This is a genomic window from Ruegeria sp. AB5, assembly GCF_056542645.1.
The window spans coordinates 170644-285986 of record NZ_JBQGAE010000003.1 but is presented as its reverse complement, the minus strand read 5'-3'; the positions used below and the strand labels follow the sequence as shown (position 1 = coordinate 285986).

98 protein-coding genes, 1 pseudogene and 1 riboswitch (2 of these 100 only partly in view) are annotated in these 115343 nt (G+C 57.2%); of the genes and pseudogenes, 56 read left to right on the top strand and 43 right to left on the bottom strand.

Annotated elements, in window-relative coordinates:
- From ACR0L4_RS08805 to ACR0L4_RS08790, 4 genes are all read right to left on the bottom strand, one after another.
- Positions 1-387, bottom strand: the 5' portion of a protein-coding gene (locus ACR0L4_RS08805; protein WP_480512225.1) for a GntR family transcriptional regulator. 543 nt of this gene lie to the left of the window's left edge; the window shows 387 of its 930 coding nt (coding positions 1-387); the start codon lies at positions 385-387; its stop codon lies beyond the left edge, outside the window.
- A gap of 185 nt (positions 388-572) precedes the next feature.
- Positions 573-2111 (bottom strand): tripartite tricarboxylate transporter permease, encoded by a 1539-nt coding sequence (locus tag ACR0L4_RS08800; protein ID WP_170749332.1) that lies wholly within the window; start codon positions 2109-2111, stop codon positions 573-575.
- A 32-nt stretch (positions 2112-2143) separates the two neighbouring features.
- Positions 2144-2671 carry a tripartite tricarboxylate transporter TctB family protein gene (locus ACR0L4_RS08795; protein WP_480512222.1) on the bottom strand — a complete coding sequence of 176 codons (528 nt, stop codon included), beginning with the start codon at positions 2669-2671 and terminating at the stop codon, positions 2144-2146.
- Between the two features lie 75 nt (positions 2672-2746).
- Entirely contained in the window at positions 2747-3712 is a 966-nt protein-coding gene (locus ACR0L4_RS08790; RefSeq protein ID WP_480512220.1) for a Bug family tripartite tricarboxylate transporter substrate binding protein, read from the bottom strand.
- A 294-nt stretch (positions 3713-4006) separates the two neighbouring features.
- Here ACR0L4_RS08790 and ACR0L4_RS08785 point away from each other — a divergent pair, with 294 nt between their 5' ends.
- The 5 genes from ACR0L4_RS08785 (at position 4007) to rraA (ending at position 8265) form a co-directional block, all read left to right on the top strand.
- Positions 4007-5092 (top strand): isocitrate/isopropylmalate dehydrogenase family protein, encoded by a 1086-nt coding sequence (locus ACR0L4_RS08785; protein WP_480512218.1) that lies wholly within the window; start codon positions 4007-4009, stop codon positions 5090-5092.
- Positions 5093-5180: 88 nt separating this feature from the next.
- Positions 5181-5867, top strand: a complete 687-nt coding sequence (locus ACR0L4_RS08780) for an aspartate/glutamate racemase family protein (RefSeq protein ID WP_480512216.1) — start codon at positions 5181-5183, stop codon at positions 5865-5867.
- Positions 5861-7150 carry a 3-oxo-tetronate kinase gene (gene otnK, locus ACR0L4_RS08775; protein ID WP_170749337.1) on the top strand — a complete coding sequence of 430 codons (1290 nt, stop codon included), beginning with the start codon at positions 5861-5863 and terminating at the stop codon, positions 7148-7150. Before ACR0L4_RS08780 ends, otnK begins: the two co-directional genes overlap by 7 nt.
- Positions 7147-7785, top strand: a complete 639-nt coding sequence (otnC, locus tag ACR0L4_RS08770; RefSeq protein ID WP_480512214.1) for a 3-oxo-tetronate 4-phosphate decarboxylase — start codon at positions 7147-7149, stop codon at positions 7783-7785. The genes otnK and otnC overlap by 4 nt, the downstream gene beginning before the upstream one ends.
- 6 nt (positions 7786-7791) lie before the next feature.
- Positions 7792-8265, top strand: a complete 474-nt coding sequence (gene rraA, locus ACR0L4_RS08765; RefSeq protein ID WP_480512212.1) for a ribonuclease E activity regulator RraA — start codon at positions 7792-7794, stop codon at positions 8263-8265.
- A gap of 261 nt (positions 8266-8526) precedes the next feature.
- Here the strand turns inward: rraA and ACR0L4_RS08760 are convergent, their stop codons facing one another.
- The 5 genes from ACR0L4_RS08760 to ACR0L4_RS08740 all read right to left on the bottom strand — a co-directional run bounded on the left by ACR0L4_RS08760 (position 8527) and on the right by ACR0L4_RS08740 (position 15324).
- Positions 8527-9039, bottom strand: a complete 513-nt coding sequence (locus ACR0L4_RS08760; RefSeq protein WP_480512210.1) for a GNAT family N-acetyltransferase — start codon at positions 9037-9039, stop codon at positions 8527-8529.
- A 951-nt stretch (positions 9040-9990) separates the two neighbouring features.
- Positions 9991-12027, bottom strand: a complete 2037-nt coding sequence (locus ACR0L4_RS08755) for an arylsulfatase (RefSeq protein ID WP_480512208.1) — start codon at positions 12025-12027, stop codon at positions 9991-9993.
- 268 nt (positions 12028-12295) lie between these two features.
- Complete coding sequence (locus ACR0L4_RS08750; protein WP_480512206.1) at positions 12296-13576, bottom strand: DUF6522 family protein; 1281 nt, start codon at positions 13574-13576, stop codon at positions 12296-12298.
- Positions 13569-14735, bottom strand: coding sequence for a P-loop NTPase (locus ACR0L4_RS08745; RefSeq protein ID WP_480512204.1), 1167 nt, complete (start codon positions 14733-14735; stop codon positions 13569-13571). Before ACR0L4_RS08745 ends, ACR0L4_RS08750 begins: the two co-directional genes overlap by 8 nt.
- Positions 14722-15324, bottom strand: coding sequence for a MarR family transcriptional regulator (locus tag ACR0L4_RS08740; RefSeq protein ID WP_170749344.1), 603 nt, complete (start codon positions 15322-15324; stop codon positions 14722-14724). The genes ACR0L4_RS08745 and ACR0L4_RS08740 overlap by 14 nt, the downstream gene beginning before the upstream one ends.
- Before the next feature lie 86 nt (positions 15325-15410).
- Between ACR0L4_RS08740 and ACR0L4_RS08735 the strand changes: the two genes are divergently transcribed.
- From ACR0L4_RS08735 to betA, 11 genes are all read left to right on the top strand, one after another.
- Positions 15411-16271 carry a sigma-70 family RNA polymerase sigma factor gene (locus ACR0L4_RS08735; protein ID WP_480512202.1) on the top strand — a complete coding sequence of 287 codons (861 nt, stop codon included), beginning with the start codon at positions 15411-15413 and terminating at the stop codon, positions 16269-16271.
- Between the two features lie 207 nt (positions 16272-16478).
- Entirely contained in the window at positions 16479-18326 is a 1848-nt protein-coding gene (locus ACR0L4_RS08730) for a dihydroxy-acid dehydratase domain-containing protein (protein ID WP_480512200.1), read from the top strand.
- 248 nt (positions 18327-18574) lie between these two features.
- Entirely contained in the window at positions 18575-19225 is a 651-nt protein-coding gene (gene betI / locus ACR0L4_RS08725) for a transcriptional regulator BetI (RefSeq protein WP_480512198.1), read from the top strand.
- Between the two features lie 516 nt (positions 19226-19741).
- A complete protein-coding gene (locus ACR0L4_RS08720; RefSeq protein ID WP_480512196.1) occupies positions 19742-20857 on the top strand; it encodes an extracellular solute-binding protein in 1116 nt (371 codons plus the stop codon).
- 13 nt (positions 20858-20870) lie between these two features.
- Entirely contained in the window at positions 20871-22475 is a 1605-nt protein-coding gene (locus ACR0L4_RS08715) for a BCCT family transporter (protein ID WP_480512194.1), read from the top strand.
- A gap of 287 nt (positions 22476-22762) precedes the next feature.
- The gene (choX, locus tag ACR0L4_RS08710) at positions 22763-23689 is read left to right on the top strand and encodes a choline ABC transporter substrate-binding protein (protein ID WP_170749350.1); all 927 of its coding nucleotides are present in this window, start codon (positions 22763-22765) and stop codon (positions 23687-23689) included.
- Positions 23690-23706: 17 nt separating this feature from the next.
- Positions 23707-24621, top strand: a complete 915-nt coding sequence (locus tag ACR0L4_RS08705) for an alpha/beta fold hydrolase (RefSeq protein WP_480512192.1) — start codon at positions 23707-23709, stop codon at positions 24619-24621.
- A gap of 1 nt (position 24622) precedes the next feature.
- A complete protein-coding gene (gene choW, locus ACR0L4_RS08700) occupies positions 24623-25456 on the top strand; it encodes a choline ABC transporter permease subunit (protein WP_480512190.1) in 834 nt (277 codons plus the stop codon).
- A 3-nt stretch (positions 25457-25459) separates the two neighbouring features.
- Entirely contained in the window at positions 25460-26512 is a 1053-nt protein-coding gene (gene choV / locus ACR0L4_RS08695; RefSeq protein WP_480512188.1) for a choline ABC transporter ATP-binding protein, read from the top strand.
- A gap of 62 nt (positions 26513-26574) precedes the next feature.
- Positions 26575-28026: a betaine-aldehyde dehydrogenase gene (betB, locus tag ACR0L4_RS08690; RefSeq protein WP_480512186.1), complete on the top strand. Its 1452-nt coding sequence runs from the start codon at positions 26575-26577 to the stop codon at positions 28024-28026.
- 11 nt (positions 28027-28037) lie between these two features.
- Positions 28038-29693, top strand: coding sequence for a choline dehydrogenase (gene betA, locus ACR0L4_RS08685; protein WP_480512184.1), 1656 nt, complete (start codon positions 28038-28040; stop codon positions 29691-29693).
- A gap of 216 nt (positions 29694-29909) precedes the next feature.
- Here betA and ACR0L4_RS08680 read toward each other — a convergent pair whose 3' ends face one another.
- Positions 29910-30665: a MipA/OmpV family protein gene (locus ACR0L4_RS08680; RefSeq protein ID WP_170749356.1), complete on the bottom strand. Its 756-nt coding sequence runs from the start codon at positions 30663-30665 to the stop codon at positions 29910-29912.
- A 486-nt stretch (positions 30666-31151) separates the two neighbouring features.
- Between ACR0L4_RS08680 and ACR0L4_RS08675 the strand changes: the two genes are divergently transcribed.
- Positions 31152-32009, top strand: a complete 858-nt coding sequence (locus ACR0L4_RS08675) for a LytTR family DNA-binding domain-containing protein (RefSeq protein WP_480512182.1) — start codon at positions 31152-31154, stop codon at positions 32007-32009.
- A 1-nt stretch (position 32010) separates the two neighbouring features.
- Here the strand turns inward: ACR0L4_RS08675 and ACR0L4_RS08670 are convergent, their stop codons facing one another.
- A complete protein-coding gene (locus ACR0L4_RS08670; protein WP_480512180.1) occupies positions 32011-32532 on the bottom strand; it encodes a PadR family transcriptional regulator in 522 nt (173 codons plus the stop codon).
- Positions 32533-32639: 107 nt separating this feature from the next.
- Between ACR0L4_RS08670 and ACR0L4_RS08665 the strand changes: the two genes are divergently transcribed.
- Positions 32640-34655 carry an oxidoreductase gene (locus ACR0L4_RS08665; RefSeq protein ID WP_480512178.1) on the top strand — a complete coding sequence of 672 codons (2016 nt, stop codon included), beginning with the start codon at positions 32640-32642 and terminating at the stop codon, positions 34653-34655.
- A gap of 202 nt (positions 34656-34857) precedes the next feature.
- Here the strand turns inward: ACR0L4_RS08665 and ACR0L4_RS08660 are convergent, their stop codons facing one another.
- Positions 34858-35496, bottom strand: coding sequence for a glutathione S-transferase family protein (locus ACR0L4_RS08660; RefSeq protein ID WP_480512176.1), 639 nt, complete (start codon positions 35494-35496; stop codon positions 34858-34860).
- A 17-nt stretch (positions 35497-35513) separates the two neighbouring features.
- Entirely contained in the window at positions 35514-36185 is a 672-nt protein-coding gene (locus ACR0L4_RS08655; protein ID WP_480512174.1) for a FadR/GntR family transcriptional regulator, read from the bottom strand.
- A 128-nt stretch (positions 36186-36313) separates the two neighbouring features.
- On the opposite strand from ACR0L4_RS08655, the gene ACR0L4_RS08650 reads away from it, so the two are divergent.
- From ACR0L4_RS08650 to ACR0L4_RS08585, 14 genes are all read left to right on the top strand, one after another.
- A complete protein-coding gene (locus ACR0L4_RS08650) occupies positions 36314-37498 on the top strand; it encodes a zinc-dependent alcohol dehydrogenase (protein ID WP_480512172.1) in 1185 nt (394 codons plus the stop codon).
- Positions 37495-38415 carry a dihydrodipicolinate synthase family protein gene (locus ACR0L4_RS08645; RefSeq protein ID WP_480512170.1) on the top strand — a complete coding sequence of 307 codons (921 nt, stop codon included), beginning with the start codon at positions 37495-37497 and terminating at the stop codon, positions 38413-38415. Before ACR0L4_RS08650 ends, ACR0L4_RS08645 begins: the two co-directional genes overlap by 4 nt.
- 13 nt (positions 38416-38428) lie before the next feature.
- On the top strand, positions 38429-38890 hold the full coding sequence (locus ACR0L4_RS08640; RefSeq protein ID WP_480512168.1) for a cupin domain-containing protein: 462 nt from the start codon (positions 38429-38431) through the stop codon (positions 38888-38890).
- Positions 38891-38940: 50 nt separating this feature from the next.
- Positions 38941-39246 carry a DUF1330 domain-containing protein gene (locus ACR0L4_RS08635; protein WP_170749364.1) on the top strand — a complete coding sequence of 102 codons (306 nt, stop codon included), beginning with the start codon at positions 38941-38943 and terminating at the stop codon, positions 39244-39246.
- Positions 39247-39476: 230 nt separating this feature from the next.
- Complete coding sequence (locus ACR0L4_RS08630; RefSeq protein WP_480512166.1) at positions 39477-40421, top strand: alpha/beta fold hydrolase; 945 nt, start codon at positions 39477-39479, stop codon at positions 40419-40421.
- 406 nt (positions 40422-40827) lie between these two features.
- Positions 40828-41934 carry an outer membrane protein transport protein gene (locus tag ACR0L4_RS08625; protein WP_170749366.1) on the top strand — a complete coding sequence of 369 codons (1107 nt, stop codon included), beginning with the start codon at positions 40828-40830 and terminating at the stop codon, positions 41932-41934.
- 186 nt (positions 41935-42120) lie between these two features.
- A complete protein-coding gene (locus tag ACR0L4_RS08620; RefSeq protein WP_170749367.1) occupies positions 42121-42660 on the top strand; it encodes a Crp/Fnr family transcriptional regulator in 540 nt (179 codons plus the stop codon).
- 200 nt (positions 42661-42860) lie between these two features.
- Positions 42861-43712 (top strand): alpha/beta fold hydrolase, encoded by an 852-nt coding sequence (locus ACR0L4_RS08615; protein ID WP_480512163.1) that lies wholly within the window; start codon positions 42861-42863, stop codon positions 43710-43712.
- Positions 43705-44664, top strand: a complete 960-nt coding sequence (locus ACR0L4_RS08610; protein ID WP_480512161.1) for an alpha/beta fold hydrolase — start codon at positions 43705-43707, stop codon at positions 44662-44664. The genes ACR0L4_RS08615 and ACR0L4_RS08610 overlap by 8 nt, the downstream gene beginning before the upstream one ends.
- 19 nt (positions 44665-44683) lie before the next feature.
- The gene (locus tag ACR0L4_RS08605) at positions 44684-45883 is read left to right on the top strand and encodes an FAD-dependent monooxygenase (protein WP_480512159.1); all 1200 of its coding nucleotides are present in this window, start codon (positions 44684-44686) and stop codon (positions 45881-45883) included.
- Complete coding sequence (locus tag ACR0L4_RS08600; protein WP_480512157.1) at positions 45880-46917, top strand: zinc-binding dehydrogenase; 1038 nt, start codon at positions 45880-45882, stop codon at positions 46915-46917. Before ACR0L4_RS08605 ends, ACR0L4_RS08600 begins: the two co-directional genes overlap by 4 nt.
- A gap of 201 nt (positions 46918-47118) precedes the next feature.
- Positions 47119-48447: an MFS transporter gene (locus ACR0L4_RS08595; protein ID WP_480512155.1), complete on the top strand. Its 1329-nt coding sequence runs from the start codon at positions 47119-47121 to the stop codon at positions 48445-48447.
- Between the two features lie 797 nt (positions 48448-49244).
- On the top strand, positions 49245-50357 hold the full coding sequence (locus tag ACR0L4_RS08590; RefSeq protein WP_480512152.1) for an efflux RND transporter periplasmic adaptor subunit: 1113 nt from the start codon (positions 49245-49247) through the stop codon (positions 50355-50357).
- A 21-nt stretch (positions 50358-50378) separates the two neighbouring features.
- Positions 50379-53441, top strand: coding sequence for an efflux RND transporter permease subunit (locus ACR0L4_RS08585; RefSeq protein ID WP_480512150.1), 3063 nt, complete (start codon positions 50379-50381; stop codon positions 53439-53441).
- Between the two features lie 304 nt (positions 53442-53745).
- Here ACR0L4_RS08585 and ACR0L4_RS08580 read toward each other — a convergent pair whose 3' ends face one another.
- Together ACR0L4_RS08580 and ACR0L4_RS08575 are read right to left on the bottom strand one after the other, a co-directional pair.
- Positions 53746-54276 carry a hypothetical protein gene (locus tag ACR0L4_RS08580; protein ID WP_480512148.1) on the bottom strand — a complete coding sequence of 177 codons (531 nt, stop codon included), beginning with the start codon at positions 54274-54276 and terminating at the stop codon, positions 53746-53748.
- 63 nt (positions 54277-54339) lie between these two features.
- Entirely contained in the window at positions 54340-55788 is a 1449-nt protein-coding gene (locus ACR0L4_RS08575; RefSeq protein ID WP_480512146.1) for a hypothetical protein, read from the bottom strand.
- Between the two features lie 510 nt (positions 55789-56298).
- Here ACR0L4_RS08575 and sstT point away from each other — a divergent pair.
- Positions 56299-57537, top strand: coding sequence for a serine/threonine transporter SstT (gene sstT / locus ACR0L4_RS08570; RefSeq protein WP_480512144.1), 1239 nt, complete (start codon positions 56299-56301; stop codon positions 57535-57537).
- A 345-nt stretch (positions 57538-57882) separates the two neighbouring features.
- Entirely contained in the window at positions 57883-58275 is a 393-nt protein-coding gene (locus tag ACR0L4_RS08565) for a GtrA family protein (protein ID WP_480512142.1), read from the top strand.
- A 76-nt stretch (positions 58276-58351) separates the two neighbouring features.
- Here the strand turns inward: ACR0L4_RS08565 and ACR0L4_RS08560 are convergent, their stop codons facing one another.
- The 4 genes from ACR0L4_RS08560 to ACR0L4_RS08545 form a co-directional block, all read right to left on the bottom strand.
- Entirely contained in the window at positions 58352-60565 is a 2214-nt protein-coding gene (locus ACR0L4_RS08560; protein WP_480512140.1) for an NADP-dependent isocitrate dehydrogenase, read from the bottom strand.
- Positions 60566-60791: 226 nt separating this feature from the next.
- Positions 60792-61817 (bottom strand): trans-3-hydroxy-L-proline dehydratase, encoded by a 1026-nt coding sequence (locus tag ACR0L4_RS08555; protein WP_480512139.1) that lies wholly within the window; start codon positions 61815-61817, stop codon positions 60792-60794.
- Between the two features lie 173 nt (positions 61818-61990).
- Positions 61991-63049, bottom strand: coding sequence for a sn-glycerol-3-phosphate ABC transporter ATP-binding protein UgpC (locus ACR0L4_RS08550; RefSeq protein WP_170749381.1), 1059 nt, complete (start codon positions 63047-63049; stop codon positions 61991-61993).
- Entirely contained in the window at positions 63046-63852 is an 807-nt protein-coding gene (locus tag ACR0L4_RS08545; RefSeq protein ID WP_480512138.1) for an IclR family transcriptional regulator, read from the bottom strand. The genes ACR0L4_RS08550 and ACR0L4_RS08545 overlap by 4 nt, the downstream gene beginning before the upstream one ends.
- 152 nt (positions 63853-64004) lie before the next feature.
- Here ACR0L4_RS08545 and ACR0L4_RS08540 point away from each other — a divergent pair, with 152 nt between their 5' ends.
- From ACR0L4_RS08540 to ACR0L4_RS08495, 10 genes are all read left to right on the top strand, one after another.
- Positions 64005-65264 carry an ABC transporter substrate-binding protein gene (locus ACR0L4_RS08540; protein ID WP_170749383.1) on the top strand — a complete coding sequence of 420 codons (1260 nt, stop codon included), beginning with the start codon at positions 64005-64007 and terminating at the stop codon, positions 65262-65264.
- A 93-nt stretch (positions 65265-65357) separates the two neighbouring features.
- Positions 65358-66281: a carbohydrate ABC transporter permease gene (locus tag ACR0L4_RS08535; RefSeq protein WP_170749384.1), complete on the top strand. Its 924-nt coding sequence runs from the start codon at positions 65358-65360 to the stop codon at positions 66279-66281.
- A 1-nt stretch (position 66282) separates the two neighbouring features.
- Complete coding sequence (locus ACR0L4_RS08530) at positions 66283-67131, top strand: carbohydrate ABC transporter permease (RefSeq protein ID WP_170749385.1); 849 nt, start codon at positions 66283-66285, stop codon at positions 67129-67131.
- 21 nt (positions 67132-67152) lie between these two features.
- Complete coding sequence (gene melA / locus ACR0L4_RS08525; RefSeq protein ID WP_170749386.1) at positions 67153-68493, top strand: alpha-glucosidase/alpha-galactosidase; 1341 nt, start codon at positions 67153-67155, stop codon at positions 68491-68493.
- A 13-nt stretch (positions 68494-68506) separates the two neighbouring features.
- Positions 68507-70216 (top strand): IlvD/Edd family dehydratase, encoded by a 1710-nt coding sequence (locus ACR0L4_RS08520; RefSeq protein WP_170749387.1) that lies wholly within the window; start codon positions 68507-68509, stop codon positions 70214-70216.
- Positions 70216-70983, top strand: coding sequence for an SDR family NAD(P)-dependent oxidoreductase (locus ACR0L4_RS08515; RefSeq protein WP_480512134.1), 768 nt, complete (start codon positions 70216-70218; stop codon positions 70981-70983). Before ACR0L4_RS08520 ends, ACR0L4_RS08515 begins: the two co-directional genes overlap by 1 nt.
- 4 nt (positions 70984-70987) lie before the next feature.
- Complete coding sequence (locus ACR0L4_RS08510) at positions 70988-71881, top strand: 2-dehydro-3-deoxygalactonokinase (protein WP_480512132.1); 894 nt, start codon at positions 70988-70990, stop codon at positions 71879-71881.
- On the top strand, positions 71878-72483 hold the full coding sequence (locus ACR0L4_RS08505; protein WP_480512130.1) for a 2-dehydro-3-deoxy-6-phosphogalactonate aldolase: 606 nt from the start codon (positions 71878-71880) through the stop codon (positions 72481-72483). Before ACR0L4_RS08510 ends, ACR0L4_RS08505 begins: the two co-directional genes overlap by 4 nt.
- On the top strand, positions 72480-73340 hold the full coding sequence (locus ACR0L4_RS08500) for an SMP-30/gluconolactonase/LRE family protein (protein ID WP_480512128.1): 861 nt from the start codon (positions 72480-72482) through the stop codon (positions 73338-73340). Before ACR0L4_RS08505 ends, ACR0L4_RS08500 begins: the two co-directional genes overlap by 4 nt.
- The gene (locus tag ACR0L4_RS08495) at positions 73337-75283 is read left to right on the top strand and encodes a beta-galactosidase (protein WP_480512126.1); all 1947 of its coding nucleotides are present in this window, start codon (positions 73337-73339) and stop codon (positions 75281-75283) included. The genes ACR0L4_RS08500 and ACR0L4_RS08495 overlap by 4 nt, the downstream gene beginning before the upstream one ends.
- On the opposite strand, the gene ACR0L4_RS08490 is transcribed toward ACR0L4_RS08495, so the two are convergent.
- The 14 genes from ACR0L4_RS08490 to ACR0L4_RS08425 all read right to left on the bottom strand — a co-directional run bounded on the left by ACR0L4_RS08490 (position 75280) and on the right by ACR0L4_RS08425 (position 92628).
- Positions 75280-76557, bottom strand: coding sequence for an ABC transporter permease (locus ACR0L4_RS08490; protein WP_480512124.1), 1278 nt, complete (start codon positions 76555-76557; stop codon positions 75280-75282). The two genes, ACR0L4_RS08495 and ACR0L4_RS08490, sit on opposite strands and share 4 nt — an antisense overlap.
- Positions 76554-77474: an ABC transporter permease gene (locus ACR0L4_RS08485; protein ID WP_480512122.1), complete on the bottom strand. Its 921-nt coding sequence runs from the start codon at positions 77472-77474 to the stop codon at positions 76554-76556. The genes ACR0L4_RS08490 and ACR0L4_RS08485 overlap by 4 nt, the downstream gene beginning before the upstream one ends.
- A gap of 12 nt (positions 77475-77486) precedes the next feature.
- The gene (locus ACR0L4_RS08480) at positions 77487-78599 is read right to left on the bottom strand and encodes an ABC transporter ATP-binding protein (RefSeq protein ID WP_480512120.1); all 1113 of its coding nucleotides are present in this window, start codon (positions 78597-78599) and stop codon (positions 77487-77489) included.
- 116 nt (positions 78600-78715) lie between these two features.
- Positions 78716-79840, bottom strand: a complete 1125-nt coding sequence (locus ACR0L4_RS08475; protein WP_480512118.1) for an extracellular solute-binding protein — start codon at positions 79838-79840, stop codon at positions 78716-78718.
- Positions 79841-79970: 130 nt separating this feature from the next.
- Complete coding sequence (locus ACR0L4_RS08470) at positions 79971-81950, bottom strand: beta-galactosidase (protein ID WP_480512117.1); 1980 nt, start codon at positions 81948-81950, stop codon at positions 79971-79973.
- Complete coding sequence (locus ACR0L4_RS08465; RefSeq protein WP_480512115.1) at positions 81947-83593, bottom strand: amino acid ABC transporter permease; 1647 nt, start codon at positions 83591-83593, stop codon at positions 81947-81949. The genes ACR0L4_RS08470 and ACR0L4_RS08465 overlap by 4 nt, the downstream gene beginning before the upstream one ends.
- A 65-nt stretch (positions 83594-83658) precedes the next feature.
- A complete protein-coding gene (locus ACR0L4_RS08460) occupies positions 83659-84408 on the bottom strand; it encodes a basic amino acid ABC transporter substrate-binding protein (RefSeq protein WP_170749399.1) in 750 nt (249 codons plus the stop codon).
- A 27-nt stretch (positions 84409-84435) separates the two neighbouring features.
- On the bottom strand, positions 84436-85476 hold the full coding sequence (locus tag ACR0L4_RS08455) for a LacI family DNA-binding transcriptional regulator (protein WP_480512113.1): 1041 nt from the start codon (positions 85474-85476) through the stop codon (positions 84436-84438).
- Complete coding sequence (locus tag ACR0L4_RS08450; RefSeq protein WP_480512111.1) at positions 85476-86222, bottom strand: sugar phosphate isomerase/epimerase family protein; 747 nt, start codon at positions 86220-86222, stop codon at positions 85476-85478. The genes ACR0L4_RS08455 and ACR0L4_RS08450 overlap by 1 nt, the downstream gene beginning before the upstream one ends.
- Positions 86223-86302: 80 nt before the next feature.
- Positions 86303-87385: an ABC transporter ATP-binding protein gene (locus ACR0L4_RS08445; RefSeq protein ID WP_480512109.1), complete on the bottom strand. Its 1083-nt coding sequence runs from the start codon at positions 87383-87385 to the stop codon at positions 86303-86305.
- A 3-nt stretch (positions 87386-87388) separates the two neighbouring features.
- Entirely contained in the window at positions 87389-89044 is a 1656-nt protein-coding gene (locus ACR0L4_RS08440) for an alpha-amylase family glycosyl hydrolase (protein ID WP_480512107.1), read from the bottom strand.
- Positions 89045-89053: 9 nt separating this feature from the next.
- Positions 89054-90202 carry a carbohydrate ABC transporter permease gene (locus tag ACR0L4_RS08435; RefSeq protein ID WP_480512105.1) on the bottom strand — a complete coding sequence of 383 codons (1149 nt, stop codon included), beginning with the start codon at positions 90200-90202 and terminating at the stop codon, positions 89054-89056.
- A gap of 3 nt (positions 90203-90205) precedes the next feature.
- On the bottom strand, positions 90206-91213 hold the full coding sequence (locus tag ACR0L4_RS08430) for a carbohydrate ABC transporter permease (RefSeq protein WP_170749405.1): 1008 nt from the start codon (positions 91211-91213) through the stop codon (positions 90206-90208).
- Between the two features lie 56 nt (positions 91214-91269).
- Entirely contained in the window at positions 91270-92628 is a 1359-nt protein-coding gene (locus tag ACR0L4_RS08425) for an ABC transporter substrate-binding protein (protein WP_480512102.1), read from the bottom strand.
- A 214-nt stretch (positions 92629-92842) separates the two neighbouring features.
- Here ACR0L4_RS08425 and ACR0L4_RS08420 point away from each other — a divergent pair, with 214 nt between their 5' ends.
- The 10 genes and pseudogenes from ACR0L4_RS08420 to ACR0L4_RS08375 all read left to right on the top strand — a co-directional run bounded on the left by ACR0L4_RS08420 (position 92843) and on the right by ACR0L4_RS08375 (position 103361).
- Positions 92843-93874, top strand: coding sequence for a substrate-binding domain-containing protein (locus ACR0L4_RS08420; RefSeq protein ID WP_170749407.1), 1032 nt, complete (start codon positions 92843-92845; stop codon positions 93872-93874).
- Positions 93875-93876: 2 nt separating this feature from the next.
- Positions 93877-95181: pseudogene (locus ACR0L4_RS08415) on the top strand (GH1 family beta-glucosidase); the annotation flags it as partial.
- Between the two features lie 21 nt (positions 95182-95202).
- The gene (locus ACR0L4_RS08410; protein WP_480512351.1) at positions 95203-96204 is read left to right on the top strand and encodes a glucokinase; all 1002 of its coding nucleotides are present in this window, start codon (positions 95203-95205) and stop codon (positions 96202-96204) included.
- Positions 96205-96240: 36 nt separating this feature from the next.
- The gene (locus tag ACR0L4_RS08405) at positions 96241-97167 is read left to right on the top strand and encodes a carbohydrate kinase family protein (RefSeq protein WP_480512100.1); all 927 of its coding nucleotides are present in this window, start codon (positions 96241-96243) and stop codon (positions 97165-97167) included.
- Between the two features lie 19 nt (positions 97168-97186).
- A complete protein-coding gene (locus ACR0L4_RS08400; protein WP_480512098.1) occupies positions 97187-97852 on the top strand; it encodes a D-lyxose/D-mannose family sugar isomerase in 666 nt (221 codons plus the stop codon).
- A 163-nt stretch (positions 97853-98015) separates the two neighbouring features.
- Positions 98016-98217: riboswitch (cobalamin riboswitch) on the top strand.
- Positions 98218-98324: 107 nt separating this feature from the next.
- Positions 98325-98672 (top strand): DUF1636 family protein, encoded by a 348-nt coding sequence (locus ACR0L4_RS08395; RefSeq protein ID WP_480512096.1) that lies wholly within the window; start codon positions 98325-98327, stop codon positions 98670-98672.
- On the top strand, positions 98669-99445 hold the full coding sequence (locus ACR0L4_RS08390) for an ABC transporter ATP-binding protein (RefSeq protein WP_170749411.1): 777 nt from the start codon (positions 98669-98671) through the stop codon (positions 99443-99445). The genes ACR0L4_RS08395 and ACR0L4_RS08390 overlap by 4 nt, the downstream gene beginning before the upstream one ends.
- Positions 99446-99457: 12 nt before the next feature.
- Positions 99458-100408 (top strand): ABC transporter substrate-binding protein, encoded by a 951-nt coding sequence (locus ACR0L4_RS08385; RefSeq protein WP_480512093.1) that lies wholly within the window; start codon positions 99458-99460, stop codon positions 100406-100408.
- The gene (locus ACR0L4_RS08380; RefSeq protein WP_170749412.1) at positions 100409-101419 is read left to right on the top strand and encodes an iron ABC transporter permease; all 1011 of its coding nucleotides are present in this window, start codon (positions 100409-100411) and stop codon (positions 101417-101419) included.
- Between the two features lie 208 nt (positions 101420-101627).
- Positions 101628-103361 (top strand): thiamine pyrophosphate-binding protein, encoded by a 1734-nt coding sequence (locus ACR0L4_RS08375; protein WP_480512091.1) that lies wholly within the window; start codon positions 101628-101630, stop codon positions 103359-103361.
- Between the two features lie 13 nt (positions 103362-103374).
- Here ACR0L4_RS08375 and ACR0L4_RS08370 read toward each other — a convergent pair whose 3' ends face one another.
- Complete coding sequence (locus ACR0L4_RS08370; RefSeq protein WP_480512089.1) at positions 103375-104250, bottom strand: LysR family transcriptional regulator; 876 nt, start codon at positions 104248-104250, stop codon at positions 103375-103377.
- Between the two features lie 116 nt (positions 104251-104366).
- Here ACR0L4_RS08370 and ACR0L4_RS08365 point away from each other — a divergent pair, with 116 nt between their 5' ends.
- Positions 104367-105917 (top strand): proton-conducting transporter transmembrane domain-containing protein, encoded by a 1551-nt coding sequence (locus tag ACR0L4_RS08365; RefSeq protein WP_480512087.1) that lies wholly within the window; start codon positions 104367-104369, stop codon positions 105915-105917.
- Between the two features lie 14 nt (positions 105918-105931).
- Complete coding sequence (locus tag ACR0L4_RS08360) at positions 105932-108343, top strand: YbcC family protein (RefSeq protein ID WP_480512085.1); 2412 nt, start codon at positions 105932-105934, stop codon at positions 108341-108343.
- A gap of 46 nt (positions 108344-108389) precedes the next feature.
- Here ACR0L4_RS08360 and ACR0L4_RS08355 read toward each other — a convergent pair whose 3' ends face one another.
- From ACR0L4_RS08355 to bioA, 9 genes are all read right to left on the bottom strand, one after another.
- Positions 108390-109535, bottom strand: a complete 1146-nt coding sequence (locus ACR0L4_RS08355) for an iron-containing alcohol dehydrogenase (RefSeq protein ID WP_480512083.1) — start codon at positions 109533-109535, stop codon at positions 108390-108392.
- Positions 109532-110914 (bottom strand): aldehyde dehydrogenase family protein, encoded by a 1383-nt coding sequence (locus ACR0L4_RS08350; RefSeq protein WP_480512081.1) that lies wholly within the window; start codon positions 110912-110914, stop codon positions 109532-109534. Before ACR0L4_RS08350 ends, ACR0L4_RS08355 begins: the two co-directional genes overlap by 4 nt.
- 94 nt (positions 110915-111008) lie before the next feature.
- Positions 111009-112295 carry a glutamine synthetase family protein gene (locus ACR0L4_RS08345; RefSeq protein WP_480512349.1) on the bottom strand — a complete coding sequence of 429 codons (1287 nt, stop codon included), beginning with the start codon at positions 112293-112295 and terminating at the stop codon, positions 111009-111011.
- 71 nt (positions 112296-112366) lie between these two features.
- Positions 112367-112507, bottom strand: coding sequence for a hypothetical protein (locus ACR0L4_RS08340; RefSeq protein WP_480512359.1), 141 nt, complete (start codon positions 112505-112507; stop codon positions 112367-112369).
- Complete coding sequence (locus tag ACR0L4_RS08335; RefSeq protein WP_170749419.1) at positions 112464-112730, bottom strand: inositol monophosphatase family protein; 267 nt, start codon at positions 112728-112730, stop codon at positions 112464-112466. The genes ACR0L4_RS08340 and ACR0L4_RS08335 overlap by 44 nt, the downstream gene beginning before the upstream one ends.
- Entirely contained in the window at positions 112637-112927 is a 291-nt protein-coding gene (locus ACR0L4_RS08330) for a glycine cleavage T C-terminal barrel domain-containing protein (RefSeq protein ID WP_480512079.1), read from the bottom strand. Before ACR0L4_RS08330 ends, ACR0L4_RS08335 begins: the two co-directional genes overlap by 94 nt.
- Before the next feature lie 213 nt (positions 112928-113140).
- Complete coding sequence (locus ACR0L4_RS08325; protein ID WP_480512077.1) at positions 113141-113896, bottom strand: methyltransferase domain-containing protein; 756 nt, start codon at positions 113894-113896, stop codon at positions 113141-113143.
- Positions 113893-114510, bottom strand: coding sequence for a pimeloyl-ACP methyl esterase BioG family protein (locus tag ACR0L4_RS08320; RefSeq protein WP_480512075.1), 618 nt, complete (start codon positions 114508-114510; stop codon positions 113893-113895). Before ACR0L4_RS08320 ends, ACR0L4_RS08325 begins: the two co-directional genes overlap by 4 nt.
- Positions 114507-115343, bottom strand: partial view of an adenosylmethionine--8-amino-7-oxononanoate transaminase gene (gene bioA, locus ACR0L4_RS08315; RefSeq protein ID WP_480512073.1) — the 3' portion only. The gene runs 450 nt beyond the window's last position; 837 of the gene's 1287 nt are visible here — the last part of the coding sequence; the start codon falls outside the window, past its right edge; the stop codon is at positions 114507-114509. Before bioA ends, ACR0L4_RS08320 begins: the two co-directional genes overlap by 4 nt.

Below are 115343 nucleotides of genomic sequence, written 5' to 3'. Positions count from 1 at the left end.
GCGCACAAGAATGTCGTTTGTCCAAGACTTCGACCATCCGTACTCTTGCCGCAGATGCTGTTCGGTCACTTCTTCAGGCAGCCTGCCTGTCAGCCAGTCCTCTGCCAGCTTGTGGTACGCATCGTTCATGGATTCTGGCTGCTGATCGAGCAACTCATTCAATGCTTCAGGATCGGCATCTGATACAAAATACCCCCGGTTCTCCTGTCGGATCAAGAAACCGCTTTCTTCAAGAATATTCATGGCTTCCCGAATTGGGGTTCGGGACACACCATAACGATCCGCCAGCTGCTGTGCGCCCAGATGTTGTCCGGCCTGAATACTCCCGGCGGCAATGTCCTGAAGCAGCCGACGCGATATACGCTGAGGAAGGTCGCTTGTTCGCATTCTGTTGGCCAATTCTCCGGATCCAAGGGCCTGCTGTTACGCCCTATGTTCTAGTCATTTCGTGTTCACTTTGCATCTCAAGAAGCAGAAAGTCAGCATGTTTCAGGCTTTTAAATCTTCAAGATGCAATTTTTCGTGCAGTTGAGGCCTCCTGACCGGCTGATCGCGAGTCAAAAACAATGGTCTCAAGTTGCTTGCCCGTTTGCCTTTGTGGCTTTTGCTTTGTACCGGTTCAGCAGTGAAAGCGTGGCTGGCACGGCAATGATCATCAACAGAATGATGGACAGGACAAGCGAGACAGGGCGCTCCCAGAACAGGTTCATGGTGCCTTGCGAGATGATGTATGTCTGCAGAAAGGTCTCTTCCGCCATTCCACCGAGCACCAGTGCAAGCACCGTCGCTGCCGGAGAGTAGCCATAGCTTTTCATCGCAAATCCAACCAGCCCGCTCAGAACCAGGATCCATGTCTCAATGATGCTGGCGTTAATCGCGAATGCGCCAATGACGCATAACAGGACGATGACCGGAACAACATTTACGTAAGGGATATCGAGAAACTTCACGAATAGAGGGATGGCAAAGATGCTCATCGCGATCAGGATCATGTTGCCAAGGTACATGCTTGCGATAAGGCCCCAGACGAATTCAGGATCGTTGACGATAAGCAGCGGGCCGGGCTGAAGCCCCCACATCAGAAACGCGCCCAGCAACACGGCTGTGGCCCCAGAACCCGGAATGCCAAGTGATAGCAGCGGGACCATCGCGCCGGCAGAGGCCGCGTTGTTGGCCGCTTCCGGAGCGACGAGGCCACGCATCTCACCCTTGCCAAATTTCTCCGGGTCCTTCGCAACCTTCTTTTCAACAGAATACCCGATGATCGACCCCAGCGTAGCGCCAGAACCGGGAAGAACGCCTGCAACAAACCCGATTGCCGAGCCGCGCCAAAAGGTAAAGCGAGATTCATAGTAATCTTGCTTTGATGGCCAGAACTCTTTGTCGCGGAAACTGATCCGCAATCGTTTCGCCGGCTGGCGATGCTGGCCGTTGAAGATACAATGCAGCAATTCGCCGATCCCGAACAGGCCAATTGCCACCGCCACGAAGTAGACACCGCCGATCAACTCGGGCGAGCCGAATGTGTATCGCTGCTGCCCACTCATGACGTCGACACCTATGGTCCCGATCGCAAATCCGATCAAAGCTGATATGAACCCTTTGAATTTGTTGTCGCCCATCATCGTGGTCAGCATGAGCAGACCCACGGCAATAATCAGAAAATACTCCGACGGGCCAAAGGACGCGGCAAAATTTGCCAGCGAAGGTGCCAATGCGGTTATCAGGACAACGCCAATTGTACCGCCGAAAAACGACGCGATGGCTTGCATGACCAGCGCGGGCCCGGCCCGGCCTTTTTGGGCAAGCGGATAGCCGTCAATGGTTGAAGCCACGGTCGCCGACTCGCCGGGTGTATTGATCAGGATCGACGTGATCGTGCCGCCATACATCGATCCATAATAGATGCCAGCAAGCATGATGATGGCGATGGTCGGTTCCAACCCAAAGGTCATGGGAATGAGTACCGCAATTCCTGCGGCTGGCCCGAAACCGGGGAAAAGTCCGACGATCATGCCCAGAAACGCGCCGATCACCAAAAACAGGAACCCTTCGGGAGAGGCCGCGATACTGAGCCCAAGTGAGAGATTTGATGCGATATCAGCAAGCATCGGTGAGTTCCTTTCGCAGGACGTACAGAAAACTAAAATCCAAAGGGGCCATCAGGCAGCGACGCGTTCAGCAAGATTTTGAACAGACCATACAGAAACGCGGGCAACGCAATGCTGTAGATCACGTTGCTGATCGGGTGCGCGCGATTGAAGGTGAAGAGATACACCAGCATGAACACCAGCATCGCAAAGAGTGCGCCAAGCAGGTTCAGCAGCGCCACAAACCCGCAAATGTAGAGGAAGACGATCAGGACATCCCGTCCGAATTCCGGACCGCCATCAATCGCGTGGGCGTCAACGCCAAGCGCATCGGCTTTGGCCTCTGCTTCAGGGTCCGCCAGATGAACCGGTGCAAATCCTGTACGCTGTTCTTCCAGCCATTCCCGCACATCACCCCAGAGATTGATGGTGCAGGCGATTACCAACAAGGCACCGACCACAAGCGGGAAAAAACCCGCTGCTGGGCGACCGGATGCCGTGACAAGAGTGAGCGTGCTGAGCCCGTAAACTGTGTAGCCAATGGCCAATGCCAGAAGACCTGCGGCGAACCACTTTTTCATCGGTCCTCCCCTCCCGATTGTTCTTGTGAGGATGCAGTCGGGCGCAGGATCTCTGCGCCCGAGTTGATGTTTTTGCTACTCTTGAATGGCACCGATTTCGATGAGGGTGGCGCGATACTGCGCGCTGGTTTCCTCAAGATAGGTGGCAAAGTCACTGCCCCAGATCGGATTGCCTGACATACCGTTCTTGACGAGGTATTCCTGCCATTCCGGCGTCTCAACCACTTTCTTCAGGGTTTCAACCCACCAGGTCTGGACCGACGGATCAAGATCATTCGGCATGACAACGCCACGCGGCAGCGAGAAGCTGAAGTCGTAGCCAAGCTCCATGAACGTGGGGACATCCGGATTGTTTGTACTCCGTGCGGAATCCGAAAACGCGAGGGCTGTCAATGTTCCTGCATCCAGCTGGCCAGCCACTTCGGACGGGTTGGCAACAACGGCATCGACGCTGCCTGAGGTCAGCGCAGTTACCAATTCACCACCCGAGCCGATGGGCACGTATTCGAATTCGATCCCAGCGGCATTCGCGAACAGCGCCGCAGTTACACGTTCTGGCCCGGCAGAACCGCTGCCCGCGATGGTTACCCGTCCAGCGTTGGCCGCATCCACGAAGGCATCAAGGTCTCCAAATTCTGCATCACTGCGCACCACCAGAAGCATGGCGTCGCTGGCCAGTAGGCCGATAGGGGTGAAATCCGCATAGGTCCAGTCGGTATCCGCGACAAGCGGAGTGCCGATAAAGTTGCCGCTGGTCGACGTCAGACGGTAAGGATCACCAGCGTGTTGACTGACATAACTGAAGCCAACGGCTCCGCTTCCACCTTCGCGGTTCTCTACAACGATGTTGTCCGGGTAGAGGTCGTATTGGCGCAGGACATCGACCACCGTGCGCGACATGCGGTCATTGCCGCCACCGGGACCGAAGGCAATTGTGTAGGTCAATCGCTCGGACGGATAGTCCTCCGCGACAGCCGGAAGCGCAAATGCCATTGCCGCAGTCGCGGCGGCCAGCAAAGAAAATGTACGACGCTTGATCATGGTTTCCTCCCTAGGATCATTTTTGCATTTGTATATTGTTTAGTGCAATAAGCTCGAAAATTGCACCTTGTCAACTAAAAATGCAAATAAGCTTTCATCAAACCTTGATTACTTGAGTGTTGTACAGTGTTTAAAGCAGCCTTCTTCAATGAAGTTCTCATTTAATGAACAGTTTGATACGACTTCAATCATCGTTCGATTGCATTTGCACCTTGTAAAATGCTTTTTAATATGTAAAAGACCAATCCAAGCATCATCAATAGAGGCCGTGTTTTGCGGGGAGGAGACATCTAGATGAAGATTATGACATTGCCGTGTGACGGCATCGGTCCAGAGATCATGGCGGCGACTATGGACGTGGTTCAGGTGGCCAATGAACGCTTTGTCCTTGGTTGCACTTTTGAGGAAGAACAATCCGGTTTTGACAGCTTGAAGAACCATGGAATCACGCTGCGCGACGACGTTCTTGAGCGGGCTCGCAGTGAGTTTGATGGTGTGATCCTCGGCACGCAGTCCCACATGGATTACCCGCCAGTTGCCGAAGGCGGTCGCAATGTCTCAGCGGGATTCCGGATCGGGTTGGACCTGTATGCAAATGTACGTCCCGCCAGATCGCGGGATTTTTTGCCAAACAAGGCTCCAGGTATGGATCTGGTGATCATGCGCGAGGCAACGGAAGGGTTTTACCCCGACCGCAACATGTTCAAAGGCGTCGGGGAAATGATGCCTGACCCAAATATGGCGTTGTCCGTCCGCAAGATCACGCGAAACGGATCCATGCGGATCTGCCGTGAGGCGTTTAAACTGGCGATGCAGCGCAACAAGAAAGTCGCGGCAATCCACAAGGCCAACTCGTTCCTGATGACGGACGGGTTGTTCCTTGAATGCTTCCGTGAGGTGGCGAAAGACTATCCAGAGGTTGAAACCGAAGAATTGATTGTTGACGCTTTCGCCGCCCTTCTGGTCCGCAAGCCAGAAACTTACGATGTTATTGTCGCCACCAACTTTTATGGCGACATTCTGTCTGATCTTGCCTCTGAACTGTCCGGCTCCCTGGGATTGGCCGGTTCCATCAATGCCAATGCGGAAACAGGCCTTTGCTGCGCGCAGGCGCAACATGGCTCGGCCCCTGATATTGCGGGCCAGAATGTGGCAAATCCCACCTCGCTGATACTTTCTGCAGCGATGATGTTGTCCTGGCTGGGCGAGCAACGCGGCGTTCCGAAACTGATGGATGCGGGAAAGGCAATTGCAGATGCGGTAGACGCCGTCATTGATGACCCGGCCAAACGCACACGTGACCTTGGCGGCAATGTGAACACGGATGCGTTTGGTCGCATTGTGGCCGAAACACTGCTGCGTCAGGCGGTTGCTGCATAGACGTTACTCCCGGCGGACACTCCCTCCGCTCAGTTGGTGGCGCCGTCTGCGGGCGGTGTCACCTGTTCAGCAACTGGACCAAACACTGATGACCAAACAACACCGCATAGCCCTGATTCACGCAACACGTGTTGCGGTCGATCCGATTGAAGAGGCCGCAAAACGTCTTTGGCCGGGTGCAGAGACCATGACAATTCTGGAAGAAGGGTTGTCGATGGATCGGCAGAAGTACGATGAACTTCCACTCGCACTTTGGGACCGCATCATCGGGCTCACGAAATATGCTGAGTGCGCAGGCTCGGACGGCATTCTGTTCACTTGTTCAGCCTTTGGCAGAGCCATTGAAGATGCCGCAGAAGGCAGTCCCGTTCCAGTCATGAAACCCAATGAAGCCATGTTCAAAGCCGCCTTTGCTCATGGCGACCGAGTGGCGATGATCACGACATTCGCCCCAGCCACCGCCAGCATGGAAGCCGAATTCCGAGAGGCGGCAGCCCAATGTGGCTCCAAGGCACAGATCACGTCTCATTTCTGTCCGGGCGCGCTGGAAGCCAAACGCGCCGGTGACGATGCGACGCACAATCAACTGATCGCGCAATTGGCCGCAGGGATTGACGACGTGGATGTCATCATGCTCGGGCAGTTTTCAATGGCAGGTGCCGCAGGCGCAGTGCGCGCAACGACCGACATCCCCGTTCTGACAAGCCCGGACGCAGCGATCTTGGAAATACGTCGCCGTGTGGAGGGCGCAACAAGAGGACAAATGCCATGCTAATTGGTGTCATTGCAGATGATTTTACCGGCGCAAGTGACATCGCCAACACGCTGGCCAAGGGCGTTCCACCCGAAGGTGGATTGCGAACTGCACAATTTGCCGGCGTACCAGTCAACCCCGCCGACCCCGCCTTCGAAGCCGGGGTGATCTCACTCAAAAGCCGGTCTGCTCCGATCAAGGACGCGGTGGCTGACAGTCTGGATGCTCTGACATGGCTTCGGGCACAAGGTTGTGAACAAATCCTCTTTAAGTATTGTTCCACCTTTGATTCTACGCAGAACGGCAACATTGGCCCTGTGGCAGATGCCCTTGCGGATGCGCTTGATGCATCCGGGGTCATCGTATGCCCTGCCTTTCCGACGGCTGGACGCACCGTCTATCAGGGTCATCTGTTCGTTTTTGATACATTGCTGAGCGAGTCAGGTATGCAATACCACCCGCTGACACCCATGACGGATCCGGACATCCGCCGCTGGTTGGGTCATCAAACCCCCAGCGGGGTTGGCCACCTTGCCTTGAAGCCCATCCAGTCTGGCGTGCATGAAACGCGTGATGCCCTGACAGCGCAGATGGTAAAGGGGCAGCGTTTCATTGTCGCCGACGCAGTGACCGACACCGATCTTCTGGTTCTCGGCGAAGCGGCTGCCAAGCTGCCGCTTGTAACCGGAGGATCTGGAATAGGCATGGGATTACCACGCAACTTCATTCGAGAAGGCAAGGCAAAGGGCGGCGCAGTACTGCCAATTGCTGTGCATGGAGCAGACGCCATTCTGGCCGGCTCATGTTCTGGCGCGACGCGCGGTCAGGTCGCTTTTCATGCAAAAACACATCCGACCCTTGCCATCGATGTCCCCGGGGTAATGGGTGGCTCTGTAACATCTCGAACACTTCTGGACTTCATCTCTGCCCATGTCGGCGAAGCGCCCCTAGTTTATTCATCCGGGACGCCAGAGCAGGTCACGGCGTTTCAGTCATCCTATGGTCGCCAGGGCGTTTCCCAGAAGCTCGACGACCTTTTTGCGACAACCGCACGGCTGCTTGTGCGCGACGGATATCGCCGGATCGTCGTCGCTGGCGGGGAAACCTCGGGCGCGGTTGCGCAAGCCGTCACGGACGAATTGGATGCCTTTGCCATGAAGATTGGTCCTGAAATCGATCCCGGAGTGCCGGTATTGACGATAGGCGACAGCAATCCCGTCGCCTTGGCCCTAAAGTCAGGAAACTTCGGTACCGAAAATTTCTTTGCGAAAGCTCTGATGCGCATGGAGGGCGTTTCCGAATGACCAAAGAGCAGGATCTCAGGCAGCAAATGTCCACGCTCTGCGCCTCACTCTTTCAGCGGGGTTTCTCCGTCGGAACGGCGGGAAATGTCTCTGCAAAGTTAGGTGACGGTTTTCTGATGACACCAACCAACTCAACCCTTGGCGCCATCGACCCCGCATGCATCTCCAAGCTTGACAGGGACGGGCAGCATCTCGCTGGAGACAAGCCCACCAAAGAGGCGTTCCTGCATCGTGCCTTTTACGACTCCCGGCCCGACTGCGGGGCGGTTGTACATCTTCATTCCACTTGGGCCACTGCCTTGTCCTGCCTTGATGACATTGATCCCAACGACTGCATCCCGCCTCTTACACCCTATGTCGTAATGCGTGTGGGTACCGTAAGACGCGTGCCTTACGTTAAACCAGGCGACCCGAAAGCTGGTGATCTGATTTCTGAGCTGGGCGGTCAGTATTCGGCGGTTCTGCTGGCCAATCACGGGCCAGTGGTCAGTGGAAAAGATCTGTTTTCTGCAATCTGCGCAGCAGAAGAATTGGAAGAAACGGCAAAACTCATTATGGCCACAAGGGGGCTGCCAACGCGCCTGCTGTCTGATGAAGACGTTGCCGATCTGAAACGCAGCTATGCCGATATGTGAGGGCCTATGAAAACCGCAGATCTAATCGATTCCTATGCCGACAAGCTCTCCCTCGTGCACCTACCTTGGCGTGCATTTGGAACGAAACCGTCTTTTGCGGCACCTGTGCAAACCGCGAAGTGTTTCGAAGACAACACAATCCTGCGCGCCCAACTCGAAACGCCAGGCAAAGGTCGCGTTCTGGTTGTGGATGGGGGCGGATCAACCCGCGTCGCACTTCTTGGCGATTTGCTTGCGCAGTTGGCCATCGACAACGGTTGGGCAGGCATCGTTCTGAACACGGCCATTCGCGACAGTGCCGAGATCGCCCGAATGGATACACTCGTCTTCGCCCTGGCCACCAGTCCGGTCAAAAGTGCCAAAGAGGGTTGGGGCAAAGCCGGATGCCCAATCCAGATTGGCGGTGCTGCTATTTCATCAGGCGATTGGCTATACGGCGATGCTGACGGTGTTCTGCATAGCAAAGAAAAGTTGATCTAGTTAGTCTTGGGCTTGCGATTCAACGAAAGGTTATTGTCCAGACGCTTTGACTTATACTTATGAACGGCAGTTCTTTACATGTTCAGCAGGGAGCGCAAATTTATCTGAACCGCCTGCGATGAACGACCGTTCTCGCAACATCTCAGATTTTTTCCCGCATTGGCGAAATAGTGCTGCGAAAGAAATCGCCGCCCTAATTGTGAATTCTCGAAGGCCCGTTGTAAGCTCATCAGTTCAATTGGATTTTTTGGTGGCAGCGACCTAAAGCTGTTTTTTCATGAACCATCTGCAGTGCCCGACGGGTTCGTTTTCTGAACCGTTGGCAAGCGATCCAAAGTCGGCGTATCCAAGCCGAAGATAGAACTCCCGTGCTTCGGCGTTGGACGTATCTAGCCAAGCGCCATGACAGCCAAGAGTTTTAGAGCGTTCCTCAGCTTGCATCATCAGTCTCTTACCAATGCCAGATCCTCTCAATTCTCTCCGGACCCACAGAAGCTTTACCAAAAACCAGCCATAAGATGTTGAACCCGTGACACCTCCTATCAACTGTCCGGCTGTATCCTTGGCTGAGAGTACAACGGTCTCGTTCGTCGACTGGCTATTCAATTCGGCAAGCGACTTGAGTAGGTTGTCCTCGATTTCTTTCGATACCTCGGAGTGCCTCGAATTTGGCTCAATAGAAATCGTTGGTTCTATCATTTCACCGGCATTTCCATCACGGTTCGCATTTACAGTGAAACTCGAAACTGGTTTCAGCAAGGTCTGGTTCGTCACCATCTTTCCAGTTCAGCCGAGGCTCGTCGACGTGGTTTTGTTACATTTTTTTGTACGACCGGAGACAGCAACTTAGCGGGCACATTTATCCCGTGATCTCCGCAAATACCCGAAAGCCCAAGGTCGCGGTATTTGAGAATTGCAGTTTTTGAAGCACATTGGCGACTCCGATGCCATCCAATGTTGCAAATGCAGATGCGGAAGACTTGAACCCACACATGAGTCGAACACGCCGTTATTTGAACCGGTGATCCTGCTCTATCATGCTAATCCAGACTTTATACCTGACTGTCTGCACTTTAGCTTGGCAACGGAACCGCTTCAGCATCCTCTTCACTTTTTGAATACCTGCTGCGTTGGCTCCGCTCTTATCGATGACGTTTTTTTGCTTGGAGACCCGATTGAAGACAGTGCTTTGGAAAGGAGCTTGGTTGCTGCAGAACCGTTCGTCGTTCAGACAGCATGAAATCTAGTGTGCTTCATGTTTTGCTGACAACTTGAAAAAAGCACATACACTAGCTGCGAACACGCACGTAGGTCTCATCCATTCACCAAGAGCTCAGCCTAGGGTGTTTTTCGATTGCACCTGAGCTGAGATCATCGGCGAGTATTTAGTATAGACAACAGAATACGCTTGCAATGCAGGAGCCACCCACTGAGGAATTTCCTGCTTGGTAATGCGCGTCACGGACTAGACCCTCCTGACGATCAAATGCAAAAACCCACCAATCTCTGATCTAGTGGTCACATGGTGGCACAGTCGCAAAAACCCGCGGGATTTACGACTGAATTTCTTACCAGTCTAAGCCTTTGCGTTTCCTGAGATTTATTCCACTCACCACGTCTTACCGTGACCCTAGGAAAAGTAGGGTATGCTTGGCCTTTTGATAGTGCCCTCGCCTGACGCAAAAGTGTTCTCAACAGAAAGTCGGGTTTCCCCAGATATGGCTCTTATCCGACAATCGCACGCAACGCATGGCCCGAAGTCATCAGCCACACAACAAGAACAGACGCCAGGCCCACGAACCAAACCAGGAACAACCACCAACGCGCCTTATGAACCAGAATGACCGCCAGCCAGATCAGTGACACCGCACCCAGCAAATACAACCCAATGTGATACCCGTCACCCGTTAGAAGGTAAGCCCCTGCCACCGTCGAAAGTCCAAGGACCGCGATGAGGATGCGGTTTGGGGACGAGGTCCCGCGATAGGCTGTGCCCGGTTTCTTGACAACCAGACCCAGCATTGTCGCCACGCCGAGGCCGCCCAGTATTGCAAGGATTGCCTTGTGCAACACGTTGGCCGGAGCCATGACATTGATATAGTCGAACACAATACCATGCTCTTGTTCATACTGACGATGATTTTCGATCAGTTCCGCACGTATCTCGGGATATTGCCGGGACAGATCATGTTCTTCCGCAGGATCCTCAACGATGTTGAACAACTCCCAGCGTCCATCGCCCATGGGCAAGGGAGATTGCAGAATCTTCCAGGGTCCTTGAATAAACGCGCGTGTACCGTGCAACTCATACCCGACGCCTTCGGTATCGGAGTAAATCTGGTCGGTATCGCCAGACATCAAACTCAGCAACGACTTGCCACGCATGTGTTCAATCGAATTGTCATTTTCTGAGGGGTGCTCAGCTTCGGCCAATTCGAGAATCGTGGGCAGAACGTCCCGGATATGCACAAAGGCGTTCAGGTGATCGCCTGTTTCACGATCCGTTTCAAACCACTGGGGCATCTTGATGACCGCCGGAACGCGCAGGCCCCCTTCTGTCATGAAGCCTTTGAAGAGCTTGAAGGCGGCCGTAGATGCAGTCGCCCAACCGCTATCCAACGATACAAATGATCCCGGAAGACCGCGATTTTCCAAAGAATTATCGAACTGCTTTCTGAATTCCGCGTCATGACCGGGATAAATAGTTTCACTTATCCCGTCCGCGCCGTTGTCACTGATGAAGACAATCAACGTATTGTCAAATTGATCGTTGTCCTTGAGCCATTGAATGGTTCTTCCGATCTGTTCGTCCATATAGTCGACCATTGCGGCGTAGATTTCCATATCTCGCTGGCTTGTGGCCTGTTCTTCTTCGGACAGGTCATCCCATCTGGGTATGACGTTTGGCCAGGTGGGCAGGCGTTGCGATTCCGGTATCAGACCGAGCGTTTTCAGACGTTCGAACCGCTCTTTCTGCAATTCTTCGTATCCGTTTGCGAATTTCCCTTTGTATTTCGCCGTGTATTCCGCAGGGGCATGCAAAGGGTCATGTGGTGCCGTAAATGCAAGGCTGGCAAAAAACGGTTCATCTGCGGCTTTGTCCCGTTCGAGCCATTCAAGCAGCTGATCGGCAAAGTATTGGGTGGAATAGAAATCTTCAGGCAGCTCATCAACGGCCTCACCATTTCTGCGGTATTCCGCAGGTTCCAGGCTGCCCAGCGGCAACATATCTGAATAGTGGCTTGCGCCGCCGTGCAGCAGAGTGAAAGACTCTTCAAAGCCGCGATCCGACGGATACTGCCCCTCTTCGTCGCCCAGATGCCATTTGCCAGAAAAGTATGTGCGATACCCCAATGGTTTCAGGATTTCGGGAATTGTTCGAACGTCGTCCGTAAGATGCCCCTGATACTCTTCATGCCCTTTCTGACGATCGGTGACGGCTTGCGATCCCAGCCCTGCAATGTGGTTTTCCGTTCCGGTGTACAAGACCGACCGCGATGGTGCACAGGTTGGCAGTGCATGAAAATTGGTGAATTTCAGGCCCTTATCTGCGAGCGCGTCAATATTGGGGGTTGGGATGTCGCCGCCATAGGCCCCGATATCGCTGAACCCAAGATCATCCGCAACAATCAGCAGGATGTTCGGACGATCTTCAGCTGCAGAGGCAGCAAGTGCAAACACGATTGAAATGATCGCGGCAATGATCGCCGTCTGCAGACGAAACCCAGAGGCTTTAGACGCATATTGAGCAGGATTGGGCATAATTCGGTTCCAAATAGTTAGAACCCCTACCTGCCCCAATTCAAATTCACCGGGCAAGATACTGTGAATCGAACGTTACGTAACCAATATTGACGATGTCGTCACAACCCACTTGTTCTCTGCCACATCCTCGACCAGCGCGCCCCGTTCAAATCCTCATAATACACTGTTAAAGCAGGATAAAAATACACAGCACTCTGAACAGCCTCCTTTGCAAAACGCCAGTCCATCGCCAAGATCAAGTGACCTTGTCTTCAGTGATCCTGTCTCATGTCGCCTGGCGACTTGCGCTTTCCAAACGGGTATCACCGTCAACAAACGCTTGATTTAGCTCACTGAGTTGTCGCTCGTGAAACGCGCGGTCGCTTTCACCGTCTGGCCCAAGCTGCCCCAGGTTCTGAGCCAACTTGAAGAACTCGGCCGCGGGCAATTGGTTCCGGCCACGGCTCACCACACGGGCCGCGATGAAAGGGCGATCAGCGGCGGCGTCTTCGCGCATGGTTGCTTCCAGCGCCCGTGTTATTCGACCCACCGATCCCGGCGCCCACAGACCAAGAGCGCGCGCCAATGCCCCGTAGGTGATGGGAACCTGATCGGATGCGAGCCCTGAAAGACGCGCCCGCACGCGCATCGTCAGCTCGCGTTCGCGGCCCAGTGCCACACTTGCTTCTCGCGGTGGTGGGATTTCTCGTGCCGTGCCGTCGGCCAGGATCTCGGCAGCCCAGGCCCGCGTTGACGACCGCATGATGACCCGCGTCTTGCCGATGTCCTTGTCCTGCCCGACCTGGGTGATGCCGATCACGTCCCCAAGGCGCAACCCGGTACGCAACGCGTCTGCTGTCAGTCCAAGCTTGGGTGCAAGGTATTCCGGATCAATGATGACCTGACCCTTGTCCCAACTGATTACATCCTCAGGCACCATGCGGTTCAACAGCGGAGACTGCGTGTTTTCCTTGGAATAGTAGGGATTGTCGCCCTCGGAATGATTGGTCACATCCACGATCTCGCGGATGCGGGGGAGTGCGGCCCGCAGCATCCGTTCGACCCCGTTTCGAAGGGTGACAGACGACGCGGCACAGCCTTGGCACCCGCCGGACATACGCAGATAGACAGTGCCGTCCTCGACCCTGTCCGCTGAAATCTGACCACCATGCGCCGCAACAGAAGGGTTGACCTGACGGTCGAGCAACTCCACCACCGCCGAGAGCAGCTCTGCATCCGGATCGTTCGCCTGCGTCTGGTTTTCGTCAGTGCCCAGCGGTGCATCTGTTTCATCAAGGATCCGGCGGATCGTTGCGGCGACGGCTGGTTTCAAAACCGGCCAGTCTGCATTGGCCTGCTTCTTGACCCAAATTGTAGATCCGTTCACCTCGATCCGGCAAATACCGTCAATAGCAAAGAGCCCGCGTGCCAAAGGCGCCTCACCGGCAGAATCGAACCGGACGGAAGCGCCCTGTTGCACCGGTTCATCCAAAACAAATCCCACAACATCGGCGTCATGGCTCGACTTCTGTGCCCGGATGCGCCGACGCGACGAACTTTCAGACATCTTCCAGCTCCGTGCTTTGCATCGCGCGCAGCGCCTTGAACGTGTAGATTCCGGTCCCGTGACCATCCGTGAAGGACAGACCCAAGGCATAGTTGCCGACACTCCAGATGCGGGTAAGGGCAATATCCAGAGGCACTGTTGCAGGATCAAGCAAAGCTGCGCCTGTCATCTCGTCGCGGCATTGTGCGCAGCGGCAGGCCAGGCGCAGATCGCGCGGAGAGAGGCGTTGCTCGACGCCGTCTGCCCATTGCAGGATCAAACCGCCCTCATCGTTGTCGAGCGCGACCAAAGTGTCATCCGCACCACCTGCTGTCGATGATGCCGGGGTGGGCTTGCCGGTTCCGTCTTCGATGGACCATGCGAAGGGTGTAGAGATACCACCGCCTTCTTTGGCGGTTTGTGCCAATGCCCCCGCGATCTGTCGATAGGCCATGGCCGCCGGGCTACCCGGCTCTGCCATGACCAGCGGATTGCCATCGTCGCCGCAATCAACCACTGCCGGATCCAGTGGGACCTTGCCCAAAAAGGACACGCCCAGTTCCCGTGCAATCGCTTCACCGCCACCCTGATGGAAGATGTGTGTCACCGTTCCGCAGGAAGGGCAGGTGAACCCGCTCATGTTTTCGATCACGCCCAGAATCGGTACGTTTACTTGCTCCATCATCCGCAAGCCGCGACGGGCAATCTTGAGGCTGACGTCCTGCGGCGTGCTGACCACAACGGCGCCCGCAAGCGGAAAGGCCTGCGCCAATGTCAGCTGGATATCGCCCGTGCCGGGGGGCAGATCCAGAAGCAGGACATCCAGCGGCCCCCAATCCACCTGACGGACGAACATCTGCAGGTATTTCGTTACCATTGGCCCGCGCAGAATCGCGGGTTTGTCGTCGTCGGTAAGCATACCCATTGAGATGACTTTCACGCCATGGGCTTCGGCCGGGATCACCTTTTCATCCGGCGTCATTGCGGGCTTTGTCCCAGCAATCCCCAGCATACCAGGAATGGACGGGCCATAGATATCGGCATCGACAACGCCAACGGATAACCCGGCTTGGGCCATGGCAACGGCAATATTGGCCGAAACTGTCGATTTGCCGACCCCACCCTTGCCGCTGCTGATTGCGATCATGCGGGGGGGTGCGGCTTGCTCAGGCTTGCTCATCCCGGTGTCCTTTTGTCTGGGAATTCATGTTTGGTCTGCGATAGCTTGCACACAGTTTGTCAATCTCGTCGGTGGCCAACTGAGCCGAGATACAGGCGCAGTAGGACACGCCCCCATCGGATGAGAAATGGCTGCAGTCCCCGCAGGTGCCGAACGATGGCACCTCTCTCAACTCTGCAAGTGCCGTGGCCAGCCCCGACAAGGTATCCAAGAACCGGTCGCGTTCCAGCTGCCCAAGCGCCTCGATCACGCCCATCAGATCACAAAGCGGGTCTTTCGCCAGCATCTCCTGACCGGTTTCCGTAAGATCAAAGCACACGCTGCGCCCGTCCGTTTCCGACCGGCGTCGAGCAATCAGCCCCTTGTTCTCAAGCGTTTTGATGATTTGCGATGCTGTACCTCGGGTGGTCGCCTGAAAGCTCGCAAAGCTCGAAGGGGTGCGCGTATTGCCATTGGCCCGCGCAAAAAACCGCAGGCAGGTCCATTGCGCCGCTGTCAGTTCCGAGCGGCCGTCCTCGCTGCGCGTTGCGCGGCCCACGTGAACCAGCAACTCGGCAATTTGATCCGGAGTATTTTGAATGTCGTTCATGCTCATTTGATATAGATTCGAAATTACTTTGACAATACAAGATCGATCTGTTTAGTTTCGCTTCGACACTAAAAGAGCATGAGCCAATGAACAAACCTGTCCCCAATTTTGGACGCCGCCCCCGTCGCGCACGCACCGCTGACATGCTTTCAGCTGAAGAAGAGCAACATCTGATCCGTGCCTGGCAGGATCGCGGAGACCAGCGTGCACGGGACAGGCTGATTCAGGCCTTCGCCCCTTTGGCCGCATCGGTTGCCAAGCGCTTCAAGCCCGGACCCGGTGAGGTTGATCACGACCTGCTTCAAGAGGCCAAAGTCGGCCTGATGAAGGCCGCTGACCGCTTTGATCCCGAGCGCGAGAACCGGTTTTCCACCTATGCCGTCTGGTGGGTACGGGCAGAGGTTCAGGCTTACACGCGGGCCAATTCCTCGATTGTTCGCCGCCCCAATTCGGCAAAGGCACGCAAAGCCGCCACTCAGATTGCTGCCCTGGATGCTGAAATTAAGGCCGATCCCGGTATTGATCGCGCCGAGGCCGAAGCGCATCTTGCTGAAGAGATCGGCGTCAGCATCGAACGGATCTCAGAGTTGCGCGACCAGACCATGGGCCGGGACTATTCGCTGAACACTCCGGCGCTGGGCGATTCGGGTGAGGAACGGATTGCCCTGTTGGTCGATCCCAATAGCCTAGAGGATCCCACACCTTTGCAAGAGCTTGAAATCGCAATCCTTCGCCGCGAACTGGTTGACGCCCTGTCGACCCTGCCCGTTCGCGAACGCGACATTGTCATCGCAACTCAATTGCAAGACCCTCCTGCAACACTGGAAGGTCTTGGCGAAGGGTATGGCATTTCGAAGGAACGGGTTCGGCAATTGCGCGAACGTGGCTTCGAACGTCTGCGTGAAAACATGTCCCTGAAAAACCTGGGCGCAAGCTATTTCACCTAGGCATCCCCCTGATCGCCCTGTGCCCGCGCGGTAGAATCAGAACCCACTTCCTGGGCGGTTTGTGCCGCATTCTTTTGACATCAAATTCGGACTGCGCTTCTATCTTTCAGAAAGACAGAACCGGAAACGCCGCCCCATCAATCGACCATCACGCCCGCCTCGGATCGAGCACGCAAAGATGGCAGACAGACAATTTGGAAAGACAACATGCCCAAGAACCCAGTACTGCTAGACGAACACCCCGGCCGCAACTCTCAGGCCTATGGAATTGCCCGCGAACTTGGCACCGATATGGACCTTATTCATGCGCCATCCATCGGTGTCGTCGGCACCAAAGGGGACAGTCAGTGTTATCTTGGCGTCCAGCCCAAGGTCGAAGCGATCCACGCCACGCTGCGCGACCAGATTGGGAAAGAACCCGGCAAGATTGCCATGCGTCTTGTTCAGCCCGAATACTCGGTTGCCACATCGGACGGCATCCGAAACGGGACCAGAGAGATGCGGTATTCGCTGATCGGGCGTGAGGTTACAAATGACGGGTTCTGCGAGCACCTGTCCGCTTCGGGTCTGGGCGGAACGATTGCCGTTGTTGCCTGTGACAAACCTCCGGTCGGTACTCTGGCGGCACTGCTCGAACACAACCAGCCAGCCATCATGATGTCCGACGGGTCGATCCACCCTGCCCGCGACCCGGATTCGAATGAGCGGATCGACATCATTTCTGCCTATCAGGTCGCCGGCAACGAAGACGCTGAATACCGCCAGCGCATCGCGTGTCTGGCCTGCCCGGGGTATGGATCGTGTGGTGGAATATTCACCTACAATACGATGCAGACCTTCATCGGTGTTGCTGGCATGCAACCGTTGCACATGGTGGCGCCACCCTCTGACGATCCCCGACGTATGGAAGAATTTCCCGCCCAGCTTGTCGGCTATCTTGCCAAGATGATCGAAAATCAGGTGAGGCCCCGCGACATTGTCGGACGAGACTCGCTGCGCAACGCCCTGATTGTCGCCATGGCGATCGGCGGATCCACAAATGTGGTTCTTCACGCGCCCGAAATAGGCCGCGCCGCAGGTTTCGGGAATTTCTGGCGCGACATCGTCACACCTGAAGAATTCAACGAATGGTCCCAGAAGATCGTTCCCGTTCTGACCGATGCGCGCCCCTATGGCCGGTATTCGATGGTCGATATCGACCGTGTTGGCGGCGTGCAGGTGATCGTCAAAGAGTTGATTGACGCAGGAATGGTCAATGGCGACGTTCCGACCTGCACCGGTGAAACCTTGGCAGAACAGGTCGAGCGGCTGGAGACCCCTGCCCCCGATGGCGACGTCATCTATCCCGTATCGAATCCCTTCAAGGAAACAGGCGGCTTGCGCCTGCTTGGCGGCAATCTGTCCCCCGAATTCAGTGCCATCCTGAAACTGGCAGGCGTCGAAGGTGGCTTGGAAAACAATGTGTTCCGCGGCAAGGCCCGCGTCTTTGAAGGGGAAGCTGGCCTGCTGGATATGCTTGATACCAACCCAATGGGTTTTGACGATGGAGACATGATCATCGTCCGCTATGAGGGCCCGGCCGGGGCTCCGGGCATGCCCGAGATGCTCGACCCCACATCCCGCATCACGACGCTTTGCCGCGAGCGCGGGATTACCGTAGGCCTGATGACAGATGCACGCTTTTCTGGCGGCTCGGTCGGATTGGTTATTGGTCATGTCGGACCGGAGGCCGCGCTTGGAGGGCCCATCGCACTTATCCAGGACGGTGACGAAATCGTCGCAGACCTGAACGTCAACGAGTTGAATGCACCGATCCTGGAAAATCCTGATGTGTTGTCAGCGCGCCAAGCGAAATGGCAGGCCGAAGTGGCCGCCAATGGTGGCGTCCACCCCAATTGCGGACTGGCCGACACACGATTGTTGAACCGAATGCGCAACTCGGCGGTCCCCGCCATCAAGGGCGCTGGCATTCACCCGGGTCGGGAGCTGTGGGTAAATTCACCCCGTGATCCGGACTTGACGGGTTTCAAACCGCAAAATCGTTTCAGATCATGAACTGACATGGGTTGGGCACTCACTCGCACGGCGTGGGTCGGCGTATGTGGCTCAGCCGGACGGGCGTTTACCCAAGCGAGCATCCGGGCGGCACAAGGACGCGACATGCCCAATTTGAAAGATATACGTTGAAGAGTTACGAAGCCTTAGCTCTTCAACACCACCTTCCTATAAAATCCTATCCTCATGAGTTGGATTGATTGACCCTGTAGTCCACAAGTTATACCTATGGTCGCGGAGGATTTTTCATGGGTCGAAAGAGCATAGCAGAAATACGGCGTGAGGAGTTTGCCACAGCCGCGTTTCAGGTTCTGTCTTTGTACGGCATGCAAGGAACAACGCTGCAACGTGTCGCAGACCACACGGGTGCATCAAAGGCAAGCGTCTTGCACTACTTTCACAGCAAGCAGAATTTGATCGAAACAGCCCTGCGCCGGGCCAACGCGACGCTGCGCAAAGAGGCGGTTATGTTCATGAACCTCTCTTCAACCCCATGGGAGCGATTTTATGGAATTCTGGAAGCCAATTTTTCACCTACGACTTTCAGGCAAGAGGTAGCGCATGGCTGGATTTCCATGTGTGCAGAAGTTCCACATAACCCCCAGTTTCAGCGGCTGCAAACCGTCATCTATAGAAGATTGCGGACCAACCTGTTCACCGCGCTGGACTCAGCCGGGCTTGGTACGGACGAAGCATGGCGAACGGCTCTGACCGTCAGCCTTATGATTGATGGCCTATGGCTGCGTTGCGGCCTAAGAATTGGCGGTCTGGAAAGGGATGAAGCCAAACGCCATATTGAAGAAATCATTGAGGAACGCCACGGATCATCCGTTGAACGGTCCGAAGCGCGAGACAAAATGAGTTACCTTGCCAAGGCCCTTTCCGCCCGAAGTGAATAGATACCCAAAACCCGACGGGCGTTTTCAATACTCAGACCAATCTTGAACCCAACTCTCCGGCCATACGTCAACTTGTGTATGGCAGGTATGTCTGTGGTTCAAAACCGAATGACCGCATCAACCGCCAAACTGGACCGGTTGTAGAACCAGATTCCGACAGCTTTCAGGTGGTTTAGTACTCAGGCGACCAATTCCCTGCATCGCATAATCCGCGAAAAGGTCGCGGCCTAATGGGTGCCAATGGCTAAAAGGCTGATCTATCGCAGCATTCACCTCGGCCCTGCAGTTCGAACCTTGATCGATGGGAAGTGCCTGCCGGCGTCCCGAAACACACCCCGCAAGTGCTCAAAATTGCCATTTCGCAGACCGCGTCAAAGCGCGGATCTCGTGGTGGATACTCGAATTGTTGCAAAACTGTCAAAAATACACTAGTAGGTAGATAATATAACCACATGGTCAGTAAAAAATCTTTAGGGTTTGTTTTCTGACTGCTGGATTATAAACAGGGAGGTGAAGATGATAACTTGCACGAGAATACCTCTGGTACTGCTGCTATCCACTAGCTTGACCAGCGTATTCACTGCGGCGGCGGCGCACGAAGACATGACGTTCGTCAGTTGGACAGGGAACTACATGCGCAGCCAGATGCTGGGGTTTGTCCGGCCTTACGAAAGCCAGACCGGCAAAGAGATTTCGGTTGAGCACTATGCCGGGGGACTTCAGGACATTCGAGATCAGGTCGAATCCGCAAATGTCGTCTGGGACGTTGTGGACATGACCGAGGCCGATGTCCTGCGCGGATGTGAAGAAGGCCTTCTGGAACCGCTCACCGGTATTGACCTGCCCAATGGCAGCGACGGAACCCCTGCCGCTGACGATTTTGTCGCCGGTGCCCTCAGCGAATGCGGTGTGGGCGGCATCAGATGGTCAACGTCATACTCTTATGACACCCGCCTCTTTGGTGAAGATGGCCCCAAAACAATCGCCGACTTCTTTGACACTGACAGCTTTCCGGGCCCACGCGCGGTACGCCGGGATCCGTCTGTTCTGATGGAATGGGCGCTGATGGCAGACGGGGTTGCGCCCGGGGATGTCTATCCCATGCTGGAAACGGACGAAGGCCTTGACCGCGCCTTTGCCATGCTGGACAAAATCCGCCCCGGCCTGCTGTGGTGGTCCAATGAACGCGAGCCGATCCGCTATGTCGAAGAGGGTCAGGCCGCGCTCAGCGCTGTGTGGACCGTTTCCGGGTCAGAGCATGTGCGCGATACGCCGGACAGCAATATGCGCGTTGTCACCGATGGCGCCATCACCGAGATGGACCTTTATGCCATCCCGAAAGGCTCGCAACGGCTGGAGGAAGCGAAAGAGTTCATTCGCTACGCCAGCGGCAGCCGGGCATTGGCTCAGCAAGCGCGCTATCAGCCGCTCGAGCCGACCCGAAAATCGGCCTACAAACTTATTCCCGATGACATCAAATCCAAGTTTGTGACCGGTCCTGATGCAAGCGCCGAAACGGTTCTGGCATCGGATGCCCAGTGGTGGTCGAAAAACTACGACCGCATCTCAGAGCGATTTGACGCCTGGGTCAACCAATCCGCCCGCAAGGGCGCTCAGGGCGGCGTACGCTGAGAGGGAGAAGAAAATGACTGCTCAAAACACAAACGACCGGCACAGCGCGCATGTTGCGAAATCCGGGCCATTGTCGGGCGCAAATGCCTTTATGGCCATCGCGTCGATGATCATGATCCTCTTGTTCGTTGCCTTCACAATTTCTGATGTGGAACGCGCAAGCGAGGTGTTTTCTAACGCGAACAGCTTTATCAGCACGTCGCTCGACTGGTTTTATGTCGGCACCGTGTCTCTGGTTCTGGTGTTCGTCATCTGGATCCCGTTCAGCCGATTTGGTGCCCTGAAGCTGGGAAAGGATGACGATACCCCAGACTTCTCAACCTTCTCCTGGGTCAGCATGCTGTTCAGCGCCGGTATGGGATCGGGCCTGCTGTATTGGGGTGTTGCCGAGCCGCTGTTCCACGTGCAGGGTAACCCGTTTATCGAGGCAGCCGGTATCGAACCGAATACGCCCGAAGCCGCTGTTGTGGCGGTCCGGATCACTCTGTTTCACTGGGGCCTGCATGGTTGGGCGCTGTATGTGCTGGTGGGCATGTGCCTGGCCTATTTCTCGTACCGGAACGATTTGCCGCTGACACTGCGCACCGCGCTGTACCCGTTGCTGAAAGAAAGGATCTTTGGCTTTTGGGGGCATGCAGTTGATCTGGTGGGCGTCTTCGGAACGGTCTTTGGCCTTGCGACGTCATTGGGAATGGGTGTTCTCGCGATCAATGCCGGTCTTGAAAACATCATGGGGCTCAGCAACTCATTGGGCAACCAGTTGATGTTGATCGGAGCCATCACCATCATGGGGACGACCTCGGCGGTGACCGGAGTGGACAAAGGCGTTCGCATTCTGTCGGAAATGAACGTGCTTGCCAGTATCGCCCTGATGCTGATCTTCATGATCTTCGGTCCGACGGCCTTTATCCTTGGGCTTATGGTAACCGTAGTTGGGGATTATGCCGGCTCGTTCCTGCCCATGGGCTTCTGGATTGACGGTAAACCAGAAAGCGAATGGCAAAGCTGGTGGACCATTTTCTACTGGGGTTGGTGGGTCGCATGGTGTCCGTTTGTTGGTTTGTTCATCGCCCGCATCTCGCGCGGCCGGACGATCCGAGAGTTCGTGACATATGTTCTGTTGGTTCCCACCGTTGTCCTGGTGTTGTGGTTGTCCGTCTTTGGTGGCGGGTCGATCGGTATGGAACTGTTCAACAAGGTAGGCCTGCTGGATGCGGTGAACTCAGACTATTCGATCGGCATTTACAAGGCACTCGAAGGCCTGAACCTCGGCGGTTTTACAATCGTGCTTACGGTACTGACCACTGTCCTTTTGATCTCGTGGTTTGTAACGTCTTCGGACTCGGGCACCCTTGTCATTTGCACCATGCTGTCGATGGGTGACGAAAACCCGCCGGTGAAATTCCGGTTGTTCTGGGGGCTGCTCTCAGGTGCGGTTGCCGCCGTGCTGCTCTTGGCCGGTGGTTTGCAAGCCCTGCAAACAGCTTCAATCGTGGCAGGTCTACCGCTGGCAGTCGTCTGCCTGTGCATGGTGTATGGCATCCTGAAAGCTCTGCGTGAGGACTATCCGATGCCCGATGTGGTTGACCGTCGCGAGCGTATCTTCCTTAACCGCTAGCAAACGAAACCAGCTGCCAGACGATGCCCTCCGCCGCTGTGGCGGAGGGTTTTTCGTTTGCATCTTTCTACGGGCAGAACGCCGACTATTCGGATCTGCCCGATCAGTAGATTTGCCAACTCAACCAGCTTTGGAGACTGCTGTGGTGTTTTCAACCCAGTCCGCATGGGCCAGCTGATCATATGGAAATTGATCCACTGCACTATTTGTTGACTGATGGGTCAATTTACCGTATAGATTACTTACTGACCACAGGGTCAACTAAAAAACCAATGGGAGGACCTAAAATGAAATCAGAACTTCGTTTGCCTCTGACGGCATCTGTGATTGCCCTGTGCGCCCATCAGGCTGCCGCAGGTTGTGAGACCGTCCGCATGGCTGAACCCGGCTGGACAGACCTGGCCTTGACCACCGGCGTTGCCAGTACCGTGCTCGAAGGGCTTGGCTATACCGCAGAAAGCGATGTGCTGGGAATTCCCGTCATCTACGAATCGATGGTCGGCAAAGATCTTGATGTGTTCCTGGGGTACTGGGATCCGGCGATGGAAACCTACTATCAGGCTTACCGCGATACCGGCGAGATTGAGACCGTGCACCAGAACCTGGAAGGTGCGAAATTCACCTTTGCGGTTCCGAAATACGTCCATGACGCGGGCGTCACCGACTTCTCGCATCTGGTCGAAAATGCCGACAAGTTTGACAGCCAGATGTACGGGATCGAGCCCGGTTCAAACGAAATCATGCTGGACATCGTAGGCAAGGACGCCTTTGGTCTGGGCGGCTGGAAAGTCGTCGAAAGCTCGGAACAGGGCATGCTGGCACAGGTCAAGAAGAACCAGCGCAAGGAAGACTGGATCGTGTTCCTGGCCTGGGCGCCGCATCCGATGAACACCCAGTTTGAGATCGAGTACCTGACCGGTGGCGACGATTTCTACGGCCCGAACTTTGGTGGCGCAACCGTGCATACCCAGGTGCGCAAGGGCTATCTGGAAGAATGCCCGAACATCGGCAAGCTGGTGACCCAGATGACCTTCGACATCCCGATGGAAAGCGAAGGCATGGGCTATATCCTGGAAGATGGCATGGACCCGAACGAGGCAGGTGCAAAGCTTCTGAAGGCCCATCCCGAGTATCTGGACGCCTGGCTTGATGGCGTGACCACCTTGGATGGCAGCAGCGGTCTGGACGCAGTCCGGGCGCATCTGGGCCTGTAATCAAGGCGGGGTGAGCGATGCCTATCACACAGACAATCGCCGGAAACTGCCCCATCTATGTCGAGATGCACGGCGACAAAGCCGCGCCGTGCATCGTGATGATCCTTGGGTTGGGGATGCAACTGTCGGAATGGCCGCAAGACCTGATCGACAGACTGGCCCGGGACTTTCACGTCATTTGCGTCGAAAACCGCGATATGGGCCGGTCGGGTCGCGCCGGGCCGGATATCGACCCCGAAGCCATCAGGCTTCTGGATTCTCATCAGAGTTTGCAACACTCTTCTTACTCCCTGTCCGACATGCGCGACGATGTGCTGCGCTGTGTTGACGCTTTGGGCATCGACAGTTTTGCGGTGGTCGGGTTTTCGATGGGCGGTATGATTGCCCAACTAGTCGCGGCAAAGCTTGGTCCAAGCGTCACCGGACTGGTGCAGATCTGCAGCAGCGCAGGCGAAGCCGAGATTCCCTCGCCACCCGGCGCATGGGATCGCTTCATGCGTACCGCGCGCCCGTTCGCCTCGGAAACCGAACTTGTGGACTGGCTGACAGAAGACCTCATCTGGTGGTCGGAACCGACACCGCTGAATGAAGACAACGCCCGCGCAACCGCATTGGCCATGATCAGAGGCGGGTTTTCGTCCGGAGGCTATGCCCGGCAACTGCTTGCGCTGAACGGGTCCGGTGATCGGACGGTCGCACTGCAATCCATTGTTTCGCCGACCCTGATTGTAGCTGGGGCACAGGATCGATGCGTGATGCCAGAAAGCTCGTACCAAGCGCATGCGCTGATCCCCAATTCCGAATTCGTGCTGTGCGAAGATATGGGCCACACCCTGGATCCGCAGGCCATCAAACATCTCGAGAGCTGGCTGAGGACGACACTTACGCCTCAGCTCGCAACATCAACGACACATGCAGGAGGGAGGACCTGAAATGGAGTGGTTGGAATCCTATAAAATTCCGATTGGGAAATGGGCAAAGATCTTTGTCGACTGGCTGACCGATAACTTTTTCTGGTTTTTTGACGGCCTGTCAGCTGTGCTGGAGGGGATTATCCTCGCCCTGCTGTGGCTGCTGCAAGCGCCAAACGCCTTTGTCGTGATCGCAGCGATCACCGCGCTGTCCTGGGTGGTTCGGAAATCTATCGGCTTTACCCTGTTCACCGCGCTTGGCCTGTTGCTGATCGTCAATCAGGGCTACTGGGTTGAGACGACCGAGACTCTGGCGCTGGTCTTTGCGGCCGCTGTGGTCTGCATGGGGCTGGGTGTGCCTTTGGGCATTGCCGCCGCACGCAAACCCTGGCTGCACCGGATCATGGAACCCATTCTGGACCTGATGCAGACGATCCCCACATTCGTCTACCTGATCCCGGCGCTGATCCTGTTTGGTCTGGGCATGGTTCCCGGCCTGATCGCCACGGTGATCTTTGCCATCCCGGCACCGATCCGGCTGACCTATCTGGGTATCACATCCACGCCCACAGCGCTGATCGAGGCTGGCAAGGCCTTTGGGTCGACGCCGTTGCAGCTGATGTGGAAGGTCGAACTGCCCTTTGCACTGCCGCAGATCATGGCCGGTCTGACGCAGACCATCATGCTGTCGCTGTCCATGGTGGTGATCGCCGCCCTTGTTGGCGCTGATGGCTTGGGTGTTCCGACGCTGCGGGCGCTGAACTCTGTCAATATCGCCAAAGGGTTCGAGGTTGGCATCGCAATCGTTCTGGTCGCCATCATCTTCGACCGGATGTTCAAAAGAGGGAGCGCGTGACCAATGACTGACACAATGGTACGGTTCGACAATGTGAACATCGTCTTTGGCAACGACCCAAAGACCGCCCTGCCGATGATGGACAAAGGCATGTCGCGCGCGGAAATTCAGGAACAGACCGGGCAAGTGCTGGGTGTTCATGACTGTTCGATCGACATCAAGAACGGCGAGATTCTGGTGCTTATGGGCCTGTCCGGGTCGGGCAAATCAACCCTGCTGCGGGCGGTGAACGGGTTGAACCCCGTGGTGCGCGGCAAGGTCGAGGTCAACACCGGAAACGGCCTGGTGGATATCGTGCAGGCCAACGAAAAGGCTCTGCGCGGCATCCGTCGGGATCGCGTCGCCATGGTCTTTCAGCAATTCGGCCTTCTGCCCTGGCGCACGGTGATCGACAATGTCGCCTATGGGCTTGAGGTCGCTGGCGTCGACAAGGACGAACGTCTAAGACGCGCCCGCGAACAGCTGGAACTGGTGCATCTTGAGGATTGGGCCGAACGTAAGGTTCAGGAACTCTCTGGCGGCATGCAACAGCGTGTGGGCCTGGCCCGCGCCTTTGCCACCGAAGCCCCGATCCTGCTGATGGACGAGCCGTTCTCGGCCCTTGATCCGCTGATCCGCAACAAGCTGCAGGATGAACTGCTCGAATTCCAGCAAAAGCTGGGGCGCACGATCGTCTTCGTCAGCCACGATCTGGATGAGGCGCTGAAAATCGGATCGCGCATCGCCATCATGGAAGGTGGCCGAATCGTGCAATGTGCCGAACCGCAGGACATCGTGCTGAACCCGGCAACGCCTTACGTGGCCGAGTTCGTGGCCCATATGAACCCGCTGAACGTCCTGCGCGCGATGGAGATCATGGATGATCATTCCGGACCCGTCCCGGCAGATGCACGGGTCATCGCGGACACGACGCCTCTGAAAGATATCATTTCGATGCTGATTGATGAGCAAAGCGAAATCATCGTTCAGGGGGCAGACGGGCCGATTGGCAAGATCGACGTCAAGGCCGCGCTGAGCTGTCTGTTGCGCACACAACAGGCCAAAGTCGCCGCGTGATAACCGGCGCCAACGGGTTATCCCTTTGGCGCCGTTGACCAATTCAATCAGAGGTGTCGCCCATGATCGCGCAACCAACTGCCAGCCATTTCGTGAATGGCACCTATGTCGAAGACAAAACCGGCAAGCCGCTGGATGTCATCTACCCGGCGACGGGCGAAGTGATTGCCAATCTGCACGAGGCCTCACCCAATCTGGTGGACCAGACCATCGCACAGGCTCTGGCCGCGCAAAAGGATTGGGCCGCGATGTCCGGCACCGAACGCGGGCGCATCATGCGCCGGGCCGCCGATATCATGCGCGAACGCAACCACGAATTGTCGGTTCTGGAAACCTATGACACCGGCAAACCGCTGCAGGAAACCACTGTCGCAGATGCCACCTCGGGGGCCGATGCCCTGGAATATTTCGGCGGCTTGGCCGCCAGCCTGACGGGCGAACATATCCAGCTGGGCGAAGACTGGGTCTATACAAGGCGCGAGCCGCTGGGCCTGTGCGTCGGCATCGGCGCGTGGAACTATCCGACCCAGATCGCCTGTTGGAAGGCCGCCCCGGCGCTGGCCTGTGGCAATGTCGTGATCTTTAAACCCTCCGAAGAAACCCCCCTCTGCGCGCTGAAAGTGGCCGAGATCCTGACCGAAGCGGGCCTGCCCGCCGGTGTGTTCAATGTCCTGCAAGGCCGGGGCGAGGTTGGTGCGGCGCTGGTCACGGATTCACGGGTCGACAAGGTCTCGCTGACCGGTTCGGTCCCGACCGGGCGCAAAGTCTATGCCGCCGCCGCCGAAGGCATGAAACATGTCACGATGGAGCTGGGCGGCAAATCCCCGATGATCGTATTCGATGACGCCGATCCGGAAGATGCCGTCAGCGGCGCCATTCTGGGGAATTTCTATTCCTCCGGTCAGGTCTGTTCGAACGGCACGCGCGTCTTTGTCCAAAGCGGTATCAAAGACGCCTTTCTTGCCCGCCTGCAGGAACGGCTGGCCGGTGCCATCATCGGCGATCCGCAGGACGAGACGACGAATTTCGGCCCCCTTGTCAGCACGCGCCAGCTTGAGATCTCGCTCAGCTATATCGACGCGGGCAAGGCCGAGGGCGCGCGGCTGGTCTGTGGCGGTGAACGGATCGACAAACCGGGCAACTGGATCACGCCTGCGGTTTTTGCCGATGTCAAAGACGACATGAAGATCGCGCAGGAAGAGATTTTTGGCCCGGTGATGGCGGTTCTCGATTTCGATACCGAGGATGAGGTCATCGCCCGCGCCAATGCCACCGATTTCGGTCTGGCCGCCGGTGTGTTCACCAATGACCTCAAACGCGGCCACCGTGTGATCGCACAGCTTGAGGCTGGCAGCTGCTTTCTCAATTCCTACAACGATGCCCCGGTCGAGGCCCCCTTTGGCGGCGTCAAACAATCGGGCGTGGGCCGTGAAAACTCGAAAGCTGCAATCGAACATTACAGCCAACTCAAGTCGGTCTATGTGCGCATGACCCCTGTCGAAGCGCCGTTCTAAGGAGGATGACCATGGAGGCAGATTTTGTCATAGTTGGCGCCGGTTCAGCCGGATGCGCGATGGCCTATCGGCTGGCCGAGGCCGGATCGTCGGTCATCATCATCGAATATGGCGGCACGGACGTGGGTCCATTCATCCAGATGCCCGCCGCCCTGTCTTATCCGATGAATATGTCGATGTATGACTGGGGTTTCGCATCCGAACCCGAGCCGCATCTGGGCGGGCGCGAACTGGCCTGTCCGCGCGGCAAGGTGATCGGCGGATCATCATCGATCAACGGTATGGTCTATGTCCGTGGCCACGCAAAGGATTTTGACCATTGGGCCGATAGCGGCGCCACCGGTTGGAGCTATGCCGACGTGCTGCCCTATTACAAGCGGATGGAAAACTGGCATGACGGCGGCCATGGCGGCGACCCCGAATGGCGCGGCAATGACGGGCCCTTGCATGTCACGCGCGGCCCCAGAAAGAACCCGCTGTTCCACGCCTTTGTCGATGCGGGCAAACAGGCCGGATATCAGGTCACCGGCGACTATAACGGGGAACAGCAAGAAGGCTTTGGCCCGATGGAGCAAACCGTCTGGAAAGGACGGCGCTGGTCGGCGGCAAATGCGTACCTGAAACCTGCTCTGCAACGCCCGAACTGCACCCTGATCAAGGGTCTGGCAAACCGGGTGATCATCGAGGACGGGCGGGCAACCGGCGTCGAACTGCAACGCGGATCGAAAACCGAGACCATCCGCGCCAAGCGCGAGGTGATCATTTCGGCCTCGTCCATCAACTCGCCCAAGCTGCTGATGCTGTCGGGGATTGGCCCCGCCGCGCATCTGGCCGAACACGGGATCGAAGTGGTCGCCGACCGCCCCGGCGTCGGCCAGAACCTGCAGGACCACCTTGAGCTGTATCTGCAGATGGCGGCCAGTCAGCCAATCACGCTGTACAAATACTGGAACCTGTTCTGGAAAGGCGCGCTGGGTGCGCAGTGGCTGTTCACGAAAACCGGCCTCGGGGCCTCAAACCAGTTCGAAAGCGCGGCGTTCATTCGGTCGGCGGCGGGCGTCGATTACCCCGATATCCAGTATCACTTCCTGCCGATGGCAGTGCGCTATGACGGTCAGGCCGCAGCTGAAGGGCACGGTTTCCAGGCGCATGTTGGCCCGATGCGGTCGAAATCGCGGGGCGCGGTTACCTTGCGCAGCGCCGATCCCAAGGACGCGCCCAAGATCCTGTTCAATTACATGAGTCACGAGGATGATTGGACTGATTTCCGGACCTGTATCCGCCTGACCCGCGAGATTTTCGCGCAGGACGCGTTCAAGCCTTATGTGAAGCACGAAATCCAACCCGGCGATGCCGTCCAAAGCGACGATGAGCTGGATGATTTCATCCGCCACGAGGTCGAGAGCGCCTATCACCCCTGTGGCACCTGCAAGATGGGGGCTGCTGATGATCCGATGGCCGTTGTGGACCCGGAATGCCGCGTAATCGGTGTTGAGGGGCTGCGCGTTGCCGACAGCTCGATCTTTCCGCGGATCACCAATGGCAACCTGAATGCGCCGTCGATCATGACCGGCGAAAAAGCTGCGGATCACATCCTTGGCAAGCGTTTGGCCCCGTCCAATGCGAAACCCTGGAACCATCCGGATTGGGAGAGCAGCCAGCGGTAATCTGGCTTCTCCTGCGGCGCGCCTGATGCTCCTCCCCACATTGCAGGCGCGCCGATTTTTTTCTGTTCACAGTGCAGAACATACCCGGATCCGGAGGACCCAACCCTAGTAGCCGGTCGGCAGCTTAGAAGGTTTGAGATCGGGAATACCTGCTCTCGGCACAAGGCAGGGTTGGGTATAGACCGGGCCCGCACAAGACAGGTCCGGTCCGAGGGATCAGAAATTGAACATCACACCGAATGTGGCACTGTAGATGTTGTCTTCATCCACAATCGGGCTGTTCGAAACGTCGCTGGGCAGGAAGTCGGCCCGAAGGCCACCCATCAGTGACCATCTTTCGTTGATTGGCCGGACCATGCGCGCTTCGACAAACGGGATGATTACATCGCCGGGCGCATATTCAGGGCGACCTGCCCGTGCCTCATCCGCGGAAACACCCCAGACATAACCGCTCAGATCTTCACTCTGCCAACCCGCACCGGCGCGCAGTTGCAGCATCGATTTGCCAACCTTGGTGCCATAGCCGAAATCAAAAATCACTTCCTGACCATCATGCTCACCGGTCACTTCCTGACGGAACCGCAGGCCGGTATTGAAGCCCGCACCCAGGTCATAGCCAAGGATTAGGGCGAGGTCTCCGGTAATCTCACGATCAATCCCGTCAAGTTCGTCTGCATCGGTGTTGAACAAGCCCGAGAAACGAGGCAGCAGGCCTACCGACAGTGTGTAGCCGTTGCCCTGGTAAGCCTCATATTCAAGGCCCAATGTACCGATGGACAGCGGACCTGTCTTATATGTCACCAGCGGATAGGGTTGGACCTGCGTGCCCTCCCCGATATAGGGGTTGTTTGCGACACCGGCGATCACACCGATCTGCCAGCCATCCGGCTGCCCGCCGCCCTGTGCGGCTCCGGAAGAGGCCATGGCGGCAACCGCCAGCGGGGATAGGAACACTGCTCGAAAGTCGATCACGATAACTTTCCTCTGTTTGGGATTCAGTCTTGGGGGATTTATGTTGACCGATCTTCTGTGCCCGCACCAAACGCGGTACGGGCACATTCAATCGGCCGAGGGGGGTAGAGAATTCTAACGCGGTAGGTTTGGCGATGTAGGTGGGAAACGGTCAGCTCCAGATTGATCCGACCGGGACATGTAAAAACTCAGCCCGGGTTTTCGAAGACAAACTTTCATCTGGAGTAACCTTGTTTTGGCACAAAGACCTGCAAGAGTGAGTGGTCAGCTATCGCCGCGTTGAGTTGGTTTGTTCTGGCCGTCAGATAGTTGCATCAAACACTCAGTGCACGCGCAAGTTCGTCAACACGCGCCAAATATACGCGAGTGGTCTGTAGCATTCGCAAGCGGTATATGTTCGACCATTGGCGATTGCGTGCGTTGTTTTCCTGTTTCGCAACGCCTAAATACTCACGCTGAGACCCCTGATCCAGATCCAGCGATTCCATGACAAAATCCGTTCACCACAACGGCACTTTCCCTCAGACCGTTCAAAACGCGTTGATTACAATCGTGTCGTTTGAGGGTCTGACGATCTGGAAGCTCATCCGCTTTGCAAGCTGGTTTGCGTGCGGCGTCGGTCTTCTTTTGACAGTGTTCGAGACCGGACCTTATTCCGATTTGCCGATGTGGGCTGCATTCCTGTTATGGTCGGCGAAACTGTTTGCAGGCAGTGCCATATTGGTCGCCGTCGCCGTCGTTGGGGTTCTTGTTGGTCTTAGCATGCCCTGGCCCTTGATCTGTGCGGTGCTTTTCCAACCTTTGTTGCTGGCTCCGATTTCTTTGTTGATTGGCCTCATGTCAGGAACAGATCGACTTTCCGCTGCGTTTTCCAATGGCATCTTGATCAGCCTGATTGACGAGGCCGCCAATCTGGCGCTGCCTTCGATGTTCCTATCCTCGGCGCTTTGTGTGTTTGCCGTTTGGTTCGGCAAACTTCTGCAGGCCAATGGTGCGGCTGGCAGTGAGACGTCAGAGGAAATAGTCCAACAACCAAAACTGAGAGAAGCGATCCCGACTTTGCCAACCCGCCTTGGCGAAGATATTGTTCGGGTCGAAGCGCAGGACCACTATATAAATGTGGTCACTTCATCCGGCCAAGCGACGTTAAAGATGTCGTTTTCCGATTGTGTTGACCGATTGCAGGATTTCAGCGGCGCCCAGTGTCACAGATCGCATTGGGTCAGTTTCAGGCATATTCAGGACATCCACCGCGCGGGAAGCGCCTATACTTGCATCCTGAGCGACGGAACCAGCATACCGGTCAGCCGCAGACGACGCGCAGCACTAAAGGTTGCTGTCTGAATTAGAGCGTATCCAGAACTTCTTCTATCAGTTGAATATAGCTGAGTTCATTGCGAATTCCGGCGTCAAGGATGAGGGCCTGCACGCGATCTTTTCGTGACAGTGCGCCAGATCCGAAATCCCTTTTGCGGATGCCCTTGAAGCCCGCCAGCCTGGTCCGATGAACGGCCAATCTGGCGGTCAGCATCTTTTCCACATCAGGCTGAGTCAGCGAGGACAGGGCCCGAAGACGCACCAGAAACGCGTCTCGGATTGGTGCCGGGTCTTCCGTTTGGACAAGCCATTCCTCCAGGGCAGTCTTTCCAGAATGCGTGATGCTGAAGACGCGCCGCCGTCCCTGCGAATTTGGATGTTCTTCCGCATCTACCAATCCTGCATGATGCAATCCGGACAGTTCACGATAGATTTGCTGATGCGACGCCGACCAGAAATACCCGATTGATTTTTCAAACCGCGAGGATAGCTCGGACCCTGTTCCGCTTTTTTCCATCAGGGCCGTCAGCAAGGCATAGGATAAAGACACGCCAAAATCTCCGGTCGCGACGTTACGTTAGGCTTCGTGTTTTGCAACTTGTTGCATAATAACGTGCCGTACGCAATGCCGCCTAGGCCTACGAAGGAATGTCCGCAATGTCTCACTTCCCTCTTATGAACACTCCGCTTGATCTTGGCTTTACCACGCTCAAGAACCGGGTCCTTATGGGTTCGATGCATGTCGGGCTGGAAGAACTTCCCAACGGCTTTGAACGCATGGCTGAGTTTTTTGCCGAGCGCGCCCGTGGCGGGGCCGGCCTGATGGTTACCGGTGGGATCGCCCCCAATGATCGCGGCAGACCGTTTGGCGGTGGTGCAACGCTGACCACCGAACACGAGGCCGAAGAACATCGCATCGTCACCGACGCCGTGCACAAGGCCGGTGGCAAGATCGCCATGCAGATCCTGCATTTCGGTCGCTACTCCTATCAGGAAGATCTGGTCGCGCCGTCGGCGGTTCAGGCCCCGATCAACCCCTATATTCCGCATGAGCTGACCGGCGATGAGGTTGAAGAGACCATCGCCGATTTCGTCAGATGTGCCAAGCTGGCCCAGAAAGCCGGTTATGACGGGGTCGAGATCATGGGTTCCGAGGGCTACCTGATCAACGAATTTATCGCCGCCCGCACCAACCACCGTTCGGACGAATGGGGCGGCAGCTATGCCAACCGCATGCGCTTCCCGACCGAGATCGTGCGCCGCACCCGCGAGGCGGTTGGCGAGAACTTCATCATCATCTACCGCCTGTCGATGCTGGACCTGGTGGATGGCGGTTCGACCTTTGAAGAGGTTGTCGAACTGGCACAGGGGATCGAGGCCGCAGGTGCCACGATCATCAACACCGGTATCGGCTGGCACGAGGCCCGCATCCCCACCATCGCCACCAAAGTGCCGCGCGCCGCGTTCGGCTGGGTCACCAAGCGGATGATGGGCAAAGTCGGCATCCCGCTGATCGCCACCAACCGGATCAACACCCCCGAGATCATTGAAGGCCTACTGGAAGACGGCGCCTGCGACATGGTTTCGATGGCCCGCCCGTTCCTGGCGGATGCGGATTTCGTCAACAAAGCTGCCGAGGGCCGCTCGGAATTCATCAACACCTGCATCGGCTGTAACCAGGCCTGTCTGGACCACACTTTCCAGCTGAAAACCACCAGTTGTCTGGTGAACCCGCGCGCCTGCCACGAGACCGAGATCGTGATCAAACCCACCGATAACCCGCGCAGCATTGCCGTGGTTGGTGCCGGTCCGGCTGGTCTGGCCTTTGCCAAAACGGCGGCAGAGCGTGGTCACAAGGTCACGCTGTTTGATGCGGGCTCGGAAATCGGCGGTCAGTTCAACGTCGCCAAGACCATCCCGGGCAAGGAAGAGTTCTATGAAACCCTGCGCTATTTCCGCAACGAGATTGCGCGTCTGAAGGTTGACCTGCGCCTGAACACCCGCGTCGAAGCCGCCGATCTGGGCGATTTTGACGAGGTCATTCTGGCCACCGGTATCGCGCCGCGCCTGCCGCAGATCGACGGGATCGACCACCCCAAAGTGCTGGGCTATCTGGAAGCGCTGGCAGATGTCAAAGCCATCGGTGAACGCGTAGCCATCGTTGGCGCGGGCGGCATCGGTTTTGACGTGGCCGAAGCGATCACCCATGAAGGTGTCAGCTCCAGCCAGGACCCCGACAAGTTCTTCCGCGAATGGGGTGTGGACATGAATATGGAAACCCCCGGCGGTCTGCGCAAACCGGAACCCGAGGCATCGCCGCGTCAAGTTTGGCTGCTGCAGCGGAAAGAAACCAAGGTTGGCGCCGGTCTGGGCAAAACCACGGGCTGGATTCACCGCGCGGGCCTGAAGGCCAAGAATGTCGCCATGGTCCCATCTGTCAGCTATCGCAAGATCGACGACGAAGGCCTGCACATCACGGTTGGTGATGAGGACAAGGTTCTGCCGGTCGACAACATCATCATCTGTGCCGGACAGGACCCACTGCGCGCGCTGCAGCAACCACTGCTGGATATGGGCAAGACCGTGCATCTGATAGGTGGCGCGGAAATCGCAGCCGAGCTGGACGCCAAGCGAGCAATCCATCGCGGGACCACGCTGGCCGCAGACCTCTGACCCCAAACAAATCCGACCAAAGCCAACGCCCACTCCCTAACGCAGGGTGTGGGCGTTTTTCTATGCGCCTAGGGCGACCGATGAACCCGATGTATCGACTGTCAAAGAGCTTTCGGGAACTCGGTGCAAAAAAGGATATGGCGCTGCCTTGGGGCGTCTGGGAGGACAGGCAGCGCCATATCTACGGACCAAAAAGGTCACGTTACGGCATTGGAATGTCGTTGGTGAATTTGGGGACCTGATAGCCCTTTTGCACGGCCGGACGCGCCGCGATACGCGCATACCAGGCTTTCACATTGGGATACTGGTTCAGATCAACCTCTTGCCAGTCAAAGCGCGAGACCCAAGGCCAGCAGGCCATGTCGGCAACGGAATACATCCCTTTCCCCTCGCCCGCGATATAGTCGCGGCCTTCGAGACGAGCGTTTAGAACACGGTACAGGCGGTTTGCCTCGGTCGAATAGCGGTCTTCGGAATAGGCCGACGTGCCTTTGTTGTATTTCACAAAGTGATGCACCTGACCCAGCATCGGGCCCAGACCGCCCATCTGCCACATCAGCCATTCGATCATCCGCCAGTATTCGTCACCTTCGCAAATGAACTGGCCGTATTTCTGGCCCAGATACAGCATGATCGCACCCGTCTCCATCAGCGTGACGCCGGTCTCATGGTCGATGATCGCCGGGATCCGGTTGTTGGGGGCGACTTTCAGAAAGTCGGGCGCGTGCTGTTCGCCCTTGCTGATGTCGATGCTGTGAACAGTATAGGGCACGCCCAGCTCTTCCAGCATGATGGATACTTTGCGACCATTGGGCGTGGTCCAGGTGTAGAGGTCGATCACAGGTGTCTCCTTTTGTGTCAGTCATCCGCCATCATCGTGCCGAGTGTCGCTTTGATGTGGCGCCTCATTGCATCGCGCGCGCCAGCGCGGTCGCGCCGTTCCAGCGCAGCGACTATTTCGTCATGCTCGCTAAATGAGTGGTAATCATCTGAAGGTTGCCCCGCAGGCAGGTACAGATTGCCCCAAACAACTTTGCGACGGACCCCGTTCACGACCTTTGACACTTCGTGTAACAGAAGGTTGCCGGACGCTTCTGCAATCAGATCGTGAAACTGCGAATCCAGTTCTTCATAGGTTTCCCAGTCGGGTGCCTTGCGCATGTCGGTTGCAAGCTTGCGCAGTTCCAGAATCTGACGTTGCGTCGCGTGCAGCGCCGCAAGACTGGCCAGTTCGGGCTCCAGCGCAAGACGCGCAGTCATGGCGTCATGCGGGCCGGTCTGCTGCGCCAAAAGGGTCAGCATGGCAGGATCAGCCAAACCAGGATTGCTTGGATCCTTGATGAAGGTGCCACGCCCGACGTGCCGGTCTAGTCGGCCTTCGGTTTCAAGCACCAAAAGCGCTTTTCTGAGGTCTGCGCGTGACACGGAAAGCTCTTCAGCCAACAGCCTTTCTGCGGGAATCCGCTCCCCCTCAGACAGGTTTGACATGTCCAACCAATTTCTCAATTTCTGTAAAACTTCGCCATTCATAAGAATTGGTTGCTCTCCGAGTCTGTTGATACCCTCTTATACGTGGACTTTTTTGATTGCAATATTTCGAATCCACGGATAAATGGTTACACAATGATCATAATTGGTCAACCAATATGTGAGGGATCATGACAGATTTTGTTTCCAATTCATCCAACGGCTGGCAAGATGTCACTCTGTCGAAAGACATGCAGGTGCCCGCCGAGATGAAAGCCTGGGTTCTTGACGACCCAGAGGAGCTTTCGCTGACGACAAAGCCGGTCCCAGCGCCGGGTAAGGCCGAGGCGCTTGTCCGTATCGATGCCGTCGCGATTTGTGCGACAGATCTGGAGATCATCAAATACGGCACCCCCGCGATGATCGAGGGCGGCGCACCGTTCAACAAAAACTTTACCCCCGGCCATGAATACATGGGCACCATCGCCGCACTTGGCCCCGGTGTTGACGAATTCGAAATCGGCGACCGGGTCACGGTCGAAATCCACGCAGGCTGCGGCCAGTGCAAACGCTGCCGGATGGGCATGTATACGTCGTGCCACAATTACGGTCTGAACTACGGTGACATGGACAAGGGCCACCGGGCCAATGGGTTCACCACCGATGGCGGGTTCAAGGAATACGCGATCAACAACATCAACACGATGATCAAAGTCCCCGACGACATGAGCGATGAAGAGGCCACTCTGGTCGTCACCGCGGGTACGTCAATGTATGGGCTGACCGAGTTGGGCGGTCTCGTTGCCGGTGAAAGCGTGGTCGTCATCGGCCCCGGCCCCATCGGCCTGCTGGCTGTTGCCGTCGCCAAATCGCTGGGCGCATCGCCTGTGGTTCTGGTAGGCACCCGTGAAAACCGCAACAAGATCGGTGAACAACTGGGCGCGGACATTACGATCAACGCACGCGAAGAGGATGCGATTGCCCGGGTGAAGGAAATCACCGGCAAGGGGGCTGACTATGTGGTCGACTGCGCAGGAACCGAGACAACGGTCAACCAGGCTGTTCAAATGACCAACCGGGGCGGACGTGTTTGTCTGGCCGCTTTCCCGAAAGAGGCGGTCAAGTTCGACATCGGCCATCTGGCTGTGAACAATATCTATCTCTATGGCATTCGCGGCGAAGGTCGATCAGCGACCCACCGGGCCATGGCCCTGATGGCGGAAAACCAGTTTGATGCAAGCCTGATCCACACGCATACCTTCCCGATGGAAGACTTGCCCGAAGCATTGCGTCACGCACGCGAGCGGGTTGATGATGCGATCAAGGTGGTCGTGTCGATGCGACAGAGCCGCGAAGGAAAGGTGGCAGCAGAATGAAAGCAAGACGAGGGATTTACGCGGCGACAATCTCGCCGTTCCACGCCGATGGCAGCCTGGATACAGCAAAGCTGATTTCCTATAGCCGCCATCTGATGAGCGACGCAGGCGGCTGTGACGGTGTTGCACCGCTGGGCACCACGGGTGAGGGCACGTCGATTGCGATGCCCGACAAGCTGGCGCTGCCCGGAGCCTTTGCCGAGGCCGGTATCGCAGGCGATCGGGTCATTTTCGGCGCAGGCGCACCGTCTGTATCGGATGCCATCGCACTGACCAAATCCGCCGTTGAGGCAGGCTTTCCCAACGTTCTGGTCCTGCCGCCCTATTACTACAAGAACCCCTCGGAAGAGGGTCTTTACGCCTATTTCTCGCAGATTGCCGAGAGCGTGGCCGATGACCGTCTGCGGATGTATCTGTACCACTTCCCGCAGATGTCGGCGGCTCCGCTGCCGGTGTCGATGGTCGTGCGTCTGAAGCAGGCCTTTGGCCCGCTGGTTGCAGGTCTGAAAGACAGCTCGGGTGATTTCGAACAATCGCGCGCCTTTATCGAGGCCACCGGCGGTGTGGATGCGGATTTCGACGTTTACCCATCGTCTGAAGCCTTCCTTGATGACGGTCTGTCCATCGGTTCGGCCGGGATCATCTCGGGCTCGACCAACGCCTTTGGTGCGCTGGTTCAGAAAGCCTTTCAGGCAACAGGTGACGCCCGTCAGGCAGCGCTTGAACCGGTCAAAGCCGCACGTAGTGCAGCCGCCAAGTTCAACATGATGTCGGCGATGAAACAGGTTGAGGCCTGGCGCAGCGGTGATGACAGCTGGTTGCGCATGGCGCCCCCGCTGAGCCCGCTGAACGACGAACAAAAGGCAGCCCTGCGCGCCGAGCTGGATGCGCTCGCGCCCGGTTCTTTGGCCAGCTAACAAGGACAAACACATGACACACGGTCCCCACCATATTGAAACCGCAACCGATCCGGCCGCATTTGCGGACTGGCCCGAAGGTCTGTACGAAGAGATGAAGGCAGATGAGTTCAACGGCGTCGTTGGCTCGACCCTTGTTTCGGAAAACGACCGGGTGCGCGTTTGGCATCTGCGCCTGCCCCCAGGCAAGCGCTGCCCCTTTCACCGCCACGTGAACCCTTATTTCTGGTCGGCCCACAACGCAGGCAAGGCACGGGGCTTTTTCTCGAACGGCCGCATCAAGGATGTCGAGCATTACCCGGGCGAGACACGGCACTATTACTACGGTGCAGGTGAATACATGCTGCATTCGGTACAGAACATCGGCGACACCGAGCTGCTGTTCACCACCGTCGAATTCAAAGACGGACCAAACGACCTCTTGCCGATTCCCGACGAGATCCGGATGCCGGAACCGGCTCCGGCGGCGGAGTGAGCCCAATCGCATGGGCTTTGCCCATATGACAACCTAGAAGGAGCCAAACGATGCCTGCATATTGGCTGGCCCGCGCAAAGATCAACGAACCCGTCGCCTACAAGCGATATACTGACCGGGTTCCCGAGATTGTCGCCAGTTTCGGCGGTAAGGTCCTGGCCCGCGGTGGACGTTTCGAGATAATGGAAGGTCCCGAGAAATTTGCGCGTTTCGTCGTCATCGAATTTCCGACATTCGAGGATGGTACGGCCTGTTTCCGTTCGCCGGAATACAAGGCTGCGGCAAAAAATCGTCGCGAAAACGGCGCCGGGGAGGTCGAAATCGTGATGCTCGAAGCAGGTGAATTTACCAGATAAGCTCCTTGTTTCGTGCCACATCGACCATTTGGGGGTTTCTTCGACACAACGGGAAACCTCCTTTGGGTCCACTTGATCCAATACATCGCAAGAGATGACCGATGCTGTTCGAAACAGCCGTTTTCGGGTTCTGGTTGCTGACAGGAAAGTTCAAAACCCAAAGCGAACCCTGTGTACCTGATTCTGAACGAGGCCATGACCGCAGCACAACAACAGAAGGTAGGTAGAAAATGATACTCACAATTTGCGTTGCTCTGCTGGCGCTGGTCTTGGTGGTTCTGCCTTGGTGGCGGGACCCGGAAACCAAAAGGCTGAACAGCCCAGATGAAAAAGAGTTTCCGGGCTCCTACGTCAGATTGTCTCACGGTCACACAAGATACATCCTTCGCGGTCCCGAAACGGCAGAGACCGTTGTCCTTGTTGGCGGGCTGACCACCTCGCTGGAATTTTTTGATGATCTTGCCGATGTCTTGAACAAAGCGGGTTACCGGACGCTTCAGTATGATCTCTATGGCCGCGGCGGGACCGCCCGCCCCCGCGACGTGGCCTATGATCGTCAGACCTTTGTGCTGCAGATCAAAGAGTTGCTGGATGCGTTGAAGATTGATGGCAAGGTTCATATTGTCGGTCAGTCGCTGGGTGGCGGTATCTCGTCGACCTTTTCTGCGGACTATCCCGACCGGGTGAAATCGCTGTCGATCCATGCAAGCGCAGGATACCTGCCGTCATTGCCGCCGCTTGCCAAGGTCATCGATACACCGATGCTGGGCGACTATGTCTGGTGGTGGATCGGCAATGGGTTTGTCGACGGCAATCTGGCCAAGTATTTTCCCGATCCTTCCCGATATGACCCGGAGATCCAGGCCCTCAAATCGCAATTCGAACAGGCCGAAAAGTTCAAGGGGTATCGGCGGTCAATTCTTCAGACCATCCGCAACTTCAAAGCGCATGACATGCAGGCAGATTTCAGCCGCATTGACGCAGACCAGATTCACATGCAGATCATTTGGGGAAAAGCGGACATCGTGATCCCGGTTGGCGGTGCCCAGATGCTAAAAAGCTGGGTCAAGGGGACACCGAAGCTGGAGCTGTTGGAGGGCATCGGGCACATGCCCTTGACCCAGGAGCCCGACCTCATAGCTCAGTTGGTCCTGAAACACATTCAAGACTCCTGACCGGCCCAACCGATTTTCAAGGCTCAAGCCGCAAAACACGCGGCTTGAGCCTTTTTCTTTCAAAAAAACTTGCCGCAAATATACACATTTAGCCAAAAAAATGAGCTTACTTAACATACGTTAACGCGCCAATCCTCGTTGTCCCGCAGGTTTTCGTGAGCGCGAAACAGAGCCCGGACGTTCAGATTGAAAGTGCCAGCCAAGGCGATTCTGACGGACGGGATCAAACCGAAACGACGGAGTCAGAACTACAGCAATGTGATCCTTCACTTTGAAACCGACCGGGCATGTGATCCGGCGGATGCGAGTGAACCACAATCCCAACAACAGGATCACGCAATCCGACCCGTGCTTGGGTGTTGCGCTCAGGAAATCAAAAGACGAACCAATAGGGACGAACATCAACATGAAAAAGGCGTTACTTGCACTTGCAACTTCGGCGTTGACGCCGTCAGTTTTGCTGGCGGGCGGCGGGATTGACCGAAGTGGTCAAGGCGTTAACATCCTGTTCGAAGACGGGGACGCGGTCCAGTTTTCGATTGCTTACGCAATGCCGCAAGTCAGCGGAGACGACAACGGGGTTCCGACGAACAAAGTCTCAAACAATTTCTCCATGCCCACGCTGGCGTACAAAAAGGCGCTGACGGATCAGATCGATTTCGCACTTATCTACGATCGCCCGTTCGGAGCCAACACAACCTATCGACCCGGCATACCAGCCTCGACGAACCCGCTGGATCCGACCGCTATCAACACTCAATACGCCAAGGCGAGTTCGGACGCTTTGACGGCTCTGCTGCGCTACAAGTTCGACAATGGCTTTAGCGTCTATGGCGGCGCGCGCGCGCAACGTCTGGAAGGCAGAGTGTCTGTACCGAACGCACTGGGATATAGAGTCGAATCTGATGACCCGGTCGATTTTGGTTACACGGTTGGTGTCGCGTGGGAAAAGCCCGAAATTGCGGCGCGCGTCGCCCTGACCTACAACTCGAAGATCGATCACACCTTCACCCAGAACGAAACTGGTACTGATCCAAACACCTTTACCCCGTTCAACGTAGATACGGAATCCAAGGTGACGACACCGCAATCGGTCAACCTTGACTTTCAAACCGGCGTCAATCCAAAGACTCTTGTCTTCGGCACAATCCGCTGGGTTGACTGGCCGCAATTTGAATGGTCCCCGCCGAACTTTCCGGGCGGTGTCTTGGCTGACTATGACCAGTCGTCCTGGGAATACACCGTCGGTGTAGGTCGCAAGATAACCGAGGATTTTGCCGGTGCGGTCACGTTTGTGTACGAACCCAAGGAAGGTGGGATTGCGTCCCCCTTGGGCCCGACAGATGGTGCCTGGGCGATCGGCGTCGGTGGTACCTATGATCTTGGCGACGCGCAGGTTTCCGGCGGTGTACGCTACACCAAGCTGGGTGACGCAAATGTTGCCGATACGGGCGAATTTAGCGGAAACTACAGCTGGGGTGTCGGTTTCCAGATCACCTACGCTCTGAACTAAATCACCTTTTTCAACAGGCTGAAGGCCCCGCCAGTACCGCGGGGCCTGATGCAAGGATCTAATTCATTTCGTGTGCACCGCATGTCGCGTTGCCGAGGCAGGTCGCCTGTACACCTCTTTGAAACTTTCTTCCCTTGTCGTAAGCTGCCGAGCAATCACTTACGCATCGAAGGAAGACAGCAAAGAATGCGAATTGCGCCAGACTTCAGAGCAGAATACCTGAGCTCTTTGAATCGCGTTGAAGTCGACAAAAGAGAAACACTTCTGTTGCAGGGGGAAGTAAGCAAACATGCCTACTTTGTCGAGGAAGGGTGTCTGCGTATTTGGCACAATAATGACGGAACGGACGTCACGCTTCAGTTCTTTTTGAAGAATGACATTGTGTCTTCGCTTGAGAGCTTTTTCTATGGACGCCCAAGCAATTTCGGCATCGAGGCCATCACGTCGACAGTGGTCAGATCCATCGATCGCGATGCCTTTGAAAAGCTGATGGATCGTTCTGACGAGTTCAGAGAGTACATGTTTCACGCACTCATCAATCGCGTCGCAGACTATCAGAATCTGTTCCTGAATCGAATAATGGAAAACCCGGAGAACCGGTATCGCCACATTCTGGAACATTCTCCCGAGCTTCTCGAAGCCGTCCCTCTGCACTATCTGGCATCCTATTTGGGGATCACTCCCGTATCGCTCAGCAGGATCAGAAGAAAGATCGGCGTTCCTTAACAATTGATAACGCGAGTCAGGTGGAAACTTGAGATAGTTCGTCGGTCTGAAGATTGGATCGGATAGAATGGACTCGCACACAATCTGCAAACTGATGAGCATGAAACAGCATGGACGTTTCCCGCATGCGGAACGGTCAGGATGTGCTGACTCCTTCAACATATCCACGTCAATATCGCTAGTTGATGACGGGCTTGCTCATGTTTCGTCCTGATTTATCGCGAGCCGCCGCAGAGCATGAGTTGTCAGGCCCGGATTCTCGTTGGTTGAACCTTCCTGACGCCCGCGTTCACTATCGGACAGCAGGAACGGGGCCCACGGTTGTTCTGCTGCACAATTCGGGCATGTGGGGCGGTGTATGGGATTATTGGCTCCCGATTTTGTCCGAACATTTCACCGTCGTCGTGCCCGACCTTCCAGGGGCAGGCCTGACTGGTCCCGCGGCGGACAACGACTATTCGATGGATGCCTTGACGAAGTTTGTCGCCACGTTTGTGAAAGCAACATGCAAAGGTCCTGTCCATGTGGTTGGGCTATCGCTGGGCGGTCAACTGGCTTGGCGTCTGGCATTGCAGGAGGCTTCACTTGTCAAAAGTCTGGTTCTGATCAATCCGACGGGCTACCCGGACAAGAAGCTGCCAAAAGTATTCAAACTGGCCCGCGGGCGCATGGGGTGGATTCTAAAGTACATCGCGTCCGAAAAGATGTTGCGGAACAACTTGTCAGAGTTGTGGGGATCCGGCGCGCCGATCTCGGCAGAGTTCCTTGAACGTTTGGTGGTGAGCCAGCGGCGATCCGGCAACCGCAAGGCATTTCTGCGCTTTCTGCGTACAGACAACAAAAGCCTGCACGAGCAGATTCCGAACATCACGCAACCGGTTCAGTTGCAATGGTGCGAAATGTGCGGTCCGCAGCAGTTCACACGTGACCTTCCGAATGTCGAACTGGTTGATTTCAGTGACTTTGGCCATATTCCAACGTTGGAAGGACCCGAACAGACATCATCGGCTGCGATCCGTTTCCTAGAAGCCCAAGAACAAGAAAATGCGTAGCAGGCTTAGATTCCCGATCATCGTATTGGCGATACTGGTCGTTGCTCTGGTGGCGGTGCCTTGGCTGCGCGACCCAGAAACCAAACGGTTGGATGCCCCAAACGTAGCCGAGTTTCCGGGCTCCTATGTGCTGCTGGACAACGGCTACGTACGATATCTGCTGGAAGGTCCGGAAAACGGCGAGACGGTGTTGCTGGTCGGTGGTCTGACAACGTCTCTCGAGTTTTTTGACGACACAGCCGGGTTCCTGAACGATGAGGGTTACAGAACGCTCCGGTTCGATCTGTATGGCAGAGGTGGTTCTGCGCGCCCCGCAGATGTGGCCTATGATCGGCAGACATTTGTACAACAAATCGACAGCCTTCTGGATCACCTGACACTCCACCAGAAGATTCATGTCGTCGGCCAGTCCCTTGGCGGCGGTATCTCAGTCGCCTGGGCCGTGGAAAACCCACAGAAAGTTCGTTCCCTGTCCATCCATGCAAGCGCGGGTTATGTCCCAGAATTGCCGGCCACCGCCGCAGTGCTCAACATGCCCGGATTGGGTGACTATGTTTGGTGGAACATCGGCAATGGGTTCATTGACGGGGATTTGGGCAAGTACTTTCCCGACCCCGACCTGCACGCAGCAAAGATCGAGCGCCTCGGGGCACAATTCGATGCCGCTGAGCAGTACAAGGGGTATCGCCGGGCGATTCTGACAACGATCAGGAACTTTCGCGCCCATGATATGAGTGCCGAGTTCTCCCGTTTGGATGCGAATGAAATCCCGGTCATGATGGTTTGGGGCCAGTTGGACACCGTCATCCCGATCGAGGCCGCCGATACCCTGATCAAATGGATGCAAGGGACACCAGACTTTGTTCGACTGGACGGTGTGGGGCATATGCCGCTGATACAGGCGCCCGGAGAGACCCTGGACCTGCTTCTGAAACATATCAAAGAGCACTAACACTTATGGAGCGCCACCAATGAGCACCCGAATCGAAGCCGATTCCCGCATTATCATTGTCGGAGCCGCAGCCGCGGGTCTGTCCCTGGCTTGCGCCCTGCGTGAAAAGGGCTTTTGCAATATCAAACTTGTGGACAAGGCGGCCTCGGCCGGGGAACTGGACGTTGCCGCCCCGATCAATCTGGGGGCCAATGTTGTCCGCGCCTATGACGTGTTGGGTCTGAAACGGCAGCTGCTGGCCCAGAGCTGGCGATGGGCCGGCGTTCAGATTCTGAACGCCAAGGGCAAGCAACTGGTCTTTATGGACGGCGATAAGATCGAAAAACGCGGTGGGTATGCAGCGATCACCACGACCCGTGCCCACATGTTGCAGGTTCTGCGCTCGGCCGTGCCCGAAGGATGGATCGAATACGATGTCGAGGTTGCGTCCGTAGCCGAACGCACGGACCATCTACTGGTAAGATACACGGATGGACGCGAGGAAAAAGCCGACCTTCTGATTGGCGCCAATGGGTATTACTCTGACCTGCGGACACAGGTTATGGGTCCGACCGAAGCCCGCGATGACGGCAAGCTGAGCCTGCAGGCGTTGATCCCAAGTCGCGATGGTAAACCGCAGGTCAACATCCCGAACACTCATGTGTTCACCGAGTTTGTGACCACACGGGGAAGTGTCGGCTTTGGTCAGAATACCGACAACGACTTCAATATCTTCTACAACGTCATCAGGTCCGATGTTGAAGGCAATCTGGATCAGCAGGTTTTGCTGGATTATGTGAAAAAGCAATTCGCAGGCATCGATCCACGCATCGACCAACTGACCAATGCAGTCGATGCCAATGACATTCTGGTCTACTACCCAAAAGACCGCCCGCTGCAGACCGGATGGTCAAAAGGCCGTATTGCCCTGATTGGCGATGCCGCGCATCCGGCGTTTCAATATACCGGGCAAGGGGCTGCAATGGCCATGGAAAGCGCGCTTGTGCTGGCTGACAGTTTGAAAACTGCGCCTTCCTACGCCGAGGCGTTCGCTCGGTTCGAAAAACGTCGCCTGCCGCGCATCAAGGTTGTTCACACGGAATCGTACCGGGGCGCAAACATGTTCGGCCTGTCCAACCCATTCCTGTGTGCCATTCGAGACACCGTGATGCGGATTGTTCCGAACGCAATCAAAACAAAACCACTCGTGAATATCCACACAGGAGACTTTCTAGCATGAGTACCATGCACGCCTGGGTTGCCCGCTCGTATGGTGCACCGAAAGACGTTCTGAAACTCGAAGAAATGCCGATGCCTGAACCCAAAGGCAATCAGGTACTTGTTCGAATTCTGGCCTCGTCTCTGAACCCGATCGACCTGAGAATGGTTCAGGGATACGGGTCGCGGTTGCGCCGTCTGGCCGCCAAGCAGGAATTCCCCTTTGTCGCAGGCCGCGACATCGTGGGCGAGGTCGTTGCGTTGGGTCCGGACGCGACCAAGTTCAAGGTTGGCGACCGCGTTGCGGGGATCAACGACATCAAGGAATCCGGTGGTCACGCGCAGTATTCCGCGATCACCGAAACCTGCCTGGCGGCGGCCCCGTCCAATGTGTCGCCTGTCGAACTGGCGTCGATTCCTTATGTCGCAATGACAAGCTGGAGCGCATTGGTCGGCCGTCTGAAAATGGACCCCTCAAATGTTGTCGGCAAACATCTGTTTGTCCATGCGGGTTCGGGTGGCGTTGGCAGCTACGCCATCCAGTGGGGTAAGTCTCTTGGCATGAAGGTTTCGACCACCTGCGGTACGTCCAACGTGGATTGGGTCAAAGACCTGGGGGCGGATGTTGTTGTGGACTACCGGACGCAGGACTATCGCAAAATCGTCAAGGACGTGGACTATGCCTATGACACTCTGGGCGGGTCCTATGAAAAAGACACAGCCGCGCTGGTCAAGAAAGGCGGCGGCTATGTTTCCATCGTACACCAGCTTATGCCGTATACGGACGGCAGTGGGCTCGTCATCGGCGGGCTGCGTTCGCTTGGCCGGGTTTTGCGCAAGAAGGCACGCTATGGCCTGTCCGGGCGCAAATATGCCTGGTCTATCGCGCAACCCAGTGAAGCAGCCATCGCGCATGTCATGGCCAAAGTCGCTGACGGGAAAATCAAGCCGGTAATCGATCGGGATCTGGCGATGACGGACATCATTGCCGCCTACGATCACCTTGATACCGGTCGCGCAAAGGGGAAAATCGTTTTGCATTGGGACAGCGCTTAAAGCTGAACACTCAAACACGCAGGAGGAGCGTATTTGCAGAACGCCGCCCGGGGTCGTTCTTTCGGGCCGACCCCAGCGGGCAAAGACCACGCCGGTCCCAACGGTTCACGTTGAGGTCCCGGCGGTGTCAGATGTTCAAAAACTTACCAATTGCACAAGCCGACAAAAGAACCGGCTTTGCCACACAACTCGGAGGAAATTGTGTCCCATCCAAAACTGAACGCTTCGCGTTTGGCTGCATTCGTTTCGCCAGAGGCGCCGTTTGCTGCATTCCTTACGGCGCTCGTCGTATTCATACCGCCATTCTATGCCGGCAGTGTTGGCCTTGGGTTGGGCACTGTCGGGATGATTTTTGGCCTGACCAAGCTATGGGACGTTGTGACAGACCCGGTGTTTGGTGTTGTCTCGGACCGGTGGTATACCCGCTGGGGCCGTCGCAGGCCGTGGATGATCGCCTCGGTCCCGCTGTTGGGTTTGTGTACCTACATGGTGTTTATCCCACCGGCCTCAGCAACAGGCGACTATTTCGCATTGTGGATGATTCTGCTCTATATCGGCTGGACGATCGGAACGGTGTCTCACATCTCATGGGCGGCGGAACTGTCTTCCGAATATCATGAACGGTCACGTATCTCGGCGTACAAACAAGCCGCCGCGCTTCTTGGAACCCTTGGGGTCTTCGGGTTGGCCGCGACTTCGGACTATCTGTTCGACGCAGACGAACAGATGCGAATGACGTTGATCGCGATCTGCCTGCTGGTTCTTCTGCCGGTGACTGTCTTCACTGCCTGCTTTGCCGCTCCTGAGCCAAAGCCGGAAAAAGCGCATACCGAGAAACCCATCGGCATCTTCAAAGCACTGCGGTCAAGCAAACCCCTGCGCAGACTTCTGACGACAAACGTTTTGCTTGGAATTGCAACAGGGGCCGTCGGCGGCATGATCCTGTTCTACACCGAGCACGTCCTGAAACTGGGCAAATGGACGTCTCTTGCTTTGGTCCCGTTTCTTCTGTCCGCGCTGATCATGCTGCCGATATTCGTTTCGATCAGTCGCAAGATCGGTAAGCACCGCACTTTGTGTGTTGCGATGGTTTACCAGATTATCGCCAGCTGTCTTTACCTGGTGATGCCAGCGCACAGCCTGCTGCTTGCGTCCCTGGCCTTCCTGCTGCTTGGCGCCAACCAAGCGGTCGGCACCTATATCCCGCGTGCGATCATGGCGGATGTCTCCGATCTCAGCACGTCCGAAACCGGTCGCCAGCAAACAGGGTTCTATATGGCGCTGCTCCAGTCTTCGAGCAAAATTGCGGCGGCGTTGGCTGTAGGTCTAAGCTACCCGGTCCTGTCTTGGATTGGCTTCGATCCTTCACCTGATGCAATCAACTCCGAGCAGACCCTGTTTGCCCTGCGGGCAACTATGGTCCTGTTTCCTGGGTTCATGTTTGCCCTGGTCATTCTGATCATGTGGAACTTCCCGCTTACCGAAGAGTTCCAGAAGGAAATCCGGCGAAAGATCGAGCAGGCGGCCTGACACCAATCGCAAAAGGTAGCCGCCGAACAGAGTCTTCTGTCGGCGGCTGCGTAACACCGGCTCTGCTGCTTTGAATTCCGACGTGAATGATCCCGGCTGCCCTATGGCGACTGGGATGATGTGTTGCCTGCCATCTGTCTAAGAGTTGGGATCAAGAGGATGCGCAGTGATTGTTCTCATCTATTTGCCAGTTGTTGACCTTTTTGAGTTTCGCCACGGATAAAACTGCCCCCCGGGCGTCTCAATCATCTGAATACAGGAAGACGAAACCGCACCAGCATCGCAAGGCTGGGCCGCTGCTTGTCTGAACAGCTGTTCGCCACCCAAGCCCGTAACACCGTCGACCACGTGTGCAGATGGCGTTTAGTGCGCCTTGTCAAGCGGAGTACCCAATTCAGACCGTATACTTGATTTTGATCAATGTGCCCGGTCCGACAGTGCACGACACTTGTGCTTTGATTCAACTGGCTAAAACAACCGGCCACCCAAAGCAGGCGCAAGACAAGGACGCTGACGTACATGCATTCCGTCATGCTTGGATGGACATATGTGTGCGGTTTGCGATCCCCAGAAAGGACGGCGTCTGATGTAAAAGTGGGTCGCCAGCGGAACCAGAGGTTTTAACAATTGATAATGCCATGTTTTCCCGTCTCCGTTAGCATAGTGGGCAGCTTGCCGATCTTCCAAACCCTGCAAGGATCAGGCGGCTCCAGCTGAATCATAAACGTCCCAATTGCTTCAAGTGACTGAAATCGCTTGACTTCTCTTACCAAGCTCCAACAAGGGATAACTCCAAAATGGTGCGCTACTTCAAACTTGTACCGATTCTCACCCTTGCCGTTCTGTCTGCCTGCAAAGAAGAGGAACAGGACAAAAGTGCCATCGTTCGCGGTGTGAAAACCTTTTTGGTTACCGAGACGCAGTCGACAACTGAACGTCACTATCCTGGTGTGCTTGAGCCAGCGACAATCACAACCCTGTCCTTCGAGATTGGGGGCACGTTGAAAGAGATGGGTTTGGCGATCGGTCAAACTGTGAGTTCGGGCGACACACTGGTCGAGCTGGACCCGACCTTGCTGCGTATCCAGCTTGAAAACGCACAAGCAGCCGTCGAACAGGCGCTGGCACGGTTTACAAATGCGGAAAGAACACTGAACAGACAGCGCAGCTTGCTGGACCGCGGCGCGGCAACACAGGTTTCTGTCGACAACGCCGAAACCGACTTTCTGGCTTCAAAAGCAGGCTTGGATCAAGCAAAAAAAGTTGTGGAGGCCGCACAGGAAGATCTCACGAAGACCGCGCTTCATGCTCCATTTACAGGGATTATTAACTCGGTCGACGCAGATTCATTTGCAACGGTCAGCGCGGGCACACCTATCGCCTCTCTCTATGCCAATGACAGCTTCGAGGTGTCGTTCTCGATCAATTTCGAGGCAGCCAGCCAAATCGAAATCGGCACGCCCGCAAAAGTGCAACTGGTCGACCGACCGCGGATCAAACTCGACGCCATCGTGACAGAGGTTGGCAGCCGGGCAGACATTGTTTCAGCCTATCCGGTTGTAGTGTCGGTGACGGAAAACAATCCACTGCTCAAGGCAGGCATGGCCGTTGAAACAACGCTGGAGTTCCCCTTGCCCGAAGCTGTCGGGTACCTCGTTCCTCTGTCGGCGGTCAGTACGGACCTGACCCAGCTTGATCGCGATCTGAGCGACAAGACTGATACCCTTGTGGCTTTTGTTTACGACAAGGACAGCAGTACGGTCCAACAGCGGGAAATCGAAGTTGCGGGCATTCGAGAAAACTCTCTTATCGTCATATCGGGTCTGCAACCGGGCGACCGGGTTGCTTCGGCCGGGGTCTCATTCCTTCGCGACGGACAGTCCGTCAACCTTCTGAAAAGCGAAGATTAATTTTAAGGCGAGGGTTTTCCCATGGGGTTCCTGACTCGATTTGGCATTCAAAAGTCCCGTCTGACCGTTCTTGTAATGGTTGGACTACTTCTGCTTGGAGCGTTGTCGTACTACCAATTGCCCAAGCGCGAAGACCCCGAAATCTCGTTGCGCACGGCAATCGCGGTGGCCCAGTATCCGGGCATGTCTCCGGAACGTGTCGAGGAACTGATTGCCGAACCACTGGAACGCGCCGGTCGCGAAATCGACGAAGTTGAAACAATCGTCACCCTGATCACCCGAGGCCAGGCCGAACTGAAATTCGAAATCTACGATTCCGTGCCAAATGCCGAGTTGGAGCGGGTCTATCAGGACATCCGCAACAAGATGAACGACTCCATCGGTCTTCTTCCAGAAGGCACACTGGGCCCGTTCGTCAACACGGATTTCGATGCTGTAGCGATTGCCACGATCGCCGTCACTGGTGAGGGGTTCAGCTATGAAGAAATCTGGGATGCGGCAGAGGACCTGCAAAAGCAGATCTATTCCCTAAGCGGGATTACCAAGGTTGGAATCGAGGGCCGTCAGGAAGAACGCATCTGGCTGGAAATCGACACCCGGAAACTTGCATCCGTCGGCGTGCAACTGGATCGTTTGCTCTCGGACCTCAGCGCCCAGAACGTCATCGTTCCTGCGGGCAATCTGGACGCCAACGGCGTCAACATCATGCTCGAAGCCAACGGTGACCTCAAAAGCGTTCAGGAAATTCGCGAGGTACTGACCAAGGTGCCCGGCCTGAACGGGCTGGTCCGACTACAGGATCTGCTGAACGTTCGGCGTGGATATGTCGACCCGCAGAAAACCCCAATTTTTTTCAACGGCGAACCGGCGCTTTTGCTCTCGGTCGAGATGGACAGCAGCCGGGATATCCAGACGATTGGAGCGGACCTGAAGCAGCGCTTGCCAGAGTTTGAAGCCACACAGCCCATCGGAATTCAGTATTCGATTTCGACCTTTCAGGAGGCCAACGTGACCCAGGCCATCAACGGCGCGTTGACGAATGTCGGGCAGACATTTCTGACCGTCTTTGTGGTCATGCTGGCGTTCCTTGGCCTACGTCCCGCCTTTGTGGTGTCGTGCATTGTTCCGTTTTCGGTGATGTTCTCGTTGATCCTGATGTCCAGAGCCGGAATTCCAATCGAACAGGTTTCGATTGCGGCCGTTATCATTTCGCTGGGTTTGCTGGTTGATAACGGTCTGGTCGTAGTGGAGGAAATCCAAAGTCGGCTGAATGCGGGCGAAGCACCCAGTACAGCCGCTGAAAATGCGGGCCGCCAGTTCTTCATACCACTTGCTGTGGCCTCCATCACCACGGCCTCGGCCTTTATCCCGATGCTGATCCTGGAAGGTGCCGAAGGGGATTACGCGTTCTCTTTGGGCGCGGTGGTCGGCTTCATGCTGCTCGGGTCTTGGATCACCGCGCACTACATTTTGCCCTTCCTGTCCACCTATCTTCTGCGCCCATCAAAAAAGGCGCAAGCCGGGACAGAAACCTGGATGATCCGTTCCTATGGCAATCTGACCCGCATTCTTCTGAAAAAGGGATTGTTGGTCGCAGGCGTCATTTACGGCATCATCCTTGCGGGAACGACAGTGTTCGGCTCGCTCAAGGGTGAGATGTTCCCGCTGGCGGAACGGGCGGAATTCCTGGTCTACCTGGAAATGCCGCGTGGCACCGCGGTCACCGCGACGCGAGAAGAGGCCTTGGCAGTTGATGCCTGGCTACGCGACGCCGAACAAAACCCCGAAGTCGTCAGCACAACCCTGTTTGTTGCCAGCGGTGGTCCCCGCTTTTTCCTGACCCTGGACCCAGCGGATTCAGACCCGGCCAACGCGTTTTTTGTGGTCAATACGACCGATTTCGAAAGTGCCGTAGCCGCTGCGGAACGGGCGCGCAACTATCTTGTGACCCAGCGCCCGGCCGCCAGCTACCGCATCACCCGTCTGGCCATGGGTGGCGAGGAATCCGGCATTGTGGATGTTGAAATATCCGGTCCAAACGCCGATGTTCTCGTGGGTCTTGCCCGAAAGGTTCAAGACGCATTTGACACCGTGCCGGGGGTGATCCTCAATCAGAATGACTGGGGCAACAAGACGGTCAAGTTCACTGTTGAAATCGCACAGGACAAGGCGCGCGAGTTCGGGGTAACGTCAAAAGATGTTTCCGAAGTCATGGAAGTGTATTTCTCCGGCGTTCCTTACTCTGTCTACCGGGATGGTGCAGATTCCATTCCGATTGTCGTTCGGGCGCAAGAACCATTTCGTGACAGTATCGAGGACCTCGAGAACCTTTCGATTCCAGGGGATGGCCGCCTGATTTCGTTGGCTCAGATTGCGGACTTCACACCAACATTCGAGTTCTCGCAGTTGCGCCGGGAAAACCAGGTTCGTAAAATTACCGTTTCAGGCAAAAGCGCTTATCTGTCTGCTGCAGAAGTTGAACAACGGGTGGCACAAGATCTTGCTGCGCTGACCCTCCCGCCGGGGTATCGTCTCAGTCTGGGCGGTGAAACCGAGCGCAGCGCCGAGATCAACGCGCTTTTGCTTGCGGGTATGCCTGCCGCCCTTCTCGTGATGCTGGCAGCGCTGATGTTCCAGTTCAACTCGGTCCGCCGGGTGGCGCTGACGTTTCTGACGGTCCCGATGATCCTGATCGGTGCCCCGCTTGCGCTGTTTCTGGCGTCACAACCTTTGTCCTTCTTTGCCATCCTAGGCCTGATCTCTTTGATGGGCATTATCATAAACAACGCAATCGTACTGATTGACCAGATCGACATTGAACGCGAAACACTGCCTTTGGATGACGCGATTGTCGCAGCTGCGAAGAAGCGGGTCACGCCCGTGATGCTGACATCGCTTACCACAACGCTTGGGCTGGTTCCGATGGCGCTGAATGGCGGGGCCTTGTTCGAACCGATGGCGACCTTGATGATCGGAGGTTTGATTGTCGCATCGCCGCTGACCCTGTTGTTTGTTCCGTCGGTCTACCGGCTGATGTTCGTCTGGGACGAGCGGAGGCGGGAGGCAGCGACAGTGACCTCGTGACCTGACGCGGCGCCGGTACCGGATGTATTTTGTGATTGACGCCTTGCTTACGTCAAAACCCAAGTGACTGGCGAAAGCACATCAACTTGCCGTAACTAAGCGATTGTTTCCTCAGGCTTATACCTTCCCGCCCTGAGTCCTCCTTATTCTCAAACACAACGGCGGGCCGCTTCAACGGAGGAGAAGCAGAATAAGCTCGTCTGGCAGGCGACAAAGCAAGAAGCGACCAACGCCCGTTGTCAAGGAACCACTGCCTGAATCTGCCAGGTTGAAGGCGGTTGTCGCCAAGCGGATGCTTGAGAACTCATTCCTCAAAAAGCGTGATCAGCCCTCTAGGCAGGCGCATCGGATGCATGCTGCCCAGGAACAAATCGGAACAGTGAATGAGTTGTCTGTCGCTCGCCAGTTGTTTTTGACTTAATGCACGTGCTGCATCCGAGAAGCCGGCAATAATTTGACTGGTCGAACAATCACGTTCGCCGACCATACACGCATTGAAAAGTTGTGTGTCTCCAGTACCAGTTTTGACCGCAGGTTTGACAAAAACATAGTCGGTGGCCCCGAAGCACTTGAGAGTCGAAGACCCATCACGGATTTGGAACCGCATATCCAAAACTGTGTTTGAGAAAAAGACTATGGTCTTGCTCCACAAGAAAGCGAGTTTTCCCGGAAAAAGTTGGCTGGCCGTGCGCGTGACACAGAACAGTAACTTTGGTTGGTCTATCGCGATCTCTGGCCCAGCGAGCTGATCACCTGCCCAAGTTAGGTGGTTTTGTCCGCAACTGGTGTTTTCAACGACAAGACCAACCGACCACCGTTGGTAGACCGAATTCACTTATCTCAAGGTCTCTGGCGGGGCCAGGACATTCTCGGCACGAACCTCCTTGGTGGAACGCCCCTACCCGTCGCGCAACGCCGATTGAGACAGCTCCATCCAGACCCTACCGCATACAGCTTCTACAGTGTCACCCATGCCGATATCCAGCACTGTGTCGGAGGTAGATAAAAAGCTGCTCTTGTCCGTCACGGTCAAACGCAAAACGCTTTTGGTGTTTGGATCAACACACGGAGATGCCAGCAACAAAGCCAGTAACAATAAACCCCGATCCACATCGTCGCCTGTATCGAAAAGAAGTACCTCATCTGCGACAGCAACCCGATCTCGACATCCAAATATACTGGTCGTTCCCGAGATCTGCGCAGCCGCATGCAGGGCCGAACCTACTCCGTCGATGGTTTCAGCGCGTTTTCGCAGTTTCGGTCCTCGGATCGCATTCGCCAGATAGGCGGCAGGGGTAGCGACATGAATGTCCCGGTAGCAATAGAACGCTTGGTCGAAAACTGTGGCCTCGTTGGCCAACTGACTGATTTCCTTGCGTATGGCGGCGGCGTTTTCCAGATTGTCCAGTCTTAGCAACTGCTGTCGATTGGCCTGACTGGCTCCAAAAACTGTTTTCTCTTGATGCAACGTGTAGAAAGGCGGCAATTGAGCTCCGAAGAACGCCGTACATTCCACTTCGAACCGTTGCAGTTCTTCGGCGGGGATGGAGCTGATGCCGCCCAGAATCAACGAGCCGAAAAGTGTGATGAAACGGTCCGCATAGGGGACGCGGCGGTCAAACTCAGCTATTGGATCGGCGGCCTCTGACCCGGTCGTCAAAGCGTGCCAACGGGCCTGATCGAAAAACTCTGGCTTGCCATTGCACCAGAAGCACTGACCATCCTTCTGCAAGAAAGTCGAATAGTGCCCGGGCGATCCGATGATGAACGCATCCGCGACAGAGATTCCGTGCAGGATACAGGCCAGCGCTGTGGTCAGCGTTGCCTCATCCGCGCAGACAGTCACGCCCATCGGCCTATGTTTCTTGTGCCCCAGAACCCGAGACATGGCGTGCAGACCATCGATCGTTGAGTAGGTGTAAACTGGCAATTGATCCCGTTCGAGAACGGGAAAGATATCCAGAGCAGGCGTCAAGAGGCCGTCAGCCCTCCGACGTGTGACATGCCGCCAGAGCTGGTGTTTGATTTGGGTCACCGCAGCTGCACCCAACCGGTCTCGTTCGTCCCGAAGATCCATAACTCCGACACGTTCGGCGGTGCCCATGGGGAAGTCGTGGGTAAAATGATGATCAATGAACTGCAGCATCTGTTCCGTGATCTGTGCCGAATGTGCATCCCCTGCCCGCGTCAAAATCTGATCTCGGATATGCCAAAGTCGATCGCTCATCATATTGGCGAGGATCAGAACAATAAGTAGGTTCGGATCGATGGCGGCATCCAATAGGCCGGGATGTACGACACGCGACAACCTCTCAACCCGATCAGACGGTGCGCCCGTTTCTGTCATATACCTGTCCTTCGAATATGAGTTGAGATGACCAACTGTGTGTGAAAACACTAGCGGTTGGTTGAACGCCGGCAAAGGGTTGTGCCGCGCATATTCAGCCTATTTAGGATGTGCTTCGGGCAGTCTTGCTGTAAAACACCTGAATAACCTGACGCAGCGTGAAAACGTCGTGGTTAAGTACTCTTAATGCAATCTCCACTATTGGATTATGAGTTTTTGGCTCTCGGCTGCGAGGGTGGTGCGCGATGAGTAGAAAGTTCCGCTTCTAGACATAAACATCTGATAAACATCTTAAAAATCAATCCCTTTAACTGCGATCCTCTTTGAAAACTAAACGCCAAACCGGTCAGGTTAGGCGACCAAAATCGCCTTGACACCTTAATGTCTTCAACCTGCTCAACGCGTTCAAAATCTATTTCCTCCGCCCATGTTTTGTCTGTTCTTGCATGTTTCTCATCGCCTTCCGGGTACCCCATGCCCGACCGGCCTCAATCAAACAGGATAGTTCCGATGAATTTCATATTGCGAGGTAGTCTTGTCACTCAAATCATCATCGGCTTGACCGCCGGTGTGCTGTTGGCCCTGATCTGGCCTGCTGCCGGGCAGACTGCGGGTCTGTTGGGCGATTTCTTCGTTGATGCGCTAAAGGCCGTGGCACCCGTTCTGGTGCTGATTCTGGTCTGCGCTGCGATTACCAACCACAAGAAAGACAGCGAGGCTCGGATGGGTCCTGTGGTGCTGCTGTATATTCTGGGCACCTTTGCCGCCGCGCTGGTTGCAGTCGCGGCAAGTTTTCTGTTTCCGGTCTCACTGCATCTGACCGGAACACCAGACCTTATGCAGGCTCCGGATGGACTGGGCGAGGTCATCCGGAACATCCTTCTGAAAATCGTGGACAACCCGGTAAATGCCGTCGCACAAGCCAACTACATCGGAATTCTGGCCTGGGCTATCGGCTTGGGGCTGGTGTTTCGCCACGCAGGCGACACCACCAAATCCCTGATGTCTGATCTGGACACGGCCATCACCAAGATCGTGGGGGCGATCATTCGGATCGCTCCGATCGGGATCTTTGGCATTGTCGCATCTACCATTGCCGAGACCGGGTTCGAAACCCTTCTGAGCTACGCCAATCTATTGGCAGTTCTCATCGGATGCATGCTGTTCATGGCGCTGGTGGTCAATCCGTTGATCGTTTTCCTGCGGATCGGTCGGAACCCCTATCCGCTGGTTTTCACCTGCCTCAGAGAGTCGGGGATCACAGCCTTCTTCATGCGCAGTTCAGCCGCCAACATCCCGGTCAACATGGAGCTTTGCCGCCGCATGGGATTGGATGAAGAAACCTACTCGGTCACGGTCCCGATTGGCGCAACGATCAACATGGGCGGGGCCGCAATCACGATCACGGTGATGACATTGGCTGCCGTGCATACCATGGGTATCGAGGTCGACTTTCTATCCGCATTGCTTCTTAGTGTGATCGCCGCTCTTGCAGCAACCGGCGCGTCGGGCGTTGCCGGTGGGTCGCTGCTGTTGATTCCGATGGCCGCAAGTCTGTTCGGTATCGACAACGCGGTTGCAATGCAGGTTGTCAGCATCGGCTTTATCGTTGGCGTGTTGCAGGATTCGGCGGAAACAGGTTTGAATTCATCCACCGATGTGCTGTTCACTGCGGCAGGTTCTTACAAACGGGGTGACCCCTACCCGCGCAAATTGCCGATCGAGGGTCTGAGCGCGCAACCTTCATGACATTGCAGAATGCCCCGTCGTAGAAATGCAAATGGCCAGCACCCCAAATGCTGGCCATTTTTTCCGAGTGAGTGATGGGCCACACGGCCCCACCGGTTGAATTCTTTGTCCTCGCAACACTATCAAACAACGCAGAGGCCGAGAACTAGGGGAATCCCGTAGGTTGCATCGGTTTTTGCATAGGTGTCTATTTTTTAAGAGAAAAATTCTGAATTTTGGCCTGCCTGATACCTCGGTCAGCCGCCCGGCCAATTCGCCGAGCGGTAAAAATAGCTGCTGAAACGCCCTTTCCCTTTTGGTCCAATCAAGTACAAGGTGTGACAGACCAAAGGCATGAGGATTGGCGTGTCAGCTGACAGCACATTTCGGCACATCTTGATGTTTTCTGTTGTTGGCGGGCTGGCTTTTCTGGTGGATCTGGGTGTGTTCACCGGAGTGAGTGCGCTCGGTGCCGGTTTGCTTTTATCCCGCAGCCTGTCCATCCTGGCTGCGGTCACGTTCACCTGGTATTTTAACCGGACCCTGACCTTTCAAACCCAGACAGCGCCAACCGTCGTCGAGTTTCTGAGTTATCTCGCCGGGATGCAAATCGGTCTGGTAACCAATTTCTCAACGTTCTTCGTCGTGATCCATGTCTCAGAGGTTGCTGCGCGATGGCCGGCAATTGCATTGGCTATCGCGACACTGGCCGGAATGACGCTGAATTTTTTGATTTCGCGGAAGATACTGAGAAAATAGAAAGTTCTATCCCAAGGAATGAGGTCTGGCGCGAAGAACGCAAAGTGGCCCGCGCCGGTCGGCGCGGGCCTGAGTGCTAGCCGATGATGGCGTTCAATGTGGCACTGGGGCGCATGACGGCGGCGGTTTTGGCTGGATCGGTGTGATAGTAGCCACCCAGATCCGCAGGACCCCCTTGTGCAGCCGCCAGTTCACCCAGGATCTGCGCTTCTTTGTCCGCCAATTCTTTTGCAACCGGTGCGAATTCGGCGGCCAACTCGGCATCGTCCGATTGCGCAGCCAGCGCTTCGGCCCAATACCGCGCGAACCAGTAGTGACTGTCGCGGTTATCCGGTTGGCCAACTTTTCGGCTTGGCGATTTGTTGTTGTCCAGAATGCCTTGTGTCGCTGCTTCGGCTGCGGCACCCAGAACACCTGCCTTGGCGTTGCCCGTGCTGTCGGCCAGGAAGTTCAGCGACTCACCCAACGCGCAGAACTCACCCATCGAGTCCCAGCGCAGGTGGTTTTCCTCGACCAACTGCTGCACGTGTTTCGGAGCCGATCCACCAGCGCCGGTTTCGAAAAGGCCCCCGCCGTTCATCAGTTTAACGATGGACAGCATCTTGGCCGAGGTGCCCAGTTCAAGGATCGGGAACAGATCGGTCAGGTAGTCGCGCAGAACGTTGCCGGTGATAGCGATCGAGTCGCTACCCGCGGTGATCGTTTTCAAGGATTGTAGCGTAGCTTCGCGCGGGGCCAGGATCAGGAATTTCCCTGCTACTCCAGCGTCTTCCAACGCGGGCTTAACGTAATTGATTAACTCGGCATCGTGGGCCCGGTTTGCGTCCAGCCAAAAGATCGCTTCGGACCCGGTCAGGCGCTGGCGGTCAAGAGCCAACTGGATCCAGTTCTCGATCGGTGCTTTCTTGACAGTGCAGGCACGCCAAATGTCGCCTGCTTCGACCTCATGCGACAGAAGGACATCGCCACTTGCCAACACAATGCGGATGACGCCATCTGCAGGGGCTTCGAAAGTGGTTGGATGTGACCCGTATTCTTCGGCTTTTTGTGCCATCAGGCCGACATTTGCCACGGCACCGGCGGTTGCTGGGTTCAGTGCGCCATTGGCTTTGAAGAAGTTGATGCTTTCGTCATAGACACCTGCATAGCAACGGTCTGGGATCACGCAGTTGGTGTCACCTTTCGCACCGGTTTCGTCCCAACCCTTGCCGCCTGCGCGGATCACGGCAGGCATCGAGGCGTCGATGATCACATCAGACGGCACATGCAGGTTTGTGATGCCCTTGTCGCTATCAACCATATACATGGACGGACGATCGCCTTTCAGCGCATCGATGGCAGCCACAATATCAGCGTTGTCCTTGACGCGTTCCAGCAGGTCACCCAGACCTGAATTCGGGTTCACGCCCAGTGCTTCCAACTCGGCACCGAACGCTTCGAACACCGGGGCCAACCACGCTTTGACAGCATAGCCAAAGATGATCGGGTCAGACACTTTCATCATGGTCGCTTTCATATGAAGCGAGAACATAGTGCCGTCTGACTTGGTGTCTTCGATGGCTTCTGCCAAGAAGGCCGACAGCGCTTTGACCGACATGAAGGTCGCGTCCGCAACGGTACCTTCGGCCAGAGGCCAGGCGTCTTTGAGAACGGTTACGCTGCCATCTTTGGCAACAAATTCGATCTTTGCATCGCCTGTCTGAGAGGCGGTGATCGTCGCCGATTTCTCATTGGCGTAAAAATCATCACCCGACATCGAGGACACCTTGGTCTTGCTGTCGGCGGCCCATTCACCCATCGAGTGCGGGTTCTTCTGAGCAAAGTTCTTGACGGCCCGCGCAGCGCGACGGTCGCTGTTGCCTTCACGCAGAACCGGATTAACGGCTGAACCCTTGATGGCATCGTAGCGGGCGCGGATCGCCTTTTCCTCGTCGCTCGAGGGCTCCTCGGGGTAGTTCGGAATGTCATAACCCTGTGACTGCAGCTCTTCGATGGCAGCCACCAGCTGCGGAACAGAGGCCGAGATGTTCGGCAGTTTGATCACGTTGGCCTCGGGTGTTTTTACAAGACCCCCAAGTGCGGCCAAATCATCGGTGATACGCTGTGCGTCCGTCAGGTTTTCCGGAAAGGTCGCAAGGATGCGGCCCGCCAGCGAAATATCCTTGGTGCCAACGCTGACGCCCGCTGCCGAGGCGAACTTGCGAATGATGGGCAGAAACGAGGCGCTGGCCAGTTCGGGCGCTTCGTCTACAATGGTATACAATATGTCGAAGTTCGATTTATCTGCCATATTCTTTTACCTTTTTTAAGCCTTTCGGGGCGAACGATCCAAGAGTTTGGGCCACATCATCGTGGCGCGGGAGGGGCGTTTTCAGGATATCGCCCCTAGGTGACTCTGTTTTGACAGGGCCTCCCTTAAATCAGGTTGGCTTTGGGATCAATCGTCTAGTGGGGGCGCAAATTGACACGGTTCAGGAAAAATCGGGAATTGGCGTGTTTATTGTGCGGTGTTTGCCTCAAACACCCCATGTATCACTCAGCCGGTATCCGCCGGGCCATGGGTCGTCTGGGTCCAGCATGTGCTGATGAATCCCGGTTATCCAACCGCGACCGCTGATCTCTGGGATGATGGCCGGGCGATCTCCCACCCGGGTGCCTTCTACGATCCGACCGGTAAAGCGCGATCCGATGATCGAGACCGCTTCGAAAGACTGCCCAACCGTCATCTGGCCTTTTGCGGCCATCAGCGCCATACGCGCCGAAACCGCAGTTCCCGTTGGCGACCGGTCAACTTTGCCGGGCTGTATCGCAACCGCAGATTTTCCGGTCAGGCCGGTTTCGGTGCTCTCAAGAGGTCCGCAAAATGCGCAGAACGAGATATGGGTCCAGTCAGGATTCTGAGGATGGGAAAAGCCAAGCTGATCATTGGCGGCATTGGTGATTGCCACACCCAAACGCGCGATGTCGCGGGCCTCGGACTCGACGATCTCAATCCCGAGCGCGGCGGCATCGACCACCACAAAGCTGTCGCCACCATATGCAGTGTCCACAATCAAAGTGCCGATACCTGCCACCTCAAGAGGAACGGCAATTTTCTCGGCAAAACTGGGAAGGTTCTGTACATGGATACGCTCGGCCTTCCCGTTTCGGCAGTCAGCCCGGACATGCACCAACCCGCCCGGAGCCTCTAGCGTCAACCGGGTTTCCGGCTCTTGCATCGGAACAATTCCGCTATCCAAAAGTACGGTCGAAACGCAAATCGCGTTAGAACCGGACATAGGCGGTGTGTCTTCGGGCTCCATGATGATAAAGGCGGCGTCTGCTTTTGGGTTTTTTGGCGGGACCAGCAGGTTGACATGGCGGAACACGCCTCCGCGCGGCTCATTCAGCACGAAATTGCGCAAGGTTTGATCCCGGGCAACAAATGAGCGCTGATCCCAGAGAGTTTCTCCGGGTGGCGGTTGCACACCTCCAACGATGACGTCGCCCACCTCGCCTTCTGCATGGGCAGAGATGACGTGGAGGGTTTTGGTACTACGCATGATATGTCCTATGGCTGGACGGTACGGCACGGTCTTGGGGTAATCTGGTGCCCTCACCGATCACACTACACGCCGATTGCTTCGCCGATCTCAGCCGATTGGATCAACACGCAACGATCGAGTCGGTGCGCAAGATGCATCACCGCGCTTTCGGGTTGGTCGGGTTCGTGCGACTAGCGAAACCGTTGCCCCGTCTCGGGGTCGAACACCATCGCGCGTTCAGGTTGAACCGAGATACCTATACGCTCACCCATGGTACTGCGCTGGTCGTCGCGTTCTTCAACAATCAGTTTGTCACCATTCGGCGTCAGCAAATAAGAATAGGACACACCACCCAGCGCTTCGGTCAGGTCCACGGTACAGGTTTCGGCAGAGCGGTCGATCTGGATATGTTCGGGTCGCATGCCCAACGTCACCTTGGACAAACCGGACGGGACAGACGCTGAAACTGGCAAAGGATTGCTGAGTGCCTGGTGCGTCACGTGACCGTCGGCATAGTCGCACTCCAGAAAGTTCATGGCAGGTGAGCCGATGAATCCGGCCACGAATCGGTTGTCGGGATCGCGATACAGGTCCATCGGGGCGCCCACCTGCTCGATCCGGCCGTCGCGCAAAACGACGATCTTATCCGCCATGGTCATGGCTTCGACCTGATCGTGGGTCACATAGATCATCGTCGCTCCGATTTCCTGATGCAGACGCGCAATCTCGACCCGCATTTCCACCCGCAATTCTGCATCGAGGTTCGAGAGCGGTTCGTCGAACAGGAAAACCTCAGGCCCACGCACGATTGCACGCCCAATGGCGACACGCTGACGCTGACCACCGGACAGGGCCTTGGGCTTTCGTTTCAGGTACTGATCCAGCTTCAGGATGTTCGACGCTTCCTGCACTTTTTGGTCGATTTCCCCTTTGGGCACACCGTTCATTCGCAGTCCAAAGCCCATATTCTCGGCCACGGACATATGCGGGTACAGAGCATAGGTCTGGAACACCATCGCCACGCCGCGTTTGGCCGGGTCCATATGTGTAACATCACGGTTGCCGATATGAATCTCGCCCTGTGACGTCTCCTCTAGCCCTGCAATCATCCGCAGCAAGGTGGATTTACCGCAGCCCGACGGGCCCACGAATACACAGAATTCGCCATCTTCGATCTGCAGATCAATGCCGTGAATGACCTGCGTTTGGCCATATCGTTTGATCGCCTGGTTCAGAGTTACACCTGTCATGTCCCTTGCATCCTGTTGTCCAGAGTGTTCGGGCGGGTCTCGGGGAACCGCCACGCCTGTGCCTCGGCCCCGATCTGTTCGGCGACACGCCGAACCCGGGGAACCCAGGCTTCTAATTGTTTGAAATCCATCCGTTCAGTTGATCCGGTTACCGAAATTGCCCCCAGCATGCGACCGCCCGAAGTCAGAATCGGACAGGCGACGCAGATAATGCCGGGTTCATGTTCCTCGTCATCAATGGCGTAGCCCCGACTGCGGATCAGATCCAGGTCGGCGCGCAGCGCTGCTTCAGAGCTTAGGGTCTTGTCGGTGAATCGGTGATAGCTTTGTTGCGAGACGGCGCGATCCAGGGCCGCCGCGTCCAGAAAGGCCATCATCGCCTTGCCAACGCCAGTGCAATAGGCCGGGCCGACCTTGCCGGCCTGTGAATACATCTCGATCGGTTGGGCGGCGTTACGCTTGTCGACATACAGCACCTGACTGGAATCGAGCTGCGCGAGGTGCACCGTCTCACCGGTTTCGGCACTCAACGCGTCCAGAAAAGGCCGAGCAATCGGTGCCAACGAACTTTGCGTCCATGCCGTATGCGCCAATCGGACAAGTCTGAGGCCGGGCGTGTATGTCTGGCGTTCAGGTTCGTAAGACAGCATGCCCTGATTGGTCAGAGACTGGAGGAACCTGTACAGTGTAGCCTTGGGAAAGTCGCTGTGTTCCAACAGCTCTGCAAACCGGACGGGACGTCCAAACGACGCCACCTGGTCCAGCACATCACATGCTTTGCCGATTGTTCCGTCACCAGCCACGAGCGTCTTGTCTCCTCCGTTTTGACCGCCGCCTTCCTCACGAGGGTCTTGACAAGACTAACCGAGTTGATGTGTAGTTTTCAATATATAAAACATGGTTTCATTATTTGGAACCTGCGAAAGCAAAAAATGGAAGCTTAAGGGAGGAAACTATGCATTCCATGTTCAAGCGCACTGCGGCGGCTTTGGCGGCCAGTGTGGCACTTGCCGCACCTGTTGCGGCAGAGCTGACCGGCGAGCTGCGGATTTTCCTCGATACATCGAACCCGGCGCCACGTGCGACAATGGAAGCGATGATCGAGCGGTTTGCGGCCCAGCACCCGGGGCTCGAGATTGAAACCACCGTGATTGACCGCGAAGCCTACAAGACCCAGATTCGCAACTTTCTGACGGCGGATACTCCGGATGTGGCCACATGGTACGCGGCAAACCGGATGAAGCCCTATGTCGAGGCCGGTCTCTTCGAAGACGTATCCGATCTGTGGGCCGAGCCTGCGATTGCAGATAACCTGGGTTCAACCAAGGGCGCGATGACCATTGATGGTAAACAGTGGGGCGTTCCCTATACCTATTATCAGTGGGGCGTCTATTATCGCAAAGACATCTTTGATGAGTTGGGCCTGAGTGAGCCCACCACCTGGGAAGAAGAGCTGGCGAATTGCCAGAAAATCGTCGATTCCGGTCGCGCTTGCTATACCATCGGCACCAAGTTCCTGTGGACCGCAGGTGGCTGGTTCGACTACCTGAACATGCGCACCAACGGTTATGACTTCCACAACCAACTTGCCAATGGCGAAATCAGCTGGGAGGACGACCGGGTCAAGCAGACCTTTGCGAACTGGAAACAGTTGATCGACATGGGCGCGTTCATCGACAACCACCAGACCTATAGCTGGCAAGAAGCCCTGCCCTTCATGGTCAATGGCGAAGCCACCGCCTATCTGATGGGCAACTTTGCTGTGGCCCCGCTGCGTGAGGCGGGCCTGACCGATGATCAGCTGGACTTCTACCAGTTTGTTGCCATCAACCCCGATGTCGAACTGGCCGAGGATGCGCCGACTGATACGTTCCACATCCCGGCAAACGCATCGAACAAAGAAGCCGCACGCGAGTTCCTGCGCTTTGTTGTGTCCCCGGATGAGCAAACCGAGATCAACAACGGCGCAAACCTCGGGCAGTTGCCGGTCAACGCGCAATCCTCGGTGGACAATGACAAGTTCCTGCAGCAGGGCTTTGAAATGCTGTCCACCAACAGCCCCGGCGGCGTGGCCCAGTTCTGGGATCGCGACGCACCGGCTGAAATGGCCAAAGCGTCGATGGAAGGTTTCCAGGAATTCATGGTCAAGCCCGACAATGCTGACCGTATTCTGGCCAAGCTGGAACGCGCGCGTCAGCGTATCTACGACAACTAAGCCGGTCAGGACGGGCAGCGCCCGTCCTGCACCACAACCTGCGTAAGGCGGGTGCAACCTGCCTTACTCCGCTTACCAGAACCGGGGACGCCCATGACCGCCGTCGACACCCACGAACAGGAAAGCTGGTTCCACCGCAACCAGCAACGGATAGCACCCTGGCTGTTTTTGGCGCCGGGTCTGCTGTTCTTCATGGTCTATGTGATCATTCCGGTCTTTCAGTCTTTCAACCTGTCACTTTACGAATGGGACGGTCTGGGGGCCGCCGAATATGTCGGCTTTCGCAATTATGAAGACCTGTACTGGGAATGGGTCGACCGCGATGCGTTTTACATCTCGCTCAAAAACAACCTGATCTGGCTGCTGCTCTATCTGGCTGCAATTCCGGCGGGTCTGTTCATCGCGCTGTTTCTGAACCAGACGGTCTGGGGCATCCGCCTGTATAAGTCCCTGTTCTTCTTTCCTTTCGTGATTTCTCAGGTCGTCGTCGGCCTGGTATTCACGTGGTTTTACGACCCCACATTCGGCCTGCTGAATGAATTTCTCGGTTTCTTCGGGATGGGACCGCTGAACGTGCTGGGCGACGAACGTTTCGTGACCTATGGCATCATCTTTGCCGGTCTCTGGCCGCAGACAGCTTATTGCATGATCCTTTACCTGACCGGCCTGAACGCCGTGGACCCCGAACAGATCGAGGCCGGGCGGCTGGACGGCGCCAAAGGCGGGCGGATGCTGTGGCATATCATTCTGCCGCAACTGCGCCCCGCCACTTTCATCGCTTTTGTCGTGACCATCATCGGCGCGCTGCGCAGCTTTGACCTGATCTCGATCATGACCCAGGGCGGGCCGTTCGGATCGTCGCGCGTGCTGGCCTATTACATGTTTGAGGTCGCGCTGTCCGAATACGGCTTCCGCATGGGATATGGTGCCGCCATCGCGGTGATCCTTTTCCTGATCATGCTATGTTTTATCGCTTATTTCCTGTGGTCTATGTACCGCGAAGAAAGGGGGCACTGAGATGTTTCCCAAACCTATCGAAAAACAACCCCGCGCCGCGCAGATCACCTATCAGGCCATGCTGCCATTGGCCTTGCTGCTATGGTTGGGGCCGTTGCTGGCCGTCGCGCTGTTCTCGGTCAAACCAGCCGCGGATTTCACCAATGCCAATTACTGGGGGATGCCGTCCAGCTTTGAGGGCGCGTTCAACTATGGGCAGGTGTTCTTCAACTCGGACATGCCACGCTATCTGATGAATTCCTTCCTGATCACCGTTCCCACGGTTATCGGGTGCGTCGCGCTCAGCAGCATGACCGGGTTCGCGTTGGGGATATACAAGTTCCGGTCCAACCTTTGGATCTTCTTCCTGTTCGTGGCGGGCAACTTCGTGCCGTTCCAGATCCTCATGGTGCCCGTGCGCGACTTGACGCTGGAGTTGGGCCTCTACAACACCAAAACCGGTCTCGTCCTGTTCCACATCGCGTTCCAAACCGGGTTCTGCACCCTGTTTATGCGCAACTTTATCCGCGCCCTGCCCTTTGAACTGATCGAGGCCGCGCGGGTCGAAGGCATCAGCGAATGGCGCATCTTTTGGTATGTTGTCCTGCCGCTGATGAAGCCTGCGATTGCGGCGCTCAGCGTGCTGATCTTTACCTTCATCTGGAACGATTATTTCTGGGCGGTGGTCCTGACCCAAGGGGCCGAAAGCCAACCGGTGACTGCCGGGATCACCAGTTTCAACGCGCAATTTCGCGCCGCCTACCAGTTGATGAGTGCCGGTTCCATCGTCGCGGCCCTGCCGCCGGTGGCCATGTTTTTCCTGATGCAGAAACACTTCATCGCGGGCCTGACCCTCGGTGCCGTAAAATAACTTCGAACCGGAGTTCGCTACATGACCAGAATCACCTTTATTGGTGCGGGTTCCACGATTTTCATGCAAAACATCGTGGGCGACGCACTGCTGACCCCTGCGCTGGCCAACAGCCATTTCGCGTTGATGGACATAGATCCGGTGCGCCTTGCGGAAAGCGAGACCGTAGCTCGGGCCATGATCCGCTCGGTCGGAACTGCCGCAACGGTGTCCACTCACACTGATCGCCGGGCCGCGCTCGACGGTGCAGATTTTGTGATCACCGCGTTTCAAATTGGCGGCTACAAACCTTGCACTGTGACAGACTTCGAAATTCCCAAACAGTATGGCTTGCGTCAAACGATTGCGGACACGATGGGTGTCGGCGGGATTATGCGGGGTCTGCGTACGGTTCCCGTTCTGTGGGATGTTGCACAGGACATGATGCAGCTCTGCCCGAATGCCACGTTGCTGCAATACGTCAACCCGATGGCGATCAACACATGGGCATTGGCCGAGCGCTTCCCCAACCTGAAACATGTGGGCCTGTGCCATTCGGTGCAAAACACGGTTGAGGAACTGGCCCATGATCTGGACCTGCCTAAGGACGAGTTTCGATACAAGGTTGCAGGGATCAATCACGTCGCATTCTTTTTGAAGTTGGAACACGGCGGGCGCGATCTCTACCCAACCTTGCGTCAGGGTTATCAAAGTGGACGACTGCCCAAGCCGCCTTTGTTGATGCCTCGCTGCCCAAACAAGGTTCGGTACGAGGTTATGGATCATTTGGGCTATTTCTGCACCGAAAGCTCTGAGCATTTTGCGGAATATGTTCCATGGTTTATCAAAGATGGTCGCGAGGACTTGATCGACCAGTTCAGTATTCCACTTGATGAGTACCCAACACGCTGTGTCGAGCAGGTCGCCAATTGGAAAGAGCAGGCCAAGACCCTTACCAACGGCCGTGACATTGAAGTAAGCCGCAGCCACGAGTTCGCGGCTGACCTAATGAACGCAGTCGTCACCGATACCGCCTATGCGGCGTATGGCAATCTGCCCAATACGGGCCAGATACCGCAGCTGCCCTTGGGTGCTGTCGTTGAAACGCCGTGCCTGGTAGATGCAAATGGCGTTCAGCCGTCGGTCGTCACGGATATTCCGCCTCAGCTGATCGCACTGATGCGGACACAGATCAATGTTCAGGAACTGACCGTGCGTGCGCTGGTTGAGCAAAACCCCGAGCACATCTATCACGCTGCCATGATGGATCCGCACACCGCCGCTGAACTGGACCTGCGGCAAATCCGCAGCCTTGTCACCGACCTGCTGACCGCCCATGCCGATTGGTTGCCGGACTGGTGCAAACCTGCAAAAGCCGCTTGAAAGGCCCCAGCCAATGACAAAGAAACGCCGCTCGCAGCATTGGTACGGTAAGCTCGACAAGGACGGGTTCATTCACAGGTCGTGGATGAAAAACCAGGGCTTTCCCGATCACGCCTTTGACGGCCGCCCCATTGTCGGTATCTGCAACACATGGTCTGAGCTGACGCCCTGCAACTCGGGCCTGCGTGATCTGGCCGAAGGCGTCAAACGCGGCGTGTGGGAGGCAGGGGGCTTTCCGGTCGAGTTCCCGGTCATGTCGCTGGGCGAAACCCAGATGAAGCCCACTGCTATGCTGTTCCGCAACCTTCTTGCCATGGATGTCGAGGAATCTATCCGCGCCTATGGCATAGATGGCGTTGTTCTGCTGGGCGGGTGCGACAAGACCACACCGGGGCAGCTGATGGGGGCAGCCTCGGTCGATCTACCCTCGATCGTGGTCAGTTCAGGCCCGATGCTGAATGGCAAATATCGCGGGCAGGATATCGGCTCGGGTACGGATGTGTGGAAGTTTTCCGAAGCGGTCCGCGCCGGAGAAATGACGCTGCAGGATTTCATGAACGCCGAATCCGGGATGTCGCGCAGCGCCGGTGTCTGCATGACCATGGGCACCGCCAGCACCATGGCCTCGCTGGTCGAGGCGATGGGCATGTCCCTGCCCACCAACGCCGCCCTGCCCGCCGTTGATGCCCGACGCATGGCATTGGCGCATCTGACCGGCAAGCGGATCGTCGAGATGGTGGATGAAGATCTGAAACCCTCGGACATTCTGACCAAAGAAGCGTTCGAAAACGCCATCCTTGCGAATGCGGCTGTGGGTGGATCGACAAATGCGGTTGTACACCTGTTGGCGCTGGCGGGCCGGGTTGGTGTTGATCTGACGCTCAAGGATTTTGAGATCGGATCAGAAATCCCCCTGCTGGTGAACTGCATGCCGTCAGGGAAATACCTGATGGAGGATTTCTGTTACGCGGGCGGCGTACCCGTGGTTCTGAATGAACTCAAACCCTTCCTGCGCCCGGCCAAAACGGTGCTGAACAAGGACATATCGGCCCACTATGAAGGCGCCGAGTGCTTTAACCCAGACGTCATCCGCCCCTTCAACGACCCGGTGAAACCTGCCGCGGGCCTGCGTGTGCTGCGTGGCAATCTGGCACCGAATGGGGCCATCGTGAAACCCTCGGCTGCAACCGATTCACTGCTGGAAACCGAAGCCGAGGCCTACGTGTTCGAAAACATCGAAGACCTGAAAGCCAATATCGACCGCGACGACCTGCCGGTCACGCCCGATACCATTCTGGTGCTCAAGGGCTGTGGCCCCAAAGGCTATCCTGGCATGCCCGAGGTTGGAAACATGCCGATCCCGGCCAAGTTGGTCAAGGACGGCGTGCGCGACATGATCCGGATCTCCGACGCGCGCATGTCGGGCACCGCCTATGGCACCGTCATCCTGCATGTCAGCCCCGAGGCGCAGGCCGGTGGTACCTTGGCGCTGGTCAAAACCGGTGACCGCATCCGTATCTCGGCCAGCAAGGGCGAGATGGAATTGCTGGTCGATGAAACCGAACTGGACGCCCGCCGCGCCGCATGGCAACCGGACGATCCACACTATACCCGCGGCTATGCCAAGCTGTATATCGACCACGTGCTACAGGCCGATCAGGGGGCTGACCTTGACTTCCTTGTCGGTAAAGACACCCGCCTTGTGACCAGAGAGAGCCACTGATGACCCAACCCGCCACATTTCACGACCTAGACGGAGCGTCTGTATACATCACCGGCGGCGGCTCGGGGGTTGGTGCGGCGCTGACCGATGGCTTCCTGGCACAAGGTGCAAATGTTGCCTTCATCGGACGCTCGGATGCCAGTGCATTTGTCGAAGAGATGCAAGACAAGCACGGTCGCGCGCCGTTGTTCATGCAAGGCGACATGACCGACACAGAACTGCTGCACGCCACCATGCAAAAGGCGGCTGAAGCGAACGGCCCATTGGATGTCCTGATCAACAATGCGGCCAATGACCAGCGGCACTCACTGGAAGAAACCACGACCGATTTCTGGGACCGGATGATCGAGGTCAACCTCAAGGCCTATTACTTTGCCTGTCAGGAAGCTGCGCGACAAATGCAGGGCAAAGGTGGCGCGATCGTCAATTTCAGTTCGATCAGCTATATGATGGGCAATGCGGGCTACCCGATCTACACCACCTCGAACGCCGGTATCACCGGCATGACACGGTCATTGGCGCGGGAACTGGGTCCGCAGAAGATCAGGGTAAACGCTTTGGCACCGGGCTGGGTGCTGACCCAGAAACAGTTGGATATGTGGGCCACGCCCGAGGATCTGGCCGCGCATTTGGACCGTCAATGCCTGAAAGAACATCTGACGCCCGAAGACATGATCGCACCAACGCTGTTTCTGGCGTCCGAGGCCAGCCGGGCCATGACCGGGCAATGCATGGCCGTTGATGGCGGCGTGGTGGTATCAGGATAAAGCTATGAAGACTGAATGGATTGCCGTCGACTGGGGAACTTCGCATCTTCGAGCCTGGGCCATGCAGGGGGATACAGTACTGGATCAGGCGCATTGCGATCAAGGCATGGCACGCGTTGCGCGGGGTGATTTCCAGACCGCGCTTCTGGACCTGATCGAGGCTTGGCTGGGCGACGCGCCCATTGACGTGATTGCGTGCGGCATGGTTGGCGCACGCCAAGGCTGGGTCGAGGCCCCCTACGCCGCTGTCCCTTCGACCCCGATCCCCAATGCTCCTATCCGCGTGCCCGATACCGATCCCCGCATTCGTGCTTTTGTGGTGCCGGGGCTCAAACAGGTGTCACCTCCGGATGTCATGCGGGGTGAAGAGACCCAGATCGCCGGGTTTCTGTCTGGTCGACAAAATTGGGATGGCGTTTTGTGCTTGCCCGGCACACACACGAAATGGGTTCAGGTCAGCGCAGGAGAGGTTATCAGCTTTCGGACTTTCATGACCGGCGAGCTGTTTGAACTGTTGCGCGGGCACTCTGTACTGAAACATTCAGTCGGCGACGGCTGGGATGACACGGCCTTTGCCGAGGCTGTCGCTGATACATTGTCAAAGCCCGAAAATCTCGCAGGTCGTCTGTTTGGCTTGCGCGCGGCGGATTTGTTGCTGGATCAGGGCGGGGCAATCGCCCGCGCCCGGTTATCCGGACTGTTGATCGGGGCAGAACTGGCGGCAACCCGGCCCTACTGGCTGGGCCAGCAATTGGCTGTGATCGGGGCTGACGAAGTCGCACAAATCTATGCACGGGCCCTGCAGCAACAAGCAGCCTTTGTTGAAATGGCAGAGGCACAAAGGTCAACACTGGCAGGTCTTTCACTGGCCCGAACTCTGACGAGGCAAACCGCATGAGCCGTCCCATCATCGCCATTCTGCGTGGATTGCAGCCGTCGGAAGCTGTGTCAGTAGCCCGTATACTGATCGAGACCGGAATTGACCGCATCGAGGTGCCGCTGAATTCGCCTGAACCGCTGACGAGTATCGGAATCCTGGCCGAGACATTTGGGGATCGTGCCTTGATCGGTGCTGGCACCGTTCTGACCCCCGAACAGGTTGAGGCGGTTCGGGAGGTGGGCGGCAAACTCATCGTCTCCCCCAATGTTGACGAGACCGTCATCAAACGCAGTGTCGAATTGGGCTTGCAATCCTGGCCGGGCGTCTTCACCCCGACCGAGGCGTTTACCGCGCTTAAAGCCGGGGCCACGGGTTTGAAACTGTTCCCCGGCTCATTGGCGGGCCCTGCCGGATTGTCGGCTTTGCGCGCAGTCCTGCCCAAAGGCACCCAGGTCTTTGCCGTCGGCGGTGCCGGGCGAGAGAACTTTGCCGAGTGGATTGCAGCCAGTGCGGATGGCTTTGGCATCGGGTCTGCCTTGTACAGCCCAGATATGAGCGGTCCCGAAGTCTCCGAACGCGCCATTCGCATTGTCGCCGCCTATGACGAGGCCGCCGGATGAGCACTGTTTTTGACGACCGCCCATGCGAGTTGGGTGAAGGTCCGCTGTGGCATCCTCACCGGCGGCAATTGTTCTGGTTTGATATTCTCGGCAAACGTCTGATGACCCGAGAAGGCGATGCGCAAAAAGAGTGGGTGTTTGACGAACATGTCTCGGCTGCAGGCTGGGTGGATCATGACAGCCTTTTGGTCGCGTCTGAAACCGGGCTGTGGCGGTATTCGCTGATCTCAGGTGAAAAAGTTCTCGTGGTTCCGCTGGAAGCCGACAATCCCACCACCCGTTCGAATGACGGGCGCGCCGACCCCTGGGGCGGGTTCTGGATCGGAACCATGGGGAAACACGCCGAAACCGGGGCCGGATCGATCTACCGGTTCTGGAAGGGTGAGTTGCGTCGGTTGGTGCCAGACGTGACCATCTCGAACGCGATATGCTTCGCGCCGGACCATGCGTGTGCCTACTATGCAGATACCAAATCCCGGAAGGTCATGCGGTGGGGCCTGAACCCTGAAACCGGTTGGCCCGATGGCGATGCTGCTGTTTTTCTGGACCTCAACCAAGACGTCCTGAACCCGGACGGTGCGGTGGTTGATGTCGCAGGAAACATCTGGATCGCGCAATGGGGGGCCGGCCGTGTCGCTGCCTATGATCCTTCGGGTCAGTTCCTGCAGGCAGTGGCAATTGACGCCGGCCAAACGTCTTGCCCTGCCTTCGGCGGCAATGATTTTACAACCTTGTTCTGCACCACGGCCCGGAACGGGCTGAGTGCCGAGCGACTTAATACCCAACCTACAAATGGAATGACCTTTGCCGCAGAAGGCGCGGGGAAAGGTCAACCGGAACACAGAGTCCTTCTATGACCCCCGAACTCGGTGTCTGCTATTACCCCGAACACTGGCCCGAGAATGCTTGGGCCGACGATGCAGCGCGTATGGTCGAAACGGGCCTGACCTGGGTTCGCATCGGTGAATTCAGTTGGAGCCGACTGGAGCCTTCCCCCGGTGATCTGCACTTCGATTGGCTGGACCGGGCGATTGAGGTGCTTGGCGCGGCAGGCCTGAAGGTTGTTCTGGGCACGCCCACGGCGACACCCCCGCGCTGGATGCTGGACAGGCATCCGGACATGCTGGCGCTTGATGCACAAGGACAACCACGCAAGTTCGGCTCGCGCCGACACTACTGTTTCAGTCATCAGGGATACATTGACGATTGCGTGCGGATCGCACGGATCATGGGCGAACGCTACGGTCGCAATCCACATGTGGCCGCGTGGCAGATCGACAATGAATACGGATGTCACGACACAACGATGAGTTTCAGCGCCTCGGCATCGGGTGCGTTCAGGCGCTGGCTGGCGGATCACTATGGCACCGTCGAAGCGTTGAATACGGCGTGGGGCAATGTGTTCTGGTCTATGGAATACGACAGCTTCGATCAGATCGATCTGCCCAATCAGACTGTGACCGAACCGAATCCGGCGCATGTTCTGGCCTTTCGACGCTTTAGCTCGGATCAGGTTGTAGCGTTCAACGCGGCTCAGGTCGAAACATTGCGCAGGCTGACCGACGCGCCGCTGTCGCATAACTATATGGGTCGGGTGCTGGATTTCGACCATTTCGCCGTAGGCGCGGACCTTGAGATCGCAACCTGGGACAGCTATCCGATTGGCTTCCTGTCGGATCGGCTGGAGGATGACCTGGAACACAAGACACGGTTCCTGCAGCAGGGTGATCCGGACATGCAGGCGTTCCACCACGATCTCTATCGTGCCGTTGGACGGGGGCGCTGGTGGGTGATGGAACAGCAACCGGGTCCGGTGAACTGGGCCCCCTACAACCCGGCCCCCCTGCCCGGCATGGTGCGTCTCTGGTCGCTTGAGGCCGTGGCGCATGGGGCCGAGGTGGTCAGCTATTTTCGCTGGCGACAGGCCCCGTTTGCGCAGGAACAGATGCATGCAGGATTGCTGACGCCCGACAACCGCGATGCGCCGGGTCTGGCCGAAGCCCGACAAACCGCAAGTGAACTGACAGCTCTTGGCCCAGTTGGACAAGAAAGGGCTCGGGTCGCGATCCTTTTTGACTATGCCTCGGATTGGGCCTGGTCGACGCAGCCGCAAGGGGCCGGATTCGACTATTTCCGTTTGGTATTCTCTGCCTATCGCGCGTTGCGACGGGCAGGGTTTTCGGTGGATATTGTTCCGCCACATGACCTGTCCAATGGGTATGCCGTGATCCTCGCGCCGGGTCTGGCGACAGTGGACCGTGATCTTGAACAGCGTCTGACCGATGCCTGCGATCTGGCCATTCTAGGTCCACGCAGCGGCGCGATCACACGGGATTTCCAGATCCCGATAACCGGACGCCCCGGTCTGGATGGGTTGGACTGCGATGTGGATCTGGTCGAGACACTGCCGCCGAACATTCAGCGTCCTGTTAAGGGCGGTGGATCAGCGCAGCACTGGATTGATCGACTATCGGGTCAGGCCGCTGATCTGTTGCGATTTGAGGATGGCCCTCCTGCCCTGAAAGGTCGGGATGGCCTGTGGTATCTGGCAGGGGTCCCGGATGAAGGCTTGTGGGATCGCGTCATCGCAATGGCGGCGCAGGAGACAGGACTGACCCTTCATCCGATGCCGGAAGGCGTGCGGCGGCGGGAGACCGCCACGCACACATTTATCATCAACTACAACGCCGATCCGGTTGCGTGGAACGGGGTTTTTATCGACGGCTGCGGTGTCGCGATTCTGGAGCGCACGCCGCCCGAACAGAACAAGGTCCGTCCGGGCGGTGGCAACTTGAATTAGTCCGACGATGGATCGCTTTGCAGACTGTTGGGGTCAAACACCCCTCCGAACCCGCTGTTGTTCGACGGCGGGTTTTCTGTGTCCGAGCTCTCGTCGTCTTCAGCCTCTTCGCCACCAAGCGTGTTGGGTGCAAACACGTCGCCAAAACCGCTGTTGTTCGATGGTCTCGGAGCGGTTTGCGCACCACCCTGCTCGGCCTCTTCCGCCTCACGCTGCTTACGGCGTTCTTCACGCTGTTTGCGCAGCTCCTGAATGCGTTGTTCGGCCTCAAGTTGCTTCTGCTCGCGCACATCCGCGATGCATTGACCGGGGTCATAGGCCGTTGCCGTGCCAACCACGGTGATCGTGGCCACTGCAAATACCACCACCAGAACGGCAGCCATGTTCCCGGCAAAGAAGCTGGGCAGTTTGATCTTTCCGGCCAGTTCTTCCACCGTCGCGTTCTTGCGCGCGGCGGCTACCAACTCCTGCCGCTTCAATTTGGCTTCGTTGAGCAGCGCGAAGAATACCGTAAGCGCAACAATGATGAAGGCCAGCGCCGAGATTGACGGGGTGATGCCATAGCGCACCTTTTGCGCCAGCTCGATCGTCAGTGTCGGGTATTCCCCGAATGTGAACGTGGTCGTGTTGTAGTTCTCGAACGACGCAAGGAAGGCAAGTACGGCCGCAGAAGCAATCGCCGGGCGCATAAAGGGCAACAGAATTTTGCGGAACGCTTGTGCGTGGGTTGCGCCCAGATCCAGTGCCGCTTCGGTCAAGGCGACATCGTAGCGCTGCAGACGCGCTACAAGAACCAGCATGCAATAGCTGGCGATAAAAGTGGACTGACCGATCACCGTCAGGAATATTCCGTTTGACAGCACACTGTCCGCGCCCAAGCCCAGCATCCGGTTGATCCTGTCCCAGAACACCAAAGTCGAGATACCCAGAACAACGCCCGGGATCAGGATCGGCGCGATGATGATCGTATAATAGGTCGCCCGCAGCTTGGGCCAGATCTGCGTCAACATCAAAGCGCCCGCCAGCCCCATCGCCACCGAAAGAACCACCGTCCCTGCCCCGATGATCAGCGAGTTCTTGATGCCGTTCAGGATGCGCTGGTCCTGAAACAGTTCTCCGAACCACTGAAAGGTCAGACATTCCCAAGGGGTCATCCTGGGAAAGGAGGATGAGTTGAACGCCGTGACCGACATGATCACCAGCGGGCCTAACAGGTACAGGAAGAAGATGACCAGATAGACCCAGATGCTGATGCGGAGAAAGGACGTGTTCATTTCCCGATATCCCCCATGTTCACCTTGAACAGGCGCATCACAGCCAGGACGAACAGGATACAGGTCACCAACAGCACGATGGCGTAGGCCGCGCCTTGCGGCCAGTCATTGTTGTCGTTGAACTGCTGATAGATCAGTTGTGTGAACCACAGAGACGACGGCCCACCCAGAATCTGCGGCGCGGCCAGAGCCCCGGCGCTCAGCATGAAGACCATGGTGCAGCCCGAGCTTATGCCTGGCTTGGCATAGGGAATGACGACCCGCCAATGGATGCGCCACCAGGGCGCGCCCAAATCGCGTGCGGCCTCAATCTGGTTGTGATCGAGACTTTCGATCACGTTGTAGATCGGGAAGATCATCAAGAGGATATAGGCGTAGCCCAGACCGGCATAGAGCGCGATGTCATTGCGGATGAAGTCAAACGGCGTGTCCCAGATGCCCAGACTCACGAACAAGGTGTTCAGAACGCCCGTTTCCCCAAAGATGATGCGCAAGGCAAAGGCACGCAGGATCTCGTTGATCCAGTAGGGGATAATCAGCATGATCGCAAAGATGCGGATATGGCTGCCCTTGGACTGACCCAGATAGTAGGCGATCGGATAGCACAGGATCAGGTTGAAGATCGTCACGCAAACGGCGGCCAGCAACGTGCGGAAGAAGACCCGCAGATCGACGGCGTTATAGGCCTGACTGCCCCCTTCCGGGCCATAGATCAGGTATTTGTAATTCTCCAGCGTATAGACGTCCTTGGGGCCGCCAATCTCGGGCGGTGGCAGGTTCGGCCGGAACGAGAAGTCCAGCATCGACAGCTGCGGCAGGATGATCAGGCCGATGGTCCAGAACAGGACCAGACCCAAAATCGCCAAACCCATGCCGGTGCCGTTGCGATTGAAGAAATCCTTCAGGAATCGGGGCATCTGTTCAACCCCCTACTCTGCGGCCAGTTCGCCCGCCGGCACCAGAACCGCGTTGCGGGTCTCGTATTCCAGCGTGATGTTCTGGCCAGTATGGTCCTCGAAAGACTGGCCAACGTTGGGCAAAGACACTTTGATCTCTTTGCCGCCATCGCCTTCGGTGAAGATGTTGAAGACATTGCCCTCAAACTCTTCATGCTTTACCCGGGCCGTGACGAAGTGATCTCCGGTGCTGCCCTCGGGCGCGATGGCAAAAGCTTCGGGGCGAATGAACATCATCGCATCATCACCCTCTTTCATCTTGCCCTGATTGGCCGAGGAAATACGCGCGACAAGCGCACCCGAACGGTTGGTCGCGATCAAAGCCTCATTGCCCATGACTTGTTTAACTTTGCCGCGGAACACATTGTTTTCGCCGACAAATGACGCCGCAAACGCCGTGTTTGGATCGTTGTAGATGGTTTTGCCATCGGCAATCTGGTCGATTACACCCGCGCGCATCACAGCGATATTGTCCGACATGGTCAGCGCTTCGCCCTGATCGTGCGTGATATAGATAAAGGTGATGCCGACACGCTGCTGAATCTCGCGCAGTTCGGTCCGCATATGCTGCCGCAGCTTCAGATCCAGGGCCGACAAAGGTTCATCCAGCAGCAACACATCAGGCTCGGCACACAATGCGCGGGCAATGGCCACCCGCTGACGCTGACCGCCAGAAAGCTCGCTGGGAAGTTTGTCACCCTGCCCCGGCAGGGCGATCATATCCAGCAACTCGTCGGCCCGCTTGCGGCGCTGAGCGGCGGATGCCCCCTTGATCTCCATCGAAAAGGTGATGTTTTCCCACACTTTCATCAGCGGAAACAAAGCCAGATTCTGAAAGATCAGAGCGGTCGGGCGTTTGTTGGGCCCGATCCCACGCATGTCTTTGCCGCCAATCAGAACATTGCCTTCGCTGGGTTCCAGAAATCCCGACACGGCCCGTAGAATGGTGGTTTTGCCGCAGCCCGAGGGGCCAAGGAACGAAAAGAAATCACCCCCGTTGATGTTCACATTGGCATCGCGCACGGCGACAAAATCGCCGAAACGGATCCACAGGTTTTCCAGATCTACCCCGACCCCTGCACTCATGTTAGATATCTCCGTCTGGTGCCACGACTGATGCACCCTGAAAGGACCTGACGTGTCACGAGGACGCTCAGGGCTCGGTCCCCCGCACGGATGCGAGGGACCACGTTGCGCCGTGATCAGGCGCTTTTGAACTTGTTGACGAACTCGGTCCGTGTTTCGGCATACCAAGGCGCTTCGGCCGGCCACGGGTTGAGGTTGGCCAGCGAGTCGCCCGGATAGGCCTCGGCAAAGTTCTTCTTGTACGTGTCACCTGAATACTGATCCGCACCCAGAACCGGAGAATTGTAGCCGTGGCTGTCAATCGCGACACCGGCCGGTTTCGCCTGATAGGCAAAGTCGATGAAGGCATAGACCTGATCGATATTCTGCGCGCCGGTCGGCATCGAGATACCGTCAACCCAGGCCATCGCACCTTCGACCGGAGCCTGATAGTGGACCGGCTCACCCGCCGATTTCAGAGCCAGCGGCGGGCCGTCCCAAGTCTGACCAACGATCACGCCTTCATTCAGAAGGCCGTTTTTCTGCGTGTCGGCGTCGTTCCAGATCAGTTTGATGCGATCCTTGCGCGCAACGCACCAATCGGTGATTTGTCCCCAGACTTTGCGCATGGTCTCTTCATCGCCGTAAGCCGCCCAGACCGATCCGGGTTCCATCTCGCCGGCGCGTTCCATATAGAGGCCTGCGCCCAGCATCATGGAATGCGCGCGACCCATGGTCTTTCCTGCGTTTGCCTCGGACCAGACGTCGCCATAGGACGGCGCGTCGCCATCCGGCAGCCACAGGTCGGTACGATAGGCAATACCTTCAGTGCCCCAGATATGCGGCAGCCAGTGCGAGCCGCTGTCGCCAAAGTTCCATGCATCCGTTCCAATCTTCGCCATCGCAGGATTCACCAGTTCGATTGGCACCTTGTTCATGTCAAACGGCTGCAACAGTTCCAGTGGCTCCCACTGAAGCGACCGGTTGTTGGTGGGCGACACGATGTCAAACCCCTGGCCTTTGGTGGCCTTCATCTTGTTGATGATTTCTTCGTTCGAACCGATCCCTGTGTAATTCACCTTGATACCCGTCAGGGTTTCGAATTCCTCGATGAAGCTGGGGGGCAGGTAGTCCGACCACATCAGAATGTTGATTTCCCCCGACGAAGCCAGCGCGCTTTTGCTGTAGAGCGGTGCCGCCAGTGCCGCCGCGCCCGCGCTTTTGAGCACCGAGCGTCTGGACAGTGTCTTTGAATGTTTCATCAATTTTCTCCCGATGTTGGTAAGCGTTTTGTTCTAACGTGACGCATTGATACGACTTTCTGCGTCCCGTCGTCAGCCCAATAGTGACAGTTTGTAAAATTCTTGAGTCCAAGACAATGTCCGAGACGCGTCAAGCATCGATCTCTTCATCTTCCCAAACGGCGATGTCGCACGCGGCCACAGGATCGGATCCAAGCAACAGTCGACCATCGCCACGCCGAGGCAACGGCAAAGATCGATCCCCAAAATTGAAAGCAAAGCGCAGGTTTCCGCGCTGGGTGATCCGCAAATCCCGATCCGTTTCACAAGGCGCGAGACCAGCCCATTCCAACACGTCCCGCAGGATCGCATACAGCAAGGGACCACTGGGTGTCATGGCCAGATAGGTGGCTCGGTCCGATCGGATCACGGCAGGACTGCCGTTCTGGTATCTGCTTACAAAATGACCACGCACCTCAGCATCGGTTTCAACAATCTCGCGCCAGCCGGTGAAACTCAAAGGAGGTGCGTCACCCAATTGTACGGCTTCGTCAGCGAGGTCCGGCAAGGTTTCGACACGCAGCACCCGAACTCCTGTCAGCGCAGCCAAAACACCTGGCGCAAGGGTGTCCGGGCTATGCATGTCAGGTGTCATGCTTCCTGACCGCGCCCCAAACAGCAGTTTGGCTGATGATGTTTCGAGTTTTTTTGCCAGTGCCGTCGATACGATCATGCTTTGTGGCAGGACAATCAGGCCATAGCCGTCCATGTCATCTTCGGGGCCCACGAAATCCAATCCCATGCCCAACCCACGCAAGGCAGAGTACCAGTCCCTAAAGATCTGTGCATTTGGAAAGGCGTCGTCATTCGGCAGAGATTCCGCCGCCCAGATCGATGCATAGTCCAGCAAGATTGCAACGCGGGCCTTCTTGTCCTGGGTCGCCTCGGGCAAAGCGGCCCTGTCCTCGACCACCTGCGCCAGCTCAATCGCCGCCTGATCCGGGCTGCCATCCGAATGCAGCAGCGCGGTGTGAAACTGCTCTTGCGCAAATTTTGCCTGCCGCCAGCGAAAAAACATCACCGCTTGCGCCCCATGCGCATAAGCCGCCCAAGTCCAGAGCCGTATCATGCCATCAGAGGGCGATGGGTTCTTTTCAGCCCAATCGACCGGCCCGGGCTGCTGTTCCAAAACCCACATCCGCCCCCTGCCCTGACTACGATAGAGGTCGCAATGAAACCCCTGATAGTCCGGCGCGCCTGTGCGCAGATAGCGATGCTTGTCTGTGTCTGACAGAGGTGAGGCCAACAGGTTTCCAAGTGGGTAGCTGTCGAACCCAACAATATCGAGATCGCTGGCGACGGCGTGGTGATCAAATTCGAAGCTGCCAGCCATGAAGTTATGGGTGATGTCCCGCCCGGGTGAATGCGCGCGCAGAACATCCACCTGCGTCTTGTTGAATAGCCGGACCCGATCCGACGAATAGCGCATGAAATCCAAGGCATGGCTTGGGTTGGGCTGAGCGACCAGCGCGTAAGGCAGCTCGATTTGGTCAAAGTCGGAATATTGCGCACCCCAGAACACTGTGCCCCATGTCTGGTTCAGGGTTTCAATGGACCCATAGCGGTCCCGCACCCAGCGGCGAAACCCATCCCGGGCGGCCATGGAATAACTCAGTACAGTGTCATGGTCATTGTATTCATTGTCGATCTGCCACGCGCGGACATATGGGTTCTGACCGTATCGCAATGCATATTCGGTGGCGATCCGGCGCGCTTCGTTCAGATAGATATCGCTTGAAAAGCAGTAATGTCTTCGGGACCCGAAGCCGCGCACGCGCCCATCCCCGCCAACAGGCAAAATCTCGGGGTATGCGTCGATCAGCCATTTTGGCGGCGCGGCCGTTGGGGTGCACATCATAATGCGCAACCCGGCTTCGCCGAGTATGCCGATCACCTCATCCAGCCAATCCCATTCGAACTGGCCGCGTCGCGGTTCGATCAAACCCCAGGTGAATTCCGCGATGCGCACCCAATCCAGGCCCATCTCGACCATACGTGCGGCATCATCGCGCCAAAGGGCCGGGTCCCATTGTTCAGGGTAGTAGCAAACCCCCAGTTCAAGCCGGCTCATCTGGCGTCCTTTGCGGTCCGACGTTCGATCCATTTCAGGAAGCTTGCACAGCCCAGCGTGATCACGACATAAAGGATTGCCGCCGTGTTGAACGGCGCAAACGGCAGGAAGCTGGCGGCCTGAAACTCGCGCATCCGTTGGGTCATATCGCGCACCGACAGGATCGACAGCAGCGAGGTATCTTTGATCATTGCGATGAATTCGTTGCCCAAGGGCGGCGTCACGATCCGAAGCGCCTGAGGCAAAACGATCAGCCGCGCTGTCTGCCAGCGGGACAGACCCAGAGAGCTGCCAGCCTCCAACTGACCCTTGGGTATGGCCTCGATGCCAGACCGGAAAATCTCGGCCATATAGGCGGAATACCCTACCGAGATGGCTATGATCCCACGTGTCATGTTGGTCATGTCGATGCCGCCGCCGGTGGCGTCCTTGACCGCCCCGGCCAAGGGCAATCCGATGTAAAGGATGATCACCAGCATCGGAATGCCTCGGATCGTGTCCACAAAGAACTCGGCGCCCACCGCAAGCGGGTGCAGCTTGTGCTGCGCCCCGCCGATTGTGAGTGTCAGCAGCAAAAAGCCGAGCACGGCGAAAGCCAGCGCTGGATTGCGGAACCTGTCCGGCAAAAAATTGGTTTGCCAAAGAACCGGATAACCCTGTGTGTGCGCCGCGATTGGGACAAACGCGCCAGAAACGCTGTCGATGGTTTCGATCTGCTCAAGTGCGCTGGCGGCATTCGTCGCGCTGCGAATGCGGTATTGCTGCTCGCCGCCCCCTTCGAATTCACCAAACCGGATGATATCGGCCTGCGCCTGCGGAGTGCCCCGAATGATGGCGATGCGGGCCTCGGTGCTGCCGACGAGGACATAGTTCACCTGTGGCTGCATGAAGAAAAACGAGGATACGCTCAGAAGGGACAAACTAACCGCTCCGTAGATCATTGTGGTGCGGGCCTTGGGTTTGAACGATTGCAACCCCACCCAGATCAGGCCGAGGATGGCCGCAAAGATATAGGCAAAGATTGCAGCGCGGAACGTGATGGCGACTCCGGTGGCGAACTGCCAATGCGCCATGAACAACAGATAGAACAAAACGGCTCCGGTCAGGATTTCGAAACCAAGCTGCACGTAGCCGCGCATCGGGCCGCTGAGACGACCAGAGACCGCACACAGGGCAAGCGTCACCGCGTAAAGGGCCAATAGCACCTGCAAACCGGTTTGCACCTGCACAGTCACCTCGGGGTATAGAACCCAGGTCTGATTGGACCGGTCGATGAGGGTCGAGGTGTTTTCGCTCAGCGCGTGAAAAAACACGGATTCAGCGAATGGCATCAGAACCTGCGGCGCAACAAAGGCGAGGATCGACAGACCGACCGAGGCGGGGACCGCGGTCAATGCCGCGCGGCGCAGCCACGCTGGTGCCTCGGTCGCGAACCGCGTGTGCCGTGCGCAAAGATAGCCCAGGATTGCCGTTGTCAGGATCAGTGCAAACCCAACGAAGATCGACCCAGCGTTGTTGCCGATCCCCAGAATTGCGACCAGAGATCGCAGATACTTGGACGATGTGGCAAACAGGTAAATAATGAAAGGCGCGGCGGCGAGCAACACGAGGTTGCTCGGGCGGATCGAACTGAGGCGCGACATGGGGTTCTCCGCTAAGTCAAAACCCCGGCGATTGGGTTCGCCGGGGTTGATCGGGTCTCAAGGGATCAGTTGGTGCCCCAGTACTGCGCTTTTAGCTTGTCCAACGTGCCGTCTTCCTGAATGGCGGCAAGCCCTGTGTTGATTGCATCAACCGTTGGATCACCTTCCTGAAACACAATACCCAGAGGGTCGGATTGCAGGCCGGTGATGCCGACAGTCAGTTCGCCCGCGAACTCTTGTTCATAGGCGGATGCCGAGGTTCCATCAATGATCACACCCTGCACATCCGCATTTTGCAGCGCCAGAATGGCGGCTGAGAAATTGTCGTAGAGGCTGACATTTTCGCGGCCCACGATCTCTTCGGCCAGTTGCGCATTGGTGGTGCCGGTCTGTGCTGCCAATTTCAGGCCTCCGGCCTTGAAATCCTCCAAGGTCGTATCCGCATTGTCGACCTGTAGCAGGATAGCTTGACTGACCACGATGTAGGGCTCTGAGAAATCCATCGTCTCTTCGCGTTCTGGCGTGATGGAGACGCCGGAGATCACAAGATCGAACTCGCCCTGCTGAAGTGCCGCAAAGATGCCATCCCATGCGGTGTTGACGAAGTTGGGTACGCAGTTCACCCGCGCGCAGATGGCGTTCATGACATCGACATCAAAACCCACGATCTCGCCGGTTGTTTCATCCACGGTCTCCATTGGCGGGTACGTCGCATCCGTCCCGATCTTGAGCACACGGCCCTCCAGATCGGCGGCAAAGGCGATGGGCGCTGTCATCGCGGCAAGAGCCGCTGCGGCAATCATATGTTTGAGCATTTTCGGTTTCTCCTGTGTTGGATCAATTCAGTTCGCCAGCTCTGGCGGAGGTGTGTCAGGTTGCCGCTCGATAAGCTTGGCCCTGATCTTCTTTTGGATTCCGGAAGGGTCGGCCCCGTCCAAAGACTTCAACATGAATGCGCCCAGTAACCGACTGGTTTTGTCGATCGGCACATAGTAGGCGCTGGGCGCAGGCACAAAGTACCGGCTGAGTTGCAGATCATCGGTAGAGATGACCGCAACATCGCGACCTACCCGAACGCCGGCCCCGGCAGCAGCAGACAGGACGCCCAACGTCATCGCTTCGTTGGCGCAGATGATGGCCGTCGGCCGGTCCTGATACCGCATCAGTTCCCGAAAGGCCTGCTGTCCGGTCTGGGCCGTTGTCGGGCCGTTATACACCATCTCTGATCGCATCGGCACGCCCGCCGCCGCCAGCGCGTCAGTATAGCCTTGCCTGCGCTGCCCGGCATAGATCAAATTGCCCGGCGGATCGACCAGCGCGATGCGACGATGCCCCAGCTGCAACAACCGCTCGGTAGCATCCCGGGCGGCGGCTTCGCTGTCAAAATCGACAAACGGATGAGGCCGCGCGCTATCGCTCATGCCATAGGTGACAAAAGGAAAATCTTGATCCAGCAAATAGGCGATGCGCGGATCGTTGTGCCGCGTGCCGGAAAAGATCACTCCATCGGCCGAGCGTTCCTGCACTATCGCATGCAACGCGGCCATTGCTTCTTCCATACCGGCCACGCTGCATACGCTGAGCTCATAGCGCGAGCCTTGCAGGGCGGTGGAAATACCCGCAAGGATGCGGGTGAATTCCACACCTTCCCACTCATCAGTGGCTTCGGTGGAAACACCAACCAGAACAGCGATGCGGTAGGATTTGTTGGTGCGTAGTTTCAGCCCGGCAAGGTTCACCCGATATCCGAGTTCCGAAGCAACTTTCTGAATTTCCTCGCGTGTTTCGCGTTTGACGGTTGCTTCCCCGCGCAAGGCGTTCGAGACAGTGCCGACAGAGTATCCCGTCTGCTGTGCAATCGATTTGATCGTCGCGCGGGCCATCAGACAGTTTCCGCCATCAACTCAGCCAGAAAACTTCTGCCTGTTTGCAGGGTGGTTTGGGGGGTCGGCGACTCGTCATGTTCCACGAACAGGTCCGCGCACGCAGTTTTCTGCAATGCGGTCCAAACCGCATCCCAATCAATAACGCCCTGCCCCAGATCCCGCCATCGCGCATCACCATGTTGTGTGGGATCCACATCCTTGGCGTGGACCGAAACAATACGGTCGGCGTGACGTTCAATCAGCTCTGCCGGGTCCAGCCCTGCAGCCACCAGCCAGCCGATGTCGGGTTGCCAATAGACATTTCCCGTTGCAAGGATTCTGTCCAGCGGCATCTGCGTGGGGTACCCGGCAAGATCAAATTCATGGTTGTGATACGCCAGCCTGATACCAAACTGAGACAGGCGTTCCGCCCAGTCCGATAACTGGCCCGACACCGCATTCCATCCCTCGTCGGTGTCGGGCCGCGCCTCTGGCGCGAGCCAAGGCATGACGGCGACCGGGCATTCCAATCGTTTCAAAAGAACCTGAATTTCGGCAAAACGATCCTCGAACTCTTCCCAGTCAAAATGGGCCGAGCGCAACCGCAGGCCAGACTGCTCGATGATCTGTGCCATATCCCGCCCGGTCAGGTCGTGCAGACCGGTTGTTTCCACATCTTCAAAACCGCATTGGGCAACCAGTCGCAGTTGATCACCAAGATCACCGCATTTTCGAACGGTATACAGCTGCGCGGAAACTCGCATTTCTCACCATTGAAACGTTTCAATTAAGGTGAAATACGATAGCCTCACTTGTCAAGCGCCGTGAGACGGCGCCCGCAAGGTCACTTCCGCATGGACAGACCATTGTGAAACAGATGCACTTTGTCCGGTGCTGCGGTGACCGAGACCGTCTGGCCACGCAAGTCCCGCTGCACCCCCGGCAGCTTGGCAATTGCCTGATCGACTCCGTTTGACTTGGCAAAATACAGCAGTGTGACCTCGCCCAGGGCTTCTGTGAAATCGACCTCGCCGCTCAGGATCGCATCGCTGTCAGTCAACGAAAAGTCTTCTGGTCGAACTCCGATATTTACAGTCTTGCCGTCATCTTCTGCGCTGGTCTGAATAGTCGAGGTTGCAACACCGCCCGCATCCAGCGCTACGGTTGTTGTCTCTCCGGTGCCTGTGATCTTACCGGGCAGCAGGTTCATGGAAGGTGAGCCAATGAATTGCGCGACGAATTCATTGTCCGGCGTCTCGTAAAGTTCCAGAGGCGTACCGACCTGTGCGATCCCCTTGTTGGCCAAAACGACGATCCGGCTGGCCAATGTCATTGCCTCGACCTGATCATGGGTCACGTAGATCATGGTGCTGTCAGGCATCGCTTCTTTCAGGCGCGCGATCTCGATCCGGGTGGCGACACGCAGCGCAGCGTCCAGGTTTGAAAGAGGTTCGTCAAACAGATAGACCTTGGGGTCCCGCACAATCGCGCGCCCGATGGCAACGCGCTGGCGCTGACCGCCAGACAAAGCCTTGGGCAGGCGATCAAGGTAGGGGTCCAATTGCAGTATCTGCGCGGCGCGTTCAACAGCGGCATCAATCTCTGCATTTGGCATCTTGGCAATCTTGAGCGCAAAGGCCATGTTCTCGCGTACCGTCATGTGCGGGTACAGCGCGTAGGACTGGAATACCATGGCAATGCCACGCTGTGCAGGCGGCACGTCGTTCATGACCTGCCCTTCTATCTCCAGCGTGCCGCCGGTGATCTTCTCCAGCCCGGCAATCATACGCAGCAAAGTGGATTTACCGCAGCCGGAGGGGCCGACAAAAACGATCAGCTCGCCCTTTTCGATGTCCAGATCGATGTGCTTTAGAACATCGACCGGACCATAGGATTTTGCCACATCCGTGAGATTAAGTTCCGCCATGGTTTACCCCTTGTCTCTGGCCATCAGACAGAATTGCGCGGGTTGCAGGGTCACGCTGCCCGCACCGTCCACGCCGCCCAAATCTTGCCCGATGATCCGCCAGTTGCCTTCGGGCAGGCAGGTTTGCCCGGGTTCCGTTCCCAGATTGAAAGCACAGAATACCTCTTCCGAGGCGTTTTCGCGGTGGAAGGTCAGCACCGGACCCGTCTGAACCATCTGCGATTGAGCACCCGAAGCCAACGCCGGGTGAATGTGGCGCAACGCAATTGCGCGCCGGTAGTGATGCAGCATCGATTGGTCATCGGCTTCCAACCGATCCACGGCCCGTTCCGATTGCGCCGCACTGACGGGCAGCCACGGCTCGCCCGTGCTGAATCCTGATTGCTCGTCCTGCGCCGTCCAGACCATCGGGGTGCGGCACCCGTCGCGGCCCTTGAACTCTGGCCAGAATTCGATGCCATAGGGGTCCTGCAGGCGCTCGAACGGCACATCGGCCTCGTTCAACCCAAGTTCTTCGCCCTGATACAGGCAGGCCGAGCCGCGCAGGCACATCATGAGAACCGCGTGCTGGCGTGTTGCCGCGTCGCCCAGACCCCAACGCGAGGCGTGACGCTGCACATCATGGTTCGAAAACGCCCAGCAGGGCCAGGCATCTCCGGCTTTGGCCTGAAGCTGGTCGAAAACCTGTTTCGCATAAGACGCTGTCAGCGCTCGCTTTTCCAGGAATTCGAAGGCGTAACACATATGCATCCGCTTATCGCCCGAGGTGTATTCGCCCATGATCTCAAGCCCGCGTTGCGCATCGCCGACCTCGCCCAGGCAGGCGCGGCCTTCGTATTCGTCTGTCAGTGCCCGCAAACGTTCCAGAAACGTGATATTCTCGGGCTGGCTTTTGGAGTACAGGTGGTTCTGGTGGTTATACGGGTTGACCGCAGGGGCAATCGAGGCGTTGCGTTCATCCATCGGAAGCGCCGGGTTGTCCCGCAATTGCGCATCGTGGAAATAGAAGTTGATCGTGTCCAGACGGAAGCCATCGACCCCCATCTCAAGCCAGAACCGGGCCACATCCAGCAACGCGTCCTGCACCTGTTCGCTGTGGAAATTCAGGTCCGGCTGCGAGGTCAGGAAGTTGTGCAGGTAGTATTGCAGGCGACGCGGGTCCCATTGCCATGCCGACCCACCAAAGATCGAAAGCCAGTTGTTGGGCGGCGTTCCATCGGGTTTGGGGTCGGCCCAGACATACCAGTCGGATTTCGGGTTTTCGCGGCTGGAACGGCTTTGGGTGAACCACGGGTGCTGATCGGACGTATGAGACAGCACCAGATCGATCATTACTTTCAGACCTTTGGCATGGGCCTGATCCAGCAGATCCTGGAAATCCTGCAGCGTGCCGAACATCGGGTCGACGTCGCGGTAGTCGCTCACGTCATAGCCGAAATCCTTCATCGGCGACTTGAAGAAAGGCGAAATCCAGATCGCATCGACACCCAGTGACGCGATATAGTCCAACCTTTGCGTGATCCCCTTCAGATCGCCAATTCCGTCGCCATTGCTGTCCTGAAAGCTGCGCGGATAGATTTGGTAGATCACGCCTCCCCGCCACCAGTCTGACGACGCTTTGGTTGAGTTGGAAAGGTCTACGGTGTTTTGCACGTTCATCAGGCGCCTCTATTTTACGGATCCGGCCAGCAGGCCTCGGACCAGGTATTTCTGCATTGCGAAGAACACCACCAGCGGTACGAAAATCGACACAAACGCAGCAGTCGCGAGGATTTCCCAATTGCCGCCTCGGGTACCCAACAGCTCGACAATGCGGTTTGTCATCACAGTGGTCTGGCCGGTGGCATCAATCAGGAAAACCTTTGCCACCAGAAGATCGTTCCAGGTCCACAGGAACTGGAAGATCGCGAAAGAGGCCAGCGCCGGAAAACTGAGCGGCAGGATCAGCTTGGTGAAAATCTGGAACTCGGTTGCGCCGTCGACGCGGGCGTTTTCTATCAGGTCCCGAGGCAGACCAGCCATGTAGTTGCGCAACAGGTAGATCGCCAGAGGCATTCCAAACCCGGTATGTGCCAGCCAGACGCCAAGATATCCCTTGCCGATGCCAATGTTCAGGTGGAATTTCAACAACGGAATAAGGGCCAGTTGCAGCGGAACCACCAACAGGCCCACCACTGCCGCGATCAGCAATGCCCGGCCCGGGAACTCCATCCACGCCAGCGCATAGGCGGCAAATGCTGCAACAAGAATGGGAATGATCGTCGCCGGAATCGTAACGGTCAGCGTGTTGAAGAACGCCTTTGCCATATTGTCGTCGCCGCTGTTGCTGAGCAGAACTGTGTTGTAGTTTTCGAATGTGAATTCCGCAGGCAGTTTGGCGGTGACAAACACGCGCGGGCCGCGATTGCCGGTGAACTCCTCGGTATTCTCCATCCTGTAATTGCCATCCGCGTCGACGGTGATCGTGCCACCCCGGCGCAGCTCGGCTGTATCTCCGGGTGCAAAGGCGTCCACATCCCGCGCGCTGATACCCCAGTTGGAGATCGCCACCTGTTCGTCATCCCCAAAAAGCTGCCCCTCGATCACGTATATGCCATTCTCTTGGATCTGGGTTTCGGGCGCTGCGGTGCGCAAAGTCAGATTCTGCTCGGACGGAAAAACCGATCGCCACCAGCCACTGCCGGAAATCTGGTCCGCTGTCCGAAAGGATGAGATCAGAAGGCCGAGGGTCGGAATGATCCAAAGCACCACCAGAAACACGACCGAGGCATGGACGACCCAGCGCAGCGCTGGTTTGGTTCCTGCAATATCGTTCATGGTCTACTCCATCTCCTTGCGCGCGTTGCGCACGTTCCAGATCAGGATCGGAGTGACCAGCAACATGATCACCATGGCCGAGGCCGAACCCACCCCCCAGTCGTTGGCGCGGAACAGCTTGTCATACATGTAATTGGCCAGAACCTGTGTTTCCCATTGGCCGTTGGTCATGGCGAACACGATGTCAAAGACCTTGAGGACCGTAATCGTGATTGTCGTCCAGACGACCAGGATTGTGGTCTTGATCTGCGGCACCTTGATCCGAAAGAAAATCTGGAACGGGTTGGCGCCGTCCAGAATGGCGGCCTCGACGGTTTCTTCTGGGATGCCACGCAAGGCAGCTGACAGGATCACCATCGCAAACCCGGTCTGAATCCAGACCAGAACGATCATCAGGAAAAAGCTGTTCCAGAAGGGAACGGTCAGCCATGTCTGCGGTTCGGTCCCGCCAAAGAAAATATACAAAGCGTTCAGGATGCCGATCTGGTCCTGTTCCGCCGGGCGCGCGTCGTATACCAGCTTCCAGATCACCGAGGCGCCGACAAATGAGATCGCCATCGGCATGAAGATCAGCGATTTGGCAAAATTGCCCCAGCGGATGCGATCGGTCAGCTGTGCGACCAGCAGGCCAAAGGCGGTGGACATTGCAGGCACCACGATCAGCCAGAACATGTTGTTGCGCATGGCCTCCCAGAACTTTGGCTCGGCCGCCATCTGGGTGTAATTGCTCAGGCCAACCCATCTGTACCCGCCGCCGGGCACGCGTTCCGTGAGCGACAGGCGCAATGTCTCAACCACCGGATAGGCCAGATACAGGCCAAGTGCCGCCATAGCGGGAAACAGAAACAGCCAAGGCCGGATCATGTTCGCGCGGTTGATGTTGCGCCCCGCGTTCGGCCCGCGCGGCGGGAACAGGACATTGTCCAGAAATTTGTTCGAGAGGTAGAAGTAGCCCACACAACCCGACACACCGATGATGATGGTCAGCAGGCCCTGAAGTGCCGGTGTCATGATAACCCTCGCCGGTTTGGAAACGGGGCAGCCAAAGGGCCGCCCCATGACATCTGTTACTTCGCGGCATCCCAAGAGGACTGGATTTCGCCCGCTACGGTGGCGGCATCTTTCGCACCCGAGGAATAGTCGACCATACCGGTCCAGAATGTTCCTGCGCCTACCGCGCCCGGCATCAGGTCAGAGCCATCAAAGCGGAAGGTGGTCGCGTTGGTCAGAATCTCGCCCTGCCCCCTTTGGGTGTTGTTGGCGTAATTCTCGGGGTTTGCCCCCAGATGCGGCGTCAGGAACCCATCCTGAGACATCATGATCTCATGCGCAAACGGGGTCTTGAGGAACTCCATGAACACCTCGGTTGCCGGGCTTGCATTTGTGATGGTGAACAGCGTGCCTGCCCCCAAAACCGGGGTTCCGAGATCTTTCTCGGCGTAGGCCGGGAAATAGAAGAAATCCGCGTCCACACCCAACTCGGTCCCATCAGGGAAATAGGCCGGGATGAACGAGGCCTGACGATGCATCATGCAGGCCGGCGGGCTATCGAACAGACCCTTTGGACTGTCGCGAAAGTCAATTGCAGCGGTGTCATCGGCGTTACCGACCACATAGTCGTTATTGCGGGTAAAGCTGCCATATTCTTCGATGGCCGCGATCACACGAGGATCATCGAACTTCATTTCGTTTGAGACCCACTGGTCGTAGACCTCAGGTGGTTGCGTGCGCAGCATCAGGTCCTCGACCCAATCTGTCGCGGGCCAACCGGTTGCGCCACCCGACGCGAGGCCCACGCAAAGCGGTGTTTCACCGTCATCGACCATCTGGTCCATCAACGCCTTGAACTCTTCCATGGTTGCAGGCACTTCATAGCCGAAGTCTTCGAAATTCTCGGGGCTGTACCAGACCAGAGACTTTACGTTCACGTTGAAGAAGAACCCATAGAAATTACTGGCGCCATCCGCGTCTTCAAACGTGCCAAGATCGACCCAAGACTGACCAGCTGCAAAGTTGTCCTTGATCCAGTCCGCTGACCCTTCGGCCAGCGGCGTCAGGTAGCCATTCCTGGCCATATTCGCCGCAAGGCCGGGTTGTGGAAAAACAGTCAGATTCGGAGCCGATCCGGCAGCGGCATCAATCAGAATTTGCTGCTCCAGCGAATCCGACCCGACATAGCTTGAGTTCGCTCCAGTCGCCTGATCAAAATAGGCAACCAAATTTTCGAATGACTGCCCTTCACCCGCAAGCCATGGGCCGAAGATTGTCAGGTCCTGACCGCTGAGATCATGGGCGTCTGCGAAGGCTTGAAACCCATCCCAGTCAAAACTGCCCTCGCCGACCGGGTGGATCAACTCACCCTGTGCATGGACCGTTCCCGCCACCAAGGCAAACGTGGCCGCACCTGCGAAAAGCGCGTGTTTCATAAGTTCTCCTCCCAAAATCCAAATGCGCTACTGAGACTCAATTTTCAAAGCGCTTTGAATCGAAAGTTTATCCGCTAACATCCACTCTCTGTCAATGACTGAATCACCAAGTATTGCCAATTTTTATTAGCCCTCATACCCAAATCGGGTTGACGGACACCGTGTTTCACAACAAAACGTAATTAGCCCGGATTTGTAGGCGGTTTGAAACGACATGAACTTAAAGCAGCTGTCAGAACTCCTCGGCCTTTCGCAGACCACGGTCAGTCGGGCATTGAACGGCTACCCGGAAGTGAATGCCGAAACGCGCCTGCGCGTCGAGGCCGCCGCCGCCAAGCACGGGTATCGGCCAAACAGCCGTGCCAAAGGGCTGGCAACAGGCAGATCCATGGTGATCGGCCACGTGATTCCAAGCTCCTCCCGACATGAGATGGTCAACCCGATTTTTGGTGATTTCGTCGCAGGTGCCGTCAAGACATATGCTGAACATGGTTATGACCTGATGTTCACAAGTGCCGACGATACGTCGATAGAAGAGGCGTATCGCAGTTTGTTCCAGCGCGGCGCGGTCGATGGCGTGGTGCTGCAAGGCCCCAAGGTCAACGAACCCCGGATTGAAGTTCTGACCCGGATGGCGGTGCCGTTTATCGTTCACGGGCGCTCAACCGGGGTTGATGTCGAATATGACTGGATCGATGTAAACAACAAAAGCTCGTTTCAACGAGCCACTCAGTTTCTGATCGATCTGGGCCACCATCGAATTGCTTTGATCAACGGGCTTGAGGATATGGATTTCGCCCAACGGCGCCGTGCCGGTTATCTGGTAGCCCTACAGCAGGCAAAAAGGCAGCCCGATCCGGCCCTGATGCGCAGCGCCGAAATGACCGAAGTTTACGGCCATCATGAAACCCGTGAAATGTTGCGGTTGCCCAACCCGCCAACTGCCATTCTGACGTCTTCAATGATCACGGCAATAGGCGTCCGCCGAGCGTTGGAGGAAGCCGGTCTGCAAATGGGGCGAGATGTGTCGGTCATCGCCCATGACGATGACCTGTCTTATCTCAAAAACGGACAGGATGTGCCAATCTTTACCGCCACACGCTCATCGGTGCGGGATGCAGGCGAGATGGCTGCCGAGATGTTGATCGAACGGATCAAATCCCCTGCCGACTCTGTCAAAACTAGATTGCTGGAGGCGGAACTGGTAGTTGGCAGATCAACCGGCCCTGCGCCCAACAGGTTATAGCCATGAAATATACCCGCTGCGACTTTCCCAAGGACTTTCTATTTGGTGTCGCGACCTCAGCCTATCAGATCGAAGGCCATGCGCAGGGTGGCGCGGGCCAGACACACTGGGATACATTTGCGGCTTCGCCGGGGAATGTGGTCCGTGGTGAAAATGGTGATCTGGCCTGTGATCACCTGCATCGGTTCGAACAGGATTTCGATCTGGTGCGTGAGGCAGGGTTCGACTGCTATCGCTTTTCAACCAGTTGGGCGCGTGTTTTGCCCGAAGGGCGTGGGTCGGTCAACCAAGCGGGCCTGGACTACTATGACCGTTTGGCCGACGCTCTGCTAGAGCGGGGCATTCGCCCCTGTGCGACTCTCTACCATTGGGAACTGCCGTCGGCATTGTCAGATCTGGGAGGCTGGCGCAATCGCGATATCGCAGGCTGGTTCGCCGATTTCGCCGAGGTCATCATGGGCCGGATCGGGGACAGGATGTACTCTGTCGCCCCGATCAATGAGCCCTGGTGTGTCAGTTGGCTCAGCCATTTCGAGGGTCATCATGCGCCCGGGCTGCGCGATATCCGAGCCGCAGCCCGCGCCATGCATCACGTCTTGCTGGCTCATGGCAGCGCCATTCAGGCCCTGCGCGGGTTGGGACTGTCCAATCTGGGTGCCGTGTTCAATCTGGAATGGGCCGAGCCCGCAGATGAAAGCCCCGAAGCGCGCCAAGCCGCAGCTCTATACGACGGAATTTACAATCGTTTCTTTTTGGGCGGGGTGTTCAAAAAGGCCTATCCCGATAACGTGCTGCAAGGCTTGGAACCCCACCTGCCCCAAGGATGGCATGACGATTTCGACACGATCGGGGCACCTGTCGACTGGTGTGGTCTGAACTACTATACCCGCAAGCTGATTGCCCCGGCGGATACCGCTTGGCCCGGTCTGGCCGAGGTGCCCGGCCCCTTGCCCAAAACGCAGATGGGATGGGAAATCGAACCCGCCGCGCTGACCCGGTTTCTGACCCGGACGGTACAGGATTATACAGGCGACCTGCCGATCTATGTCACTGAAAACGGCATGGCCAGTGCCGAACGTCAACAGGATAGCGACAGGATCGACTACCTGAACCAGCATCTGTCTGCCGTTCAGGACGCACTGACAAAGGGTGTACCGGTAAAAGGGTACTTCATCTGGTCCTTGCTGGATAACTATGAATGGGCTTTTGGCTATGAAAAGCGGTTTGGGTTGGTAGACGTGGATTTCGAAACGCTTGAGCGTACGCCAAAGGCTTCGTTTAACGCCCTTCAGGCTGCGCTGACACACAGCGACAAACCAAACCTGCCCATGGCGCAACCAACAGGAGCGGTTCACGCACATTGGACCTTGGTCGCAGATATTGGCGGAACGAATACCCGTCTGGGCGTTGTGACGGATGGTCAACTGACCGCGCTGCACCGGCATCCCACCGGCACCTTGCCCGATCTGCTGGATGCGCTGCACGACTTGCGGGAAAACATCGGCACCGCCCCCCAAGCCGTCGTCGCCGCTGGCGCCGGGCCCGTGCGGGAGGGTCGTATCCGATTGACCAACGCCCATCTCGACCTGTCCGAGGCGGAGTTGGCCAAAGCCACCGGCGCGCCACATACTTATGTGATCAACGACTTTACTGCGGCAGCATGGTCCGTGGCCGAAGTCACCGACAAGGATGTCTCTGTCCTGCAAGGGGCTGCGACACCGCCCAAAGGAACGCGTCTTGTTGTTGGTCCCGGGACGGGTCTTGGCGTCGGGGCCTTGCTGTATTCCGAAGGGCACTATCATACCGTTTCGGGCGAAGGCGGTCATGTTGGCCTGTCACCTCGCACCCGCGACGAGGTGGATATCTTCGACGCCGCCATCCAACTGGCGCCTGAGTGTTTTTTCGACGGCTCTCTGGTACTAGAGGCGGAGATGTTTCTCAGCGGAACCGGTCTGCCGATCCTCTATCGGGCCACAGGATTGGCTTCGGGTCAGACGCAGCCTCTGGTCCGAACCGCCCGGGACATTCTTGAGGACGCGCATGTAGGGCGTGACCCAATCGCGGTCCGAACCGCACAGCTGTTCACCAGCCATCTGGGCGCGCTGATGGGGGATATGGCCGTTACGGTCATGCCAACAGGCGGCGTGTTCCTGGTTGGCGGCGTTGCCGAAAAAAACCGGTGGCTGTTCGGCGATAGTTTTCAGGCGGCATTCAACGCGGGCGGTCGCTTCAGCGACCTGCGGAAGACCATGAACCTCTATATCTCGGAACAAGACGAATTTGGCATTGTTGGCGCTAACAACTTCTGTAAAAATGCGCTCCAGCGGTAGACTCGCCGCCAGAGCCTAAGCAGAAGAGGAAATGGGATGATCCTGTGTTGCGGTGAAGCCCTGATCGACATGATTGCCGAACCGACCATATCCGGCACGGATGGGTTTGTTCCGCATTCGGGCGGCGCGGTTTTCAATACTGCGATTGCGTTGGGTCGGCTGGGCGCACCCGTCGGAATGCTGACCGGGCTGTCCTCGGACATGTTCGGGCAACAATTGGCCGATGACCTTCGCGCCAGCCATGTTGACGGCACACATGTGATCATTTCGGATCGTCCGACTACGCTGGCATTTGTTCAACTCAAGGACGGTCACGCCTCATACACGTTCGTCGATGAAAACACGGCCGGGCGTATGTTGCGGGCCGAAGATCTGCCGGATCACTTGCCTGCCGTTTCCGCGCTATATTTCGGCGGCATCAGCCTGGCCTGCGAGCCCTGTGCCGACGCTTACGCTGCGATGCTGGACCGGCATGGCGCTGAGCGGGCGGTGATGCTGGATCCCAACATCCGACCCGGTTTCATACAGGACCAGACCCGATACCGCACCCGTCTGAATCGCATGATTGGGCAATCGGATATCGTAAAGGTATCGGACGAGGATCTGGACTGGATCATCCCAGGCCCAGAAAGCCACGCTGAAAAAGTACCGCTTCTTTTGCAGGCCGGACCCTCGGTTGTCATTGTGACCCGCGGTGGCGAAGGTGCGTCAGGCTATCTGTCCAACGGCTCCGAGGTTTCCGTACCTGTCAAGCCTGTACAGGTTGTGGATACGGTCGGTGCGGGCGACACGTTCAATGCCGGTGTGCTGGCTGCACTGGAAAGCGCAGGTCAGCTTTCGAAATCCAGCCTGCGTGCCCTGTCGCCTGATGTGTTGCGGGATGCGCTTGCCATGGGCGCCAAAGTTGCCGCAGTCACCGTATCGCGTGCCGGGGCAAACCCACCCTGGTCGCACGAGCTTTAACCCCTCAGAGGGACCCAAAATGAAACGATCCGACGTCAACCGCATCAAGGCCGAGGCCCACGAGTTCATCCACTCTTTCGGCGCTGTTCTGCCGCCCTTTGCCGATTGGACCCCCGATCAGATGCGCAGTGCAAAGGCTGAAAGCGTCCGCTCACGCGGTCTGGGATGGGACATCACCGACTATGGGCAAGGCAATTTCGATGATCTGGGTCTGTTCCTGTTCACCCTGCGCAATGGCGACGTAAGCGACCTGAATCAGGGGCGCGGGATGCTCTATGCAGAAAAGCTGCTGATTTCACGGGACAAGCAGCTTTCCCCGATGCACCGCCACATCATCAAGGCCGAGGATATAATCAATCGCGGCGGTGGTGATCTGGTGATGGAGATTTACGCCTCGGACCCGGATGGCGGCATCGACCGTGATACGCCGGTGGTGGTGCCCAGCGACGCCTGCCCGGTCACGATCAAACCCGGTGAACATCTGCGCCTGAAACCCGGTCAAAGCGTCACCTTGATGCCAGGTATATGGCATGCGTTCTGGGCCGAACGCGGGGATTGTCTGATCGGCGAGGTCTCGACAGTCAATGATGACCGGACAGACAACGTTTTTGAGGATCCTATCCCTCGATTCGCCTCAATTGACGAGGATACCGCGCCCGATTTCCTGCTGGTCGCAGACTACTAGCCCCTGTTGAGCCCGCGCGTGTGGTTCACGTCCGCGACTTGGCCTGCGCATTGAGGGTTCGAAATCAACGGTAGACAGGCTGAACACCGTCTGTACGGATTGGCATGGACAGCCACGCCTTTCAACCGATCAAACACGCGCTTGACAAGTCTATGATCACCAGACTAGCTGAGCGGGATGGTTCCCGAAGGCTTGTCCCGACGGATGAAAATGGGAATACGGTGCGGCCCTCGGGCCAAGGCCGTAACTGCCCCCGCAACTGTAAGCGGAAAGCGACGCCACATCACCACTGGTCCATAGGATCGGGAAGGTTGGCCAAGCGATGACCCGCAAGTCAGGAGACCTGCCATCAGATGTTGAACCAACCTGGGGCGGGGCGTCCCGGAAGGAGGCTTGATGGCAAATCCGCTTGCTGATGCAACCAGCAAATCCGCTCTGCACTTGACCCTTGGTCAGGCGGATCAAGCTGTTCATGTCTGATCATTTTGTCCTGATCTGCGCCACGTGCATGGGCCCGATTCCGGCGAAACAGGCGCAGAAGATACTGAGCCGTCAGCTTCCGGGCGGGTTCACCACGCATCTGATCGACTGCATGGCGGGATGTGACCGCCCCATGACAGTAGGTCTGCAAGCCAAAGGCAAAGCACAATACCTGTTTGGTGACATACAAACAACCGACGACCTGAGCGCCTTGGCCGAATTCGCCTACCAGTTCCGCGAAAGCAAGGATGGCTGGACAAGCGCGACGAACCGCCCCTTGGCTTTGTATACAAAAACCCTGTCTCGCATGCCGCGTTTGCCAACTGAGGATGCGTCATGAGTTTTTTGGTTGCCGAGGGCTTGGAGTACTACGCCTTGAATGGGGATGTCTTGTTGCAAGGTGCCTCATTCACGCTTGAGGAAGGGTCGATCCTGGCCATTGCCGGCCCGAACGGTGCGGGAAAAACCACGCTTCTGAACCTGCTCTGCGGGGTGGCACGCCTGGCGCTTGGTGATGTGCGTATTCAGGGCCAAAGCCTGCGGAGCTTGTCGTCTCAGCAACGGGCCAGACGGATTGCCGTTGTCGGCCAACAGGAAGTGCCGGACGGACGGTTGCGCTTGCGCGACTATGTGGCGTTGGGTCAGATCCCGATCAAAGCCGACCGATCCGCCGAAAACCACAAAGCGGATTTGCAACGCGTTCTGGACATCGCCGAGTTGTCTCATCTGGCCGACAAACAGATGTCGAGACTGTCAGGCGGTGAGAAACAGCGCGCCCATATTGCCCGCGCTTTGGCCCAGAACCCGTCCTTGCTGTTTTTAGACGAACCTACCAATCATCTGGACCCCGATGCCAAGGGGCACATGCTGTCTCTGGTCGCGGAATTGGGTGTGACCGTGGTGATGATCGTTCATGATCTGGTCATGATCCCGGAATTCGCCAGCCATGTTGCATTGATGAAATCCACCCGTCTGACCGCCTTTGGGCCTGTCAATGACGTTTTGACCCCTGATCGTGTCCGCGACACGTTCGGCGTCGACTACCTCTGTTTCCAGCACGAAGGCCGTGTGATCCCGGCGCTGGATATCCGAAGACGAACACTGTCATCGTAAAAGGAAGAATTGATGATGCAGAAACTCTGGTCCGTGGCCCTTGTGTTCGGCCTGACAAGTGGCGCGGCGGCGCGTGAAGTGACCGTCGACAATTGCGGCGAACCGCTGGTATTCGAGCAAAAGCCCGAACGGATTGTTGTTCACGACATGAACATGACCGACATGGCGTTTGCTCTGGGCCTGCAGGACAGCGTTGTCGGCCTAACCGGCATTACCGGCTGGTACAAAACCAGCCCGGATTTCGATGCGCAGCGCGGCGACATCCCTGAATTGGCCCCGAAATATCCCACGGTCGAAAACCTTGTCGCCGTCGAGCCCGATTTGTTCTTCGCCGGATGGTACTATGGCATGCAGCCGGGCGGTGAAGTCACACCTGACACTCTGGAACCCTTTGGCATCAAAACCATGGTTCTGACCGAAAGCTGCGTTCACCTGAACAAAGACCGTCCCCAGGCAAGCATGGACCTGCTGTTTGACGACGTACTGCGTCTGGGCAAGGTCATGCATGTCGAAAACAAGGCGCAAGAGCTTGTCTCGGGCTGGAAAGAGCAATTGGCCTCAATCGAAGCAAAAACTGCCGATCTGACCAAACCGCGCGTTTTCCTGCTGGATGGCCCGGCCGATGCGCCCTTCACTGCGGGCAAATTCGCAATCCCGGACGCGATGATCGCGGCTGCCGGTGGTGTGAACGTGACCCATGATATGGATACCAGTTGGGGCCGCACGTCGTGGGAAGCCGTCGCGGCCTCGAACCCGGAATTTCTGGTGCTGCTGGACTATCAAACCGGCAATGGCGCGGAAGATACCTTCAAGTTCCTGCAGGATCACCCCGTGATGTCTCAGACCGATGCGGTCAAGAACGCGCGTTGGATCGGTTTGCGCTACGAAGAGCTGACGCCGGGACCCGCAAACATCGAAGCAATTGAGAAAATGGCAATAGCCATGCACCCGGGGACGCACTGAATGACCAAAACGGGCCGCGCGGTCCTGCTGGGGGCGGTCGTTCTGACCGCCCTTTTGCTGCTTTCGACAATCTATGGCACCACCTCGATCCCTCTGATCGAGGTGTTCACCGCCATCGCTCTGGGAACCGGCCTGACAGAGGGTGACATGTCTCCCTTGCACCGGATCGTCTTTGACCTGCGGCTGCCCCGGGCGTTGTTTGCGGCGGTGATCGGTGCCGGGCTGGGCGTCGTGGGTGTGGTCCTGCAAACAACAACGCGCAATGACCTGGCCGATCCGTTTCTTTTTGGCCTGTCATCGGGGGCTGCGGCCGGAGCAGTTCTGGTCATCACCGTGACCGGAGACGTTCTGGGTATCTGGACACTACCGCTTGCGGCGTTCTGCGGCGGACTTATTGCGTCGGGTATTGTTCTGGCTCTGGTACAGGGCCTGCGCACCAGTGCGCCGGAAAAGCTGATCCTCGCCGGGCTTGCCGTATCCTTTCTGTTCTCAGCCATCACAAATTACCTGATCTTCGCTGGCGACAGCCGCGCCGCACATTCCGTTATCTTCTGGATGCTGGGCGGTCTGGGTCTGGCAAGATGGGAAACCTTTCCGCTTGTGCTGATCGGGCTTGGCCTGATCCTGGGTTACGCGCTCTACCGCAGTCGATGGCTCGATGCCCTTCTGACCGGAGATTTCACCGCGTCGACGCTGGGTATCCCGGTTCAGGGTTTGCGGTTTCGGATGTTTTTCGTGGCGGCGCTTGCTACCGCGAGCTTTGTTTCGGTTGCGGGTGTGATCGGGTTTGTCGGCCTGATGGTACCCCATATCGCCCGCGGTATCGCAGGCACGTTGCACCGCAATCTACTGATCACCTCGGCTATCGTGGGGGCCATACTGCTGACCCTGTCCGACATCTTGTCGCGGCTGCTGCTCGCCCCGCAGGAATTGCCGGTCGGGATCGTTACAACATCTATCGGATCGCTATTCGTCTTTCTCTACTTGTTCAAGTCAGCACGCACTGACTGACAAAACCGTCGGGCTAGCAGGCGAAATCGATCTGCTGAACAATATCAACAACATTGAAACTGCCGGCCGTGATCTACCCGGACGCTACGCTTTCTGGACATCTTGCCCGCTCCGGCTCATGGTACAACAATGTCTCCGACCGGGTACGCGACTAACACACGCGATCGAAAGAGTTCACACAAAAACAAGACGTTCAAGGGGCCGCCCCATGCATCAGTCCGACGCCAAGCGCATGAATGGCGCGCAGATCATTCTGAAAATGCTGGAACTGCACGGTGTCCGACATGTGTTCGGCCTGCCGGGTGAGACGACAATTGGCTGGTACAAGGAATGGCGGGCCCATAGCGATATCGAATTCGTTCTGACACGTGACGAACGCACTGCGGCTTATGCGGCCGAGGCCTATGCCAAAATCACCGGTCGCCCCTGCGTGCTGGAAGCGCCCAGCCCTGGCGTCACCCATTGCACGCCCGGAATCACCGAGGCGTATCTCAGTTCGGTTCCGGTGATCTTTTTCAGTTCGGACATACCGATCAATCAGGACAAAAAACATGGCCTGACCGGAGTGGATCAGACAAAGCTCTATGACAGCATATGCAAGGAAAGCTTTGTGCTGACAAATGCGCGCGAAATCCCGTTTCTGATACGCCGGGCCTTTCGCGTGGCAACCTCGGGCCGCCCGGCCCCGGTCCATATCCGCGTACCCATCAACATCTTCGGCGAAGAAGCCGAGATCGATGATCTTTACGCCGAACCCGACTATTGCAGCTATCCGGCGCACCGTCCGGTTGCGGATCACAGCAAAATACGGGCTGCGATTGATGTGCTGCTGGCATCCAAGAAACCTGCAATTGTCTGCGGTCAGGGTGCGCTGATCTCAAAGGCCTCGGCGGCGATTCTGGAACTGGCAGAGATGCTGCAAATCCCGGTCGGCACCACAACCCCTGGCAAGGGCACCATCCCCGAAGATCATGCGTTGGCCTTGCGCGTCATCGGCGGTCGCGGCGGAATGGAGTATTCCAACCAATATGTACACGATGCCGATACCATCTTTTTCATCGGCTCAAACACCGATAGCGCAGCAACGGACCACTGGACGCTTTACGGCGACCCAAAAACCAAAACCTTCCTGCATCTCGATATTGCCGAGGCGCATGTCGGAAACACCTTCCCGCTGAAAGTTGGAATGGTGGGCGATGCACGCGCCAGCATCGACTACATGATCGAGGTTTTAAGGGCAGAACATCCCGATCTTGACCGCGCCCCACTGGATTTGAACCCGATCAAGCAAACGGCACTGGACAAGGTTTTCAATGCGAACATCCCGATGCCCGAAGGCACGATCTCTCCTGTCAAGCTGTCTCAGGTGTTGGACAGGATCATGCCCGAGGATGCGATTGTGACGTCCGAGCCAGGCGTCAGCGCGATCTATCCGTCTGCGCTCTTGACCTTCCGCAAGCCGGGTCGGCGCTATATCACCAACTATTCGATGGGGGCGCTGGGCTATTCGGTCCCAGCCGGGATTGGCGCCATCTATGCCAATGATGGACCGGTGATTTCCTTCACCGGCGACGGGTCTTTTGGGTTCGTGATCGGCGATATGGAAACGCTGAAGCGCAGCGGCAAAAACATCACCGTGATCCTCACCCGTAACGACACGTTCGGTTGGATCAGGGGTGAGGCGATCCTTCTGGACGACGTGGACGAGCCCTGGACAACCGATTTCGGGTGCGTCGACTACTGCAAGGTTGCCGAGGGGTTCGGCTTTGAAACCGCGCGGATCTTAAGCGAGGCGGATATCGAGCCGGTACTGACAGAGGCAATCGCCAATCCGGGCGCGAATTTCATCGAGATGATGGTGCCCTCGCAGGACAAGATCATTCCTTTTGTCCCTAACTGGGTGCGCGTGGCGCGGGCCAAGAACCTGCCGCATTTCTACTGAGGCCACTGCCCTTCTATTGCGGCGTATTGGCCAGCAATTGCCGCACCAAGGGGTTAGGAAATCGGCGCTTGAACGTCACGGCGTGAAAGTTCTCTTTGATCCGCGGATGATCCTGCGCTTCGACCAGACGGCCCGAGGACAGCTCATCCTGAACCACGATCGGAGCGACGAGGGCAAGCCCGATGTCCTCTCGCGCCAGAAGGCGCATCATGGCCATGTCGTCGACCTCTGCTGCCACTTGCGGGCGCACGGACATGCGACTGGCCATCGCGTCAAAAGCCGTGCGCACACTGTTATTGGTCGTTGGCAAAATGAAAGGCTGTTCTTCCAACAAATCCCGGATCGGCCGTTTCGGATCCAGACGGGCCGGAGTGCCAACAATACTAACAGGCTGTTCCGCCAGATGGTGCGTCTCGAAACTGGTCAAACTGTCACTGGCCGGTTCGTGATTCATTAAAACCAGGTCAAAGTTCAGCGTTTCCAGCCCTTCCAGCAGCTCGCTGGGACTGCCTGATCGCAGGATGACCTCGACATCCGTGCGCGCCAGTATCGGGCGCAAGAACCCGATCTGAAAGTTGCGAGACAAGGTGGCCTGCGCGCCAACCCGCAACGCCTGCCGGGTATTACCTACGTCCTGTAAAGTGGCCACAAGTTCCTGCCCTGTCGCAAAAATTGCGTCTGCATGGTCCAGCGCGATATGCCCGGCCTCGGTCAGATGTAGCTTGCGCCCGCGCCGTTCGAACAGCGGGTGGCCCAACCGTTCCTCCAGTTCTTTGATCTGAACCGACAGCGCAGATTGCGACAGATTCAATCGTTGGGCTGTCCGGGTCAGGTTCCCATCATGGGCAACGGCCCAGAAATAGCGCAAGTGGTGATAGTTCAGTGGCATATCGTTCTATTTAACTGAACGAAAACCTTCGAACAATGAATTTTTCATAATCCACTTTGATCAATATGTCCTGAGAAACGGGCCGATTCAGCCCGAAGACAAAAGGGACCCACCAAATGATACACCTGTTTCTTCCATTGTTGAGCCCGCTGATCCTGCTGGCATCGGCCTACTATGCCAGCCGCCATCCGGGTCTGCGGCCGGGCAATGTGCCGAAACTGTCCGAATGGGCGGCCTTGGCGTCATTTGGCGTTGCAGCGCTATCGGCGCTCTTGCTGGTGACACAAGGCTCAGGAACCTCGGCGCTGATCGGGGTTTGGGGCTTTGGCTTGTCGGTGCGATTGGATGCGGTCAGTGCCATTATGCTGGTGCTGGTCAGCTTTATCGGGTGGATCGTCCTGCGTTACTCGGCCACCTACATGGACGGCGAAGCACGGCAGGGCGCGTTCACAGGCTGGATGTCCGCCACACTGGCCTCGGTCCTGCTTCTTGTCATGTCCGGCAATCTGGTTCAGTTGCTTGCAGCCTGGATCGCCACCAGCCTGATGCTGCACCAATTGCTGTTGTTCTACCCCGAACGCACCACTGCACAGAGGGCCGCGCGCAAAAAGGCCGTCGTTGCCCGGATCAGCGAAGGCGCTTTGGCCATCGCCGTCGTTCTGCTGATAGCAAGCTATGGCACCACCGATATCGCCACCATCTTGTCTTCGGCCCAAGCCAACACACTGACAATCATCGCGGCCCTGCTGATCGCGCTGGCTGCCGTTATGGCCTCGGCCCAATTCCCGATCCATGGTTGGCTTACCGAAGTGATGGAGGCCCCGACCCCCGTCTCGGCCCTGCTGCATGCTGGTGTCATCAATGCCGGAGGGTTCCTGCTGATCCGGTTCGCCGACATCATGCTGGTCGCACCCGGGATCATGGCACTGTTGGTCATGCTGGGCGGGTTCACGGCGCTGTTTGGCGGCCTTGTGATGCTGACGCAGCCGGCCGTGAAAACCTCGTTGGCCTGGTCCACCATCGCACAGATGGCCTTCATGATCATGCAGTGCGGTCTGGCCCTGTTCCCGTTGGCTCTGCTGCATATCGTGGCACATTCTCTGTACAAGGCGCATGCCTTCCTCAGCGCTGGCGAAGCCGTCCGGAACGTTGCCGCAATACGTCGCCCCGGACCGGTTGCCGTACCAAGCGCGCGGAACGTGATGCTGGCCTTTGCCACTGGCATCCTGATTTACGGCATCGTCGCAGCTGTTTTTGGCATCGACGGCAAGTCGATTCAGGCGATCGCGCTTGGTGTGATCCTGATCTTCGGCGTCGCTTATCTGCTGGCACAGGGTTTCGCAGACGCGGCGCCGGGTGCCCTGACCCGTCGCACGGTGATCTACGCCAGTGTCACATCAGTCAGCTACTTCGTGTTGCAGATCATCGCCCAGCACTTGACTGCTGGCACCTTGCCCGCGACCCCAGCGCCCGGGCCGCTGGAATGGGCCTTGATCATACTGGCGTTGATCAGCTTTGGCGCGGTTGCTCTGGCGCAATCCACCTTCCCGCTTTGGGCCCCTCATCCGGCAGCAGCTGGCATCCGGGTGCACCTGTCAAACGGGCTTTATGCAAACGCAATATTTGATCGGCTGCTGGACGGATGGTCCAAGCGCCAGACCGTGTGAAAGGGTTTATCGAGATGTATATGAAACACGAAAGCTATCCCGCAGCCCTTCTGGAACTGGTCGCGCTGGCCAATGATGCGGTCCGTCAGATCCCGCCCCTGTTTCCTTTGTCCTCAAATGTCGCGGTGAACCCGTTTCTGGGACAGACAAACGAAACGCTGGCTGTGACTGCCGCCCGGCTTGGCCGGGTCTCCGGAACACCGATCATGTCCGATCGTTCCGACTACGCCGACAAACTGACGTCGGGCGAAGTCACCGAGGCTGATCTGCTTGAGGCGCTGGCAAATGTCGAAAGCCGTTTCGACACGCCGTCGCTTGAGGACTTGAAAGCCTCACTCGATGCCAAGTCGGCACAGCTGTCACCTCTGCCCACGGTCGCAGATCTGGCCGCCGAGGTCTCGGGCATCGACTGGCCCGGTCTGATCGACGAACGGATCGGAGCATGGGCCGCAAGTCATTTCGACCAGGGTCAGGCCCTGTGGCAACCCAGCCGCGCGGGCGGAGCCTATAGTGCCTGGCGCGAGTTCGCCTCGCGCGATCTGACGATGGAAATTCATGGTCTGAAAGGTTTTGGCGCCTTTGTTGCAGGAACGAACCGTTCACAGTGGCGGGCGATTGGCCGGGCGTCCGAAGCGCTTGGCGTGACGCCCGAAGCCGCGGGTACGGCTTTTCATCGCTGGCTCATGACGCTTGGTGGTTGGGCGCAATACGCGCGCTACCTGCTCTGGCAAGCCGAGTTGGAGGGGCAGACCGACACGACCACAACCGAACTGCTGGCGATCCGCATGGTGTTTGAAGAGGCCCTGTTCGACCTCTATCGGGATCAGATTTCGGGCCGTTGGGCTGAAACCATCACCCAACACGAAGCCCCCGTCACGCCGACGCGCGATCTGGTGATCGACGCCGTTCTTCAGGACGCCGCCGAGCGGGCGCAGCAGCGCAAGCTGGGTCAGACACTCGCCGGGCGGCAGCCGCGTCAGGTCGAAGGTCGCCCGCTGGTTCAGGCCGCGTTCTGCATCGACGTCCGTTCCGAGGTCTTCCGCCGCGCACTCGAAGCGCAGGGTGAAGGGATCGAGACCATCGGGTTTGCAGGGTTCTTCGGTCTTGCCAGCGCTCACAGGGCTGCAGGCTCGAACGTGACCGAGCTGCGGGGCCCGGTTCTGCTCAATGCCAATGTCCGCTCTCACGCGGCTGAAAGTACACAATCTGATCTCAACAGGCGTTACACCGCACGTGCCAAGCGCGCCTGGGGCCGGTTCAAGCTTGCTGCCGTGTCGTCCTTTGCGTTTGTCGAAGCAACAGGTCCGGTTTACGCGGGCAAGCTGTTGCGCGATGCCTTGGCGAAAGGGCGCGGCGAGGCAAAATTCGATCCGGCGCCCATGCTTGACCAGTCGATTGACCTGCCCACGCGGATTGCGTCGGCCAGGGCCATTTTGGGTGCCATGTCCCTGACCAGCAACTTTGGCCGCATCGTCATGCTGACCGGCCACGGAGCGGATGTGACGAACAACCCCCATGAAAGCGCGCTGCAATGTGGCGCTTGCGGAGGTCACGCCGGAGATGTCAGTGCCCGCCTGCTGGCCGGTTTGCTGAATGACACGGCTGTCCGCGACGGGCTTCGTGAGGAAGGGATCGATATCCCGTCGGACACGTTGTTTTTGGCAGCCCTGCACCACACCACCACCGACAAGGTTTCGCTGTTCGATCAGGATCAGCCGACCGGCCAGTGGACGCAGAGCATTGCACAATTGAAAACCTGGCTTGAGACGGCGGGCAAACTGGCTCGCACAGAACGGGCCGCGCGTCTGCCTCGGGCAACCGCAGATGGAGACATCGCCCGCCGCGCTGTCGACTGGGCCGAGCTGCGTCCCGAATGGGGTCTGGCGGGGTGTCGCGCCTTCATCGCCGCGCCGCGGTCTCGGACCGACGGCACCGGCCTGTCGGGTCAGTCCTTCCTGCACAGCTATGACTGGCGCGCAGATGACGGCTTTGGCGTGCTTGAACTGATCATGACCGCCCCCGTAGTGGTCGCCAGCTGGATCAGCCTTCAGTATTACGGCTCGACCGTTGCGCCCGACCTGTTCGGCGGTGGCAACAAGCTACTGCACAACGTGGTTGGCGGGATCGGCGTCGTCGAAGGCAATGGTGGTGCGCTGCGCCCCGGCCTGCCATGGCAATCGGTACATGACGGAGAGACCTTCCAGCACGACCCGCTGCGCCTGTCGGTGATCATCGAGGCCCCGCTCGAAGCGATGAATGACATCCTCAAGCGCCATGAAAGCGTGAAAGAGCTGTTCGACAATCGCTGGCTGCACCTCATTGCCATGGACGAAAACGGCGATCTGGCTTGGCGCTATACAAAGGACCTTGAATGGGTTCCGATGGCGAACGCAAAGTTCAACGAAAGCGCCATCGCCGCAGAATGACTGTGCGAAATCGGGCCCGGCGAGGAACCTCACCGGGCCAAAGAACTTAGAGCGCAGCTTTGAAGAGCTGTGTCAGGTTTCCCCGGGTCAGGTCGATCGGGTTCCCACCACAGGACGGATCAATGACGGCACCTTCAACCAGACCGGGGATCGCCGCGTCGGTCACACCCAACTCTGACAGCTTGCGTGGAATACCCAACGAGTCGTTGAACTCCTGAACGAAGGCGCGGAACCCGTCAAAGCCACCTTCGATACCCAGATAAGCGGCAGCCTGTTGGAACCGGTCGGCAATGGCGGGGGCGTTGAACTCCAGAACGCCTGGCATACAGACCGCGTTTGTGGTGCCGTGATGGGTGTTGAACACCGCGCCGATCGGGTGGCTCATGGCATGGATCGCGCCGAGGCCTTTCTGGAATGCCGTCGCACCCATCGCTGCCGCGCTCATCATCTGGGCGCGGGCCTCGATATCGGTGCCATCGGCATAGGCGCGCGGCAGGTAGTCCTTGACCAGACGCATCCCTTCCAGCGCGATGCCCTGAGACATCGGGTGGTAGTGCGGGCTACTGAACGCCTCGACGCAATGCGCAAAGGCATCCAGACCCGTGCCCGCTGTTATGAACCTGGGCATACCGACGGTCAGTTCCGGATCACAGATCACCACGGTCGGCAGGACTTTGGGATGAAAGATGATCTTCTTGGCATGCGTTTCAGCATTGGTGATGACACTGGCACGCCCCACTTCGGATCCCGTTCCTGCCGTCGTTGGCACAGCAATGATCGGAGCGATGGCATCGGCATCCGCACGGGTCCACCAATCACCGATATCCTCAAAGTCCCAAACGGGTCGCGTCTGGCCGCACATGAAGGCAACCATCTTGCCCAGATCCAGACCCGAGCCGCCCCCAAACGCGATCACCCCATCATGGGCACCCTCTTTATAGGCTGCCACCCCTGCAATCAGGTTCTGTTCGTTCGGGTTCGGATCCACATCGCTGAACAGACCGCGACCCAAACCAGCGGCGTCCAGGATATCCAGCGTAGCGGTCGTGATTGGCAGGTCTGCCAACCCTTTGTCGGTGACCAGCATCGGGCGCGTCATCCCAGCCGCCGCGCAGGCCTCGGGCAGTTCCTTGATACGGCCTGCGCCGAATTTGATCGCGGTCGGATAGGACCAGTTTCCAGACAGGCTCATGATGTCACCTTTTTCAGATGGTAGGATTTGGGACGGGTCAGGTTGTGATAGCCGATCACCGAAAGGCCACCGCCGCGCCCGGTGTTCTTGCAACCGGTCCAGCACAGGCCCGGGTCCAGATAGTCGGCCCGGTTCATGAACACGGTGCCGGTTTCGATCTGGTCCCCAACCCGCGCGGCCCGGTCCACGTCGCGGGTCCAGAGGCTGGCGGTCAGGCCAAATTCGCTGTCATTCATAAGGGCGATGGCTTCGTCATCGGAGGATACTTTCATGATGCCCACAACCGGGCCAAAGCTTTCGTCCCGCATCACCCGCATATCATGGGTCACATTGGTCAGAATCTGCGGGGTCAGGTAGGCCCCTCCGTCATCTTCGGGGAAAGGATCAATGTGCGCGACCGCACCTGCCACGACCGCTTCGGCGATCTGCGCACGCACTTCGTCAGCAAAACGCACGTTGGCCATCGGACCTAATGTCGTTTCGGCCGCCAGGGGATTGCCAAGCTTATACCCCGCTACGATTTCAACCGCCTTGGCAACAAAATCGTCAAAGAGGCTCTCATGCACGTAAATTCGTTCGATCCCGCAACAGCACTGACCTGAATTGAACATCGCCCCGTCGATCAAAGTGTCCACGGCGGCATCCAGATCGGCATCCTCCATGACATAGCCCGGGTCCTTGCCGCCCAACTCGGTGCCAATGCCCGTAAAGGTGCCCGCTGCCGCGCGTTCCATCGCCTTGCCGCCCCCGACAGAGCCGGTAAAATTCACGAAGTCAAACGCATTGCTCGCTATCAGATCGTTGGTGACGTCATGGCTCAGGAACACGTTCTGAAACACGTCCTCCGGGACACCTGCCGCGTGGAACGCTCGCGCCATCCGCTCGCCGACCAATAAGGTCTGGGTGGCGTGTTTCAGGACAACAGTATTCCCGGCAATCAGCGCAGGCGCCACCGTATTGATCGCCGTCATATAGGGATAGTTCCAGGGCGCCACCACAAACACGACCCCATGCGGAATACGCTTGATATACCGTCTAAAGGTTTCATCCTCACCCACGGCAATATCGGCCAGTGCCTTCTCGGCAATCTCTGCCATATGGCTGGCACGTTCATTGAAACCGCCAAACTCACCACCGTATCGTATCGGGCGACCCATCATATGCGCCAGTTCGGGCACGATCTCGTCATTCATCGCACCCACAGCCGCCACGCCTGCCATGACAAGATCAATCCGCTCCTGCAACGGTCGTCCAGCCCAGGCGGCCTGCGCTGTGCGCACCCGATCCGTGACCGCAAACGCCGCGTCCCGAGACAGACCCTCTCGTTCGACAAAAACCGATCCATCAATCGGTGAGATGCATGTCAACATCTGCCCCATAAGCACTCCATTCCCAAAAGAAACAGGATCCCTGCTTCATCTGGCCAAAAATATCCCGGGGTGCGCGAGGGGCTGGCCCCTCGCTCCCGCCCCATCAAGCCCGCTCAAACCCGCGGGCGACTTCCCAATCGGTCACAACCCGATCGAACTCTTCGATCTCAACCTCAGCCGCGCGGGCATAGTGATCGACAACGTCATCCCCCATTGCTGCCCGCAACATCGCCGATCCGTGCAACGCGTCGCGCGCCGCGCGCAGGGTGCCCGGGATCATGCCCGAGTCGCCCTGATAAACATCGCCTGTGGCGGCAGGCTGCAACTCCAGCCCTTCTTCAATTCCAGCGACGCCAGCGGCCAGCATGCCCGCCATCGCCAGATAGGGGTTCATGTCCGACCCCGGTATTCGGCATTCCACGCGCACTGCAGCGGTGCCATCGCCGCACAGACGGAACCCGGCAGTCCGATTGTCGACCGACCAGATAATTCGAGTCGGCGCAAACGTACCTTTCATGAACCGCTTGTAGCTGTTGATGTAGGGGGCCATGAAACAGGTGTAGTCCGGGGCGTATTTCAACAACCCAGCCATGTAGCTTTTCATCAAACCGGACATACCCAATTTGTCTGACTGGTCATAGAACGCCGGTTGCCCGTCCGCCCACAACGACAAATGCACATGCGAGGAACTGCCAACCTTGTCGTGGTGCCATTTCGGCAGGAATGTCGCCGCATGGCCGTGCTGCCAGGCGATTTCCTTGACTGCGTTCTTGGCAATCGAATGGTATTCAGCCGTTTTCATCGCGGGCGCGTATTTGATGTTCAGCTCTTCCTGCCCGGTCTCGGCCTCGCCCTTCGAGTTTTCGACCGGAATTCCGGCATCCCAAAGATGATTGCGGATCGGGCGCATCACATGCTCTTCCTTGGTGGTCTGAAGGATGTGATAGTCTTCGTTGTAGCCCGAGATCGGCTCAAGATTGCGAAAGCCATCCTTGCGGATCTGATCGAAACTCTTTTCGAACAGGAAAAACTCCAGCTCGGTGGCGCACATCGCTTCATAGCCCATGGCGTTCAGGCGGTTCACCTGTTTCTTGAGAATTGACCGCGGCGCATGTGGCACCTCTTCGTGCGTGTGATGATCCAGCACATCGCACATCACCATCACTGTGCCTTCAAGCCAGGGCACGGGGCGCAACGTGTCCAGATCGGGCTTCATCATATAGTCGCCATATCCGCGCTCCCAACTGGTCGAGGCATAGCCATCCGGTGTCGCCATCTCAAGATCGGTGGCCAGCAGGTAGTTGCAGCAATGTGTTTCTTCCCAGGCGCTTGCTACGAAATGACCCGCATGAAAGCGCTTGCCCATCAAGCGGCCCTGCATATCAACCATACAAACCAGTACGGTATCCACTTCACCGGCAGAGACCTGCGTTTGAAGATGCTCAAATGTAAGAGTTGCTGTCACGATGCCTCCTCCTTCAAATCTTGGATGGCGGGCCGAAGCAACGCCAGAATCTCGTCAGCTACCGTGGCGACCTGTTCGTCCGAGCGCAACAGATCATTGCGCACTTCCAGCATGACATTGGCCAAACCCCGGCTCAACGAATGTCTCGTTGAGCGCTGGCATGCCCACGAGGCCAAGTTCAACCTGACCGTCGATCAGATGCGCCAAAAGAAAGCCGAACAATGGATGACCGGACAGAAACGTACGCGTTCCGTCAATGGGATCAATCACCCACATATACCGACCGTTTCCGTCCTGTTTGCCATGTTCTTCGCCCAAAACACCGTGGCCGGGGAAATGCTGGCTCGGATAAGCGCGCACTTCGGTCTGACCTCAAGGTTGTAGGTGCGTGAGGTCACAAATTCCGCATCCTCCACGTCCGGATTGGGCACATAGCCGTACCCGATGGACTTGCATACAGTGTAGCCATAGACACCCGGAGCCATCCAGCCGACACGTTCGCCGTCGCGATAGATCGTCCCCAATATCCGATCCCCGGGCGCGAGAACCTTTTTCAAGACGCAATGATCAGTGCGCGGTAGCCGACCTTTAATCAGGCCTTGGGGCTGGCCCGCCTGTGTCGTTCAGAATCTGGGTTTAAACCTGCTTGCCAACTGGTTTATCCACGTCGTTGGCGCAAATCCCATTCGTCGCCGACAGAGGGTCCGGCCCTTTGAGCGCGAACTTGGCGAAAGAGGTCTGGTGGCCAACGAATAGCGCCGCGGCGGCGGTTATAGTTTCTGAGCGATGATCCAGACCGGGTGATAGGTAAGCGAGACACCCCGCTCGTCGCCAAAGCCTGTCCGATACTCGTGTTCGAACCGGGCCAAAGTGGATTTGGTCCAGGCGCGTTGCGCCCGGCCATTCACTCCGGTTTGGCGCAAATGGCGCAGCACGTCGCGCGGGGTCGAGAAATACGATGGACGCTCGGCTTCAGCTGCGGCATGGACGGTCAGAACATCCTCGACCGCCGCGCGCAGATCATCGGCCGTGCAAAGCCCCGGGGCTTGTGCAGAAGACCCGATCTGTCGCAGCTCATGATACTGTTTTGGACCAAACCCGGAAATCGCGAGCCAACCGCCCGGGGCCAGAACGTCAGCGGCTTTGCGCAGCAGATCGGTGGGTTTCTCCATCCATTGGATCATCGAAGATGAGACCAGCAGATCAATCTGTTCTGGCCAGACAACATGCCGCGCGTCGCCCGCGACAAACCCAGCATCCACCGCGCAGGCGGTTTCGCTGGCCTGAGGGGCAATGTCGTTGATGATCAGGTGATCGATTGATACGTGCTGCCGCAACAGTTTGCTCAGATGGCCCGTGCCGCATCCCAACTCAAAGCCCGTCTTGAACCGAGGCTGCGCCCCGAACTGAAGCAACTCATCCACCAGTTTTTCAGCGACCCAGGCCTGTTGGCTTGCGGCGTCGTGATAGGTGAGGAAACTGCGGCTGAAGCTGCGCTGCACTTTGTCAGTAAGCTGGACTGTCATGCGAACCACTCCGCCCAGCTCTGGCCCGCCGCAAAAGGTACATGAGGGGCGTCGACGCGTCGGACGATGTCAGGGCGGCTGACCCACGCAGCCTCTTGTGCCGCGGTGGGGATAACGCGGTCGCGTTGCGGGATCCACACGCGATCAAAACCGGGGTCCGGGGCGTGTCCCCTTTCGATCACGGCCAACAGTTCGGTCTGTGCAGCGGCCACATCCAGCGCCGGGGCCTTCCCGCCCATTCCGGCCCTTCGGCAGAACTTGGCAAAGCTGGCATCGGACAAATTGTCCGCCGTCGCGCGGATCACCTCGGGTGCAATGCCAAAATCGGCGCTGGCCGGGTGCAATGTTCCGCTGACCGCAACCAGATGATCGGGCCGAATGCCGGTATGCGCCAACCAATGCGCCGCTGACGCAACGCCGAAAGAAAAGGCCAGCAGATCAATGCGCTCAAACCCACCCACAGGCAGGGGATCAAAGATTTGCGTGTAGTCCTGCACTAACAAGGCGTTACCTGCCCCTGTTAAACCCACAAACGGCGCAGACCCCAACCCCCAACCCGCGAAGACAAGGGTCAATTCAGGTCGATCCGAGCGTGACAGCCACTGGTGTTTCACTCTGCGCCTCCGGCCAGTGCGACCATAGCTGACGTGACGCGCGACAGGTCGTCTGACGAGATGACATAGGGCGGCATGGTGTAGATATTGCGCGCAAAGGGGCGCAACCAGACACCGGTTTCCGGGGCCCGGCGGTGCGCGACAGCCGGATCAACAACATCATTCATCTCGATCACGCCAATGGCCCCAAGAACCCGCACATCGGCGACTCCGGGCAAGTCCCGCGCGGGTTCCAGTTCAACACGCATCTGGCTTTCTATGGCAGAGACTTGGGCGTGCCAGTTTCCCTCGCCCAGCAGGCTGAGGCTGGCCAAGCCTGCAACACAGGCCAGCGGATTGGCCATATAGGTCGGGCCGTGCATAAATACACCCGCCTCACTGTTGCCGATGCCATAGGCGATCCGTTCGCTTGTGACGGTAGCTGCAAAAGAGATATGCCCACCCGTCAACGCTTTGCCCAAACACAGAATATCCGGCGTGACGCCTGCGTGATCGATGGCGAACAGTTTGCCAGTTCGGCCGAATCCGGTGGCGATCTCATCGAAGATGATCAGAACGTCATGCGCCTCACACAAGGCCCGTGCCGCGCGCAGCCATTGAGGGTGGTAGAAATACATACCTCCCGTGCCCTGAACCACGGGTTCCAGGATCAGGGCCGCCAGCTGACCACCTTTTTCTTCCAGCAGACGTTCCAGTGGCTCGAGACCGTTTTGCGCCGGATCCTCGGACCAGTCGTTATCCAGCCGCACCGGCGGTCGCGGCAGGAAATGCTGGATTGAAAGGGCTCCACGAAACAGACCATGCATACCGGTAACCGGGTCGCAGACGCTCAT

Coding starts and splice junctions, on each gene's coding strand:
- ACR0L4_RS08400 (WP_480512098.1), top strand. CDS start 97,187: ATGAAACGATCCGACGTCAACCGCATCAAGGCCGAGGCCCACGAGTTC.
- ACR0L4_RS08645 (WP_480512170.1), top strand. CDS start 37,495: ATGAAAGCAAGACGAGGGATTTACGCGGCGACAATCTCGCCGTTCCAC.
- ACR0L4_RS08550 (WP_170749381.1), bottom strand. CDS start 63,049: ATGACAGGTGTAACTCTGAACCAGGCGATCAAACGATATGGCCAAACG.
- ACR0L4_RS08485 (WP_480512122.1), bottom strand. CDS start 77,474: ATGCCCCGATTCCTGAAGGATTTCTTCAATCGCAACGGCACCGGCATG.
- ACR0L4_RS08325 (WP_480512077.1), bottom strand. CDS start 113,896: ATGACAGTCCAGCTTACTGACAAAGTGCAGCGCAGCTTCAGCCGCAGT.
- ACR0L4_RS08460 (WP_170749399.1), bottom strand. CDS start 84,408: ATGCTCAAACATATGATTGCCGCAGCGGCTCTTGCCGCGATGACAGCG.
- ACR0L4_RS08370 (WP_480512089.1), bottom strand. CDS start 104,250: ATGCCACTGAACTATCACCACTTGCGCTATTTCTGGGCCGTTGCCCAT.
- ACR0L4_RS08785 (WP_480512218.1), top strand. CDS start 4,007: ATGAAGATTATGACATTGCCGTGTGACGGCATCGGTCCAGAGATCATG.
- ACR0L4_RS08795 (WP_480512222.1), bottom strand. CDS start 2,671: ATGAAAAAGTGGTTCGCCGCAGGTCTTCTGGCATTGGCCATTGGCTAC.
- ACR0L4_RS08665 (WP_480512178.1), top strand. CDS start 32,640: ATGTCTCACTTCCCTCTTATGAACACTCCGCTTGATCTTGGCTTTACC.
- ACR0L4_RS08625 (WP_170749366.1), top strand. CDS start 40,828: ATGAAAAAGGCGTTACTTGCACTTGCAACTTCGGCGTTGACGCCGTCA.
- ACR0L4_RS08720 (WP_480512196.1), top strand. CDS start 19,742: ATGATAACTTGCACGAGAATACCTCTGGTACTGCTGCTATCCACTAGC.
- ACR0L4_RS08395 (WP_480512096.1), top strand. CDS start 98,325: ATGTCTGATCATTTTGTCCTGATCTGCGCCACGTGCATGGGCCCGATT.
- choX (WP_170749350.1), top strand. CDS start 22,763: ATGAAATCAGAACTTCGTTTGCCTCTGACGGCATCTGTGATTGCCCTG.
- ACR0L4_RS08585 (WP_480512150.1), top strand. CDS start 50,379: ATGGGGTTCCTGACTCGATTTGGCATTCAAAAGTCCCGTCTGACCGTT.
- ACR0L4_RS08475 (WP_480512118.1), bottom strand. CDS start 79,840: ATGAAACATTCAAAGACACTGTCCAGACGCTCGGTGCTCAAAAGCGCG.
- ACR0L4_RS08410 (WP_480512351.1), top strand. CDS start 95,203: ATGGCGCAACCAACAGGAGCGGTTCACGCACATTGGACCTTGGTCGCA.
- ACR0L4_RS08440 (WP_480512107.1), bottom strand. CDS start 89,044: ATGAACGTGCAAAACACCGTAGACCTTTCCAACTCAACCAAAGCGTCG.
- ACR0L4_RS08430 (WP_170749405.1), bottom strand. CDS start 91,213: ATGACACCGGCACTTCAGGGCCTGCTGACCATCATCATCGGTGTGTCG.
- ACR0L4_RS08505 (WP_480512130.1), top strand. CDS start 71,878: ATGAGCCGTCCCATCATCGCCATTCTGCGTGGATTGCAGCCGTCGGAA.
- ACR0L4_RS08560 (WP_480512140.1), bottom strand. CDS start 60,565: ATGGCAGATAAATCGAACTTCGACATATTGTATACCATTGTAGACGAA.
- choV (WP_480512188.1), top strand. CDS start 25,460: ATGACTGACACAATGGTACGGTTCGACAATGTGAACATCGTCTTTGGC.
- ACR0L4_RS08425 (WP_480512102.1), bottom strand. CDS start 92,628: ATGAAACACGCGCTTTTCGCAGGTGCGGCCACGTTTGCCTTGGTGGCG.
- ACR0L4_RS08745 (WP_480512204.1), bottom strand. CDS start 14,735: ATGAGCAAGCCTGAGCAAGCCGCACCCCCCCGCATGATCGCAATCAGC.
- ACR0L4_RS08590 (WP_480512152.1), top strand. CDS start 49,245: ATGGTGCGCTACTTCAAACTTGTACCGATTCTCACCCTTGCCGTTCTG.
- ACR0L4_RS08620 (WP_170749367.1), top strand. CDS start 42,121: ATGCGAATTGCGCCAGACTTCAGAGCAGAATACCTGAGCTCTTTGAAT.
- ACR0L4_RS08520 (WP_170749387.1), top strand. CDS start 68,507: ATGACAAAGAAACGCCGCTCGCAGCATTGGTACGGTAAGCTCGACAAG.
- ACR0L4_RS08500 (WP_480512128.1), top strand. CDS start 72,480: ATGAGCACTGTTTTTGACGACCGCCCATGCGAGTTGGGTGAAGGTCCG.
- ACR0L4_RS08800 (WP_170749332.1), bottom strand. CDS start 2,111: ATGCTTGCTGATATCGCATCAAATCTCTCACTTGGGCTCAGTATCGCG.
- ACR0L4_RS08365 (WP_480512087.1), top strand. CDS start 104,367: ATGATACACCTGTTTCTTCCATTGTTGAGCCCGCTGATCCTGCTGGCA.
- otnC (WP_480512214.1), top strand. CDS start 7,147: ATGACCAAAGAGCAGGATCTCAGGCAGCAAATGTCCACGCTCTGCGCC.
- ACR0L4_RS08375 (WP_480512091.1), top strand. CDS start 101,628: ATGCATCAGTCCGACGCCAAGCGCATGAATGGCGCGCAGATCATTCTG.
- ACR0L4_RS08405 (WP_480512100.1), top strand. CDS start 96,241: ATGATCCTGTGTTGCGGTGAAGCCCTGATCGACATGATTGCCGAACCG.
- ACR0L4_RS08455 (WP_480512113.1), bottom strand. CDS start 85,476: ATGGCCCGCGCGACGATCAAATCGATTGCACAGCAGACGGGATACTCT.
- ACR0L4_RS08435 (WP_480512105.1), bottom strand. CDS start 90,202: ATGAACGATATTGCAGGAACCAAACCAGCGCTGCGCTGGGTCGTCCAT.
- ACR0L4_RS08470 (WP_480512117.1), bottom strand. CDS start 81,950: ATGAGCCGGCTTGAACTGGGGGTTTGCTACTACCCTGAACAATGGGAC.
- ACR0L4_RS08515 (WP_480512134.1), top strand. CDS start 70,216: ATGACCCAACCCGCCACATTTCACGACCTAGACGGAGCGTCTGTATAC.
- ACR0L4_RS08420 (WP_170749407.1), top strand. CDS start 92,843: ATGAACTTAAAGCAGCTGTCAGAACTCCTCGGCCTTTCGCAGACCACG.
- ACR0L4_RS08465 (WP_480512115.1), bottom strand. CDS start 83,593: ATGTCGCGCCTCAGTTCGATCCGCCCGAGCAACCTCGTGTTGCTCGCC.
- ACR0L4_RS08450 (WP_480512111.1), bottom strand. CDS start 86,222: ATGCGAGTTTCCGCGCAGCTGTATACCGTTCGAAAATGCGGTGATCTT.
- ACR0L4_RS08575 (WP_480512146.1), bottom strand. CDS start 55,788: ATGACAGAAACGGGCGCACCGTCTGATCGGGTTGAGAGGTTGTCGCGT.
- ACR0L4_RS08360 (WP_480512085.1), top strand. CDS start 105,932: ATGTATATGAAACACGAAAGCTATCCCGCAGCCCTTCTGGAACTGGTC.
- ACR0L4_RS08735 (WP_480512202.1), top strand. CDS start 15,411: ATGAACAAACCTGTCCCCAATTTTGGACGCCGCCCCCGTCGCGCACGC.
- ACR0L4_RS08480 (WP_480512120.1), bottom strand. CDS start 78,599: ATGAGTGCAGGGGTCGGGGTAGATCTGGAAAACCTGTGGATCCGTTTC.
- otnK (WP_170749337.1), top strand. CDS start 5,861: ATGCTAATTGGTGTCATTGCAGATGATTTTACCGGCGCAAGTGACATC.
- betA (WP_480512184.1), top strand. CDS start 28,038: ATGGAGGCAGATTTTGTCATAGTTGGCGCCGGTTCAGCCGGATGCGCG.
- ACR0L4_RS08345 (WP_480512349.1), bottom strand. CDS start 112,295: ATGGTTGATATGCAGGGCCGCTTGATGGGCAAGCGCTTTCATGCGGGT.
- ACR0L4_RS08750 (WP_480512206.1), bottom strand. CDS start 13,576: ATGTCTGAAAGTTCGTCGCGTCGGCGCATCCGGGCACAGAAGTCGAGC.
- ACR0L4_RS08630 (WP_480512166.1), top strand. CDS start 39,477: ATGATACTCACAATTTGCGTTGCTCTGCTGGCGCTGGTCTTGGTGGTT.
- ACR0L4_RS08535 (WP_170749384.1), top strand. CDS start 65,358: ATGACCGCCGTCGACACCCACGAACAGGAAAGCTGGTTCCACCGCAAC.
- ACR0L4_RS08790 (WP_480512220.1), bottom strand. CDS start 3,712: ATGATCAAGCGTCGTACATTTTCTTTGCTGGCCGCCGCGACTGCGGCA.
- ACR0L4_RS08655 (WP_480512174.1), bottom strand. CDS start 36,185: ATGAATGGCGAAGTTTTACAGAAATTGAGAAATTGGTTGGACATGTCA.
- ACR0L4_RS08705 (WP_480512192.1), top strand. CDS start 23,707: ATGCCTATCACACAGACAATCGCCGGAAACTGCCCCATCTATGTCGAG.
- ACR0L4_RS08530 (WP_170749385.1), top strand. CDS start 66,283: ATGTTTCCCAAACCTATCGAAAAACAACCCCGCGCCGCGCAGATCACC.
- ACR0L4_RS08555 (WP_480512139.1), bottom strand. CDS start 61,817: ATGCGTAGTACCAAAACCCTCCACGTCATCTCTGCCCATGCAGAAGGC.
- choW (WP_480512190.1), top strand. CDS start 24,623: ATGGAGTGGTTGGAATCCTATAAAATTCCGATTGGGAAATGGGCAAAG.
- ACR0L4_RS08600 (WP_480512157.1), top strand. CDS start 45,880: ATGAGTACCATGCACGCCTGGGTTGCCCGCTCGTATGGTGCACCGAAA.
- ACR0L4_RS08780 (WP_480512216.1), top strand. CDS start 5,181: ATGACCAAACAACACCGCATAGCCCTGATTCACGCAACACGTGTTGCG.
- ACR0L4_RS08615 (WP_480512163.1), top strand. CDS start 42,861: ATGTTTCGTCCTGATTTATCGCGAGCCGCCGCAGAGCATGAGTTGTCA.
- ACR0L4_RS08715 (WP_480512194.1), top strand. CDS start 20,871: ATGACTGCTCAAAACACAAACGACCGGCACAGCGCGCATGTTGCGAAA.
- rraA (WP_480512212.1), top strand. CDS start 7,792: ATGAAAACCGCAGATCTAATCGATTCCTATGCCGACAAGCTCTCCCTC.
- ACR0L4_RS08350 (WP_480512081.1), bottom strand. CDS start 110,914: ATGGGGCAGATGTTGACATGCATCTCACCGATTGATGGATCGGTTTTT.
- ACR0L4_RS08385 (WP_480512093.1), top strand. CDS start 99,458: ATGATGCAGAAACTCTGGTCCGTGGCCCTTGTGTTCGGCCTGACAAGT.
- ACR0L4_RS08445 (WP_480512109.1), bottom strand. CDS start 87,385: ATGGCGGAACTTAATCTCACGGATGTGGCAAAATCCTATGGTCCGGTC.
- ACR0L4_RS08490 (WP_480512124.1), bottom strand. CDS start 76,557: ATGAACACGTCCTTTCTCCGCATCAGCATCTGGGTCTATCTGGTCATC.
- ACR0L4_RS08495 (WP_480512126.1), top strand. CDS start 73,337: ATGACCCCCGAACTCGGTGTCTGCTATTACCCCGAACACTGGCCCGAG.
- ACR0L4_RS08730 (WP_480512200.1), top strand. CDS start 16,479: ATGCCCAAGAACCCAGTACTGCTAGACGAACACCCCGGCCGCAACTCT.
- sstT (WP_480512144.1), top strand. CDS start 56,299: ATGAATTTCATATTGCGAGGTAGTCTTGTCACTCAAATCATCATCGGC.
- ACR0L4_RS08675 (WP_480512182.1), top strand. CDS start 31,152: ATGACAAAATCCGTTCACCACAACGGCACTTTCCCTCAGACCGTTCAA.
- melA (WP_170749386.1), top strand. CDS start 67,153: ATGACCAGAATCACCTTTATTGGTGCGGGTTCCACGATTTTCATGCAA.
- ACR0L4_RS08610 (WP_480512161.1), top strand. CDS start 43,705: ATGCGTAGCAGGCTTAGATTCCCGATCATCGTATTGGCGATACTGGTC.
- betB (WP_480512186.1), top strand. CDS start 26,575: ATGATCGCGCAACCAACTGCCAGCCATTTCGTGAATGGCACCTATGTC.
- ACR0L4_RS08635 (WP_170749364.1), top strand. CDS start 38,941: ATGCCTGCATATTGGCTGGCCCGCGCAAAGATCAACGAACCCGTCGCC.
- ACR0L4_RS08380 (WP_170749412.1), top strand. CDS start 100,409: ATGACCAAAACGGGCCGCGCGGTCCTGCTGGGGGCGGTCGTTCTGACC.
- ACR0L4_RS08640 (WP_480512168.1), top strand. CDS start 38,429: ATGACACACGGTCCCCACCATATTGAAACCGCAACCGATCCGGCCGCA.
- ACR0L4_RS08540 (WP_170749383.1), top strand. CDS start 64,005: ATGCATTCCATGTTCAAGCGCACTGCGGCGGCTTTGGCGGCCAGTGTG.
- ACR0L4_RS08740 (WP_170749344.1), bottom strand. CDS start 15,324: ATGAACGACATTCAAAATACTCCGGATCAAATTGCCGAGTTGCTGGTT.
- ACR0L4_RS08510 (WP_480512132.1), top strand. CDS start 70,988: ATGAAGACTGAATGGATTGCCGTCGACTGGGGAACTTCGCATCTTCGA.
- ACR0L4_RS08355 (WP_480512083.1), bottom strand. CDS start 109,535: ATGAGCCTGTCTGGAAACTGGTCCTATCCGACCGCGATCAAATTCGGC.
- ACR0L4_RS08390 (WP_170749411.1), top strand. CDS start 98,669: ATGAGTTTTTTGGTTGCCGAGGGCTTGGAGTACTACGCCTTGAATGGG.
- ACR0L4_RS08605 (WP_480512159.1), top strand. CDS start 44,684: ATGAGCACCCGAATCGAAGCCGATTCCCGCATTATCATTGTCGGAGCC.
- betI (WP_480512198.1), top strand. CDS start 18,575: ATGGGTCGAAAGAGCATAGCAGAAATACGGCGTGAGGAGTTTGCCACA.
- ACR0L4_RS08755 (WP_480512208.1), bottom strand. CDS start 12,027: ATGCCCAATCCTGCTCAATATGCGTCTAAAGCCTCTGGGTTTCGTCTG.
- ACR0L4_RS08650 (WP_480512172.1), top strand. CDS start 36,314: ATGACAGATTTTGTTTCCAATTCATCCAACGGCTGGCAAGATGTCACT.